The organism is Chryseobacterium sp. PTM-20240506, assembly GCF_048296755.1.
GTDB lineage: Bacteria > Bacteroidota > Bacteroidia > Flavobacteriales > Weeksellaceae > Chryseobacterium > Chryseobacterium proteolyticum.
In genome coordinates, this window is record NZ_CP182581.1 from 1,496,629 (window position 1) to 1,611,971 (window position 115,343).

84 protein-coding genes and 1 pseudogene (1 of these 85 running past the window's edge) are annotated in these 115,343 nt (G+C 35.1%); 23 read left to right on the top strand and 62 right to left on the bottom strand.

Annotation, left to right across the window (positions count from 1 at the left end; all coding sequences use genetic code 11):
- Positions 1 to 284: 284 nt before the first annotated feature.
- The gene (locus ACNFU2_RS06745; RefSeq protein WP_273648384.1) at positions 285 to 1,013 is read right to left on the bottom strand and encodes a fatty acid desaturase; all 729 of its coding nucleotides are present in this window, start codon (positions 1,011 to 1,013) and stop codon (positions 285 to 287) included.
- 754 nt (positions 1,014 to 1,767) lie between these two features.
- Between ACNFU2_RS06745 and ACNFU2_RS06750 the strand changes: the two genes are divergently transcribed.
- Complete coding sequence (locus tag ACNFU2_RS06750; RefSeq protein WP_418124328.1) at positions 1,768 to 1,935, top strand: helix-turn-helix domain-containing protein; 168 nt, start codon at positions 1,768 to 1,770, stop codon at positions 1,933 to 1,935.
- Between the two features lie 9 nt (positions 1,936 to 1,944).
- On the opposite strand, the gene ACNFU2_RS06755 is transcribed toward ACNFU2_RS06750, so the two are convergent.
- Complete coding sequence (locus ACNFU2_RS06755) at positions 1,945 to 2,742, bottom strand: helix-turn-helix domain-containing protein (protein ID WP_418124330.1); 798 nt, start codon at positions 2,740 to 2,742, stop codon at positions 1,945 to 1,947.
- Between the two features lie 65 nt (positions 2,743 to 2,807).
- Positions 2,808 to 4,223, bottom strand: coding sequence for an aldehyde dehydrogenase family protein (locus ACNFU2_RS06760; RefSeq protein WP_418124332.1), 1,416 nt, complete (start codon positions 4,221 to 4,223; stop codon positions 2,808 to 2,810).
- 486 nt (positions 4,224 to 4,709) lie between these two features.
- Between ACNFU2_RS06760 and ACNFU2_RS06765 the strand changes: the two genes are divergently transcribed.
- On the top strand, positions 4,710 to 5,681 hold the full coding sequence (locus ACNFU2_RS06765) for an aldo/keto reductase (protein ID WP_345987783.1): 972 nt from the start codon (positions 4,710 to 4,712) through the stop codon (positions 5,679 to 5,681).
- A complete protein-coding gene (locus tag ACNFU2_RS06770; RefSeq protein ID WP_418124334.1) occupies positions 5,681 to 6,490 on the top strand; it encodes a helix-turn-helix domain-containing protein in 810 nt (269 codons plus the stop codon). Before ACNFU2_RS06765 ends, ACNFU2_RS06770 begins: the two co-directional genes overlap by 1 nt.
- Positions 6,491 to 6,984: 494 nt before the next feature.
- Here ACNFU2_RS06770 and ACNFU2_RS06775 read toward each other — a convergent pair whose 3' ends face one another.
- The 10 genes from ACNFU2_RS06775 to ACNFU2_RS06820 all read right to left on the bottom strand — a co-directional run bounded on the left by ACNFU2_RS06775 (position 6,985) and on the right by ACNFU2_RS06820 (position 20,640).
- Positions 6,985 to 9,945, bottom strand: coding sequence for a response regulator (locus ACNFU2_RS06775; RefSeq protein WP_418124336.1), 2,961 nt, complete (start codon positions 9,943 to 9,945; stop codon positions 6,985 to 6,987).
- Positions 9,946 to 10,236: 291 nt separating this feature from the next.
- A complete protein-coding gene (locus ACNFU2_RS06780; protein ID WP_418124338.1) occupies positions 10,237 to 10,881 on the bottom strand; it encodes a response regulator in 645 nt (214 codons plus the stop codon).
- The gene (locus tag ACNFU2_RS06785; protein WP_418124340.1) at positions 10,881 to 11,615 is read right to left on the bottom strand and encodes a sensor histidine kinase; all 735 of its coding nucleotides are present in this window, start codon (positions 11,613 to 11,615) and stop codon (positions 10,881 to 10,883) included. Before ACNFU2_RS06785 ends, ACNFU2_RS06780 begins: the two co-directional genes overlap by 1 nt.
- A 605-nt stretch (positions 11,616 to 12,220) precedes the next feature.
- On the bottom strand, positions 12,221 to 13,654 hold the full coding sequence (locus tag ACNFU2_RS06790) for a hypothetical protein (RefSeq protein WP_418124342.1): 1,434 nt from the start codon (positions 13,652 to 13,654) through the stop codon (positions 12,221 to 12,223).
- Between the two features lie 10 nt (positions 13,655 to 13,664).
- Positions 13,665 to 16,469 (bottom strand): hypothetical protein, encoded by a 2,805-nt coding sequence (locus ACNFU2_RS06795; protein WP_418124344.1) that lies wholly within the window; start codon positions 16,467 to 16,469, stop codon positions 13,665 to 13,667.
- A gap of 9 nt (positions 16,470 to 16,478) precedes the next feature.
- Positions 16,479 to 17,279, bottom strand: coding sequence for an Fn3-like domain-containing protein (locus ACNFU2_RS06800; protein ID WP_273648389.1), 801 nt, complete (start codon positions 17,277 to 17,279; stop codon positions 16,479 to 16,481).
- 80 nt (positions 17,280 to 17,359) lie between these two features.
- Complete coding sequence (locus ACNFU2_RS06805) at positions 17,360 to 17,905, bottom strand: peptidoglycan-binding protein LysM (protein WP_172279027.1); 546 nt, start codon at positions 17,903 to 17,905, stop codon at positions 17,360 to 17,362.
- Positions 17,906 to 18,105: 200 nt separating this feature from the next.
- Positions 18,106 to 18,651 carry a peptidoglycan-binding protein LysM gene (locus ACNFU2_RS06810; RefSeq protein WP_172279031.1) on the bottom strand — a complete coding sequence of 182 codons (546 nt, stop codon included), beginning with the start codon at positions 18,649 to 18,651 and terminating at the stop codon, positions 18,106 to 18,108.
- 202 nt (positions 18,652 to 18,853) lie between these two features.
- The gene (locus ACNFU2_RS06815; RefSeq protein WP_418124347.1) at positions 18,854 to 19,396 is read right to left on the bottom strand and encodes a peptidoglycan-binding protein LysM; all 543 of its coding nucleotides are present in this window, start codon (positions 19,394 to 19,396) and stop codon (positions 18,854 to 18,856) included.
- A 275-nt stretch (positions 19,397 to 19,671) separates the two neighbouring features.
- Positions 19,672 to 20,640, bottom strand: coding sequence for a GlxA family transcriptional regulator (locus ACNFU2_RS06820; protein WP_306612801.1), 969 nt, complete (start codon positions 20,638 to 20,640; stop codon positions 19,672 to 19,674).
- Positions 20,641 to 20,773: 133 nt separating this feature from the next.
- Here ACNFU2_RS06820 and ACNFU2_RS06825 point away from each other — a divergent pair, with 133 nt between their 5' ends.
- The 5 genes from ACNFU2_RS06825 (at position 20,774) to ACNFU2_RS06845 (ending at position 23,419) form a co-directional block, all read left to right on the top strand.
- Entirely contained in the window at positions 20,774 to 21,199 is a 426-nt protein-coding gene (locus ACNFU2_RS06825; RefSeq protein ID WP_418124349.1) for an SRPBCC family protein, read from the top strand.
- A 20-nt stretch (positions 21,200 to 21,219) separates the two neighbouring features.
- A complete protein-coding gene (locus ACNFU2_RS06830) occupies positions 21,220 to 21,633 on the top strand; it encodes a DoxX family protein (protein ID WP_273648395.1) in 414 nt (137 codons plus the stop codon).
- A gap of 56 nt (positions 21,634 to 21,689) precedes the next feature.
- On the top strand, positions 21,690 to 22,139 hold the full coding sequence (locus ACNFU2_RS06835; RefSeq protein WP_273648396.1) for an SRPBCC family protein: 450 nt from the start codon (positions 21,690 to 21,692) through the stop codon (positions 22,137 to 22,139).
- Positions 22,140 to 22,148: 9 nt separating this feature from the next.
- The gene (locus ACNFU2_RS06840) at positions 22,149 to 22,553 is read left to right on the top strand and encodes a VOC family protein (RefSeq protein ID WP_273648397.1); all 405 of its coding nucleotides are present in this window, start codon (positions 22,149 to 22,151) and stop codon (positions 22,551 to 22,553) included.
- Between the two features lie 266 nt (positions 22,554 to 22,819).
- Positions 22,820 to 23,419: a hypothetical protein gene (locus tag ACNFU2_RS06845; protein WP_273648398.1), complete on the top strand. Its 600-nt coding sequence runs from the start codon at positions 22,820 to 22,822 to the stop codon at positions 23,417 to 23,419.
- Positions 23,420 to 23,560: 141 nt separating this feature from the next.
- Here the strand turns inward: ACNFU2_RS06845 and ACNFU2_RS06850 are convergent, their stop codons facing one another.
- The 4 genes from ACNFU2_RS06850 to ACNFU2_RS06865 all read right to left on the bottom strand — a co-directional run bounded on the left by ACNFU2_RS06850 (position 23,561) and on the right by ACNFU2_RS06865 (position 29,275).
- Positions 23,561 to 24,079, bottom strand: coding sequence for a DUF2911 domain-containing protein (locus tag ACNFU2_RS06850; RefSeq protein WP_172279045.1), 519 nt, complete (start codon positions 24,077 to 24,079; stop codon positions 23,561 to 23,563).
- A 25-nt stretch (positions 24,080 to 24,104) separates the two neighbouring features.
- Positions 24,105 to 25,796: a sodium:solute symporter gene (locus ACNFU2_RS06855; RefSeq protein ID WP_418124353.1), complete on the bottom strand. Its 1,692-nt coding sequence runs from the start codon at positions 25,794 to 25,796 to the stop codon at positions 24,105 to 24,107.
- Between the two features lie 100 nt (positions 25,797 to 25,896).
- A complete protein-coding gene (locus ACNFU2_RS06860; protein ID WP_273648400.1) occupies positions 25,897 to 28,401 on the bottom strand; it encodes a PIG-L family deacetylase in 2,505 nt (834 codons plus the stop codon).
- A 202-nt stretch (positions 28,402 to 28,603) separates the two neighbouring features.
- On the bottom strand, positions 28,604 to 29,275 hold the full coding sequence (locus tag ACNFU2_RS06865; RefSeq protein ID WP_418124355.1) for a hypothetical protein: 672 nt from the start codon (positions 29,273 to 29,275) through the stop codon (positions 28,604 to 28,606).
- A gap of 100 nt (positions 29,276 to 29,375) precedes the next feature.
- Between ACNFU2_RS06865 and ACNFU2_RS06870 the strand changes: the two genes are divergently transcribed.
- Entirely contained in the window at positions 29,376 to 29,558 is a 183-nt protein-coding gene (locus tag ACNFU2_RS06870; RefSeq protein ID WP_418124357.1) for a hypothetical protein, read from the top strand.
- Between the two features lie 15 nt (positions 29,559 to 29,573).
- Here the strand turns inward: ACNFU2_RS06870 and ACNFU2_RS06875 are convergent, their stop codons facing one another.
- The 21 genes and pseudogenes from ACNFU2_RS06875 to ACNFU2_RS06975 all read right to left on the bottom strand — a co-directional run bounded on the left by ACNFU2_RS06875 (position 29,574) and on the right by ACNFU2_RS06975 (position 43,429).
- On the bottom strand, positions 29,574 to 29,867 hold the full coding sequence (locus tag ACNFU2_RS06875; RefSeq protein WP_418124359.1) for a hypothetical protein: 294 nt from the start codon (positions 29,865 to 29,867) through the stop codon (positions 29,574 to 29,576).
- 21 nt (positions 29,868 to 29,888) lie between these two features.
- Complete coding sequence (locus ACNFU2_RS06880; RefSeq protein ID WP_418124361.1) at positions 29,889 to 30,176, bottom strand: RNase A-like domain-containing protein; 288 nt, start codon at positions 30,174 to 30,176, stop codon at positions 29,889 to 29,891.
- Positions 30,177 to 30,890: 714 nt separating this feature from the next.
- The gene (locus tag ACNFU2_RS06885; protein ID WP_418124363.1) at positions 30,891 to 31,163 is read right to left on the bottom strand and encodes a hypothetical protein; all 273 of its coding nucleotides are present in this window, start codon (positions 31,161 to 31,163) and stop codon (positions 30,891 to 30,893) included.
- 304 nt (positions 31,164 to 31,467) lie between these two features.
- Positions 31,468 to 31,758 (bottom strand): hypothetical protein, encoded by a 291-nt coding sequence (locus tag ACNFU2_RS06890; protein WP_418124365.1) that lies wholly within the window; start codon positions 31,756 to 31,758, stop codon positions 31,468 to 31,470.
- Between the two features lie 11 nt (positions 31,759 to 31,769).
- Positions 31,770 to 32,057, bottom strand: coding sequence for an RNase A-like domain-containing protein (locus ACNFU2_RS06895; protein ID WP_418124367.1), 288 nt, complete (start codon positions 32,055 to 32,057; stop codon positions 31,770 to 31,772).
- A gap of 357 nt (positions 32,058 to 32,414) precedes the next feature.
- On the bottom strand, positions 32,415 to 32,747 hold the full coding sequence (locus tag ACNFU2_RS06900) for a hypothetical protein (protein ID WP_418124369.1): 333 nt from the start codon (positions 32,745 to 32,747) through the stop codon (positions 32,415 to 32,417).
- Positions 32,748 to 32,750: 3 nt separating this feature from the next.
- Entirely contained in the window at positions 32,751 to 32,960 is a 210-nt protein-coding gene (locus tag ACNFU2_RS06905; protein WP_418124371.1) for a hypothetical protein, read from the bottom strand.
- 202 nt (positions 32,961 to 33,162) lie between these two features.
- Entirely contained in the window at positions 33,163 to 33,600 is a 438-nt protein-coding gene (locus tag ACNFU2_RS06910) for a hypothetical protein (RefSeq protein ID WP_418124373.1), read from the bottom strand.
- A complete protein-coding gene (locus ACNFU2_RS06915; protein ID WP_418124895.1) occupies positions 33,600 to 34,487 on the bottom strand; it encodes an RHS repeat-associated core domain-containing protein in 888 nt (295 codons plus the stop codon). Before ACNFU2_RS06915 ends, ACNFU2_RS06910 begins: the two co-directional genes overlap by 1 nt.
- A 26-nt stretch (positions 34,488 to 34,513) precedes the next feature.
- Entirely contained in the window at positions 34,514 to 35,050 is a 537-nt protein-coding gene (locus ACNFU2_RS06920; RefSeq protein WP_273648415.1) for a hypothetical protein, read from the bottom strand.
- A 650-nt stretch (positions 35,051 to 35,700) separates the two neighbouring features.
- Positions 35,701 to 35,877: pseudogene (locus ACNFU2_RS06925) on the bottom strand (RHS repeat domain-containing protein); the annotation flags it as partial.
- A gap of 73 nt (positions 35,878 to 35,950) precedes the next feature.
- Complete coding sequence (locus ACNFU2_RS06930) at positions 35,951 to 36,496, bottom strand: hypothetical protein (protein WP_273648413.1); 546 nt, start codon at positions 36,494 to 36,496, stop codon at positions 35,951 to 35,953.
- Positions 36,480 to 38,507 (bottom strand): RHS repeat-associated core domain-containing protein, encoded by a 2,028-nt coding sequence (locus tag ACNFU2_RS06935; RefSeq protein ID WP_418124375.1) that lies wholly within the window; start codon positions 38,505 to 38,507, stop codon positions 36,480 to 36,482. Before ACNFU2_RS06935 ends, ACNFU2_RS06930 begins: the two co-directional genes overlap by 17 nt.
- A gap of 306 nt (positions 38,508 to 38,813) precedes the next feature.
- Positions 38,814 to 39,074 carry a hypothetical protein gene (locus ACNFU2_RS06940; RefSeq protein WP_418124377.1) on the bottom strand — a complete coding sequence of 87 codons (261 nt, stop codon included), beginning with the start codon at positions 39,072 to 39,074 and terminating at the stop codon, positions 38,814 to 38,816.
- A gap of 463 nt (positions 39,075 to 39,537) precedes the next feature.
- Positions 39,538 to 40,002, bottom strand: a complete 465-nt coding sequence (locus ACNFU2_RS06945; RefSeq protein WP_418124379.1) for a hypothetical protein — start codon at positions 40,000 to 40,002, stop codon at positions 39,538 to 39,540.
- The gene (locus tag ACNFU2_RS06950) at positions 39,992 to 40,159 is read right to left on the bottom strand and encodes a hypothetical protein (RefSeq protein ID WP_418124381.1); all 168 of its coding nucleotides are present in this window, start codon (positions 40,157 to 40,159) and stop codon (positions 39,992 to 39,994) included. Before ACNFU2_RS06950 ends, ACNFU2_RS06945 begins: the two co-directional genes overlap by 11 nt.
- 165 nt (positions 40,160 to 40,324) lie before the next feature.
- Positions 40,325 to 40,732: a hypothetical protein gene (locus ACNFU2_RS06955; RefSeq protein ID WP_418124383.1), complete on the bottom strand. Its 408-nt coding sequence runs from the start codon at positions 40,730 to 40,732 to the stop codon at positions 40,325 to 40,327.
- Positions 40,710 to 41,468: a hypothetical protein gene (locus ACNFU2_RS06960; protein WP_418124385.1), complete on the bottom strand. Its 759-nt coding sequence runs from the start codon at positions 41,466 to 41,468 to the stop codon at positions 40,710 to 40,712. Before ACNFU2_RS06960 ends, ACNFU2_RS06955 begins: the two co-directional genes overlap by 23 nt.
- Before the next feature lie 81 nt (positions 41,469 to 41,549).
- On the bottom strand, positions 41,550 to 41,687 hold the full coding sequence (locus tag ACNFU2_RS06965; protein ID WP_418124386.1) for a hypothetical protein: 138 nt from the start codon (positions 41,685 to 41,687) through the stop codon (positions 41,550 to 41,552).
- Positions 41,688 to 41,973: 286 nt separating this feature from the next.
- The gene (locus ACNFU2_RS06970; protein ID WP_418124388.1) at positions 41,974 to 42,435 is read right to left on the bottom strand and encodes a hypothetical protein; all 462 of its coding nucleotides are present in this window, start codon (positions 42,433 to 42,435) and stop codon (positions 41,974 to 41,976) included.
- Positions 42,422 to 43,429 carry an RHS repeat-associated core domain-containing protein gene (locus tag ACNFU2_RS06975; RefSeq protein WP_418124390.1) on the bottom strand — a complete coding sequence of 336 codons (1,008 nt, stop codon included), beginning with the start codon at positions 43,427 to 43,429 and terminating at the stop codon, positions 42,422 to 42,424. Before ACNFU2_RS06975 ends, ACNFU2_RS06970 begins: the two co-directional genes overlap by 14 nt.
- 767 nt (positions 43,430 to 44,196) lie before the next feature.
- On the opposite strand from ACNFU2_RS06975, the gene ACNFU2_RS06980 reads away from it, so the two are divergent.
- Entirely contained in the window at positions 44,197 to 44,529 is a 333-nt protein-coding gene (locus ACNFU2_RS06980; RefSeq protein WP_273648411.1) for a helix-turn-helix domain-containing protein, read from the top strand.
- Positions 44,530 to 44,587: 58 nt separating this feature from the next.
- Here ACNFU2_RS06980 and ACNFU2_RS06985 read toward each other — a convergent pair whose 3' ends face one another.
- From ACNFU2_RS06985 to ACNFU2_RS07010, 6 genes are all read right to left on the bottom strand, one after another.
- Positions 44,588 to 45,046 (bottom strand): hypothetical protein, encoded by a 459-nt coding sequence (locus ACNFU2_RS06985; protein ID WP_418124392.1) that lies wholly within the window; start codon positions 45,044 to 45,046, stop codon positions 44,588 to 44,590.
- Positions 45,018 to 48,707 (bottom strand): DUF6443 domain-containing protein, encoded by a 3,690-nt coding sequence (locus tag ACNFU2_RS06990; RefSeq protein ID WP_418124394.1) that lies wholly within the window; start codon positions 48,705 to 48,707, stop codon positions 45,018 to 45,020. The genes ACNFU2_RS06985 and ACNFU2_RS06990 overlap by 29 nt, the downstream gene beginning before the upstream one ends.
- An 11-nt stretch (positions 48,708 to 48,718) precedes the next feature.
- Positions 48,719 to 51,736, bottom strand: a complete 3,018-nt coding sequence (locus ACNFU2_RS06995; protein ID WP_418124396.1) for a hypothetical protein — start codon at positions 51,734 to 51,736, stop codon at positions 48,719 to 48,721.
- Positions 51,702 to 52,103: a hypothetical protein gene (locus ACNFU2_RS07000; protein WP_418124398.1), complete on the bottom strand. Its 402-nt coding sequence runs from the start codon at positions 52,101 to 52,103 to the stop codon at positions 51,702 to 51,704. Before ACNFU2_RS07000 ends, ACNFU2_RS06995 begins: the two co-directional genes overlap by 35 nt.
- Positions 52,104 to 52,110: 7 nt before the next feature.
- Positions 52,111 to 53,739, bottom strand: coding sequence for a T9SS type A sorting domain-containing protein (locus ACNFU2_RS07005; RefSeq protein WP_418124400.1), 1,629 nt, complete (start codon positions 53,737 to 53,739; stop codon positions 52,111 to 52,113).
- 261 nt (positions 53,740 to 54,000) lie between these two features.
- On the bottom strand, positions 54,001 to 54,546 hold the full coding sequence (locus tag ACNFU2_RS07010) for a hypothetical protein (protein WP_418124402.1): 546 nt from the start codon (positions 54,544 to 54,546) through the stop codon (positions 54,001 to 54,003).
- Between the two features lie 92 nt (positions 54,547 to 54,638).
- On the opposite strand from ACNFU2_RS07010, the gene ACNFU2_RS07015 reads away from it, so the two are divergent.
- The 3 genes from ACNFU2_RS07015 to ACNFU2_RS07025 all read left to right on the top strand — a co-directional run bounded on the left by ACNFU2_RS07015 (position 54,639) and on the right by ACNFU2_RS07025 (position 57,108).
- Complete coding sequence (locus ACNFU2_RS07015) at positions 54,639 to 54,860, top strand: hypothetical protein (protein WP_142724390.1); 222 nt, start codon at positions 54,639 to 54,641, stop codon at positions 54,858 to 54,860.
- Between the two features lie 116 nt (positions 54,861 to 54,976).
- The gene (locus ACNFU2_RS07020; protein ID WP_418124405.1) at positions 54,977 to 55,822 is read left to right on the top strand and encodes a hypothetical protein; all 846 of its coding nucleotides are present in this window, start codon (positions 54,977 to 54,979) and stop codon (positions 55,820 to 55,822) included.
- A gap of 140 nt (positions 55,823 to 55,962) precedes the next feature.
- A complete protein-coding gene (locus ACNFU2_RS07025; protein WP_418124406.1) occupies positions 55,963 to 57,108 on the top strand; it encodes a hypothetical protein in 1,146 nt (381 codons plus the stop codon).
- 151 nt (positions 57,109 to 57,259) lie between these two features.
- Here the strand turns inward: ACNFU2_RS07025 and ACNFU2_RS07030 are convergent, their stop codons facing one another.
- Positions 57,260 to 58,189 (bottom strand): LacI family DNA-binding transcriptional regulator, encoded by a 930-nt coding sequence (locus tag ACNFU2_RS07030; protein WP_418124408.1) that lies wholly within the window; start codon positions 58,187 to 58,189, stop codon positions 57,260 to 57,262.
- 244 nt (positions 58,190 to 58,433) lie between these two features.
- Here ACNFU2_RS07030 and ACNFU2_RS07035 point away from each other — a divergent pair, with 244 nt between their 5' ends.
- From ACNFU2_RS07035 to ACNFU2_RS07080, 10 genes are all read left to right on the top strand, one after another.
- Positions 58,434 to 60,857 carry a TonB-dependent receptor gene (locus tag ACNFU2_RS07035; protein WP_418124410.1) on the top strand — a complete coding sequence of 808 codons (2,424 nt, stop codon included), beginning with the start codon at positions 58,434 to 58,436 and terminating at the stop codon, positions 60,855 to 60,857.
- A 60-nt stretch (positions 60,858 to 60,917) separates the two neighbouring features.
- Positions 60,918 to 62,039: a glycoside hydrolase 100 family protein gene (locus ACNFU2_RS07040; protein ID WP_418124412.1), complete on the top strand. Its 1,122-nt coding sequence runs from the start codon at positions 60,918 to 60,920 to the stop codon at positions 62,037 to 62,039.
- Positions 62,040 to 62,083: 44 nt separating this feature from the next.
- Entirely contained in the window at positions 62,084 to 62,734 is a 651-nt protein-coding gene (locus tag ACNFU2_RS07045; protein WP_418124414.1) for a uridine kinase family protein, read from the top strand.
- The gene (locus ACNFU2_RS07050) at positions 62,731 to 64,137 is read left to right on the top strand and encodes an MFS transporter (RefSeq protein ID WP_345987725.1); all 1,407 of its coding nucleotides are present in this window, start codon (positions 62,731 to 62,733) and stop codon (positions 64,135 to 64,137) included. Before ACNFU2_RS07045 ends, ACNFU2_RS07050 begins: the two co-directional genes overlap by 4 nt.
- A 351-nt stretch (positions 64,138 to 64,488) precedes the next feature.
- The gene (locus ACNFU2_RS07055; RefSeq protein WP_306612850.1) at positions 64,489 to 64,815 is read left to right on the top strand and encodes a hypothetical protein; all 327 of its coding nucleotides are present in this window, start codon (positions 64,489 to 64,491) and stop codon (positions 64,813 to 64,815) included.
- Between the two features lie 143 nt (positions 64,816 to 64,958).
- On the top strand, positions 64,959 to 67,274 hold the full coding sequence (locus ACNFU2_RS07060) for a TonB-dependent siderophore receptor (RefSeq protein ID WP_418124417.1): 2,316 nt from the start codon (positions 64,959 to 64,961) through the stop codon (positions 67,272 to 67,274).
- Positions 67,275 to 67,277: 3 nt separating this feature from the next.
- Positions 67,278 to 68,723, top strand: coding sequence for an ABC transporter permease (locus tag ACNFU2_RS07065; RefSeq protein WP_418124419.1), 1,446 nt, complete (start codon positions 67,278 to 67,280; stop codon positions 68,721 to 68,723).
- The gene (locus ACNFU2_RS07070; RefSeq protein WP_418124421.1) at positions 68,723 to 70,069 is read left to right on the top strand and encodes a DUF3526 domain-containing protein; all 1,347 of its coding nucleotides are present in this window, start codon (positions 68,723 to 68,725) and stop codon (positions 70,067 to 70,069) included. Before ACNFU2_RS07065 ends, ACNFU2_RS07070 begins: the two co-directional genes overlap by 1 nt.
- Complete coding sequence (locus ACNFU2_RS07075; RefSeq protein WP_418124423.1) at positions 70,063 to 70,758, top strand: ABC transporter ATP-binding protein; 696 nt, start codon at positions 70,063 to 70,065, stop codon at positions 70,756 to 70,758. The genes ACNFU2_RS07070 and ACNFU2_RS07075 overlap by 7 nt, the downstream gene beginning before the upstream one ends.
- A 244-nt stretch (positions 70,759 to 71,002) precedes the next feature.
- Complete coding sequence (locus ACNFU2_RS07080) at positions 71,003 to 72,238, top strand: YaiO family outer membrane beta-barrel protein (protein WP_418124425.1); 1,236 nt, start codon at positions 71,003 to 71,005, stop codon at positions 72,236 to 72,238.
- A 6-nt stretch (positions 72,239 to 72,244) separates the two neighbouring features.
- Here the strand turns inward: ACNFU2_RS07080 and ACNFU2_RS07085 are convergent, their stop codons facing one another.
- The 17 genes from ACNFU2_RS07085 to ACNFU2_RS07165 form a co-directional block, all read right to left on the bottom strand.
- The gene (locus tag ACNFU2_RS07085) at positions 72,245 to 75,676 is read right to left on the bottom strand and encodes a sulfatase-like hydrolase/transferase (RefSeq protein ID WP_418124427.1); all 3,432 of its coding nucleotides are present in this window, start codon (positions 75,674 to 75,676) and stop codon (positions 72,245 to 72,247) included.
- A complete protein-coding gene (locus ACNFU2_RS07090; RefSeq protein WP_418124429.1) occupies positions 75,670 to 76,737 on the bottom strand; it encodes a hypothetical protein in 1,068 nt (355 codons plus the stop codon). Before ACNFU2_RS07090 ends, ACNFU2_RS07085 begins: the two co-directional genes overlap by 7 nt.
- 7 nt (positions 76,738 to 76,744) lie before the next feature.
- Entirely contained in the window at positions 76,745 to 77,101 is a 357-nt protein-coding gene (locus ACNFU2_RS07095) for a response regulator transcription factor (protein ID WP_172279099.1), read from the bottom strand.
- A gap of 12 nt (positions 77,102 to 77,113) precedes the next feature.
- Entirely contained in the window at positions 77,114 to 81,016 is a 3,903-nt protein-coding gene (locus ACNFU2_RS07100) for a PAS domain S-box protein (RefSeq protein ID WP_418124431.1), read from the bottom strand.
- A 636-nt stretch (positions 81,017 to 81,652) separates the two neighbouring features.
- Positions 81,653 to 82,018 carry a cysteine peptidase family C39 domain-containing protein gene (locus ACNFU2_RS07105; RefSeq protein WP_273648438.1) on the bottom strand — a complete coding sequence of 122 codons (366 nt, stop codon included), beginning with the start codon at positions 82,016 to 82,018 and terminating at the stop codon, positions 81,653 to 81,655.
- Positions 82,019 to 82,028: 10 nt separating this feature from the next.
- Entirely contained in the window at positions 82,029 to 83,273 is a 1,245-nt protein-coding gene (locus tag ACNFU2_RS07110; RefSeq protein ID WP_273648439.1) for a DUF6625 family protein, read from the bottom strand.
- A 36-nt stretch (positions 83,274 to 83,309) separates the two neighbouring features.
- The gene (locus ACNFU2_RS07115; RefSeq protein ID WP_273648440.1) at positions 83,310 to 85,244 is read right to left on the bottom strand and encodes an alpha/beta fold hydrolase; all 1,935 of its coding nucleotides are present in this window, start codon (positions 85,242 to 85,244) and stop codon (positions 83,310 to 83,312) included.
- A gap of 63 nt (positions 85,245 to 85,307) precedes the next feature.
- Positions 85,308 to 89,714: an amino acid adenylation domain-containing protein gene (locus ACNFU2_RS07120; RefSeq protein WP_418124434.1), complete on the bottom strand. Its 4,407-nt coding sequence runs from the start codon at positions 89,712 to 89,714 to the stop codon at positions 85,308 to 85,310.
- Between the two features lie 12 nt (positions 89,715 to 89,726).
- On the bottom strand, positions 89,727 to 91,343 hold the full coding sequence (locus tag ACNFU2_RS07125; RefSeq protein WP_273648442.1) for a cyclic peptide export ABC transporter: 1,617 nt from the start codon (positions 91,341 to 91,343) through the stop codon (positions 89,727 to 89,729).
- Positions 91,324 to 92,046 (bottom strand): thioesterase II family protein, encoded by a 723-nt coding sequence (locus ACNFU2_RS07130; RefSeq protein WP_306612879.1) that lies wholly within the window; start codon positions 92,044 to 92,046, stop codon positions 91,324 to 91,326. The genes ACNFU2_RS07125 and ACNFU2_RS07130 overlap by 20 nt, the downstream gene beginning before the upstream one ends.
- Before the next feature lie 17 nt (positions 92,047 to 92,063).
- A complete protein-coding gene (locus tag ACNFU2_RS07135) occupies positions 92,064 to 93,284 on the bottom strand; it encodes a glycosyltransferase (RefSeq protein ID WP_273648444.1) in 1,221 nt (406 codons plus the stop codon).
- 20 nt (positions 93,285 to 93,304) lie between these two features.
- The gene (locus ACNFU2_RS07140; RefSeq protein ID WP_273648445.1) at positions 93,305 to 95,686 is read right to left on the bottom strand and encodes a TonB-dependent receptor domain-containing protein; all 2,382 of its coding nucleotides are present in this window, start codon (positions 95,684 to 95,686) and stop codon (positions 93,305 to 93,307) included.
- 10 nt (positions 95,687 to 95,696) lie between these two features.
- Entirely contained in the window at positions 95,697 to 106,073 is a 10,377-nt protein-coding gene (locus ACNFU2_RS07145; protein WP_418124438.1) for an amino acid adenylation domain-containing protein, read from the bottom strand.
- 250 nt (positions 106,074 to 106,323) lie between these two features.
- Entirely contained in the window at positions 106,324 to 107,931 is a 1,608-nt protein-coding gene (locus ACNFU2_RS07150) for an MBL fold metallo-hydrolase (RefSeq protein WP_273648447.1), read from the bottom strand.
- Between the two features lie 30 nt (positions 107,932 to 107,961).
- A complete protein-coding gene (locus tag ACNFU2_RS07155) occupies positions 107,962 to 114,129 on the bottom strand; it encodes an amino acid adenylation domain-containing protein (protein WP_418124440.1) in 6,168 nt (2,055 codons plus the stop codon).
- 22 nt (positions 114,130 to 114,151) lie between these two features.
- On the bottom strand, positions 114,152 to 115,138 hold the full coding sequence (locus ACNFU2_RS07160; protein WP_273648449.1) for a TauD/TfdA family dioxygenase: 987 nt from the start codon (positions 115,136 to 115,138) through the stop codon (positions 114,152 to 114,154).
- A gap of 4 nt (positions 115,139 to 115,142) precedes the next feature.
- Positions 115,143 to 115,343, bottom strand: the 3' end of a protein-coding gene (locus ACNFU2_RS07165; RefSeq protein WP_418124442.1) for an amino acid adenylation domain-containing protein. It continues 5,958 nt past the right edge of the window; 201 of the gene's 6,159 nt are visible here — the last part of the coding sequence; its start codon lies off the right edge, out of view; the stop codon is at positions 115,143 to 115,145.

Sequence of the window (115,343 nt, forward strand, 5' to 3'; positions counted from 1 at the left end):
CTTTTCCACTGAATTTTAGAAATTTCAATCATTCCTCCGAAACCTGTGAAGAGCTTTCTTATTTTATCAAAAAACCCTGCATATAAATTAGGATACTCGTTCCTTTCATAGATTCCTATCTTTATAAATTTATCACCCCTGTATACCTCTTCCGCAATAGATTTCCCAATAATTAATATTAAAAATCTTTCTTTCAGTATCGTTAAACTTCCTTTTAAATATCCTTTTAAGCAAGAATAGATAGAGAAAAATTTAATCGAATATTATGGTTAAATAAAATCTGTTTATTGATATTTTATTTTGATTATCTTAAGTTTCTGCAAAAAAACCATTGTCTGAAATCCCATGTCCCACTCAAACCACTTAGTTGCATTATTAGGTCTATGCGGATGCTTATGATGATTATTGTGATAGGCTTCGCCCCAGAAAATAAAATCAAATGGCAAAATATTCTTTGAAGTATTTGTTAACTTATAGTTTTCATAACCAAATTTGTGTGCCCACCAATTTACTGCCATTCCCTGTAGAGAACCCATTATTACAGTCACTGGTAAAAAAAGCCATTGCCACCAAGCCGTTGCCAATAAAGCATAAATAATTATATATGCAGCAATCCAACAAAATCTTGTAATATAATTGTGTGCTATTTTATCAAACCTCTCCCATTCCGGAAGATTCTTTTTGTATTTTTCTGCGGCATCTGTTTTTCCTATATAAAGGTTAAAATAGTTATTTCGTGTCGTCCACATCATCACAAAAGGATTAGGATCGTTGTGAGGTGAATGTGGATCTTCGGTTTTATCTGTATGTGCATGATGCAAACGGTGCATTAGACCATACGTGTAAGCGCTGATGTAAGAGGAACCCTGAGTAAAAAAACAGCCCAGGTAAAACATCTTTTCCCAAAATTTTGACATTGTGAAAAGATTGTGTGCAGCATAACGATGGTGAAAAACCGACTGAAAAAAAAGAGATGCATACCAATGAATGAGTATAAAAATGAATATTGCCATAAGTTTTAAATTAAAGTGAATAATTATCGTAGAAGTATTACGGAAGGCAAAGAAAAAATTATGCTTTATTGATTAGCCACTATTCACACGAAAATTAATTTTCATTCTGCAATTTCTTCTATAAGATACGACAATTTTGTGAATTTGGTTTGATTTTCTTTCAAAGATTTATAAAAAATAAAATATGATGTATTTCTTTACTCATCTATAAATTTACATTCTATCACTTTCAAACTTTCTTTATTTTGCAAATAGAATGGTTTATGTAATGTTTCATGAGACAGATAACCTATTTCAATTATAGAAATTCATTATAAATATTTATCATATTTTTTAAAATCTCAGTCAAAATGTGAAAGACAATCGAAGTAAAACCAAGTCAAATTATATCAACTTCGATTTTTTTATATGCTTAAGATTATATTATAAAAACTCTATAACTATAAGAAATCAAATGCTAATTCGCAATAGCCAATTCTTGTTTAATTTGGCTCAAACGAACTAAATCATCGATAAAAGTGTTTGAAGATTTGCTCGTCAAGGTCACTAAAGCCAGAAGGCGCCAGCTGAAGACAGTTGGCGCCTTTTTTTTGCTTTTAATTCCAGAATCCAGATTAATCTTTTTTTAACTTGCCTAAAAATTCAATTACTATAGTTTCACCACCGCGCTCCCCTGCATTTTCCCGCTGTGTATTCTATCAATATATTCGGGCAGTTCTTCAAGACTTATTATTTTTGCTAAATCGTTAAGCTGTTGAGAGTAGACAAGGCAAAAAATATCCTTTTGGGAACCACAAAACCGGTAAGCGAAATTGCTTACGAGCCCGGTTTTGAACATCCTTCCCACTTCATCAAAATTTTTAAAACCAAAGCCGGAATTTCTCCACTGCACTTCAAAAAGCAGTTTCCTGAGCAGAATTAAATTAAGTCTTTAAAGTGTTGCTGCGATATTTTTCGGGCTAAATCCAAACTGTTTTTTAAAGGCATATGAAAAATGAGAAAGATCTTCAAAGCCCAAATCTACATAAATTTCTGAAGGTGACTGCTGTTTTTCCTTCATTAAAAAATAAGCTTCATCCAGTCGTTTCTGTAAGATCCATTTGTGTGGAGAAGAGTGAAAAATCTTCTCAAAATCGCGTTTGAAAGTTGCTAAACTTCTTCCTGTGAGATAAGCAAAACGTTCGAGATTGACGTTATATTTATAATTTTGAATCATAAAAGATTCCAAATCAATTTTAAAAGGCTCTGAAAAATCGAAAAGAATATTTTTGAGCTCAGGCTGAATCTCGATTAAAATAAATAATAACTCTTTAATTTTAAGGTCAATAAAATCTTTGGTCAGCAGTTTCGGGTTTTCAAGAATGGTTTGCAACGAGGTGATGTAATTTTGAAGCACAGCATTCACTTCTATTGAAACCAAAGGCTTTAAAGCTTCAGAATGGTTGGATAAAAAATGATATTCTTTCGCCATAGTCTGTAAAACCTCCTGATTCAGATAAATATTCATGCTTTCAAAACTTCCTTTTTCGGGCGGACATTTGGTAAATTTCACCAACTGATTTTTCCGGATTAAATTAAAATCACCTTCCTTCGCAATGTATTTTTCCTTACCGTCAGACAGCACAAATTGTCCCGAAATTTGAAAAGCAAGGACGTGCTGAGGAACAAAATTTTCGCCTTTTCGGCTTACCTCGTGATAGCAGGAATAGACAATATCAGATTTTTCCATTTTAATTTATGCTAAAAGACAAAGCGTCATTTTTTGAAACAACGCTTTATCAAATGTACAAAATATTATTGCAGAACTGCTTTCGGTTCAAGATAAGCTTCCAAACCATACACACCGTATTCTCTGCCAATTCCAGACTGTTTGAAACCGCCAAACGGAACCATTGGGTCGTGGCGGAAACCGTTGATACATACTCTTCCCGCATCAATTTGTGAAGCCACTTTCTGAGCTCTTTCCACATCAGATGAACTGATGTAAGCCGCTAAACCATAAGGCGTATCGTTCGCGATTTTTATTGCTTCCTCTTCCGTTTTGTAAGGGATAATGGATAAAACAGGACCAAAAATCTCTTCCTGAGCAATTCTCATTGTATTGTTTACGTTGGTAAAAATGGTCGGTTTTACAAAGTTTCCGGCTTCCAGTCCTTCAGGCTTGCCTTCTCCTCCGGCTAATAAAGTTGCCCCTTCTTCCAACCCTATTTTTATGTAATTCTGAACTCTTTCAAATTGTTTTACACTCACCATCGGTCCCACATTTGTATTTTCACTTTGTGGCAATCCTACAATTACTTTTTCTGCCGTTGCTTTGGCAATTTCATTCACTTTATCAATCTGATTTTCAGGAACAAGAAGTCTTGTTGGTGCGATACAGGCCTGTCCGCTGTTCATATACGCCCCGAAAATCGCTGTAGGAATCACTTCTTCAAGATTGGCATCATCCAAAATAATATTGGGTGATTTTCCTCCCAACTCCAGAGTTACTCTTTTCATTGTATCGACCGCAGTTTTTGCAATAAGTTTCCCTACCGCCGTAGAACCTGTGAACGAAATCTTGGAAACATCAGGATTAATAGTTAATTCCGTTCCGACTACATTTCCCAAACCTGTCACAAAGTTGATAATTCCTTTGGGCAAACCAGCATCGTGAAAGGCTTCCATCAAAACCTGAGTCTGCAGACCGCTCATTTCACTTGGTTTAATGACCACTGTACAACCTGCCGCAATCGCTGTCGCCACTTTACTGCAAACCGAACTGTTACTGGCATTCCACGGGGTTATAATTCCTACAACACCGACAGGTTGTAAAAGAACTTTTGAAGAATTAATGGTTTGTTCAAATTCAAAATTTCTGATAGATTCTATCATTGAATCGAACCAACTGTTGGTGTTATTACTGCTTAAAGTAACAAACTGTTTGCTTCCTCCGTATTCTTCGATCATTACGTCGATGAGCTCCTGATTTCTTTTCTCTACCGCATCTTTAAGCTTTTCAAGATAGGAAATTCGCTCATCCACTGTAGATTTTGAGAAGGTCCTGAAAGCTTCTTTTGCTGCTGCGATGGCGTTTCTGGTATCAACTTCGTCTGCCAGAGTTATTTCTCCTATTTTTTGGTTATTAGACGGATTGATTAAATCTAAAGTTTCTGTTCCGTGAGGCGTTACAAACTCGCCATTGATGTAAATTTTGTTTACTGTTCTCATTTCTAAAATTTTATAGGACAAAGTTAGATGAGAAACGAAAAATAAACTTTGTAAAAAAGCTCAATGTGAGTTTGTAAAAAAGTTCAGATTATAATCCTGAACTTACTTAACTGCTTCTTTTTTATACTGAACAGGTGTTACACCAGGAAAGCCTGTTTGCACACTCTGCTGTCCATTAATGGATGAAGAGGAAGTGAAAGATTCAGATATTTGTTGTATGATATTAAATCATTAAAGGCTTTCATAGCTTCAAAATTGTAAAGTTCTTCCTAAAACTTTTAGCAAATGTTTCGATATTTCTTCATTCAAATAAAAAAAAGCGGACGAAAAAATTAAACCAGGTTATGTTATTTTTTCTGCTCAAAGATTTAAGTATAAACGATCAATACTTTTCTTGAACCACACAAGCAAGTAAATTGAACCGTACACAAAAGTAGAATATCCATTAATACCTGAACTTTGTCCTATTAAATTAAATAAATCAAAATGTCAGAAATTAAAAAAATACAGTTAGGTCAAAATGGACCTATGGTTTCAAAGCTTGGTTTGGGATGCATGAGAATGTCATCAGTTTGGGGCGGTTCGACACCTGATGAAGCAGAAAGTATTGCTACTATTCGTCAGGCATTGGATAATGGAATAAATTTTCTCAATACCGGAGATTTTTATGGTGCAGGTCATAACGAGATGCTCATTGGAAAAGCAATTAAGGGAAGACGTGAAGATGCATTCATCAGTGTGAAGTTTGGCGCTATTTTCCACAATGGTCAGTGGATTGGAATGGATCTTCGTCCTGTAGCAATCAAAAATTTTGTCAATTACTCTCTTACCCGTCTGGGAATTGAGACCATTGATCTTTATCAGCCAAGCAGGATGGATGGCAGTGTTCCGATAGAAGATATTATTGGAACAATCGCCGGTCTTGTTGAAGAAGGGAAGGTACGTCATATCGGAGTATCGGAGATCACAACGGATCAGCTTCGTAAAGCTAATAATATATATCCAATCAATGCTTTGGAAATCGGATACTCTTTGGCAGACCGCCAGATAGAAGAAGATTTATTACCTGCCGCCCGAGAATTAGGAATCGGTGTCATCGCCTTCGCAAATACAGCGGAAGGGCTTTTGAGCGGGGATCTTCAGTCACCATTATCAGAGAATGATTACCGAAATCATTTCTCCCGTTTTAAGAGTGAAAACCTGATTCATAATCTTGAAAAAGTAGAAGTGCTCAAGCAGATGGCTCTACGCAAAGGTTTCACACCGACACAGCTTGCTATTGCCTGGGTAAAGGAACAAGGTAAGAATATAATGCCGCTCGTAAGTATGAGCCGCAGATCGAGACTACCTGAGAATATTTCTGCAATGGAAATTATATTCACTCCTGAGGAAATGAACATTTTAAACACTACATTTGCAATAGGCGCCATAAAAGGCGGCACCTATCTTCAAAGATAATGGAAAGTCCAGCAGAGATTTTACCCGGCGTTATATTTTATTCCTATCTTTCTTCGGAGCAGAAACAAAAGGTCTGCTTTTGGAATCATCATACCTTAGTTTTACAGGTTTCAGGTCAACTTGTCTTGGAGACCTCAGAGCAGAATATTTCCATCTCTGCGGGAGAGGTTTTATTAATACGAAAAAATCAATTGGGAACCCTTACCAAAACACCTCTTCCCGGCGGACATTATGAAACTATCGTTATATCTCTGCAGGAAGATCTAATGCGTAAGATTATTTTGGAGGAGAGAATGGAAGCGGCTGGTAAATACATTGGACTTCCTAATTTGATAATCCCTCATAATGAATTTCTAAAAGGATATTTCCAGTCTATTGTTCCCTATGCCAGAAACTCAGGTGCTCAAATGACCGACGAAATGGGACTTTTAAAAGTGAAGGAAGGCATTAAACTTATGATTCTTGCCATGCCTGAACTACAAAACTTTCTATTCGATTTTTCTGAGCCTTACAAAATAGATCTTGAAAAATTTATGCTCAGCAATTATCATTTTAATATTTCGGTTGAAAAATTTTCCCAATTGACAGGAAGAAGCCTTTCAGGATTTAAGAGAGACTTCCAGAAAACATTTGGAATGCCCCCGCGAAAATGGCTGCAGGATAAAAGATTGAATGAGGCAAGACATCTCATCGAAAGTAAAAACCAACGTCCATCTTCCATTTATCTTGACCTGGGATTTGAAAGCCTTTCTCATTTTTCCCATGCTTTTAAAAAGAAATTTGGAAAAGCACCTACATTAGTTTTGTAAAAAATGATAATTAATACATATGAAGCGGCTCTGGGTAGGTTAAAACTCTTCAGAGCCGGCTTTTATATGAGTCTGATACTATTTGATATTTTAATGTACCAAACTATATTTTCCAATCTAACTATCTAGTAATATCATACTATTTCCTATTTCTTAATTAAATCTTCATTTATAATTAAAAGACCGTTGAATCCAAGGTAAGGCCTACTATTCTACTAATTTTTTTGATTTGTAGAATTAAAAGCCATAGACAAAAAATTAATAGAAATTATTTGTAAAAATGAATTTTGTAACTCTTGGTTAATTTGGCTTAATCGAACCAAATCATCGATAAAAGTGTTTGAAGATACGCTCGTTAAGGTCACAAGACCTACATTTGAAGATTTCACTCTTCGATATCGGTTTTTTTTATGTCCTAATCCGTTATATATTTCGTATATTAAATATATTGTCCCCTAATATTTACAAAAAATTGATTCCTTTTTTCATAGATTCTAAACACTAATATACTTTTTGAGTACTTCAAGAAGATCTGCCTGCTTTACAGGTTTGGGAAGAAAATCATTCATTCCGGCCTCAAGGCACTTTTCTTTTTCACCCAACACATTTCCTGCCGTAATGCCTATGATAGGTATATGTTCATATCCTGGCAGCATTCTGATATTGCGTGTTGCCTCAATACCGTCCATTATTGGCATTTGTACATCCATCATGATAATGGAAAAGTGTTTTTTCCTGCATTCTTCCAAAGCCTGCAGTCCATTGACTGCTTCCGTCAGATGTATATTGGGAGCAAAAGATTTCATTATCCTATTATTCAGGACCATATTTACTACGTTATCATCAACCAAAAGCACTTCTAATTCCGAGGTAAATACATGCGTAACTTTCTCAGAATAATCCTTAGTAATTTCTACTGAATAACTTTGGTCTACTTTTTTTAAAGTTTTGTATAAATCATGTGATTTGATGGGTTTCAAAAGTAAATGTGCATTATCAATTTTTCTAACTGAATTAAGTATGCTCAGTTCTTCAGAAGAAGAAGAAAGTACTATAAAGGGTGAAGTCTCTTTTCGCTGATTGAACAGCTCTGTTATTTTATTTATTGTTTCCAATCCGGACATAATAGGCATATGATAATCCATCAGGATAACATCAAATCTCTCACCTTTCAACAAGATCTCTAAGGCTTTCATCCCATTAGAAGCCAAGGTAGACTTGATATTTTTATAGGTAAGCATGTGCTCAAGAATAATCCTGTTGGTTTCATTATCATCAACCACTAAGGCCGTTTTTATAGTTATTTCCTCCTCCTCTCTCACTTGAGGAATCTCGTAAGGAATCTCAATGTCAAAGAAAAATACAGACCCTTTTTCCCTTACGCTGTTCAGCGACAAATGACTTCCCATATATCCCAGGATAGTGTTAGAAATCGTAAGCCCCAGACCCGTGCCACCATATCGTTTACTGATGGAACTGTTTTCCTGAGTAAAGGCATTAAAAATATATTTCTGTTTCTCAACAGGGATGCCAATTCCTGTATCTCGTACCGAGAAGCGCAAAGCGATTGTACGATCATTCATGTGCAACTTCTCTACTTTTAGCTCAATCTCTCCCTTTTCTGTAAACTTCACAGCATTCCCCAGAAGATTGATCAAGATCTGTTTTAACCTTGCTTCATCCATAAAAAGTATTTTTGGAAGGCCCGGCTCAATATTGAGAAGTAGTTCGATATCTTTTTTTTGGGATTGATAAATGATCACATTTATTACCTGGCTTAACATATCATAAACATCACATTTTTCAATCAAAAGCTCCATTTTTCCGGATTCTATCTTAGAAAAATCCAATATATCATTGATGATGCTAAGCAGGTTTTCTCCTGACTCATTGATGTAATTCAGATATTGCATCTGTGTTTCATTCAGCGGTGTCGTAAGGAGAAGGTCTGAAAAACCAATAACTCCGTTTAAAGGAGTCCTAATCTCGTGACTCATATTGGCCAGAAATTCGGATTTTGCCTTGCTGGCTATATCTGCTGTTTCTTTGGCATTTTTCAGTTCTTCATTTATCTTTACAGCATTTGTAATATTCTGTATAGAAATAATTACACCACCTATTTCATCTTTTGTAAGATACCAGGGTCCAACTTTAAGATCGTAATGCTGGATTTCTTCTTTTCCTTCTACTTTTAGCGTAAAATCACCGTTAATATACGTTTTCCCCAATAGTGCATTCTCATAGATCTCTTTTCCTTTTTCGGGAATATTAGGTGATATCGTGAATAGATTATTGCCGATAAGATCTACATTATTCATACGGAATTCCTCTCTCCATCTGCTGCTTACAGCAATATAGTTAAGGTCTTTATCAAACATCGCCAATGGAACAGGAACATCAGTGGCAAAAGATTGCATTATTGCCTCCTTCCGGGAAACCTCAAGAAACATTTTTTTAAATGCATCAATGTCCTGAATGATTCCGAAAACCCTTTTGCAAATATCATCTTCAAATTCAGGAATACCTTTTACTCTTACCCAGGTCGTAACTCCATCATTACGTAAAAGCTGAAGCTCCTCATCAAAAGGAATTCCTTGTTGTATTGCCCTGTTAAACAAATATTTTATTCTTTCTCCACTTTCTCCTTTGTAAAATCCCAAGGCATTTTCAAAAGTAGGCTGGAGATCATCTTTCAGTTTGTGAATTTCTCTTGTACTTTGAGACCAAAAGATCTTTCCGGTCTTCATATTGACCTCCCAACCTCCAACCTGGGCTACTGAACTTGTTTCCTCAAGCATTTCCTTAGTATCAAACAGATCTTTTTCTAACTTACCACGACGAATAAGGTCAGATTTTAGTTGTATATAAACAAAAACGGTTACACCAATGGCTGCAATGGCTGAAAAGATGATGAACAAAACCGTCCACTGGGAAGATTTTTTCAGATCTTCATTTTTTATAGCAAGTTGAACTTCCTCGTGTTTTACAAATTTCTGGACGAGCCTGCGACATCTGTCCATAGCTTCCTTGTTTTGTACAAGTTCTTCCGGACTCATTAATATTCCTTGTTGACGATTCTTAATAAGTAAGGCATATTCCTTCATCATTTGTGAAGCGTCTAGCAGTTCATTTAAGACCTTAATCTGATCTTTATTTTTAAGATTAAGCCTATCTTTATTCGAAACGAGCAACGGATATTCATCTTTGCTTTTATTGAAAGGTTCAAGAAAATTTTCCCGGCCGGTAAGCTGATACCCTCTATTTCCCGTTTCAGCATTTAAAAGAGTATTTAATATATCTTTTGCTAAGCTTATAGATTCTTTACTTTTTATGAGGTTTTCCCTATTCTCCATCTGCTTATGTATGCTGATATAAGATGCTATAGAACTAGCAATCAGAAGTACCAAAGAAATCACTACACCAATTTTAAGATTTCTTATAATTTTTTTCGGCATGGAATAGTATTTTATAATAAAAATAGGTCATTTTATATTAGTAGCAAATTAATTTAGAAATTTGTCGGAAAATATTGGAAATGAGTACAGATCATAATGAGTCTATATTCCGGAGAGAAACTTTATATTAAAATGCTTATTATCAATTCCGAAAAATTTCAGTTCTGTATGAGAATTGATGCGTCATTCTCCCGATCTGACTGCTGCTTTGTACGAAGAAGCAGATAAGGAGAAAGAAAAGCAGCATATTGCATTATTTCATTGAATCACAATCAATTTATGATAGAATATTTACAGATTATATAGCCTGAGAATTTCCACCAATTCAGGTATGGATCGTATCTTCAGCTTCTCAAACAACCTGTTTTTATAAGTACTGATCGTTGATGAATGGAGATTCAACTGATTAGAAATTTCTTTAAGGGGAAGGCCTTCTGCAAGTTTATTGGCAATTTGCAATTCCCGGTCTGATAGTGCTTCAAGGGGAGAATTTTTTCCTGAACCGGTTAATGATTCAAAAAAAATCGCTTCTTTTATATTATCACTGATATATCGGCCCTTACTGATCATCGCCGTTAAAGCAGTCTCAATTACTTCAGCGGAGCTCAGCTTGCTTAGATAGCCTCCTGCCCCCATTTTTAGATAGCGCATCCCATACAGCTCTTCATCCTGTGAAGAAAATATCAGAGTTTTTAATTCAGGCTGGTGAATCTTTATGTAATCTATTGCTTCCTGAACAGTACCATTAGGCATATTAACATCCATAATGGCCAGATCCAGCTTTTCATTCAGAATTAATTTGTACAGCGATTTATAATCCTCTACTTCTGAAATGATGGCATCGGGTATCAATCGTTTGATCGTTTGTATCAAGCCCATCCGAACGATACCATGATCATCTGCTACTACAATACGAATGTTTACTTTTAAACCCATTATTCTATAAATTTATGTAAAAAAAGGGAAACCGTAGTGCCATTATCTTCAGTGGAAATGATTTGGATGTTTCCATGCAGCAAGGATATAAAATTTTTTACAATTTTCAAACTTAACCCAGCTCCTTTCTCGCCGGCAGTCCCAAGGAATATAGGATTACCATACGTATAGATCGCAGGTAAATACTTTTCATTGATTCCCATTCCGGAATCAATTACAGAAAGCACAACCTGATCACTCTCTGTAATTACCTGTAAATAAACATCCTGTCCCGGAAAGGAATATTTTACCGCATTGTTAAAAATTTTATCTAAAACGTATTCGATCAACAGGCGGTCGCTTGTAAGAAACGCGTTATGATCTCCCTTAAAATAAAATTGAATATTTTTTTCTTTTAATTTAGCAGTGTATTTTTCTTCTAAATAGTGAAAAAGATCTATCACCATAATTTTAACGGGTCTAATCTTAAATTCCCCGTATTGCGTTTTTAGCCAGGCAACGCTGTCCTGGATAGTTTGCAGATTCTTCTGGGCATCTTTTTTTACCTGCGGCAACAACTTAAAAAAATCTTCCTCACTTATGGTCTTCTGCTCTAGCTCCTCTGTCAGCCACAGAAAGGTTCCAACAAGTTCTTTTGAGTCATGAGACAATATCGAGATCAGTCCGTTCTTAAAATTGATTTCGTTTTCGAGTCTTTCAATTTTCAATTGTAGTTCGTTGATAAAATCATTCATAAATTAAGTATCACAGTTTTAGAAGCTTTTGAATTACTTTTTTGAAGAAGGCAGAAAGGTATATTGTTTCAATATGATTAAAAAATACAGTTCAGCCCTTTCTTCCAGGAGTTAGCAAGTTATAAAAAATATCATATTAGTAAAAAGAAAAATGAAATAGTATCTATTTGGAAACAATAAATGCATTATTTTATTAATTAAAACTTGCTTTGCATGACGTGATATTTCAGCAGGGTTTCTACCCTGTAAAACCGTTTACCGGCACTACCGGAAATGGTAAAAGATGGAGCATGGGACAATATCATCAGATTACTGATCGAATCTGGCTCAATGATGCAAATTAAAAATAGGTGCCTGAAGCGGTAATAATTGATAGCCAGACACCAAAATATATTAGGAATCCTGGACAGTTTTGTGTTTGGACCAACCGCTATAATTGACCCTCTGCCATAAAATATTGGAATGAAATACTTACAAAAAGAATTATTTGAAGATATAAAGCTTATTTATGCCTATGGAGCTTTTTAAGGAATTCCGCCGGCAATTGAAAACAAGAGATGAGATTGAAGTTGAAATTCTAAAATATTGACTACTCTAAAGTATTGTTAAATTGCCGTAAAGCTATAATAAACATTGATAGAGTAAGTGGTATTTTCCTTTCCTACCAAACTTTGAGCACCTGCAGGTGGTATGGTGTATCTTATGTTCAGTCCCCGGTCCAAAACCGGTGCTCCGTTAAAAAGTATTTTTTGAGGAGTTTTGGATAAGGGAACATTTACAGAACTTCCATCTACACCTATTTGTAATATGTTGGAATTGATATCGGTCTGGAGGCCACCTTTCTTGAAATAATTTTCGTCCGATTTTACATAGAGCTCGAAATTTTCATTGTTGGAAAGCATAATTTGGTTTGGAACCATTTGTGACTGACCATTGGTGTAATGGGCAGCGGTATTAAAATTGAAATTTACATTTCGGCCGGAACTGGGAATGGTAATCTCCGACAGAGGGAGCACCTTTATCTGAACAGCCGTATTTTGTAAACTATTGATTGAGCTATCTATGCTTCTGGCATTGAAATTCAATTCAAACGTATAAGTTCCAGCTTCAAAAAAATTGTTTTTAAAATCTTCCGCAGACACATGAAGCTCTGGAATGAAGCTATTTCTGTTTCCCGCTACAACACTGAAATTAGCCGTTGAAAAATTCTGAAAATCGGCAGATAAGGCTTTGGTCGTGAGAGCTGAGCCATTGCTAGCCAATTTAATGCTTGCTATATTTCTGGTTCCTGAAACACCTTTAGAGGAAGTGAACTGAACGTTAGTGGAAGCAGCTTTTGCCCAAAAATTAAAATCGACCGTATTCGCGATTTCCGTATTCCCCAAATCCCATACCCGCGTGCCCGTATTACGATAGTCATTCAAAGAAGATATTTCTATGTATTTTGTTAAAGAGTTTGTAATCCATCGTATAGATGAAGGAATCACTAAAATAGTTTTAAAATTGCGTGGTGTAAAATCATTATAATTTTGAGTAATTTCCATGGAGTAATTCCCAGCCCGAAAGGTATTGGCAGTAAATTGTGAAGCAGGAATTTTAAATGTAAAATTGATATTTCCCCGATTGAACCCTCCCCCAAGACTGGTCGATGGTGGTTCAAACCATTTTATGGCGCTTGTACTGAACGACTGAAAACCTGGTAAATAACCTGTTAATCCGGTATATGGTAGCTGCCCACCCATACTTTCCAACTGCCACAGTAGAATGGAAGCGGGTAAAGTAAGCGAGGAAGAAGAGTGGGTAAAAGTTGGTCCCGAAACAGAGGTAAATGTAGGAGCTGTCGGGAGTATCCCTAAAAAGGCATAATCCCAGTTTGTTCTGTTGGCGTTCGTCATTACTCTTGTAGGTACTGAGGTAAATTCGCTCCTGTTAAAAATATTATTTTCAGGAACCGAAAGGTACACATCCTGAGCTTTCGTAGCTGTAGATCCGCAAAGTACAGTAAAAATTCCTATTAAAAAAGCCCTCTTCTTTTTCATACTTTTAAATTTAAAACTTTTTCACCTTAATGATGGTGTCTTTCTTCTTGTATTCAAAAACCACGGTTTTTGAGTAACCTTCTTTTGTCACCAAAATGGTTTGGGTGGGTTGTGTATAGCTGTATTTGTCATTTTCAATATAGAGATCATACTTGCCGTCTTTGAGGAAAAACTCAAACTCATTCTTTGGGTTAACCACTGCGGTATAAATTTTACCATCTTCCCCTTTTGCATATACTACAATCCCCGTTACATCTGTTTCTACAGTATCGTAAGCTTGTTTAATCTCCGTTAATTTCCCAGTTACTCTGATGTTTTTTACCAAGCCTACTTTGCGGTTGATATTATTGTGCACCATAATGACAGGATCCGTCATCAACCGGGAGCCCGCACTTTCGTTCACCTTCAGGGTATAAGTACCTTCAGGAACATTCTGAAAAACTACTTTTCCATTCTTATCCGTCATCGCTACATAATTGTCCAGTTTTACAATTTCATTAGCAAGTACCGATTCACCGGACTCCAGAAGTCCATTATAGTTTTTATCTTCAAAGAACTGGAATGCCACTTTATGATTTCCTAGAGCCGTAGCGGTGGTAAAATATTTTTTAATTCCCACCCTGAACTGGTAATAACTGCCGCTGCTTGCATATTCAGCCGTAGATTTATAACCGGAAAGATTAAAATAACCTGTGGTGGACCAGGAAGGCGAAATCTTATATTCCAGATTACCGGTAATATTGCTGTTTAAATTTTTATAAAGTTCCGAATAGAAGGCTCCGGCAGAAAAAGATCCGGTCAGATTATGATTGAGCATCTGGAAATTATACGAGGCGTATACATTGTAGTTGGCAAAATTACGGTCTGCATTGTAATAAGAAGTTAAATCAAAGACACTGGTAGCATTCCATTGGGCTGTTCCGTTAAGGGAAAATGATTTATATCTGTAAGATAAAGTTGTTTTCAGACTATTGAACCAGTCCTGTTTATTGTTCTCTTTTGAATAAGAATATTCCGCCGTTAGGTTGAATCCATGAGCACCTAATGTCGTGCTTATATTGGCTTCCAACTTGTATGAAAAAAGCTCCTGTGATGTATAAAAATTAGCTGTTTTCTGGTTTTCAACCTTTGGAGAAAGTAGAAAATTCCACTTCTTTAAAGAAAACTGATAGCCTAACCCCAAAGCTTCTGTACTGTTGAAATAATAGCGCAAATTAGCGGTATTCCCCGGTTGGATTGGCTCACTTTGGAAACTTAGGAACTCAGGTTCTACCTGCGAATTCTGATATTGTATAAAAGCGCGTTGAGAAGCGGAAAATTGGTGACCGATTCGCTGATTTGAGAAAAAAGATCCCCGCTTGATCCCTGCATAGCTTTTAGTGGCAAAGGAATTGAAAGATTGTATATCCCATCTCCCTATTTTCCCCTCATAATTGGCTCCCATTAAAGCTCCAGCATTTTCATCTTTATTCGAAAGACCTTCTTCGTGGCTCAGGCCCATCTCCATGCGGATGGTGTGTTTGTCATTAATTAGCAATGAAGTTACTGCATTCGCTACCTGTGTATCTATGTTAAAGCGCGGATCATGGTCGAAAATATAGGATACTTTCCCGTTGAAAGATTTAGCATTCCCAAAACCATATTTTGCACCCACCATGGTAGATCCTTTTGTTTGTTGGAAATAAGTACCATACAAGTTATAATTATTTTCAAGCGCAAGAATTTCAATCTGATTGTTTTTACCAAATTTCGTAGAAACTTTCCCTCCTCTACCGAAAATCGGGTAATCGTAATCATTGCTATTAACATTTCCCACCCGTAATACGGTATTTTTTCTCTCCAATTCCAGCCAGGTATCATAGAAGTTATAACGGCCGTCTTCATGATAGTAATCTGCACTAATATTGAAACGCGATCTCAAATTATCTGTCACCCGAAACGCTGTATTTCCTCTCAATTGAAAATAATTGAAACCTGAACTGTTTTCATTATAACTAATTTCCGCAAAATTACTTCCGCCCATCGCTTCGTTTTCCCGGGCAATTTGTCTGTTGTGCGATAAAACGACCAGATAGAGCGTGTTGCTTCCTATTATTTTATTATCAAGCAGATCTGTGACTATTGCATTAATATTAAATTCGGGATAAATTGTATTCTGTTTTCTGACCGCAATTTTGATCTCAATCGTTTGTTTTTCTAAGCCCTCCAGAGATACGGTTTGTTGTTTTGGCATCATTTCCAAACCATCGGGAATGGATTGCAAATCAATCTTAACGGTTCGTTTACTGTACCCTTGGTTTTCTACAGTCAGCAGGATTGAGGATTCGGGCACAGCAGGGTTAATGAAATTTTCGTATGTAGCTGTATAAATTGCGACATTTTTGTTCTCGCCTTTGGTAACGAAGAAAGAGGCATTTTCAGTTCTGGTGATCGTCGGGGTAACGTACGAAATCTGGAATTGGATCTCATTGGACCGAAGTTTCATAAAATCCACGTTGGCGATCAGTTTCACAGGAAGATTTTTAGACTGGCCCGCACCTAAGATAAAATCATTTTTAGGATAGAAAAGCAATCCCGGATATTTTTCCTTGGGTACAATATTCTGAATGGTAATCTCTTCAGAACTTTTATTCTCAATAACCAGGAAATTGCTAAAAGTAGAACCTTTCTCAACAGCTACGCTGTCATTTTCAAAATGGATTTGAATATCCTTCTTTTCCTGTGCAAAGGCCAACGAAAAGTGCAGAAAAACAATTACAAAAAATAAGATTGTTCTTCTTAGCAATGATATCGGTATTCCATTCTGTGGTTTCAAGACTAAATTTTAAAATTTAAAGTTTTTTTCTCCTACGCGTAAATCATTTGATTCTGCCATTTTGATAATAACCACGCCAAGGAAGTTCCCTGAAATGTTCTCTGGCAAGGAAAATTGAACGACCTGATTGGTATCGGGAAGCATAGAGATGGAAATTGCGGGTAATTTTATTTCCTTACCACTGTCTGTATTAGTGAGTTCAAACTCAACGGTGGCATCATTGATGGTGTTTCCATCATTATGGATACTTACTGCGACTTTTCTGTTCGCTGCATTCTCATTACTAGCTTCTGAAATATTGGTAATATCCAAACTTTTTACGTGGTTACCCGGTGGAGTATAAAAGATGTGGAGTCCCACCTCAAATAAGGTGATAATACCAATACCATTCTGAATACGTGCCTTATCAGCCTGCTGAGGAAGTTGGGTGAAAAACAACATGCTGTTTGTGACGGCAGACTTTGATGCATTTGCAGGAATCTGCATGGTTACTACAATTTCCTTTGTACTTTTTGCAGGAACTGTTACAGTATTTTCTAAAGTAGATATCCAGGACGCATTGGAAGCTTTTGAACTGCCTGCTTCAAGATAAACCTTATTTCCGTCTTCTTCTCTAACCCAATCTTTATAGTTGAGATTAAAAACATAATCCTTATCGGAGCTGTTTTGAAGCGTGACTGTCTTTGTTACTTTTTCACCTGGATTACCTGTAAAAAACAACCGTGTAGGCGACATAGAAATACTTTGTGCCAGAAGTGAGGAATATCCCGCGAGGATAAAGAAAATGAAAAGATAAATGAACTTGTGCATGGTGTAAATAGTTTAATAATAAAGATTCCCAAAACTACTGAAAACGCATCAAAATGGACCTTTACAAACTAAAAATTTTATTATAAAGCAGTCGCTGTATAAGTTACTGTTTGCGTATAAGTTCCGGCCGGTTTACCTAAAATATCAGAAGATGATGATTTTGCAGCTGGAATGGTGTAGTCCAGATTCAGTGTTAATGCGCTTCCGAGAGGAGCGTTTGCTACTAAAGTTTTTTCTCCTGCTGATAAAATCACATCAGTTTTTGTTCCGCCCATATTTCCAGGAGCTGCTGCGGCTTTGATTGTCAAAACATCTACAGGGATGGAGTTTAAACCATTGACGAAAGTCGGGCCACCTGCTTTTACCTTTACATTAAAGTTCTTCGTTGAGGTGATTTTCAAAGCCGAGGCCTGAGCCACTGTTTTTTCCGAATTATAGTCCATTGCAGTAACATAGTTAAAGGCAACTGTTCCTCCCATTGCAGTACTTCCTGCATCAATAGAGATTACATCGTTCAGGGTAATGTTTACGGTTGTGGTTGCGGTTGTATTTTGAGCTTGAACATTGTTAGATCCTAACATGATTGCTCCAATAGTTAAGGCTGCGATTGCGATTTGTTTTGTCATGGTAGTATTATTAATTTTTATTCTTGTTTATTTGCTCTCTTTTGAACACTACAAATCTACAGTGGCGATAAAAGTTTCTTTGTAGTGGAAAGAGGAAGTTGATGTAGTAAAATAACTACAGTATTATTCATCTGGTTTAAATAGAAAACCCTCAACACTTTACCTGTATTGAGGGCATATTTATATATAATTGTGTTTTATTATAAGGCAGTCGCAGTATAAGTTACTGTTTGAGTATAAGTTCCGGCCGGTTTACCTAAAATATCAGAAGATGATGATTTTGCAGCTGGAATAGTGTAGTCCAAATTCAGTGTTAATGCGCTTCCTAGTGGGGCATTTGTAACTAAATTCTGATCCGTTGCAGATAAAACTACAGCATTTTTTGTTCCCCCCATGGTTCCGGCAGCTGTAGCTGCTTTGATGGTCAAAACATTGACAGGGATTAAGTTCGTTCCATTCATGAAATTAGCACCTCCTGCTTTTACTTTAACATTAAAGTTCTTCGTTGAAGTTACTTTTAAAGAGTTGGCTTTAGTAATCGTCTGATCAGAATTATAGTCTGCTGCAGTAACATAGTTAAAATCAACCGTATTACCAATGGCTGTACTTCCTGCGTCAATAGATATTACGTCGTTCAGGGTAATGTTTACGGTTGTAGTTGCAGTTGTATTTTGAGCTTGAACATTGTTAGTTCCAAATATGATTGCTCCAAAAGTTAAGGCTGTGATTACGATTTGTTTTTTCATGGTGGTAATATTTTATTGTTATTTTTTACTTAATTGTTATCTTTTGTATACTGCAAATTTATAGTGGTGCTAAAAGTTTCTTTGTAGTGGAAAACGGAAGTTCATGTAGTAAAAAAACTACAAGATTTACTCACATCATAAATGAAAAGCCCTCGATACTTTTGTAGTATCGAGGGCTTTTCTATTTAAAATTGATATTGACTTACAATGCAGTGGCAGTATAAGTTATTTTTTGTGTATAAGTTCCTTGTGGTTTTCCTAAAAGTACCTTTGATGCATTTTCCGCAGAAATAGAGTAAGCAATATTTAAAGACTGTTTGGTACCCAAACTTGCATTACTCACCAATACCTGATCATTTGGAGATAAAGTGACCTCATTAAGAGTTCCCACCAAACTTCCGCCTGGTATGGCTTTTACCTGTAATATATCTACAGGAATTACGTTTGCGCCATTTACAAAGTGTGCCCCTTCAGATTTTACTTTTACATCGAAATTTTTAGAGGAAATAATGACTAAACTATTGGGAACGGTCACATTTTTAGATGAACTATAATCTTTTGTGCTCCCATAATTAAAATCTACGGCACCTTCTGAAGCAGCAGAGCCAATATCCATTGCAATAACGTCTGATAAAATAATATTGACTGATGTACTCACCTGCTCTGAATTTTGTGCCATAACCCGGTGGGTTCCTAAGGCAGTTGCTCCCAGAGACAACGCAACGATAAAGATTTGCTTTTTCATGATTAAATAAATTTAGTGAGGTGTAATAATATTGTCATTCAGAATTCAGAATTCAGAATTCATTATAAAGCTAATAACATTATATGACATTACCAAGACTTTTTCATTATTAAGTGTATTATCATAAAGATATTCAATCTGATAGAGTTATTTCATATTATAATCTTAAACTCCTTACTAGTAACTTTCTCGTTGAGCAAATTAATCTCTTTTGAAATTGTATCTATAATCAATACCTTTTACAGGCTTATTGTAAAAAAACCTGATGCTAAGGCTTAATAAACTTTGGCAAACTTATTCCGGTATTCAATGGGGGTAAGTCCGGTGATTTTTCTGAAAATATCACGAAATGCCTTCGTATCCGTATAGCCTACATCGTACATTACTTCCGAAACATTTTTCCGGGATGCTTCAAAAAACTTTTTAGCAGCCTCTATGCGTACCCGCTGTATGTATTCTACAGGAGTATTGTTTGTGGCATCCTTAAACCTTCTTTCAAACGTACGGCGTCCTATACCGGCATAGGCAGCAAGATCTTCAACCGTCATTTTCTCTTCATAATGATCTTCTATAAAATCCTGGACACTTTTAATCTGTTCATCCGTATGGCTTCTTTGACCACGGAAAATGGCAAATTGCGACTGGTTATCCCTGCTTATGTCCAGGGCAAAATATTTTGAGATCATAATAGCAGTTTCCCTGTCGGAATATTTTTCTACTAGGTAAAGTATCAGGTTCCATAAGCTGCTCGCTCCACCACTGCTGTAAATATTATCATGTTCTGTTATAATGGCCCCGTCTTCTACTTCTATCTGCGGATACCTATTTTTAAACTCGTTAATATAAGCCCAATGGGTAGAGCATTTACTGCCGTCCAGAAGACCTGTTTCTGCAAGAAGGAAGGCACCGACACATAAACTGGCAAGGCTTGTTCCTTCGAAATAAAGTTTCCTGAAATAAGGAATTGCATCTGCATTTGCCGCTATGCCTTCCTCCATATCCCCAAAGGTAGGAGGAATGATAAGCAGATCCGTATGGGTAACGTTCTGAAGGAGCCTGTTTGTCTTTATCGTATATTCTCCGCTATTAGCAGGAACATACTCATTTAATCCTACATATTCTACTTTAAAGATTGGCTTTTTCCCAAATACGGAAAGAAACTCATTCGCAGTATGAAAAGTCCTGAATGCCGGGGTTATGGCTTCTATGGTACCATATTGAGGAACAAAAACTGATATCTGCATACCTTTTATTTTGTGATAAAGATACTTATAATTTTTGTCGTAATCCACCCCTTAGGTTGTCGTTTTTACAACACCCGTTTTTTTATTATCTGTTCGATCTTTGTCATAACAATAACAACAAAAAATTAAAACAATGAAAAACGAACAAAAAATTCAGGTACAGGCCGAAGTTAATGCTCCTGTGGAAAAAGTATGGAAAATGTGGAATTCACCGGAAGATATTATGAACTGGAATTCGGCACACCCAAGCTGGCATTGTCCCAGTAGTAATAATGATCTCAGAGTCGGAGGTACATTTACAAACAGAATGGAAGCCAGGGATGGAAGTTTCGGTTTCGATTTCTCCGGTACTTACGATAAGGTTGACCCAAACAGGGAAATAAGTTATACCATGGCTGATGGAAGAACAGCCTCTACCATCTTCGATATACAAAACGGAAAAACATTGATAACAACAAGCTTTGATCCTGAAATCGAGAATGATCCCGAATTTCAGAAACAGGGCTGGCAGGCTATTCTGGACAATTTTGTAAAATATGCAGAATCATCAAATAATTAATAATTACTAAATCCTTAAACATGAAAAAGAATAAAATAATTTTCTGGACAGCTACCATTGTACTGATCCTTTGGGAAGGCGTTATGCCTGCTGCAACTTTATTGTTTGCATCCGAATATGTAAATGCAGGAACAAAAGCCCTGGGGTATCCGGACTATTTTGCCTACGCATTAATTATCTGTAAGATATTAGGAATTGTGGCCATATCATTTAATAAGGTACCTGATAAAATAAAAGAATGGGCCTATGCCGGTCTGGCTTTTAACCTGATATTTGCTTTTATAAGCCATGCATGTGTTGACGGTAATCCGGGATATATGTTGATGCCACTTGTATTTTTGGCAGTACTGATGGTCTCTTATCGCTTCCGGAAATGGAATGTCCGAAAAGAAGAATTAGCCACTTCCTATGATAAAATCCCTTCAGTACAATAAATCTTTGGATAATTAAAAAAAAACAAAATATATTCAAACCTCTAAAATCAGAAAAAATGACAAACAACAGCGTTTCATTACACAGAATAATCCAGGCAGCTCCGGAAAAAGTTTTCCGCGCATTTGCCGATGTAACAGCTTATGCTTCCTGGATTCCACCCTATGGATTTATATGCACTGTGCAGCAGGCAGATTTTAAAGAAGGCGGACAGTTTAAAATGACTTTTATTAATTTCAGCACTGGTAACGGACATTCTTTCGGTGGTACCTATACTGAGATCAGAGAAGGGCAGTTTCTTAAATATATTGAGCACTTTGATAATCCGGCTTTGCAGGGAGAAATGACTACTACAGTCTCATTCGGCAAAGTATCGTGCGGAACAGAAATCAGAATTGAACAAACCGGTATTCCTGAACAAATACCTGCAGAAATGTGCTATCTGGGCTGGCAGGAGTCCCTTGAAAAATTAAAAAGGCTTGTAGAGCCTGAAATTCCGGATGCTTAACGTAACTATATGCTTAACCATCAAAATGAATCTACAAGATTTGGAGTATTCATAACGTTAACAGGAAACTGTAAAGAAGCATTTACCTTTTATCAATCCTGTTTTGGAGGAGAACTTTTTTTTGAATTACTGGAAATACCTCTGAATCAATATTACAATAAACCGGTGATTAGTGGTTCTCTAATTTCTGAACGAATTGTTCTTCATGGTTCCGACCTTGTTCATGATGAAGGTTACCAAACGGGCAACCAACTTGCAATTTATTTTCCCTGTCAGGATGCATCCGAACGGTCTAGGCTTATAATGCGGCTTGCTAAAGATAAAGAAAGTTCTTCTCCGGAGGTGGAAAAACAACGGTTCATCGAAATAACAGATCTTTTTGGGGTTCGGTGGATATTGGGGGTAGCTTATTAAAAGTAAAAAAATTAAGGATAAAATCTATCAAATTAAACTTTGATAGATTTTTTACAAATCCAACCTCAAACTCGCCGATTTCGTATTTCAGTATAACTCAAAAAATAGGCATCAGAAAGCAAGATTATATCATTCGTTTGAATTGTATTTTGATCATCCCATAAGTAGAAACATAATCAATAATATTTCCGTGAGGTTTAATCATCAACATAAAAATTAATTAAGTATTACACATTCTGTAGTCATAAAAATAATATCTTAGTTGCATGAAATATTTAGAAAAAATTCAGGGATTATTGCCATTGGGATATTTATATCTTATTATTCTTGGACTTTTAAAGGAAAGTATCCTTTTTTATCAATTAGATATTAATATTTTGAAATACTCGTCCATAACAGATATTCTTATAAGTCCGATTGCTGACATGGCCTCCAGTCCGATTTTGATAATCGTTATTTTTTCTGTTGTGCTCATTTTCTTTTTATTGCAGGTAATCCTTGTAAAGAATAGAGAGAAAAGCTGGAGCAAAAAGCTGTTAGGAAATTATAAAATAAACCCTGAAACAGATAAGACGGAGCTGAAAAAAATCATGATCCCGATTTTTTCAATACTTGTCTCCATTGAACTCCTCGCATTGTTTGTCGGTCTTGGAATAGGCCAGGGTCGCATGATAAAAAAAAGAATTGACACTCAAAACCTGAAATACAATTATACCATCACTTCAGAATCTGAAGGACCAACTGAAATCTATATGATCGATATTAACAGTACCTATTATTTTTATGTGACCAAAGGAGATAAACATATTAAAATTGCCCCTGTTGGAAAAATAAACGGTCTTGAAGTAATCCCAAAAAATAATTAAAGTAATTGATCACATTATAAAGTTATTGCAAAACAAGAAGGACTATATCACTGAAATTTATAATAGTGATGTTTGTTATACGATCAATTTAAACAAAAAAAATCCCGGATGATCCGGGATTTTTTGTTCTTGTATCTCAATTTATTTGATCTCCACAGGAACCGAGATTTTATCCCAATCCATTGTGAATCCATTACTGTTGATTTTATACACTAAATTTTCCTGTGTTGCCGGTAAAGCTTTTGTTTTTACATCAACACGTAAAGCATCTTTTGCCTGTTCATATTTGTAAGCACCCCATTGTTTCGGCTCTTTGTTGAAAATCGCAGTCCATGTTCCACTTTCTTTAGGAATCAGGAAGAAGCTGTATTTCCCTGCAGGCAGCGGTTTACCCTGAACAGTAATATTTTTATCCGTTTCAAAAGTAGTTGCTTCATTAGCTCCCGCACGCCAAACTTTATCGTAAGCTTCTAAACCACCCCAGATGGTACGCCCTTTAACAGAAGGACTGCTATAGTTTATGGTAATGGTGGCATCTTTGATTTTTCCTGTAGCAGTAGCCGGAGGGCTGGCAGGCTTTTTAGTGTCCTGTGCAAAAGCATTTACTGAAAGCGTCATTGCAGCAAAAACTACAGTAACAGATTTAATCATTGTTTTCATAATAATTTGTTTGTTTATTTGTTGTTTACGAATTTACATCTTTCGGCTTATAAAACACTAAACCAATTGCAGAAAATATAACGACTGCCACTGCGCCGATTACATTAAGCCAGAGGAAAGAAATGATATCCAACTGGTAAACGGCAATTACAGTAATTTCTGATACAATGGCAGAAATAAATACATTCGCGCCGTTGATTTTCTTATAATAAAATGCAACCAGAAAAATCCCTAAAATCGGGCCGTAGAAAAGAGACCCCAATACATTCACCGCTTCGATAAGCGAACCCATTTGCGTGGCAAACATGGCTACCCCGATGGAGAAAATGCCCCAGGCCAAAGTGTGCAGGCGACTGTATTTCAATTCGGTTTTCTCATCAGGAATATCTTTTCTGAATATCAGATGAACATCTTTTAATGAGCAGGCGGCGAGGGAGTTCAGTGCTGCCGAAATGGAACCCCAGCTTGCCAGAAAAATGACGGCAAACAGTAAACCGATCATTCCTACAGGCAGGTTATTTTTTACGAAATACAGGAAAATGTAATTCGTATCCGTTTTCTCTGCATTATAATTTGATTTATTAATTGCTTCCTCTACCCTTCCGTGCAATGCTTTTACCTCAGTTTGCGTATTTTTAAAATCCTGAATTGTTTTGTTGAGCCGGGGAGAATGAGTTTCTTTTAGCTTTAAAATTTCTTTTGATTCTGCGTTAAATTTTATTTGCAAATCCTGATGTTCTTTTTCAAAAACCGCAGCCTGTTCAGGTTTTGTTTCCTTTAAATACTGATAAGAACGTTCATTAAAATAAATCGGAGCCGGTTTCAGAGAAAAGAACGCGAAAAGCAGGGCACCGATCAGGAGAATGGCAAACTGCATCGGAATTTTAACCAATCCGTTCAACAGCAAACCCATTTTTGCATTGGTATTGTCTTTGGCCGTAATATACCTCCCGACCTGACTCTGGTCCGTCCCGAAGTAAGAAAGAGCCAGGAAAAAACCGCCAATCAATCCACTCCAGATATTGTATTTGTCTTTCCAGTCGAATTCTGTGGTAATGACATTGAGCTTGCCTGATTTCCCCGCCAGATACAACGCATCCTTAAAACCGATTCCGTTCGGCATATTCTCGGTAAGCAGATACCCAGCAAAAGCCATTGTTCCCAAAATAATGAGAAACTGCAATTTTTGCGTGTGAGCGATCGCTTTTGCACCGCCAACATAGGTATAAATCAACAGAATGCCGCCCGTTAAAACATTGGTCAAATAAATATTCCAGTTTAAAACGCTTGATAAGATGATACTCGGCGCGTAAATGCTGATTCCTGTTGACAAACCCCTGGAAAAAAGAAAAAGCAATGAAGTGAGTACCCTTGTTTTCTTATCAAAACGGTTTTCTAAATATTCATAGGCCGTATACACATTCAGGCGCTGAAAAATAGGGATGAAGGTAATACAGATAACGATCATCGCCAAAGGCAAACCAAAGTAATACTGAACGAAACGCATACCGTCAGTATAGGCCTGGCCCGGTGCTGAAAGAAATGTAATGGCACTAGCCTGCGTAGCCATAATACCTATCAGCACAATGTACCACGGCATTTTATTATCTGCCTTCAGGTAGGATTCGTTGTTTTTTTGGCCCCGGCCGATGAATACGCCGTAAACCACCACTGCAACCAGTGTAAAAATGAGAACTGTCCAATCTATATTACTCATGCCCAGAATTTAGTAAACCAATAATAAAATGCGATCTGGAATACTAATGCTACTGCTAATAGTATGTACCAGATATTCCAGTTTTTAAGTTGTTTGTTCATCAGTTTTTCTGTGCACTTAAAAAATTAAAAAATAAACGTGCCGCCCCCACATTCCCTGAAGGCAGCTGTCTGAAAAATGCCAACGGCGTATAGATAAAATTACCCTTACCGTATTTGGCATATAAAGTAGATCCCTGAAGAGGCTCTTCATCGGTATCGTGCATTTCAAAAAGCGGTTCATACGCTGCATCCCATTGTGCAGGGAAATAGGCACCACGCTCCTGCACCCAGCCTTTAAAATCATCCGGAGTAATTTTGTTTGGAAAGTTCAGTAACTTATGATCAGGGTTTAAAAACGTAACCGCAGCATTTTCTTCGGTAACCCGTTTATTGGCAATACTGAAATTGTATATCCCCAATTTATCAACGGTTGTATCCTGGTTGGTGTTATACTGCATCACCAGATTACCTCCTGTTTTTACATAAGACCATAGAAAAGGCATCCAGCGACCCAGTTTTTTCTCTGTGTTATTAGCGCGAACCCCAAGTACGATGGCATCGTATTGCGACAGCTTGCTCTGACTCCCGTTTCCGGCAGACTCATCTATATTGCCATAAAAATCTTCATCTTTCAGGACGTCTACCTGGATACCTGCAATGCGTAGGAAGTCAGGAATGAAATCACCTGCACCTTCTATATACCCCACTTTTTTAACCTTCGCCTGAATATCGCCTTTCATGACGGTTACAGTGGCAGGTGCAAAATATTGTAAGGAAGGTAAATGCGGATACTGAATTAATATTTGCTTTTTATTATACGTAACTCCATCTGCAACAAAATTGGCTTCCAGTTGCAAGCGGGATGAATTAATTGAAGCCAGTTTCGTTTTTGGAATAACATAATCGATGGTAGTATCTTTTCCATTGAGCGAACTAATATCCGCGTTACCTACTCGCTCTCCGTTATACATGAGATTGAGGATACCTTTATTGAAGTTTTTGCTGGAATTCACCTTAACATTTAAACTCAAATGCAAATCTTCATTTTCTTTAACCACATACAGGGGTTGTATAAATTTCAGTTCCAATGCTGGAACAATACGCAGGCCTTCGACCACATCACCACGTACCGGATCTAATTTCTTAAAAGATAAAGGAAGTTTAACCCGAAACTTTTCCGAGCCTATTTTTAAACCAAGCAACACATTCAGGGATGACTCCGCCTCAGGCAAACCAATTAAAGTATCATTCGGAACAGAGAAAGTTGCTGCGTTGGCGGGAGGTTTTGCCAACCAGTAAGGTTCTGTAAGTGCCGCATCTGCAGGAATCTGAATGTTATGCTGAATGGTAATTAAAGAATCTTTTGACAGTTTTCTATTGAAGCTTTCTGATTGATGTAACCATTGTACATTTTCTAAAACAACAGGATCAGCAGCTCTTGAAATCAGATTTAACCTGAAATTATAATGGTCCCCGGCTACGGCCTCGGCCTGATTCGTCACCACCTCGCCCATAAATCCGGCACAGCTCAGAATGATATGGTCGAGAGATTTAATTTTATCCTTTTTCAGGTCTGCATCCTGAACTGCCATAACCTTTTTTCGTAAGGCAAGCAAAGCGGGTAAACTCAGATCAGGATTATTGAAATTGAAGGTAGAAATAATTTGATCTAAGGCCAGGTCAATGTCAGCGTTTCCTTTTGAGGTCCAGGTTTTAACGACTCCGTCAAAAAGTGTTGCTTTTGCAGGCTCTCCGATAACATGAGAAAAATATTCAGTTCTGATTCCGGCTACAGACTGTGTTCCTGCTCCCTGGCTTTTATGTAGGCTTCTGCTTAATCCTGCCAGTTCACCATAGCCCATTCCCAGCAGCGGATCATATTGCCCAACGGTAATTTTCAGTTGATTTTCAGAAGTTGTATTAACCCCACCAAACCGGAAAGTATTCCACAATACGCGTTTGGGTTGCCATACATTCACATATTTTAATTGATCCGGAAAAGCAGTTTTATCACCTGCCAGCCTGAAGGCTTTTTCCGCAACCACGGCCGAAGCCGCATGTTGTCCGTGGCCTGCTGCTGCAGTTGGAGGAAATCGACAAATGATAACATCCGGACGGAATTGACGGATGCCCCAAACTACGTCAGCGATAATGCTATTTTCATCCCATTGTTTGAAAGTATCGGTCGTATTTTTAGAAAACCCGAAATCAATGGCCCGGGTAAAAAACTGTTGGGCACCGTCTAATTTTCTTGCCTCCAAAAGCTCATGCGTTCTGATTAAACCCAATGCAGCTCCCTGCTCTGTCCCTAATAAATTCTGCCCCCCATCACCTCTTGTCAAAGACAAGTAGCCCGTTTCTACATTCTGATCGTTGATTAGCCACGAAAGCAATCCTGTATTTTCATCATCGGGATGAGCCGCAAGGTATAAAACTTTAGGGAGATGTTTAAGTGTTTTGAGTTCACGGTAAATTTCAGATGATTGGGAAGGCCGAACCTGTTGGGCCGAACAAAAAACCGTATAAAAGCCAAGAATAAATACAGCGCTTACTTTTTTGAACATTTAAATTTGCTTTGCGACAAATATAAGTAAATCATCTTTCTTGCAAACGTAAAAGAATCACACTGTGAATTTCACAAAAAAATGTTTAAATTTTTATTAAACCACAAACCGAAGAGGTTTAAATGATAAAACTTTTGTGATTTTGTGGTTAAGTTTAAGCACACTTATGAATGAATTAGAATTCAAAGAAAATGTAAACTCTTTATTTTTTTCTCATTGTATTCTGCGTAAGATAAATATAATTAAACATGCAAAATGTGGCTGCCGCTCCGAAAGTATGCCATAAAAAGTGGGTTCCGAAACTCAACCATCCCCACTGATCAACGATACGGAAAATAAGTGCGAAGACAAACGACAATAAAGCAAAACCCACCCATTTTCCGGCTTTCCACTTTGTATACATCAAGTACCTTACTACCGAAAAAAGTACAAATGAAGCCATGATCGCATAATTGATATTGATAAAGAGAGCAACGTTATCGACCAAAATCCAATTTCTCAAACCCAACATAAGGATCACATAGACAATAACCATTACAACAGCATAGTACCATCTGGTGCTCTTTGCTATAAAATAAAATCCGGCAGACAGACACAGCAGCATAATGGGCATCCAATCCATCATGATAAATACCGGCCATTGCCTGAAAGAATGGTAAACAGTTCCGCCTATGGCACCAATGTACAATAAAACTAAACAGTAGGTTAAAAAAGGATATTCTTTAAAACAACCTTTCAATTTAATGGTCCAGAAAATGGCTATGGCTAAAAAAAACACAGCAGTTATTGCATTGAAAGGCTCAGGAAAAAACTGAGCCATATCCGTTTCTTTATATAACATCCCCCCGTCCGGAGGTATTAGGTTTATCAGCATTGTCTTACTATATACTTCTCCTAAATATAGAAAAAATATGGCATTAGTAAATTCAATGGCAAAAAGCTTCCTTATCCTTCTATGGAAGTAGCAAAAAAATATGGCTAAGATTTTAGGAACTACTATCAGTTATCTTCTAAGAGAAACTGAGGAAATAAACATCTTTAAAGATCCGGCAATGCTCAACCGTTTTAGCGACATCAAAAAACTTGATCCCGAAAATAAAAAACATCTGCATTCTATTGTAGATGGCTTATTCAAGCACTCAAAATTAAAAATTTAGTGATAAAAGTCAAAATTAGTCATTCAATTCTTTTTTTATCATCATTAACCATTCTAAAGCATCATTAGAGTTTTCAAAATAACGATTAGCTTCATCTCCAACTTCTTGCCAGTAAGAGTCAATGTTCTCAATGAGAATAAGTAATTCTTCTTTTACTTTACCTAAAGTCTTTATTGACACTTCCGATTTATTACAATCTGTAATATAATTTTCAACAACTTCTTCATCAGTCAAATCATCGAAATCTGCATCTGGAAAGTATGCTCCAAAAAACTGATATAAATTTGGAATTTTTTTTTTAAAGTCCATATTCTTTATTATTTTTTTATTTTATTGCGGGAATGCTTCTAATATAAAATAATTACCATTTCCATTTGCTTTAAGAATTATTCTAGCATTACTCAAATCATTAACAACACCAGTACTTCTCATTATTCCTCGACCTATATTATTCACTCTATTATATTCTAATCTAAGATTGGTCGTAGCTCCCGAATTTAACCACGATTTAATTGCAGCTCGATTACTTCTTATTGTCGATCTAATAACTGATTCTGCAACAGCTTCATTTGTAAAAGAGCTTGCCTCCGCTGGCGCGAGCGTCACGCTCGTTGCCATTCACATCACAAATTTAAATCTATTTCCAGAATTTTCTGGTCGTCATTACAGTAGTTTCTTTCATTACCATATTTCCATTTGTATATTTATGTTACAAAGCTACTTTCAGGCCCATTAATCTTAAATACTAAAAATATAAATCCGAGAAAGTGTATCTTCTCGGATTTATATATAGATTGTTAATCTTTATTCTGGCACGAGCGTGACGCTCGCGCCAGCAAGGGGAAAAATATCGTCTCGAAAATCCTCGACATCCAAAAAACTAAAAGATAACGACAGACAAAACGTCTTCGCTCTCCTTGATGCGTTCCTTAAACAAACTAAACTGCAAAGCATTTTATAAATACAAAACCCTCGCAAATTGCGAGGGTTTATCTTTATCTTCCACACGATACAATCGTGCGGGAGCGGGGGGATTAGTTATCATTTAAAGTTATTTTCAAAATCTCTTTGACCTTTAGTTCCCATACTCCTCCTGAATACTCTTCCCATACTTTTTTTGCTTCCAAAAAATCCTCCAAAACGTCATTATTACCAATATGCTGAATAATTGAATTAAGAAAAAAAGAATATTTTATCGGAATATGATAAATAATTACATCATTATCTTTTATATAGGCAAAATGTGCATTGAGATCATTATCTATATCAATAACAAATGCTTATCCATTTTCATCATCATTTAAAGACCAAATCTGACCTGTTTCAATTCTTTTAGTTTCCAATTACTAATAATGTTTTATTATTATTTTTTGCCATTAATAAAAATCTATAAAATAAATCTTCTTTAACATTTTGTTGCTCTAATAATTCAATCAGATAATTAATATGGTTTTGATATAATCTAAAATCACCATATATATCAAACAGATTATCATATTTCTTATTGAAAATTTTAATAATATTTTCAAATTTTGAAAATTCACAATCAGAAATATTAAATAAAATCTGGCTTTTGTTATCTATATCTAAAAAATTAACTGACATATTAATTTGCTTTTTGAGGAAATGAAGTTACAATTTTACGTTTCTTTTTATCTACAATTACTCTATGAGAAGTTTCCTCCGCTGGCGCGGGCGTCACGCTCGTTGCCATTCACATCACAAATTTAAATCTATTTCCAGAATTTTCTGGTCGTCATTACAGTAGTTTATTACACTACCATATTTCCATTTGTATATTTCTGTTACAAAGCTACTTTCAGGCCCATTAATCTTAAATACTAAAAATAAAAATCCGAGAAAGTGTACCTTCTCGGATCTATTTATTCTTTAGTGATAAAAGTCAAAATTAGCCATTCAATTCTTTTTTTATCATCATTAACCATTCTAAAGCATCATTAGGGTTTTCAAAATAACGATTAGCTTCATCTCCAACTTCTTGCCAGTAAGAAAGTATATCACCAATTAACCCGTCAATATCTATTTTTAGACTATCAATCTTTTGATGATTATTTAACTCTTTGTGTTTTAAAACATAATTTGAGACAATTTGTTCATCCGTAAGATCTTCAAAATCTGCATCTGGAAAATATCCGACAAAAAACTGAAATAGATTTGGATAATCTTTTTTTAAATTCATTTTATTTTATTTTATTTTGGAAATGCTGTTAATATAAAATAATTTCCACTACCATTAGATGTAAGTACTATTCTTGCATTATTTAATTCGTTAATAATACCAGTATTTCTCATGATTCCTCGGCCTATATTATTCACTCCATTATACTCTAATCTAAGATTGGTCGTAGCTTCCGAATTTAACCACGATTTAATTGCAGCTCGATTACTTCTGATTGTCGATTTAATAACTGATTCTGCAACAGCTTCATTTGTAAACGAGCTTGCCTCCGCTGGCGCGAGCGTCAAACTCGTTGCCATTCACATCACAAATTTAAATCTATTTCCAGAATTTTCTGGTCGTCATTACAGTAGTTTCTTTCATTACCATATTTCCATTTGTATATTTATGTTACAAAGCTACTTTCAGGCCCATTAATCTTAAATACTAAAAATATAAATCCGAGAAAGTGTATCTTCTCGGATTTATATATAGATTGTTAATCTTTAGTCAGGCACGAGCGTGACGCTCGCGCCAGCAGGGGGGGGAAGCTTAAACGCACATTTCCCAAATGGTCTGTATAGCTGTAAATATACTTATTATTTTCAGCCATTTTATTTGAATTTTTCTTCGTTAATTCCATTAATAAAGGAAACCAAACGTCTCGAACATTCCCATTAATCATTTTCGTTACTGATCAATCTTTTTAATATTTTAACTTTACCAACAGACTCTTCTCCTCTTTGTACAGAATATTCTTGATCTATTTGAATTTCGTTTTTAACAAAATCATAAAAAGTAAAAGCAAGCAAAATTTTAAAAGGAGAATTATAAGATACTGATTGATTTTCCATAATTTTATAAACAAAGCTATATCTATAACTTTCGTTTAAGACTAAAAATAACCAATTTACTTCATCATCCTTAGGATTTAAATTGGATTTTAACATTTTACTTAAAGAAATATTTAATTCCCCTACATAATGAAATTCTCTATTCGTTGTTAACATACTTTACTGTTTTATAATTGGTTTTATTGCTTTTAATATTTTTTGATTAAAGATAAATGCGCCAATACCATCTGTTCCGGGTGACCAATATTTCATCGGGTTATTCGAATTATAAATAATACCCTCCACAACAGTATATCCATCTGGGTAAAGCTGTTTTCCAAATAAATGTGCGTCTCCGCTGGCGCGAGCGTCACGCTCGTTGCCATTCACATCACAAATTTAAATCTATTTCCAGAATTTTCTGGCCGTCATTACAGTAGTTTATTACACTACCAGATTTTCATTTGTATATTTCTGCTACAAAGCTACTTTCAGGCCCATTAATATTAAATAATAAAAATCCGAGAAATTAGTACTTTCTCGAATTTATTATAAGTTGTTGATCCAATTTATTTAGACACGAACGGGGGGGTTATTTGACTATCTCTCCATCAAGTTTGAATTTTATAAAAAATGTATTCTCCCGAATATTAATAGTTTTTTTAATCCCTTCTTCTGTACCTAACTTCTTTAATACTGTTTCACCCTTCTCCGCAAATGAAAAATATTCATCTGAATAAAAATAAAGAGGTATTAGCTTTCCTTGTATAAACACAGATCTATTACTATGTTTTACCCAAAAATTTTCTGAAGAATTAGAGAAATTATTCAAATACATGGTATATATATCTGCACTCTCTTTATCTAAAACTATATAAGTTTGATTATTCTTTCCTCTTTTTTGAAGCTCTTTACTAAGAATTTCATTAACAGAAGAAGGTAAAAAATATATAATATCTGAATTTAATTTTTGCGAGTAACAACTCAGTAAGCAAAAATTTAATAATAATATTGATAGAATGTTTTTCATTATGGAGTTTTTTGTTTATCTATAAAATGTTTTAGAGCATCCTGCCCTATATTGTTACTATTAGTAGTTCCAATATTATTTGTTTGTGTACCATTCGGCATAACCCTATGTATTACGTTTCCGGCTGCTTGAGTCCCAGTATAAGAATCAACTGCATATACAGGAATGTTAAAACTATTAGATGTTGATTTATCCATAGCAGATGTTCCCGGTATATTTACTAGGCTAGGGTTTTGCGAAGTATTATGCGTATGTACTTGAGCAACCGGAAGCAATTTTGTACCATCAAAAGTTTGTTTTACTACCGCCCCTGATTTATCTGTAAGAGATGTTATAGATATTGTAGTTTTTCCATCTATGCCGTCTGGCCCCCTAACAGAGGTTACTTGTGCTGTTGGAGTATCTCCTCTTGTAACTTCCATACCAACCCAAACTTGCCTTTCCTTTGTCTGATCAGTAATGGTTTCTTTATTGGCATTATTAATATCAGAATTAATCTGAGTATTGTTTACTGTTACTATAGAACTGCTTTTTTGTAAGGCAGCCGTAGCATCTACTGATGTAGAACCTCCTTTTTCAGAAGTGATGTTATTCCAATCGCTCTTATATATTACTCTGGTATTAGTGGTTGCCGCTCCATCACTTCCCAAATATTTTCCAGTGGAAGCATCTATATAATCATCTGGGGGAATTGCAAATCTTCCATCTGGATCTACAAAACGGATTGGATTATCAAACGCATAATTGTACGGAGACCAGCGACGCATTAATTCTGCTTTTGGATCCACCACTCCCCATCTTCCCAAGTCAGGCATATACATCCTCGCCCCATAATCATACATACCCGTCTCCTGAAGTTCCTTTCCATTGTACTTATTATCCACCACACAATGCAATCGTGCGGGAGAGAGGTTTATAAGTTTGTATTAAATGTTTTTGCACTCTCAATAAATGTTTGAAGATTATCTTTTTTTATATTATAAAACAATATTTTATATTTTCCATTTGTGTATAACTTCGATACTCTTCCATTATGTCCTTCATAGAGATAATTTTCGTTATATTTTCTTTTATCCCAATATTCTCCTATATATTTTAAAACTTCATTATAATCAATATCTTTTAATTCCCAATTCTCAGATTCCTGTCCTTCATTTTTATAAGAAGAGTAAATATAAAATATCTGCTTGTCATCATATTCAAAGAAAAAATTATTACTTTTTACATTCCAGTTAACAATATTTTTAGGTAACGTTATTGAAAAGTGCGTTGTGTAATATATGTCTTGATCAGCTGAAGCATTAACTTTATTAATATATTTAAGTTTATTTTCATTGCTACCATAATCGAATACCATACTATTATTATTGATACTATTTTTTGACACATCTATATAAGATACACAAGAACTCATCAACAAAACCAATAAAACACAGATTGAATATTTCATAATTATTTATTTACTTTTTCCATTGCTTTTTTAAATGCTGAATAATCTATTGTAATAATAGAACCTCCTGAATTATAAAATCCTACTGTAGGAGAATATGTATTAGGAGAAGGTGTTCCTCCTATTTGACCTGGAGGCAATGATCCTGGGATTTCCGTCCAACCCAAAACCATAGATGGCTGATTTCCCTGCATATTTTTAGGATCTGTATCTTTGCCTGCTCCCATTGAAGGTGTTGGTTTTCCGTAAGCAACCACATTACCTTCACTGTCATAATCAAGAGGGTGTAAGTGCGCATCAGAAGCAACAGTATCACCTTTGTCTCGTAAATCTTTTTTAGCTTCGGCCCATGCTTTTGGTCCTACTTCTCCAGTCTTTTCACCTGTTACAGTTTTTGATGATTTTCCATTCTGCCCAAAATAAAACCCTTTCTCAGTACCTGTTTTGTCTATTTTACCAAAAGCATATATATCATCAATCTGTTTAATCTGGTCATTAGTTATCTGATTAACAACATAACCATTGTTTATTGCAGCATCTGTATCAGCTTCCTTTTTACTAGTAGTTAATACTATTTTCTTATCCGTTTTACCATCTTCAACATGTTTTGTGAGTTGCCCTTTCAAATTGTAGTAATCAGTAAGAGGAGCTCTACCATCTGGATCTATAAACCTAATCGGATTATTAAAAGCATAATTATAAGGACTATGACGACACATCATTTCCGCTAAAGGATCTACCACACCCCATCTTCCAATATCCGGCATATACATCCTCGCTCCATAATCATACATACCAGTCTCTTGGAGTTCTTTCCCGTTGTACTTTTAGTTCTTATAAGCATCAGTATACATAAAAGCCAACTTTAAAGCTGGCTTTTTATCTTGAACTTATATCTTGTTATTCATCATCTTCTAAATTTTCATATTTATAGTCTGTTAAAACTAAAATTCCAAAATACTTCCATTCAAACTCATCTTGATAATTAATCCTTAATATTAATGTTTTTTTTGTTTTTTGAAGAACTTCAATAGAATTAATTATTTTATGGTGTGAAGGGTATTTTCCATAAGGAGAAGAAGCAATAAAACTTTTGGAATTTTCTTTTGATAAATTAAATTCATCAAATATTCCTAATTTGACTTTTTCTTGAGATTTAAAATTTTCAGATTTTAAGCATATTATTTTTTGAAAAACTTTATTTATATCATCATATTTAAATAAACTTTCTTTTTCAGAATCATATTTCAAATATTCATATTTCATTTTAGAAATATCTTGCTTAAAATAATCAAATACTCCTAAATTAACTTTTTCATTATTTAATATTCCCGATTTATATGTTACAATAATAGGTCTATAAAATTCTAAAATTTGAGCTTTTACGGGGATAGCAAAGCTCAGAATTATTATACACAAAGGAATAAGATTAATTTTTTTTCTCATTTTTTTCTTTTTTTGCATCTTCTCTTACTTTAACAAGTTGGTTTATAATTGTCTCTGCAGGAGACCCTGGAGTAGTTGGAGCTGTTAATCTAAAAGCAGAAGATCCATATTTTGTATGATCTTGATCAACATCTCCTGTAGCATCTTCTATGTGAGACTTTATTTCATGATAAATAGTTTCTGCTAAATCATAATTATTATATCCAATAGTTTTTGAATTTCCTTCATCATCCGTATGTGTTGCACTGTATCTTGAATCACTACTATTTTCTTTAAAATAATTTTCATTTAAAGAAACTAAATGAACTTTTTTATCTCCTGATTTGGATATGTCTAAATTGTTAAATTCCGAAGAATTAGAATAACCTTCAGGTATTGATACTTTCCCATCCTTAGCAAGCCCCATTGATTTTATATCATTAATTGCTTCTGCTACTGTAGATGAGCTAGAACCAAAGTTTTTAGAATTTATATAAATATCTTCTGTTTTACTGGTTCCATATTTATCCCATAACCTTCTGCCTTCTGCTGTCTTATAAAGTATTTCTTTTGAAGCTTTAAAAGATCCATTGGCTGTTAAAATAATAATATCTTTTCCTTGCTTTCCGTCGGGATCAATAAATCTCAGTGGATTGTTAAATGCATAAGTATAAGGACTCCAACGCCTAGCTTTTTCCGCCAACGGATCTGCCACTCCCCATCTTCCCAAATCAGGCATGTACATCCTTGCGCCATAATCATACATTCCATTCTCTTGCAATTCCTTTCCATTGTACTTGTAATTCTTATAAGCACTTGGACTAAAAAAAGAGAATCCCGTTTTTAAATGGTTCATTCCAAATGGATAATAATCATTAGCATCTGTAATCTCAAGAGCGCCTGTGCTGTTTCTTGCGAAACTTATCCTTACATTTCCTAAATGATCTTTATACTGGTAAATATACTGATCTTTTCCATAATCATAAAATCCTTCTGCGGTTGGGAAAAACTGAAGCTCAGGATTCTTTGCCCCTAAACCTGAAACAACATTTAAAGTCTCTGCAGAATAAGCCTCCATTTCCAAAGCCTTGCTCGTTTCCAGACTAGCAGCAAACATTTCCGTACCTCCTCCATTATTTCCGGATCCTGTTATATTTATATATTGAAATCCATCAAGATAATCTGTAGTTTCCGTAGAAGAAGTCGTGCCTGTTATTCCAACAAGTGTTTTTACGACTTGTTTTCTCAACTTTGTCCCATCTGATCCGTACTTTGTAGTAATATCAGTATATGCCTGACTAGAACCAATAGATATTGCATTGGGCAGATTTAAATAATTATAAACTATTCCATTGATTTGTTTATCTGCCATATTGATCATATTCCCATTAACATCATATCCTATGGGAAGTCCTGTTGTCCCTTCATAACCAGTCTTGTTACCACTGTTATCTTTTATGGTAGTGGCCCGGTTTCCTGCATAAGTATATTCTAAATCATCAATTTTTGTGGCAATTGTCCCTTGCAGAACTGAGGTTCTATAAAGATTGGTGATATTTCCATTCAAATCATACGTTAAAGATTCTGTATTTTCTTTGCTGTTGGGGTTATTTGGGTTTTGATAATATCCTGCTGTTAATCTGTTCAGCTTATCATAAACATATCCATATCTCTTAGGAGTAAGAGAAGGATTGGCTCCGATTGTTTCCACTGCCCTCCAATCTACTTCTGCGATATTACCATTGTATTTTGCCTCAACATTTTTTCCGGAGAATAAGACTGGATCCGGATTAGTGATTCCTTCTTTCTGATTGTATTTGATCCTATAAGCAAAAAGCTTCCCTCCTAAATCAGCTACAGACATCTGGTTTTTATTGATATCTGTCAGCCAACCTCTGATATTGTAATTGTAATCAATGCTTTGGAGATTGTTTCCTACTTTTTTATTGCTTAACTGTGAAAGTTTATTATAGGTATTGTCCGTTAATAATTCCCCTCCGCTGGCGCGAGCGTCACGCTCGTTGCCATTCACATCACCTGTATTTGGATCATAAAATTTACCATTTTTTTGGTTAGCTTTTTCCCCGCTACCGTACGAATTCCTTCGTGTGGTTAAAAGTTATAAATCAAAAATCCTAAAAATTACAATATCATCCAAAAGTCCTTTTTCATAGAGATAATCAGCTACACTGCCATCTACTCACCGTTATATACTTTTAGGTAAGAAAGAAAATGAGATAGTTTAATAAAAGAAATTAGAAGAAAATGCCACACGAAAGGATTCGTGCGGCAGCAGGAGGAGACTTTGCTAAGCGGGTAACATTTTTTTCTTTTCCATTTACCTCACATCCAATTGTATAAAAACTAATGATAAATATGAGACTAAACCGGCTAATATTAGATTTATTAAAATAAAAATAATTTCAAGTAAAGATATTTTTCTTTCTACATATGCTATATTGATGGCTACAAGCAAACCTAACGCTATACCAGAATATAGTAAAAGTTCTCCATTTCCACCATTAATATGAGTATAACATATAATTATAACATAAACCCATATTAATATATTTGTTAAAATTACCGTATTTTTTTTCATGGCTTTTTTCTTCTAACTACAGCATTGTATCATTATAACAATATTTTTTGTCCCAAAAAATATAGAAGACTTTTTATTTTTGGGAATATATGTATATCACAATAGTAAAAGCGTAATAAAAATGCTAATTTTTATTTTTTCATCTGGGATATTTTGAATTATTATTTGTTTGAGTTCTTCTAAATCGATTTTCATGTCTACAATTTAATAAAAAACACCTTTAACGGATTTGGTAAAGGCTATTTATTTTTTTTTTAACTAGAGAATATCTCATAATTTATCTGGATTTTTTACTATTACCATTTTTAACAATTAATTTCATTTGTATTGCTTCAAAACTTTTCTTTCCATATCATCGCTTTTCAAAACTCAATACGATAGGCAAAGGTTTTAATTTAATATTGATCTTAATTAATTGTCATTGAAAATAATAATTATAAAGTTTGTTAGCTCAAATTTTGATTTATTCCAATACTAACATGTGTGGATAGTCAAAATATTCTATATATAATTTGCTTTCCTTTTCATTGTAACAAACACCAATGTAATCATATCCATCTTTTTGATTAGTAAGAAATTTTCTTCCATTGGATAAGCTTATTTTTATATTTCCATTTTTTTTCTCGAATGCAGCAAATCTTTGACCATAATGATTCTTATTTGAAATTTTAGGAAATTTTGTCTCATATCCATTATTTAATTTCAAGCTTTTGTCAAAAAAACAATTATACTGGAACATCAATATAATTTCAGATTCTTTTTTAGGTATTAATTTTTTAGCATTGGTAAGGTATTCATCAACTTCAGATTTCTTTTCCGAATCTAAATTCTCATATTTCTCATATAATATTACTTTTTTAGTTTGGCATGAAACAAGAGTTAAAATAAAAAAACTAATTATTAAAAATATTCTTCTATTAATTTCCATTTTGGTTTTGATTTGATTTTTGTTGTTCTTTTTCTTTTCTTTCCCTATTCTCACTGATAATCTTAGTATGGTTTTGCATACTAGTTGATTGAGAAGAGGTTAAATCTGTTACTGAACTGTTACGCAGCTCTACCTTGTTATTTTCGCCAGAATTCATAAGATTATTTTCATTTGCTTTCAAACCCTTTATTATCTTCAGGGCTTTTTATAATTAAAAATTAGAGTACTGAAATTTCAATACTCTAATTTTTTATCAATTTTAAACTTATTAAACTGATTCCTTCGATTATATTTTTTGGTTTGGCATTGACTGTAATGTTATCTAAAGCCAACCAATAAGCTCATTCCCTTTATGAATTGGAATCAAATATTTAATTTTATTGTCTTCTATTTTTACAACAGTAATTATTTCCTTATCATTTTCTATAATATAAATATCTTTAGTATTTCCATCAATATTTAGTTTCTTGCCATTATGATCATAGTCCGAGATTACAATTTCAGATTTGGAATCTTTTAATTGATTTAAAGGTATTCGATATTGAGCTAATACATACTCAGGTTTTCCCTTGTAGTAAGACTTTATAAAATCATCAACAGTCTTATTATTTAACTCACTAAAAAAATAAGCAAAAATTGGATTGTCAAATTTTACTTCTTTTTTTAAACAATTAATACACATTAAAAGCACTACTATTAAAAATGTACTATAAACTAATTTTCTTATCATTATCTTTATTTTTATTTCTAGATGTAGTTGAACCTTCTGGAGATTTACCTTTACGAATATTTTCATTTTGTTTACGTAAATCTTCACCTAAATCACCAGGATTAGTTCCTCCTCCATTTGGCCAAGTTCCTTTAGTTCTTGGGAGATTTATTCCTCCTGCGGCTGCGCAATTTATAACAAAATCTGTACAATTGTTAGTATTTAGATCATATTTTGTATTTTTCTTTGATTCAACAAAATCTAAAATATCATTAAAATTTTTCTCATTAATAGGTCTTGTTTGTACAACTTCTTGCTCATGCCCTAAATTGTCTCTTATTTTACCATCCGCTTCTGATGCTATAGGATTTACTGATTGAGGATATGGATAAAAACCAAACGTTTTTGAATCCACAGATCCATCAGTATTCTTTCTTGTTAAAGTAATAAACGAATGACCAGGATCAGTACCATGATTGTATTCATAAGTATCTCTATCTCCTCCCTTTCCTGGCTGATCTACATGAATTACTAATTGATAGCTTTTACCTTTTTTACCATTGTCAAAAGCTTCTCGGACTTTATTCATATCAATAGCCTCTAAACCTTCTAATTCTCTATGTGAAACAACCTTGTTCTCAGAGAAATTGTAATGCGATTGATAGGCATATTTCTCACTCAACGGGTCGACATTGAAGAATCTCCCCATCGCAGAGTCATAATTTCTCCATTTATAAGAACTCCATCCTGTTTCCATTTGTTTTTCTTGTCCTTGAGAAGAGTACTTATAGTTGGGTGATATTGAAAGAGAAGTTCCTAAATAATCTCCAAACTCCAATCAGAATGGATAATAATCGGTTACCCGATCAATTTTCGGGTTTCCGGAAGCATCTCTGTAATACGCCAGTCTGATGTTTCCTACCTGATCTGTATAGTTGTAAGTATTTTCTATTAATTTTATAAAACAGGTAATCAATTAGATCACCGGTTTATTAAATTACTTTATTAAAAACTAACAAATCTGAAGTATAATGTATTTTTATAAAATTCCTAATTTATACAGTATATAAGCTATAATAAAAAAAGAAATACCTACTATGATACTTACAAAAAAAATATAAAATTCTTGAGAAAAAGCAACTCTCATATCTTCTTGATTATTCTCAAAATCTTTCTATTGATAAAAAAATAATTTATTATGGAATTGCATTTTGATTTATTACGAATATATGTCAATCTATTTATAAATAACCTATCAAGCCTTATTCTTCAATCAAAATTTTTGGAAAATCGTAGTAATGAATATATAAGGTTTCATATTGTTCGTTGTAACATATTGTTATATAATCATATCCTTTTTTCTGTAATATTGTAAAATATTTCCCGTTGGATAATTTTATTTTAATTTTACCTAATTTCTTCGAAAAATTCACAATACTTTGTCCATAGTGAATTTTGTCAGTTTTTGGAAATTCTTTAGTATATCTGTTGTTAATAGTTATTTTCTTTTGAAAAAAACAATTGTATTGAAACATCAATATAATTTCAGTTTCTTTTTTTGGTATCATCTTTTTAGCATCTGTAAGATATTCATCAACGTCCTGTTTCTTTTCTGAGTCTAAATTTTTATATGAAGTCGAATCGACAACCATCTTACTTTGACATGAGACAAAGTTCAGAGCTAATAAAATTGATAAAAAAAATAATTTATTAAGGATTTGCATTTTGATTTTGATTTAGTTTTTGTTGTTCTTTTTCTTTTTCTTTTCTTTCTCTATTTTCATTAGTAATATTAATGTGATTTACAATATCAGTTGTTTGTGAAGGAGTTAAATCAGTTCCAGTTGGATCTTGCAAAGGCTCAATAGTATTTGCTCCAGAATTCATTAGATTTTTTTTGTTTTTTGGAGTATTCTCAACCTTACTTTCTGTATCAAAAATATGTGGGAGACCTGCCTTATGTCCTAATTCATGAGCTAAAGTTCTTGGGCTATCCTTAGACTTTACAGTTCCATCATATATGTTTCCATCAGGGACTGTTTCTCCATTAACAAAAGTAACTCCATTCTCAGTATTTCTTGCAACCCTCTTTCCTAATTCGATAGTAAATTTTGCGTTAGGATCTTCGATAATATTTACTGTTAAACCATTTTGACTTAAAACACCTGCAGCATCCTGTAAAAGGGTTTTGCTATAATCTTTTCCTGATTTATTGTCAATTTTCACTCTCCACTCTAACGTATTTTTATTTATCATTACTGCCTCAAGTCCCTCTAATTCTCTTGCATTTATAACTCTATTCTCAGAGAAGTTGTAATGCGATTGATAGGCATATTTCTCACTCAACGGGTCGACATTGAAAAATCTCCCCATCGCAGAGTCATAATTTCTCCATTTATAAGAACTCCATCCTGTTTCCATTTGTTTTTCTTGTCCTTGAGAAGAGTACTTATAGTTGGGTGATATTGAAAGAGAAGTTCCTAAATAATCTCCAAACTCCAATCCGAATGGATAATAATCGGTTACCCGATCAATTTTCGGGTTTCCGGAAGCATCTTTGTAATACGCCAGTCTGATGTTTCCTACCTGATCTGTATAGTTGTAAATATACTTATTCTGAACGAAATCAAAATACCCTTCTGAAGTAGGCACAAAACTCAGTTTATCATTGGTATATTGAAAGCCATCAAGATAATCCGTTTTTTCAACCGTTTCCATTTGGCCTCTACCAGATCCATAAGTATATACTTTTCTCAGTTTAACCCCTCTGCGTTATATAAGTATCTTGTATTCACATTATAATCCAGCACTCCCGGATTCAGGTCTCGAGGTAGGTAGGTTTTGTCGAACTTGACATAATCGGGCAGATTCAGGTAATTGTAATCTATCTTCAGAATCCCCTCCGCTGGCGCGAGCGTCATACTCGTTGCCATTCACATCACAAATTTAAATTTATTTCCAGAATTTTCTGGTCATCATTACCGTAGTTTCTTCACTACCATATTTCCATTTGTATATTTCTGTTACAAAGCTACTTTCAGGCCCATTAATCTTAAATACTAAAAATCCGAGAAAGTGTACCTTCTCGGATCTATTTATTCTTTAGTGATAAAAGTCAAAATTAGCCATTCAATTCTTTTTTTATTATCATTAACCATTCTAAAGCATCATTAGAGTTTTCAAAATAACGATTAGCTTCATCTCCAACTTCTTGCCAGTAAGAGTCACTGTTCTCAATGAGAATAAGTAATTGAGTTTTTTGGCTTAAGGTTGTAATGTTGCAGAACTGCGGATAAACTTAACCGTTGTTTGATTGTGGAGATTTCCATAAAAGAAAAATATTTTATTTTTTTTGATGTTACTATCAGATATAAAAGTATCTTTTTGTTTTCAATTTGCAAAATATTATCAGATTTTTTATATCCTTTAATTTCATATTTTTGATATAATATTTAATTATTAAGAACTTTTATATCTTTTTAGAGATGAATATAGGAAGTATTATAACTACATTAAGAGACAAGAACGGCTTCTCCCAAAGCGATTTGGCAGATAAAAGCGAGGTGTCTCGTGTAATGATCGGCAAGTACGAAAGAGGGGAAGCTATTCCTTCTGTTGATACTGCGAAAAAAATTGCAGATGCTCTTGGCGTAAGTTTAGATTATTTGGTTGGTGAGACCAATCAGGTTTCCTTTGATAAAAGAACCGTAGAAAGAATTAAGGATTTGGAACAATTAGAAGAGAGTAAAAAACAAACGCTCTACGATTTGATAGATACATACATTCGGGATTGTAAAACTAGAAAAGCATATTCGTAAAAATATTGCAATAAAATAACAACAAAGCCACCGCAATCGCGGTGGCTTTGTTGTTATTTTATTGTTCTTTTTCTTTATATCGTGTAAGGATTAATACACCTTCGTAATTACTTCGCTTTGTTCCCTGCAAAATAATAGTATCCTTACTATAATAAAGTATTTTACTGGTATTCTTATGATAAGAACCACTTACCGGATTTCTCTCAGAATCTATACTAACGACCGAATCGTTTATAATAAACCATTTTTCAGGATTGTATATATCACTTCTTGGGATTGTATCTAAATTCTTAGTAGTATAATTATTGATATATTGGATTTGTCGTCCATCTTTGAAAAATTCTTTTACTCTATAAGGGTAAAATGAATGATCTTCGTCAATACTATAACAATACCATTTTTTACTGTTATCACCTGCAAAAGCTGACTGTATTTTATCTTGTTTACTTTCTTTACATGAAAAAACAATAAAAACTAAAAAAAGTAAACTAATCTTGAGGTTGTTTAATATCTTCATAGGGTACTGGTTTATAATATGTGTCTCCTACCTGAGGTGTTATTGTAGGTAAAGTACTTCCACCTGAATATAAGTTTATATATACACCTCCTGTATTTTTTTCATTGTATGTATCAATCATGTTCATAAGATTAGTTCCATACTTGGATTCTTTATCTACCGCGTTAAGAACACGTAATCCAAAAGCTGCGGCTTGCCCTGCCCGATAACTTTCTGTTGTCTTTCCAAAATCTGGATTCATAGCTTCATTTAAGTAAACTTTTGCATGTAATTCAAAAGTATAATCTCCCTTGAAATTTTCATTTTTATGCCCAAACTTTCCTCCTTCATGGTTTAATGTAGACCGGATGTTATAGGCATTATCATAATCGCCTCCTTTTAAAACTGTCGTATTAAAGAAAATATTTCCTCGTCCATTTGTGTGAGCATCTCCCTTAGAGTATGTTCCTACACCTACATAACCTCCAATTCCTTTTTCTCCTGCATAATGTGCTAAAACTTTTGAAACAGCTGTTATAGTTCCTTTCTTGCTGTAATCTAATTGTGAAAGACTTGCAGCTCCTGTATTACCATTTAATTGAGATAATTTTGTAGCAGAACTATTAGTATGCACAACAACATTATTCGTTTTTTTATTATCAGTTCCAATATAACGACCAAATTTATTAAAGTGATCATCAACAGGAGCTCTTCCGTCGGGGTCGATAAACCTCATAGGATTATTAAACGCATAATTATAAGGACTATGCCTTGTCATCTTTTCGGCAAGAGGATCCATCACACCCCATCTTCCAATATCCGGCATATACATTCTTGCACCGTAATCATACATTCCCGTTTCCTGAAGCTCCTTCGCGTTGTACTTGTAGTTCTTATAAGCACTTGGGCTAAAAAAAGAGAATCCCGTTTTTAAATGGTTCATTCCAAATGGATAATAATCATTAGCATCTGTAATCTCAAGAGCGCCTGTGCTGTTTCTTGCGAAACTTATCCTTACATTTCCTAAATGATCTTTATACTGGTAAATATACTGATCTTTTCCATAATCATAAAATCCTTCTGCGGTTGGGAAAAACTGAAGCTCAGGATTCTTTGCCCCTAAACCTGAAACAACATTTAAAGTCTCTGCAGAATAAGCCTCCATTTCCAAAGCCTTGCTCGTTTCCAGACTAGCAGCAAACATTTCCGTACCTCCTCCATTATTTCCGGATCCTGTTATATTTATATATTGAAATCCATCAAGATAATCTGTAGTTTCCGTAGAAGAAGTCGTGCCCGTTATTCCAACAAGTGTTTTTACGACTTGTTTTCTCAACTTTGTCCCATCTGATCCGTACTTGGTTGTAATATCAGTATATGCCTGACTTGAACCAATAGATATTGCATTGGGCAGATTTAAATAATTATACATTATTCCATTGATTTGTTTATCTGCCATATTGATCATATTCCCATTAACATCATATCCTATAGGAAGTCCTGTTGTCCCTTCATAACCAGTCTTGTTACCACTGTTATCTTTTATGGTAGTAGCCCGGTTTCCTGAATAAGTATATTCTAAATCATCAATTTTTGTAGCAATTGTCCCTTGCAGAACTGAGGTTCTATAAAGATTGGTGATATTTCCATTCAAATCATACGTTAAAGATTCTGTATTTTCTTTGCTGTTGGGGTTATTTGGATTTTGATAATATCCTGCTGTTAATCTGTTCAGCTTATCATAAACATATCCGTATCTCTTAGGAGTAAGAGAAGGATTGGCTCCGATTGTTTCCACTGCCCTCCAATCTACTTCTGCAATATTCCCATTGTATTTTGCCTCAACATTCTTTCCGGAGAATAAGATTGGGTCCGGATTAGTGATTCCTTCTTTCTGATTGTATTTGATTCTATAAGCAAAAAGTTTCCCTCCTAAATCAGCTACAGACATCTGGTTTTTATTGATATCTGTCAGCCAACCTCTGATATTGTAATTGTAATCAATGCTTTGGAGATTGTTTCCTACTTTTTTATTGCTTAACTGCGAAAGTTCATTATAGGTATTGTCCGTTAATAATTCTTCGGGGTTGCTATCTACCTGATGGAAATGTTGTTTTAGCCTGTTTCCATTATCATAAACAAAACGTTCTTTTATTTTGACTTCTGTTTCAGTTGGAGTTCTTTTATGATAAGTATAACTTTCTGTTGCTAATCCTGAAAAATCAAGTTTAGACTCCTTATTGGTGTAACCTTCTAAATGATTAGTAGTTTTTGTAGCAATCTGCCTTCCTTTGAAATCATAATAATGATATGTTTTGGTCCATTTATCATCTTCTATATTTTTTAGATAAGAAGCTGTTTTCAAACTTTTGGTAGAAGTTGTATTACCGGTTCCAAATGTTGCTAATAAAACATACTGGTCAAGAATTTTTTCAGGAATAACGGAAGGAGCATCACGCGGATAAGAATCATAATAGTTTACTGATAAAACAACAAAATTCGATGTTGGATAGGCCAGCTTATCATAGTAAATATCAATTCCCTGTTGATTAAAAAAGGTTGAAGTCCTTTTTTCATTATTGGAAGTATTTGTGGTTAAAGTATTTAGCGTATTCTGTAAAGACTGCCTTGTTGCAGTGCTGGAAAAGAATCCAGTATAAACAACCCTATTAAACTCATCATACTTAGTAAATATCCAGCCTTTACTGCCAAAGTTATTGTTTACAGTCCCTAAAACAGCATCCTGGTAAAGTACTACTCTGTCTTGTTTGTCATAAATGGTCAATTCCCAGCCTTTCCCAGGAAGCTTTTTTTCAACTTCCCTTCCTTGCCCGTCATAGCGGTATTGGTAGCACAGTGTATTTAAAATATCAGCAGTAACTTTATTTGCATTTTGCACAATTTGTTGTACTGCTTTTGGAGGGATGACAAACGCTTTTTGCCCATAGTCATTATACACATAATAGGTATCAATATTTTGTGTTCCATCTGTTCTTCGGATAAGAATCGTTTGTCCGCGACCATTGGTAAATTGAGTTACAGGATTTCCATCTTCATCCGTTATTGTATTTTTATAAAAACTACCCTGCCCATAGAATCCAAGGCTACCTACAGGTAATGCAGTTGAAATAGTTGTAACATTACTAACTGTGCTTGTTGAAGTAGTAGTGACAAACTTTATAACCTCATTTGCAGCATTAGTGCCATAGCTGAATGTTTGCGTATGTCCTGCTCCAAGTTTCCAGGCATCACCAGGATTTGCCTGTTGTAAAACCCGATCTAAAGGGGATTTTTCAAGCTCTTTCTCACTGTATGCATTGGATGCTCCGTAATAAGAGTTAGCGGTATTTTCATTGGTAACTCCAGAATGAATATTCCCATTCAATGTGTTAATTGGAGTAGGTAGAATATTTTTTGTCTGTCTTCCAAATTCATCATAGGTGACTGGAGTAACCATATCCTTGCCAGAAGGAGTTGCTTTAATACTAACTATTTGTTTGGCTCTTCCTAATCCATCAAAGTAAGTAACTGTTTCTGAAGTTTTTGAATTTGTAGTTATGGGATCTGCTAAATAAGTTTTAGAATACACATAGTTTTCTGAATTACTCTGTGCATAAAGCGTTCCAGCTACAAACACTAACCCCAGCAATAACCACTTTTTTGTTATTAAATATCTATTCATACGTTGTGTTTTTATGGTTTGTAGTTGTATTTAAACTCTTTTACTGTTTTTAAAACATAATTGCCTGTACTGTCTTTTTCTCTTATTCTTACTTCCTTTAACCGGTTTGCAGTATCATATACATAAACCTCTCTTATTCCTGATGGTTGCGTAATACTTCGTACTCCAACTAGTGGATCATAAGTATATGTAGTAACCTGATAATTCGTTAAAGCAGAATTTTTTCTAAAATTATCTAAAGCGAGTAAAAATGATGTTTCATCATTGTTTACACCCGCTGCTGCGTCCGTATTGGAAGGATTTACAATAGAGTCAATTAATGATTGTGATATATCGGATAGTTTTGCACCCTCTATTTTAGCTATTGGCTGTGTCTGGTTATATCCCCAGATAATTGTCGTTGGAACACCTTCTTTTGTTGTGTATTGTTGAATGTTTCCCTTTGAGTCATATTTGTTATAAGTAATCTCTATGGATGGGGTATTATTCACTATATCAAATGAATTTACTGATAATGGTAATACTAAATTTCCTGTCACTGCATGAGGTAAAGCAGTTGGATATATAGTCTCTGTTTTATCTACTACTTTATTTACACTTCCTGTAGTCTGGGTAGTTGTGGTCTCTAAAGGTATACTAACCATATTTTTATCAATCATTAATTGATTCCCTTTTTCGTGAGCATACTGGTAAATGGTTTCCTCAATTGTTTGATCTGGGTAGGTTGTTTTTTGAGATGTCACCTGATGATGACTGTTACTATCTTGTACAGTATTTACATACGTAACTAGAATAGGAGATCCATTAACATATTCAGTCTTTATTTTCTGATAATTTCTGATCATTCCACCATAGAAAAAAGCGGTTCTGTATACATCACTAGAACCAGCAGGATTAGGATCAGTGGGATCACTAAGATATTTTCCCCATTTATACATTGGGACACTTTTTATAGCATGAGATAAGATATAGCTGGAAGGAGCTTGGGTGGGAGGTGTTGGGATCAACTCAGTCGATGGTGCATTTGTAGCCAATGTACCGTCATATGTTTTAAAAAACCTGTATGGAGAAAATTCTTCACCCCAAAAATTATATTTATTTTCCAATGTCTCAACTATTTTTCCAGAATAATCATAGCTTATAGTTTTTAGATTTAAACCTCTAGCCCAATCTGTATCATCAGGAAGATGGTATGGGAATCTGTAATATTCTCCCCCATCAGAATAATTGGAAAAGGTATATTTCTTAGTCCATAATACAGAATCATCGGCAGATAAAAAGGACTCCGTTACCTGAGAATAACCTACTTGTCCTGCATTATTAAAGCTCGACATTGGTTGTATCCTGTTTGATAACTGCCCTGCCACCAAAGGAACATTACCATATTTTTTTATGACACACATATAATCAGGAATACCCAGCAATTTTCCTGAAGTTGTTCCATCATCCAAAGTATAAGTAAACTTTCTTTTTGTAATTCTACCATTTTCGTTAACTTCAATTCTTGAAATTCTTCGTCCCCCACCAACAAAACTATTGATCGGAATATTGGGTTTTTGTTCTTTCCAACGCAGTACAATAGAAAATGGATTGGTTTCAAAATTCTCAGAGTCACTTAGCGTAAAACTTGGGTTCGATACTTCCAGGCGATAGCTTCCACTTTCAATAGGTGGATTGATAAGATCAACGTTATTTCCCTGGGTAATAACATATGTCGCTAATATAGCTCGTGTATCTTTATTATATCTATAAAGCCTTACCTTCGTTTTACAGTCTGCGGTCTCTACAGAAGTACATCCTGCTCCCAGCATTGCATTGAAAGAAAGCTTACTTCCATACATGGAAGGAATTTCAAATTCCTTTATATATTTACCAAGTGTTGAACTTCCATTGTTTAATACAAAAATATTTGAAGTCTTAGCAACTGCTGTTGATTTTTCATCATATACAATTCTAGAAGGATTAGATAGCATGAAAAGTGAAAAATAGTTTGGAACTAAAACTTGATTATCTTCATAGTAAAAATTCTCACTTCCTCCTGTAGGATAGATAATTTTAGTCAAAATGCCTGCTTCAGCAAAGTTTCCATAAACATCCCTGTTTGCCTCTACCACATCAGTAAAAATGTTCATTTTATTGGGTTTTCCGTTAAAATAGCCCCAGTAATCAATTGAATTAGAGTGTCGGTTGGGAAGTTCCCCTGGATTATATTCCAGCTTATAGGTAGAAATTATACTTTCATCCCTGCCAACTTCATTGATTTGATTTAAAAATAGCCGTTTATCGGATTTCGTATCCTTACTAAGCACTACAGGATGAATATTGTTATTATCTCCGTTTCCTAAACGGTAGTTTTGAACAAGAGATACCTTTTTTATCTGCGTTCCTATTTTATCCTTTAATATAATATTATTAAGAGCTTTGCCCCCTTTTAAGTCTTCACGCTCTGACTGGTTAAATATAAATTCAACTGTTCCATTAGGAAAAGAAATAGTCTGAAGGATTTGTTGGGTTGTCGTTGTCGTACTTAATGAAATAGAACCCATATTATCACCCTTGTTAAGGTCAGATTTTGAATAAGTAACCACCTGTTCAGAAGCATAATTAAATACATAGGTATCTTTTTGAGTTTTAACTTCTTTTAAATGCCAAGCCGTTTTATACCCATTTTCCTCATTTTTAGGAGTATCTGTGATTATTCCTGAACTCACAGAAGTTACTACATCATACGCAGAATTAGTTCCTGTAGAATCTTTTCCAAAATAATATTTATTTCCTGATTCGTCTGTGATTATAATTCTATTAATTCTAAAATTTCCTGCACTCGCATCTTCATAATCTATGTCTATTTTCCAATCATCAAAACTTTGAACAACTGCTTTTTTAGTTACATTGTCAATAACGAATTTTGCAGACCTTCCTAAAAAATTGATGAAAAATAAATCAGGATCTTCATCAACAGGCGTATCCGAGTCTCCATTACTTGCATTTTCATTATTTAATTGTTGGCGTACGGTTATTAGTTTCAAAAGTAGAATTATATGAATAAGTCAGATAACCTCTTGTATATTCATCCGGACGCTGTCTTACCTGTCTGGTTATTAAGCCTCCCGCACTTAAACTCCAACCAGCCCCAACAGATGAAGCTACTTCACCAACACGAATTCCTTTGGTATCATATTGTATGGATACATTCAAAGGAATATCTCCAGTATCAACACTAATTAAAGGAATACCTATATTGGCTGAACCTCTATAATAAGAAACCGGACTTTCTACAAATTTTGCAATTGATGTCGCATTTGGAGATGGTGGAAGTATTTTGGGAACATACTGGGCATCAAGTTTATTGATTAAAAATAACAATGTCCCTAAAAGTATAATTTTTCTTTTCATCCTTAGTTTATTTCTTAATCAATTTAGCATTAGCCGTTTTATTCGTATCCGTCTTGATCACCACCAGGTAAGCACCTTGTATCAATGGCTGTGTATTAATCTTAGTAACCTTATTCTTCGTTTTTAGATTCTGAAGCTGTCTTCCGCCCATATCATACAAAGTAATATCCGCTTCCCTGAAATCAAAGCCTATTTCTACATAAGCATAATCTGATACCGGATTCGGATAGATCTTGATATCCTGTTTTTCGATCAACTGATCCAGTTGCTTGTCTCCCAGCTTCACGATCTTCCAGTTCTCCTTCCCTAGTTCCTCTGCACTGGTTCCTGCTAAAATGATGGAACCATCCCTGTTCAGCTTAATATCCGATAATCTCTCCTCTCTCTTTCTGGATTCTCCCTTCACATGCTTTCTCCATTGTTCATTTCCATTACTATCCAAATACAGCATCCAGAATGTTTCATCATCTGTTTCTATTCTTCCTTCTGCCTGAGTATATCCTCCCAACAATATTCCTTTGGTAACCTCTTGATTCCTGGCTCTTGATTCCTGGCTCTGTATCACACTCATACCCATCAAAACATCCCTGTTTTTGAAGTTGTAGGATTTCTGCCACTGTTCATCTCCTCTTTCATTTAAAGAAACCAGCCATAAATCTGTTCCTTCTTCTATTCCTACTGTTTTGTTTCCGGATCTTTCACTTCTGGATTCCCCTCCGATGATATAACCGTTTGACGTTAAAGCCAGTGTTCTTAGATGGTCATCTCCTTTTCCTCCCAGGTTCTTTTCCCATTCTACCTTTCCTTCTTTGTTTAGTTTTACGATCCAGTAATCTCCTTCACCAAAGTTCTCAGTGGTTTTTGCATAACGGGATACGGAATCTGAGGTTCCTGTGGCTGAATTTTGATTCCCGGAATCGGAAACACGAAACTCGGAGCTTCTTGAATAGATTCCCAGAAGTGCTCCTCCGTCTCTTGTGGGGATCATCTTTTCCACTTCGTCTAATCCCCTTCCTCCTAAAATAAGTTGTGAGAGTTCTTTTCCGTTTTTATCGAGTCTGATAACCAGGATATCTTTTGAACCATAACCTTTGGATGCATTCTGAACATTTCCTGCTACAACAAATCCTAAATCTGTGGTTTGGATAACTGCCCTGGCTTCTTCATCAGCACTTGTTCCCAAAGTCTTCTGCCACAATTCATCACCAAATTCATTAATCCTGATGAGCCAGATATCTGATCCTCCTTTGGAGTCATCTTTTTTATCTATTCCCTTTCCGGAATATGAGGTTCCTGAAATTAAAAATCCTCCTTCCTGGGTAGATACGGTAGAAGACAAATAATCATGATTATTTCCTGAGAAATATTTTTCCCAAACCTGGTCTCCCTGTTGGTTGAGTTTTACCAAATGAAAGTCGTAACCATTATTTTGCTGGGTATTGCTTCCTGCATCTTTCTTCTGGTTTCCAGCCTGTATGACACTTCCTGTTATCAGATACTGCTGATCGATTGTTGTGGTTACCTGGCTCAGGAAATCCTGGGTAGAAGATTTGATATCTTTTTGCCAAACCACTTCCTGGGCCGATAACCCGGAAATAATGCACGTAGAAAGTACACTGAAGTAGAGTTTTTTCATCCTTTATGGTATATATTTTTTAGTTGAATTCCGCTTGATATAAAAGCGTGCAAATTTAACGCTTTTTATGACTTGTTAATTTCACTTTAAAAAGATTTAATATGAATTACATCATGTTTGATTATTCATTTACAAAATGTTACGATTACTATACTGCAAAGGTATTGCTGTATAACGACAGAAATTGACGCATTAAATTTTGAAGTGTAAATAATCAAGAAAATACTCAAATGATATTTTGAGAAGTTTAGCATAGTCTTCTTATCCTGAATTTGTACCCGCCATTTTCTTTTCTCTCCTTCTTTCAAGGATAAGGTGTGCCGCATCCAGCATTTTAACCGTATGGATATACGGCATCACGATATTCCTTTCCGGCAGATTTTCATAGACGCCCATTGAGAAATAGACGATTCCGGACATAAAATAATCAAATTCTTTGGGGGTGTATTCTCTGAATGCTGTTTTGAAAACCAGCAGCGGATTTCGGTATTCCTTCTCTGAAAGCAGACCAAGAACCCACGGGGAAATCTTTTCCGGCCTCGTATCAACCGTCCATTTCCTGTCCTTCAGCATGATGAGATAGCCAGCCCGGATCAGTGACCTCATCGAATGGTAAAACTCAAAGATCACCGCCGGATCTTCATGGATCCAGCTATTCCTCTTTACCGCATAATTCATCAAGTTGTTGAGCCTTTCTTTGGAAACATCCAGCTCATTGAACTGAAAGAAAGTTTCCATCAACTGTAATCCAGAAGGCTTCTTGTAAACCTGAAACTGGCGATCGAAATCTGTTTTTATCTTTTTCATTGTTTGTATTTTTTTATAAATGTAATGAAAAATTATAAATATTCGGATTTCAGTCCGAGATTTTTATAAGAATATGTAATTTATTTGTTTCCATGACAGAAGCAAATAGAAAAATTGTTGAATTTATAAGGGATGAATGGGTTATCCCTATGAACAATAACAGCAAATTTGCAGTAGATCATAACATTGACGAAAAGACAGTTCGAAGAATAAAAGATGATAAAGATTATCAAATTGCTCTTCTCACGATAATGCGAATATGCCACGCTAGAAATTTAACTCTTGCCAGCTTTTTTAAGATGGTTGGAATATAGATTACGAAAACAATATAATTGATAAATCCTGACGAAAGTTGGGATTTATGTTTCTACGGAAAACCATAAGAAAAAGAATATATTGTTTTGTATATTTGGCAGTTATCAGAAATTATATGACAACGACTTATGATAAATTTTTAGCAGCTTTAAGAGAATTTTCGAAAAGTGGAAAAATCCAAATTCTACATAGAGGACTGAAAAGAGAGGATGCTTTTAAAAAATTCAATTTAGATACTAAACATAATACACTTGAACAATTTGGTGAAAGATTATTCTTTTTTGGTGAAAAATCTAGAAACTTTCAAATTGGAAATAAGAATTTAAAAGTTAAAATAAATGACACATCTACAGAAGTATTTAAAAAAATTTTCGAAATTTATTTGACACTTGCTACGGAATATATACCTGCCGATTTCTATAATTTAAACAAGGATAAATTTGCTTTTTTTGATGTAGTAAATCAAAATAGTTTTTTAAAAAATATTAATGAATTAAGTGAAACTTGCAAAGTTTACCTTAGAAATTATTACTTTTTAATACTACATCAACTAGATTATAATGATTTTAAAGAGATTTCGTTGTTACTTTCTTCCTCTCCAGATGAATTACAAGCAGCAAACCATTCAATAGGAAAAAATGGAATAAAAATTAACTTTTGGCAAAGGAATAAAATAAAACCTAATTGTGATTTTAAAAATTTACCAATTTTTATAGGAACACCGCATCCTGAAGAAAACGAAGAATCAATTTTTGGTGCTATATTTCCACACTACATATATTCATTTGAATGTGAAGGTAAAATATTTATTAATCCAAATATTCCAGATTTAGATGATTATGATGTAATTTTTTATGCAGGCTTTGATATAGACCAATCAGATTTTAAAGAAAAACTAAAAAAAATGACATCATATCAATCGTATTTAGAAAATAACAATGGTACTCTTGAAGAAATATAGCCTAACTAATTGTGAGAAAAATTATGATTAATATATATAAAAACACTAAGCATCTTCATTTTCAGATAAAATAATTAGAAAACAGCACTATTGTTTGTATATTTGGTTACTTTCATAATTTATCATAACAGAGTTCTACAATGAAAATTTTCTTTTCTTGGCAATCAAACCTAAATTTAAAAAACAACAAAAATTTTATTGAAGAATGTATCAAAACTGCTATTAAAGAACTTAATTCTGAAAATCAACATTTGGTAGATTTTTACTTAGACAAAGATACAACAGGAGAACCTGGGAATCCTGAAATTATCAATATAATCTTAAACAAGATTGATAACTCAAAGCTTTTTATTTGTGACTTATCCATTATTAACAAAGATTCACAAAATAGAAAAATGCCTAATCCAAATGTCATTTTTGAATTAGGTTATGCTATCAAATCTTTAGGTTGGGAAAAAATAATTTGCATTTCAAATCAAGAATTTGGTTCATCAGAAGATATGCCTTTTGATATTAAACATAGGAGAAATCTTGTTTATAACCTTTCTACAAAAGATAAAAAAAACGAGAGAAGAAAGATTATCAATGCAATAAAATACAATATAAATATCTTAAAAGAACGAGGGTTATTACATGATGAATTAGATGATTATTTTAAACGCGATATTGATACAGAATTCATTACGATCTGCAATCATTTAAGAAAAATAGTTTTCGAAATTAAAAATGAAAATCTATTAATTGATGTTAGTAATTTATTGAATTTATCAGCAAATGAAATAAACAATAAAATCAATAATAAGAAAATTATTGGATTTCATTTGTTCAAACATTTTGAAGTAAATGGACAAACTGTGAAAAAACTTATAGATAGTATTATTTCTATTTCAAATTTTAAAAAAGAAAAAATCGTAACATTAATTAAATTTAAAAATTGGTTAGATTGGTATAATAAATTTAATAATGAACGCTTATATAATGATCTATTCATAAAACTAGAAAAAGTTGATAATTATAAAATAGTAACATCCAACAATAAGGATTTACCAGATAGAATAATACTTGGCAAATTATTACCTGAAAATAAAATGATTGTTGATGATTTTGGAGACATAGGAACAACACACAAAATTGAAAACTCTATTTATTATCATAAAATTAATCCAGCTCATTTGAATAATTATGTAAAGCTTCTATATAATTTTATTGAAATAACAAATGAATGGTTAGATAAAACTGGTAGTGAATTTATACTTGATACTTACAATCATTTTGAATTCAAATAAATTTAAAGAAAACTGTTTTCCAAAGAAGATATACGCTTTCTGCTCTCCGAAGTCTCCTGACTTCGGAGCAATTTTAAAGGCAATGATATTATTTACCAGCCCAAAGTCAGAAGATTTTGCACGACAGAAGTAAAGCATTCACAATCCCAATTCAACTCCCCTTTATTATCTCCAAAATTTTTGATGCTGCCATTGTTCCCATGCTATATGCATCATTAATAATACATTCATAAGAATCATCCAGGTACTTGGGAAGAATACCTTCCGTAATAGCAATTACTTTTATTGCAGAGGTTTGTGATTTATTTTTAACTAATGAACTATGCAATCCTGCAAGCGTTTCGTCACTCATGGCAAAATAACCATCAAAATGTTCATACTCCAGAATGGTACTGAGCTTGTCTTTTACCTCATCAGCAGATTTACAGTAAATTACTTTGCACTGTATGTCCGGGCGGTTTTTGAGTTTTTCAAGAAAGAAATCTCTTCTGGTTTGGGTTATTTCCAGGTTTTCATCCCCAAAAACGGCCAATATGCTTTTACATTGGCTTTCTATCAGTTTTTCGGCAGCCATTCCGGCATTCCGTCCATTATCGAAAATAATTTCATCGAAATGATTTTGCGAGATCGTTTTATCAAAAATAACAACAGGAAGCTCGATGTCTCTGGCTCTCTGCAGGTGGGATAGATCTTTCGTATATCGCGTAAGAGAAATCAGGATTCCATCTACCCGGGAGTTGATGCAGGTTATAATATTTTCCTTTTCCCTCATCAAAGACTCTTCCGAGGAGAGCAAAAAGAAATGATACCCCTCTCTGTGCAGCACAGAAGATATTCCTTTAATAATAGAAGGAATAAAGAACATTGACATTTCAGGAATGATAAGCCCGATCACTTTCGATGATTTCTTCCGGAAGTTGATGGCGAAATCATTAGGGATATAATTAAAAGTCTCTGCGGCCTCTTTTACTTTAAGCTTTACGGCATTGCTGATATCAGGATGATCCTTCAGTGCCCGGGATACTGTAGATACACTGATGTTCAGCATTTCGGCAATGTCTTTTATTGTGACTCTTTTCATTATAAGTTAATTGAGACCATTTTTGGGTTAATTCAGGACTGTTTTCGGAGCAAATCTAAGTTAAAAAAACGTTAATTTTAACCATAAAAATGTTATTAAAAAGTTAAAATTAAAATAAGTTATCCACCGCAAACGATTGCGCAAACGTTTGAATTTAATTATCATTTAACATACGGGATAAAGCTCATTTTACATAGGGTAAAAAAAATACTTTTGGATCATAACAAAAAAACTCCGAAACGATATGGAATCAAAAATTTTTACCAGACTGCTTATTTTGGGTACGATGAATACAGCTGCATTCATGTTTTCCCAAAGTACAGAAAATGATACGATTGTAAAAAGTAAGGCCATTGATGAAGTGGTGATCACAGGAAATTCCAATCCTAAAGCTTCCATTAAAACCAGTACTTCTATATCCACATTAAAAATGAAAGACATAGAAAATGCTGCCCCAAGAACGACTGCGGAAATTTTCCGTACTATTCCTGGGATCCGTTCGGAATCATCAGGTGGAGAAGGAAATTCCAATATTACGGTAAGAGGAGTTCCGGTTTCGGCAGGAGGTTCAAGATACCTTCTGATCCAGGAAGACGGTTTACCGGTGATGCAGTTTGGAGACATTGCTTTCGGAACGCAGGACCAGTTTACCCGATTTGATTCTTTTGTTTCCAGGGTGGAAGCTTTACGAGGAGGATCTGCCTCTGTTTTTGCCAGCAATTCTCCGGCAGGGATCATCAATTTTATTACAAAAACAGGAGAAAAAGAAGGTGGAAGCATTACGCAGCAGATTGGTCTTAATTATAAAAACTACAGAACAGATTTCGATTACGGAACATCCATAGCGGAAAATACCTATATCGCAGTAGGAGGATTTTACAGGATATCGGACGGACCGAGAAAAACCGGATTTAATTCCAATAACGGCGGACAGTTCAGACTTTCTTTACTGAAAAAGTTTGATAAAGGAAGCTTCAGAATATATGCAAAGCTCCTGGATGACAGAACAGCCGCTTATATGCCGATGCCGGTAGGCGTTACAGGAACCGACGGAGATCCTAAATGGTCTTCTCTGCCGAATTACAATATTCTCACAGGTGCTTTACAAACCATCAATCTTCAGCACGACAGAACATTAGGAAATGACGGAAATATTTTTAACAGTGATGTTTCGGATGGAATGCATTCTCTTTCAAAGGTGATCGGGGCAGAGTTTAATTATGACCTTGGAGAAGGCTGGAAGCTGGAAGAAAAAATTCGTTATGCGGCCAACAGCGGACAGTTTATTGCCCCTTTTCCTGCCAGTGTAAGCAAAGGCAGTGATTTCTTTACTGCTGCTAATTTCACCAATTTCGGAAGTGCTGTGTATGCAGGGACGAATACTCCGGTAGATATGAATGCCAATTATATGAAGCTGGCCCTTTTTAATGTAAAGCTGAACAACTTCAATAACTTCGTGAATGACTTGAATATCAACAAGAAATGGGACAGATTAAAATTGAATGCAGGCTTATATAAATCGACACAAAACATCAATATGTCCTGGATGTGGAACAATTACATTCAGGAAGTCAATGACAGCAATGCCCGATTGGTTGATGTAAAAGATACGTCCGGAGCATTGATCACAGACCATGGTTTACTGAATTACGGAATGAAAGACTGGGGAAACCTGAAAAGGGATTACAATACCAAATATGATATCACCGCACCCCATGCCCAGATTGAAATCAATGCAACAGATCAGCTGACGATAGATGCCGGAGCAAGATACGATATCGGAAAAGTAACGGGAACTTTTTCAGGCGCCACCGTTACCTATACAAGCCTTGATATGAATGGAAACGGCGTCATTGATGCTCCTGAGCAAATGGTGGGGTCCAATGATAACATCCATGTTCCGGTCAACTACAGATACGGGATTTTCGGATATTCGGTAGGGGCCAATTATGCGCTCAACAATAAAAATGCTGTATTTGCCAGGGTAAGCCAGGGTGGAAGCGCTTCTGCAGACAGAATCCTGTTTTCAGGATATAATTATACTAATAATGACGATCCTGCCCTGGATGCTGTAAAAGTAAATAAAGTTAACCAGATAGAAGCGGGATACAAACTGAGAGGAGCGGGATATTTCCTGAATACCACACTTTTCTACGCCGGAACGAAAGAAGCCAATTACGAAGCAACCACCCAGAGGAAAACAGAAAATAAATACCAGTCCCTGGGAGTAGAGCTGGATGGATATTACAGAATTACAAAGAGTTTTGAAGTAAAAGCAGGGCTTACTTATACCCACGCTGAGATCAAAAATGCACTTGACCCTTCTATTATTGGGAACACGCCGAGAAGAACCCCAAAGCTGATGTATTCCGTAAACCCGAATTTCAATATGGGTAAAGTGAATGTCGGGTTTTATCTGATCGGAACCACAAAAGCATACACCCAGGATTCCAATAAGCTGGTGATGCCGGGATATGCTATTGTAAATCCTTACATTTCTTATCAGATCATGAAAAACCTTTCAGTAAATGTGAATGCCAATAATATCTTTAACGCCATTGCAGTTACGGAGGCCGAAGAAGGATCCATCGCAGGCGGAAATGGAATCGTAAGAGCCAGAACACTTCCGGGAAGCAGCTACAGCGCAAGTGTGAAATTTGATTTTTAATAGTTGTTATGGACGGACTCTTTTTTTTAATCCGCTCTGTATTTAAAAAAAATAAAAAATATGTTTAAACAGGAAGCCATAGAGATCATCAGAAAAGCCATTACAAAAGAGGGTATTCTGGCCTCAGCACAGCAAAAAGATAATTATGCAAGAGTATGGTCAAGGGATTCGATGATGACAGGATATGCCGGAATTTTAATCCATGATGAGCAGATCATTTCCGGGCTTAAAAGATCTATTCTCACCTTAGCCGAACATCAGGCAGAAAACGGGCAGATCCCTTCCAATGTGGTGAATGGCAAAGCGAGTTACGGAACACATGTAGGAAGAACGGATGCTACGGCATGGTGGATTGTTACGACCTGTGAATACCTTAAAACAACATCAGATGATGCGCTTAAAAGCAGCCTGAAAGAGAAGATATATCAGGCGCTTTCATGCCTTAAGACCTGGGAATACAATCAAAGAGGTTTGGTCTACAGCCCCCTTGGAGGAAACTGGGCAGATGAATATGTGACATCAGGATATACGCTGTATGATAATGTTCTGAGATACTGGGCATTGAAAAACACCTCAGAAGTTTATAATGATCCCGAATTAAAAACAGTATCGGAAAACACAAAAAATCTCATTCAGCAGAATTTTTATAAAAATGATTCCAATGTAACCAGGTATCATGAAACAGCCTACGCAAAAGCTTCAGCAAAACCCTACTTCTGGGCCTCCCTGAATGCAAACGGATATGATGAAAGGTTTGATCTGGCCGGGAATGCACTGGCTCTACTTTTAGATTTTGAAATGGATATGCAGGCTTTTTCAGAATTCCTAAAGGGTATCCGTGATGAGTTTAAGCACTGGATGCTTCCTGTCTTTTACCCGGTTATTTTTCCGGGAGATGACGATTGGCGTTTACTGGAAAACAACTACAGTTACAGCTTTAAAAACCAACCCTACCATTTTCACAACGGAGGATCTTGGCCTATATTTTTAGGATGGCTGTGCCTGGGGCTTAAGAAAAAGGGAATCAGGGAAATTCCTGAAAAAATTATGACGGAATACGAAACATTAATGCATGAAAAGGGTGAGCATTTCAGAGAATATTATTCAACAGACAAGCTCTTGCCACTGGGAACCGGGCAGCTTTGTTTTTCTGCATCCGGATATCTTTTCATGTCCCTGTAAAGCATTGTTTCAAATAACCAAGATAGGTTCAAAAAATTAAAAAAATGATTGGAGATATTATCGAACTGAAAGAAAAACATCTGGCCACCGCCAGAGAGATCACAGAAATACTGAAAAAACGTTTCACTTTACATAAAGACCAGAAAATAGCGATAGGAATTGCAGGAGAAAGCGGAAGCGGAAAGTCCGTAACAGCTTTTGCCGTTCAGAAGATCCTGGAACAGGAAAACCTGAAGAGCATCGTTCTGCAAATGGATGATTACTTTAAACTCCCCCCGAAAACAAATCACGAAAACCGTCTGAAATCTCTGGACAACGTAGGCATACATGAAGTTGATCTCAATACACTTTCTCAAAATATAAGGGACTTTAAAAATGGAGATCCGGAAATAGAAAAACCTTTGGTGAACTACGGTGAGAACACTATAAGCAATGAAATAGTGGATACATCAGAATATAGTATTATTATTGCAGAAGGCACTTACGTCCTTGAAATTGAAGATTTTGATTTTAAAATTTTCATAGACAGGGATTATAAGGATACTTACAGAAACCGGATGAACCGTAACCGGGATGAACAAAGTGATTTTATAGAAAAAGTATTGGAAATAGAACATCAGATTATCAGAAATTTTAAAAATAAAGCAGATCTTATTCTGGGGAAAAACTATGAACTTTTAAATACCGGTTTATGAAAGCAAAAAGAATCATTCCCCATCTGAGCTTCTGGCAGATCTGGAACATGAATGTTGGATTTTTTGGTATTCAGTACAGTTTCGGACTTCAGCAGACGGCCGTAAATCCTATTTATTCTTTTTTGGGTGCCCATGCTGAGCAGCTTCCTATCCTGAATCTGGCCGGGCCTATCACAGGGTTATTGATACAGCCTCTGATAGGAGCCATCAGCGATAAGACCTGGAGTCCTAGGTGGGGACGAAGAAAGCCATTCTTTTTGCTCGGTGCTCTATTTTGTAGCATTGCTCTATTTTTATTCCCTTTCAGTTCTACCATCTGGATGGCAGCAGGTTTGTTATGGATCCTGGATGCGGCGAATAATACAGCTATGGAGCCTTACCGTGCTTTTATTGGTGATAAGCTCCCTGAAGACCAGCAGACATTCGGCTTTCAGATGCAGAGCCTGTTTGTAGGGGCGGGTATTACCCTGGCAAATCTTTCACTGTTTGTTTTTCAGAAATATCTCGCAGGAAATTCCACGAACGGCGGTATTCCTGTCTGGGTTTACTATTCGTTTTTCTTAGGTTCCTTCTGCTCCATTGCATCGGTAGCCTGGTCTGTGTATAAAACGCCGGAGATTCCGCCCACCGAAGATGAGCTTAAGGACATAAAAAAAGCCAAAGAAAGCAGCACGTTTTTTACTCCTTTTATAGAAATAATCATTGCCATCAGAGAAATGCCAAAAGTTCTCTGGCAACTGGCCCTGGTGTACCTTTTCCAGTGGTATGCCCTTTTTGTATACTGGCAGTTTATCACGCCCATGCTGAAATGGTCACTGTACGGAGTTTCCGAAGCTGATGAAATGAAAGCCCATCATCTTCTGGAAAGCACTAAAAGCGGAATACCCATTGCAGCATCCGACCTGACTTGGGCAAAAAACATATTGCATCAGGTAGAAGTAGCGGTGGGACAAACGGGACTTATGAATGGCTCTTATAATATTGTGACCATGATTTCCGCATTGCTCCTGGTACCTTTTGCTAAAAAATTCAGCTCAAAAAACACCTATATTTTCTGCTTATTCCTTACAGGATTGGGAATAATGACGCTACCTTTTATCAGGAATGAATATGCTATTCTTATCCCAATGGTGGCTCTTGGAATTGGATGGGCTTCCATGATGGGCTTGCCCTACTCCATCGTTTCCCCTTCTATCCCTCACCGGAAAAGGGGAATCTACATGGGCGTTATCAATATGATGATCGTTATTCCTATGCTGATTCAGACCCTGTCTTTCGGGACTATTTTTAATTTCTTTCTGAATAGTAATCCTTCTTCAGCCATTATGGTCTCCGGAATATTATTTCTGACTGCCGGCGCATGTGTCTTTTTTATTAAACCTGATATTCCTAAAAGCGAATAATACCGGATGATAAGAATTATTCTTTAATAAAACTTCAATAAAAAAATCCCAGCTTTCGTTGGGATTTTTTTAAGCCAAATAGCTACAATTCTCCGATATTGCAGCATTTATATTATTTTTTTCGCAAGCTCTACTCTACGGTTTTGTGCCTTACCTTCTTCAGAACTATTATCCTCTATAGCATTTAATACTGCTATAAGAAGTTCTTTTCCCATATCCAACAAGCTAACTGCTCAAACATAGAGTTTATGTTTTGCTTGTTATTTCCAGGCTGCCGACATTCAATATTGCAACAAAGTTTCATTTTATAAAATTTTATCCTTACTTTTACCGCTTCTTATGCAAAAAACATTGAAAATCTTTTTTACCTTTTCTCTGTTACTGATCTTTCTTTCGAACGTCAGTGGAATAAGCATATGTCTTGAACATGCGAAACATGTAACGACCAAAATCGACAACAAAAAAGATTCTAAAGAGGAAAAAGCCCCAACAGTTTCCCAGGACGACTGCCAATGTGCACTCCATTTGCAGATGAATACAAGTCTTCTTCCGGAAATTCAGAATCTAAATTTTGCCATAAACGATTCAAATGATAACGAAATACCTCAGCCAAAGGCCGTATCATACCGTTGTCTCCTTGATTTTTTCTCTTCCAGGGCTCCTCCCGTTCTCTCCTGATTTCTAGTTTTTCAAACTAAACTCTTTTAGCTACAGATTTGTTATCTGCAGTAACTGTCTTTTTGGGATATTTTATTTTAAAAGTAGAATAAGATATTCTTTACTCACCAGGTATTTAACTATACCCATTTTACTCTCTATTTATGTCACTTAATGCTTATAATCCTGGAATCATACATTTTATTCCCACTAAAACTTTTCATTTAGCAGGCTTAGGTTGTATCATATTCTCAGGTGTGATCCATGCTCAGAAAATTAAAAAAGATTCAATTCCCGTCACTATTCAGACGGTAGAAATTACAGGGCGAAAATCCAAAGATTATATTTCCGATTATTCATTTGCAGCCACTAAGATTGCGATGAAAAACAAAGATCTTCCGCTCACGCTCAATACGGTTACCAAAGAACTTATTAACGACAGGCAGGCGTTCAGGCTGGGAGATGTACTGAAAAATGTTGCCGGCGTTTCCAATGTAAGTTTTTATAATCAGTACAGCATCCGGGGAATCAGCCAGAATGAAGAAGGCCAGATCATTAATGGAATGCGCACCAGGCAATATTATTTTCTTCAGCCGATGACCTCACACATCGAGCGTGTGGAGGTTTTTAAAGGTCCGGCAAGTATTACCATGTCCAGCGTAGACCCAGGAGGAACGATCAACATGGTAACTAAAAAACCTTTGGCAAATTCCCGTTACGAAGTAAGTTTATCTGGAGGAAGCTTTGATACCTATCGCCTTTCCGCAGATGTAACCGGACCTTTGAATACCAGTAAAACGCTTTTATACCGTTTCAACGGTGCCCATCAGCATGCCAGATCATTTCGTGATCATGTTAAAAATAACGGAATTTTAATAGCTCCCTCGATCTCCTTTATCCCTAATGATAGAACTTCGGTGAATGTAGAAATGATTTACAACGAAATGAACGGAAACCTCGACAGAGGACAGCCTATCTTTGGAGCAGTTGCCGGAAAAACCGATCTCAACAGTACTCCTGTCAGTTTAAATCTGGGGGCTCCAGGTGACTATTTTAAAACAAAAGATCTTACTCTGATGGGAAGCCTAGCCCATCATTTCAATAAAAACATCAGTTTTAATGCTTCTTATATGAAACAGTTCTGGAACGAAGACATCCATGAAACGAGGACTACAAATTCTTTTGTGCCGGATATCAGCAATAAACAGATTTCCAGCCTGGTGATGATGCAGTATATGGAAAGAATTCAGCATTGGTCGGTGGATAATATTAATGCCTATTTTAATTTTACTTACAGAACAGGATCCCTTGAACATCAGACGTTAGTAGGATATGACAGTCATATCTGGGAGAAAAAAAGCGGCGGAAAACAAGATGCTGCAAGAGGTTTCATGATGAAGGATGGAACAGTAAGCTCATCTTATAATCCGGCTAATGCTGCTTTATATCAGACATCGGTTTATAATGGCATTATATTTCCCACCCCCAATGTGAGCCCATTCGACCTGACGCCCGGAGCGGCAAACCATCAGGGGAATAACTATACTGTTTTGAATATCATCAACCCGTTACCAACGGCTTTAACAACTACTCATGCAGCATATGTACAACATTTACTGACGTGGAAAAAGTTTAAACTTCTGGCGGGACTCAGACAGGAATGGTTTCAGGACATTACCCAATATAAGCAAGCGGAAGAAAGTTCTTTCAGAAATCAGAAGATGCTTTACCGGGTCGGCCTGACGTACAGCATCACAGAAAATACAAACATATACGCAACATATCTTACAGGGTATCAGCCACAATCCAATACGGTCACCCTGATGCCGCAAACAGTAAATTTTACAGGTGCAATTTCCGCCTCATTGTACAAACCCCTGCTTTCCGATCTGAAAGAATTCGGGGTCAAAACCAAGCTTTTTGGAAAAATTAATGCCACATTTTCCATCTATGAAATCAATCAGAAAAATATCCTGATGAACGCCAATAATCCTGCGGAGCCCGATCAACTGATCCAGCGTGGCGCAGACAGAAGCCGTGGTTTTGAGGCTGAGTTTACGGGGCATATTCTTCCGCAATGGCACATTTACGCTGGTTACAGCTATATCGACGCAAGGGTTCTGGATGATTCTAATCCTGCTTTAATTGGTTTAGCTAAAGAAAATACATCAAAAAATTCCGTCAATATCTGGACGAGGTATAATTTCACCAACATTCAGCTTTTAAAAGACTTCGGAATGGGTGCGGGAATGCTCTATCAAAGTAAAAAAATTCCCTGGTTCACCAGAAGTTTCGAACTTCCCGCTTATGCTACCGTGGATGTGGCAATTTATTATTCCGTACCGCAAACTAAGCTTCAGCTGGCTTTGAATGTGAACAATATGACCAATACAAGGTATTGGATAGGCGCTCAAAATTACCTGAGACTGTTCCCCGGTGCCCCAAGAAATTATCTATTTACAGCAACTTATAAATTTTAAACCATGGCTTTTTCAAACCTGAAACTCATTGTAAGAAAAACCCGGCAGGATTTATTTAAAAGTAAACAAAACCTGCTCATTGCCATTACTGTTCTCCTGTTCTGCTTTATAAGCATTGGAATAGGTTTTACAAAATACGGTGAAACTTATTCAAAGATAAAGGAATACCGTAAAGAAACCCGTGAAAACTGGGAGCACAGGCCTGACAAGCATCCGCACAGGATGGCCCACTATGGTTATCTCGTTTTCAGAATCGGGCATCCGTTAAGTATTTTTGATAACGGATTGGACGATTACCTTGGAAATGTTATTTTCCTTGAAGCCCATAAACAAAATACCGCTAACCTTTCGGAAGCCGGAAGTTCAGGGACTCTCGTACGTTTCGGAGCGTTCAGTGCAGCATTCATTCTGCAGGCAATTGTTCCTTTGATTATTTTATTTCTCGGCTTTAGCCTGATTGTCCGTGAAAGAGAAGAGGCCACACTGAAAATCCTTACCGTTCAGGGAGCCTCATCGCGAGCTATTGTATGGGGAAAAATCCTTGGTCTCTGGCAGTTTTCTTTATTGTTTCTGATTCCTGTGATTGCCATCGTTTTAGTGGCCGGACTTATGGTTGAATCAAGTCATTTTACTGATATTTTATCAAGAATACTGGTCCTTTTTCCGGCGTATATGATCTATTATTTTTTCTTCAGTACATTGACGGTTTTAATTTCTGCAAAAAGCAAAGCTTCATCATCCGCTTTAATCAGTTTAATTGGCTCGTGGATAATCCTGTCGATTTTTTTACCTAAAGGAATTCAGTTTGCAGCGCAGAATCTCTATCCTACTCCATCAAGAATTGCCTTTGAAACCCAGGTAGAAGAAGATGTTATGAAAGTAGGCGACAGCCACAACCCCAACGATCCGCATTTTAAACACATTAAAGATTCGCTTCTGGCAAAATACAATGTGAAAACAACGGATGAACTTCCGGTTAATTACGGTGGAATTGTGATGAAAGAAGGAGAGAGAATCAGTGCAAAACTCTATGTTGATCATTTGAAAAGACTTCAGGATCAATACGATCAACAGCAAAAACTGAATGAAATTTTCGGTTTCATCAATCCTGTGATGGCGATTAAAAATCTTTCAATGACCGCTTCTGGAACAGATTATTTTGCGTACCGGCAATTTCAGAATCAGGCAGAGGAATACCGCTACACACTCGCCCAGCGAATGAATGATTTACAGATTGAACACATCCGTAACACTCCACCCAAAAAAGGTGAAAAACAAGCAATGGTAAGCAAAAAAAACTGGCAGGAATTTCCTGATTTTCAGTATAAGTTTACGTCAGTTAAAGAAAGCCTGGGTAACCAGATTCTTCCTCTGGTTGCTATTCTTTTCTGGCTCCTTGCCTGTGTTCTGATGATTGAATTAAGTGCAAAAAATTTAAAATTAATCTAATGAATCATTATTTATTTAAACAGTTTTACCGCAACAAAGCCTACATTATTTCTTTGTTGATTCTTCTTTTTGCCGGTTTATGCTCTTTGTACACCGGTAAAAAATTTCTGGACAGGAATGAAGAAATTATGGCTAAAAGTGCAACCTATCAAAAAAACAGCATCGCTAAAAATGTGGAATTACACAGCGATAACATCGGTCTTTTACTCTATTATGTGAAATTTAATCTCGTGAATGAAATACCCAGACTGGCTGCTTTAAGTATCGGTATGAGAGATTTGAATCCTTCCATTCAGGGCGTTACGATACGAAACCTGGAAGAACAGAAAAACAATTCCGATTTTTTCAACCCTGCGAATGCGGCGGTTGGAAATTTCGATTTCTCTTTTGTGATGATATTTCTTTTTCCACTCGTGATTATTGCTTTGTGCTACAATATCATTTCCGAAGATCAGGAAAAAGGAATCTGGAAATTACTTTCGGTACAAAGTCAAAATGTAAGAAAGCTGATTGATGCTAAGTTGCTGTTCCGTTTCCTGGCCGTAAGCTCGGTTTATGTTTTATTGTTAATTGCTGCCCTTTTTTACATTAAAATTCCTGTAGACCTGGCCTTCACTATTTTTGCTTTGTCCGGTTTTCTATATTTGGCTTTCTGGTTTGCCTTATGTCGATGGATTATTGGTTATCAGAAGTCCTCTTCGTGGAATGCTTTAACCCTGGTGATTTTCTGGCTGAGCATGAATTTTGTAATTCCGATGACTGCAAATATGATGATACAGAAATTGATTCCTGTAAAAGAAGGATTGCAGGCACAAATAGAACAACGGGAAGGTTATCACAATAAGTGGGATGAACCGAAAATTCCTACAATGCAGAAATTCTATAAAATCTATCCTCAGTTCAGCCAATACGAGATTGCGGAAAACAGCGACTTTTCTTATGCCTGGTATTACGCAATGCAGCACATGGCGGATGTGGAATCGGCAGCTTCTTCAAAGAAATATCATGAAAAAATGCATAGCAGAAACAATGCAGCCATTTACTTAGGGTATATTTTACCGAATATTCAAACACAATGGATTCAGAGCAATGTTGCCGGAACAGGAATGGAAAATCAGCTAAATTATGCAGAAAGCCTGAAAAATTTCCACGAGAAACAAAGGCTGTATTTCTATCCTTATATTTTTGAAAATATAAACGGAAAAATGATCGACTGGAAAAAACAGACTGTAAAAATCTTTACGGATTCTGAGAAAATTAATCTTTTCAGCTTACTTCTTCCCTATTTCATTGTAATTTTTTTATTGCTAATCCTTTCACAAAACAAATTCAGAAAGCTATGTTAAAAACCATCAAACTTCACAAAAAATACAACGATTTTACCGCTTTAAAATCTCTTGATCTTGAAATTCAGGAAGGGGAAATCTTTGCCCTTCTCGGACAGAACGGAGCCGGTAAAAGTACAACTATCAATATTCTTTTAGGCCTGATTAAAGCTACTTCCGGTGATGCATTCATTAACAATATTTCAGTAAAAGATCATCCCGAAAAAATTAAAAAACACATGGCATACATTCCTGAAACTGTATTACTTTATCCGAATCTTACCGGAATTGAAAATCTTGATTTCTTTTCAAAAATTGCGGGATTTAATTATAATAAAGAAGAACTTTCTGGTCTTTTACAACAAACCGGTTTACAGGAAACTGCTCATAATAAACCTTTGGGAGGTTATTCAAAAGGAATGCGGCAGAAAGTCGGAATTGCTATCGCTCTCGCTAAAGATGCCAAAGTTCTGCTCCTCGATGAGCCGACCAGCGGACTCGACCCGATTGCCACCGCTGAATTTACAGAAATTGTAAGAATGCTAGGCCTAGAAGGACGAACTGTTTTAATGGCCACCCATGATATTTTCAACGCGGTAAGTGTCGCTACGAATATCGGAATTATGAAACAGGGAGAACTGGTGCAAAATATTCCATCCAAAGCGTTTTCAGCTGAAGAACTGAAGGAACTGTATTTGAAAACAATCTAATTATTTTGAATTTTAACTAAAATACATTATTGAATATGTATTGTAACTTCTCTGTATTATCTTTTTTTACAAGAATCTTATGAATGCTTTGATCTCATAGTAGTAATAAGATGGAGAGACAGGAGCTCCTATCAACTTTACGGCCCTTATTTAATGGAAATAATTACAATGAATTACTTAAAAAAGTTTAATATATTTGTTAAAGATACAATTCGTCTTTATATTGATTAAGAATTTCACCTCAATGAGAATATATTTTGGCTATTTAGTTCTTCTGATATTATTTCCGTTACAAATACATGCGCAGCAAAATCTGTCAGCCGACGAATTATTTGCAAAAGCAAGAACTGCTGCATTCGAAAATAAGGATTATACCAACTCTATTGTATTGGCTAAACAAGCCCTGGAAAAAGCCCCCGATTATACCGATATTTCAATTTTTTTAGGAAGAGTTTATACATGGAATAAGGATCTGGAGTCTGCAAGAACAGTTTTTGAAGCACTTGGAAAAAAAAATATACAGGATGAAGATTATTTTATTGCCTACGCATCCTTAGAATATTGGAATGACCAGTATAGTAAAGCCAAAGAGATCCTCGACAAAGGGTTGTCTTTTCATCCGCAATCTGAAGCGCTTTTACTTTTAAAAGCAAAAGTAAATTATGCAGACAAAGATTATATTGAATCCGAAAAGGCCATTAAATCCATTCTAGCCATCGATCCGAAAAACACGGAAGCCAACAGCCTTGCCGTAAAAGTGAAAGAGTTTACTTCTAAAAACGCTATAAGCATTCTTTATAACTATTCCCATTTTGATAAGCAGTTTGATGATGACTGGCATGTTGTAGGGATCAGCTATAAAAGGGCTACCCCTATTGGAGCCGTGATTATCAGAGGGAATTATGCCAACAAATTTGCTCAAGACGGTACCCAGATTGAGCTGGAAGCTTATCCACGGTTATCAAAAACATTTTACTTGTATTTGGGAGGTGCCTATTCCAATGATGTCGGGCTTTTCCCGAAATACCGCACAGGGGTATCCCTTTATGCTAATCTTCCTAAGAGTTTCGAAGGAGAAATCGGATACAGGCAGCTTTATTTCAGCAACAGCATCTGGATGTACACAGCATCTATCGGAAAATATTACAAGAATTTCTGGTTTAATATAAGAACCTACATTACGCCGGATAACAAAAATATCTCGCATTCCTATACCGGAACAGTACGCTATTATACGAAAAGTGCTCAGGATTATATTGGCTTTCAGATCGGCACGGGAATAAGCCCTGAAGAAAACCGAAATAACCTTCTTGAAAATGAAACTTTTAAACTTAAAACTTTTAAAGTAGGTGCTGAATATAATTTTACAGTACAATCTAATATATTCTCTGTGGGAACCATGTATTACAACCAGGAATACCTTCCGAATACAAAAGGAAACCAGTTTGATATTACTCTAGGCTACACAAGAAAATTTTAAACTGTTTTATTTATTTTTTTTCATAAAATTAATAACTACAGAATCAGGCATTAGTTTCTTCGTGGTATAAAAACTTGAATTCATCCTTTTAAACTGGTTAAAACGCCCATTGATCATATTCAGGGCAGAAGCATCATTAGAAGGTTCTTCCTCTGAGTTTTCAAGGGTAAACAACTCCCCGTCGTGAAGATAATATTGATCTGAAACAAAATCAGCCATCATATTTTTACTCTGCATCATAGGAATTCCCGCTTTTCCTGGTTGAAGATCCGGAGAAAAGCCCCGTCCTACCCATGTAACAGTAGATGGCGTTCGGAGTTTATAATTATTTCTGTAATAGGCTACAATAGAAGGAGCAACATCAAAGTGACTTGCCGTTTTGTGAAAACGTTTTGTTTCCTTCAGTAATGGTGAATAAATCAGTAACGGCACATGAAACCTGTCAATCTTAGACTCCAGTGTGATCTCCGGCATACTATGATCTCCTGTAATAACAAAAATCGTACGTTGAAAATCCGGACGTTTACTGTAGTTTTCAAAGAAGTTTTTCAAAGCATCATCTGCATTAAGCACAGCAACCAATTGGTTTTTAAAGCCCGCCGCCCATTTTTTCTGCTCCGGATTTAAAAGATTGGATTGCAACCTTTCGTTATAAAGTTTTTCATAATATTCTTTGTTATTAATCAGAAACGGATTATGGGTGGAAAGGGTAAGAAGCATTTTAAAATAAGGCCTTTGCTGTAATTTCTGGGTTTCCAGCATCTTTCTGAAAACGGCCTGGTCTTCATATCCCCAACTGTCTCCATTGTTTGCCGGCAGTCTTTTGTAAGCCCCTCCATACGATCCAATGTCTACAATATGATCTACTTTACTGTACTCGAGGAAGTTTCGGTATCCGTCAAACAACAAATTTCCGCCGTAGTGAAATCCCGTTTCAAATCCGTTGGCTTTCAGTATATTAAAAAGGTTAAAATTTTCCGGTGTTTTTTCAATTTCTAGGAATCCGTTTTTTCCGAAAGGAAGTGATCCTGTAAGCGAAGGTAAGGCTCCGAATGTTCTTCCTGCAGAGCTAAGGCAATTCTCCCAATACAAACTTTTATTAGACAAAGAATTCAGAAACGGCGTAAAGTTTCCGACATAACCTTTAGGAGAGGTGTATGCATGTCCAAAACCTTCCATCACGATAAATACAAGATTCGGAACCTCATCGGATCTGTTGAAATAAGATCCCAAAAAATCGGGAGTATTCTCTTTTCTCCAGAAAGGAAATGACTTGTCGAGCATTTCAGCATCGGCTGTAAAGCTTTCTTCCCCATTAATTATTTCTCCGATTTCCGGGTGATCGCTGATAAAATTCTCTTCATTGGAGATAAAGAAATAGTTCCATTTACTCTTTGAAGCTGTCTGGCCGAAGATATTATTTGTCTGGTTTAATTCCTTTGACTGAAACATACTATTGGGAACAAAAAAAGCAATCAGACCAAGGCTTAAAAAAGCGATCCCGATATATTTCGACTTCAAAGCGGATTTTACGGCCATCCATAATGGAGTGATACATATCGCAATCAAAACGATCAATAGCGCAATATTTTTTAAATTAAGCATTCCGCTTGCTCTTAAAATCTGTTTGATCTCATCTTTGTTGTAATAAAAAAGATCTGCCCCAAGCATATTTTGGGTCTCAGAGAAATATAGGAACAGAATATACTGTGCTACAGTCACCAATCCGAATAGGACAAGAGCTGATAAGTTGGCCCAATTTTCTTTTACGGAATTGATAATTAAATAAATAATTCCAAAGCCAAATATTAGTTTAAACGCAAACAAAATATTTTCAAAAAAAAGATTTCCTGCAATTGAAGAAGGATTCAGTCTTGGGAAAGAATATTTGTACCAAAGCCATTCTGCTGTGATGCCTACCAAAAATAAAAGCAAAAAAACGGCTGATACCATTCCGAGTTTTTTCAACCCATTATTAAGAATCGCGGATATTCTTTCTTTTAAAGGTAAATTTTTGGTATTCTGATTAAACCCCTGTCTTGTCATCTCACCCCAACCGTGGGATTTTTTAAAATAATCTATAAATCCTTTTACCCCGGCTTTCACCACGATGGGATGGAAATAAAACGGTTCTGAAAACGCAGTACCGATCAAGGTTAGAAAATCTTTCCTTTTGGTATAAACCTGATAGCTAAAAAGATCCACCAAAATCCCATAAATAGAGTAAAGAAATCCCATCGATACGACCAGGGCAAACAAAATCACGAAAAACGGCCAATTGATAATTCCTAATAAAAGGAAAATAATAAAGATTATATATCCAGAAAATTCAACCAAAGGCCCCAGAAATTCAAAGAAAAACCAATAAGGAAGACTTACCATGCCCAGCTTTCCGTATTTTGGGTTAAACATCATGTTCCGATGTTTCCACAAAGTTTCGATGGTTCCCCGCATCCACCGGTTACGTTGTTTTTTCAGGATATCTTTGCTTTCAGGAACTTCCGTCCAGCAAAGCGGATCAGGAATTGTAAGAACTTCATAAGGCTCATTCTTTTCTTCCATATACTTTCTCATACGGACTACCAGCTCCATATCCTCTCCTACCGTAGTTTTATCATATCCACCGCATTCCAAAACTATTTTTCTGTCGAAAACTCCAAAGGCCCCGGATATCAGGATTAATCCCGATGCCCGCGCCCATGCCATTCTTCCAAGAACGAAAGCACGGATATATTCCAACGCCTGGGTTTTACCGAGGAGCGTTTTTGGCATATTTACACTTACTACTTTTCCATCTTCAATAACGCAATTATTAGCGAGACGGATCACACCTCCGCAGGCGATAATTTTTTTATCGGTTTGTTCCAGAAACGGTTTTGCCAGTTTTAAAATGGCATCCTGTTCCAGGATACAATCCACATCAATACACACCAGATAATTTCCTGAAGAAACATTAATTCCTACATTTAGGGCATCAGCTTTACCCCCGTTTTCTTTATCTACGACAATAAGCTTTTTAAAAGCCTGGTTTTTACTCTTATAGATGCCTTTTATTTTATTGGTTTCAATTGTACCTTGTACAAAAAAAGACACTCTTTCAAGCTCATAAGCTTCGATCAGTTTCTGCATGGAATCATCTTTACTTCCATCGTTAATGATGATAATTTCCAGGTTGTGATAATAGAGAGATAACAGGGACCTTACATTTTCTACAATGGTCATTCCCTCATTATAAGCGGGAGCGAGAAGGCTGAAGGTAGGCGAATTGGGATTAGCGGCAATAATGCTGTAATCGGTAAATGTATTTTCTTTTTTATAACGTATTACAGCTCCTAACGCATATATTCCGACCCAGCCGTAAATAATAACTACTGCCGTCCCATACAGCAGGAATAACCATATAACAACTTCATAGATAATGTGTGAGAATTCTAACATACTTTTTCCTGGACTGCGTGTTTTATAATTTGAATTAATTCTTCGGACGACGTTTCATCTTCCGAAAGTTTTGATAAGTATTCCTTATATCCCAATGCAGCAAGAGCTTCCGCTGCATACAACTTAATCCCTGTATTGATATTTTCCAATAATTCTTTTTTGAGTAAGCCTATACAGGACTGATCCTTAGAGACTTTCATCACACGAAGAATTTCAAGCTGGACTTCATAAGGCTGGTCGGGATACACTTTTGTAAGGAACTGAATGGTCAAGGGATCTTCCAATGACAAAAGCGTATGCACGGCCTGTATTCTGACCTCAACTGATGAATGCTCCAGAAGATCGGCCACCATCGGATAAAAAGAAAGCAATTGAAATTTCCTTACCAATTTTAAAGTAAAAATGATAACTGAGCTATTTGAACTTCTAAGCCAGCCTTCAATAGCTTTTCCTGAGTTTTCAGGTATGCTGGTAATGGAGAGAAGCAGCCGGAGCTGTTGCCATTCTGAAATTATCCCCGAAGCGGTACTCAAAAAATCCAATCCTTCAAAACCTTTAAAGCTTACCATGGCATATTGCGCTTCCTGGTAGACCTGTGCGGAAGGATGGGATAAAAAAGAGGAAATTTTGGGAAGGTCCTCCATTGCGTTCATGACCGTAAGTTCCTGTATCCCCCCGGCAATAAGATATGTTTTTTTCTGATCAAGCTTTTTAGCGGCTTCCTGCCGGAGATTGTATTCTTTAAACAGGTTTTTAATTTTAATTTTTGCAGCCCCTGAAAATTTCTTTTCGGAATCTACCAGTTTTTGCAGGAATAGATTTCTAAATGAAGGACTCCTGGAAAGAAGTACAAAATTCTGATCAAGAGCAACTTCTTCATCTTCATAAACAATAACTTCCGATATTTTTTTATTAATAACCTTCATCCACCCCGAGATTCTCACAGATTCTTTGTACCGAAAAAAACTGTAAACAAGAATCCCTGTAATCAATAACAATACGAGAGACAACATCCCAAGGAAGATAAGAAACAGAAAATGTACAGAAGTGGTTAGCAGCATCGTTCTATTATTTAGGGGTAAATCTTTTTATCCTCAACATCAATTCATTGGGACTGAACGGCTTTACAATAAAATCAGAAGCTCCCAGATCAAAAGCGTTTAGTACCACCTCTTCCTGCCCCATACTGGATAGCATAATGACAGGAATCTCCTTTCCCATGGTTTGTATGGCAGAAAGTATTTCTATTCCTGAAGCAAAAGGCATCATGATATCGGTGATGGCAAGGTCTACATCTTTCTCTTTTAAGGTTTCGATGGCTTCTTTACCATTACGGGTAAGGATTACTTCATGCCCTTCTTTTAATAATTTGTGTTCTATCGTTTTTAGAATCAGTTCATCGTCTTCAGCGATCAGAATCAACATAGTCTTTTGTTTTTATTTTATTAAACCTTTTATTAAATTTAATCCGATTGTTATTTCATTGATAATTTCCTGCTGTAAAGAGGTGAAATCCATAGTTTCATCCGCTTTCTTTTCCCAGTATAAAGCAGTTTCTGCCAGCTTTATCAATCCGGCAGTTCCGGCTGTACCTTTTAGCTTGTGAAGAACTTTCTTCAACTCATCTCTGTTTTCTTCAGCCGATGCAGTTCTTACATTATTTTCCGCCTCAGAGAGCTGTTGGATTACCAGATCCAGGAAAATCGCTCTAAAATCATCATCGTCCCCCGTTTGATCATTGAGAAGATTCAGATCAAGATATTTCTCAGTTTTTACAGTATTTCCGGTTTCTATTGTTTGAACGGAGATGTATTTTTCTAGCATTTCCAAAAGATCCGACTGTCTCAGGGGTTTCGGAAGAAAATCATTCATTCCGGACATGATGCATTTTTCCTTTTCCCCGATGATGGTTCCTGCTGTTACACCAATGATCGGAACATCCTGATATCCTGGAAGAAGACGAATTTGTTTAGTAGCTTCAATACCATCCATTACGGGCATTTGGACATCCATCAGTATCACCGAAAAATGTTTGTTTTTACATTGTTCCACTGCTTCCAGTCCATTTACCGATTCTGTAAGCTCAGCATCGGGAATCAAAGATTTCATCATTTTGTTGTTAAGAACCATATTTACAGGGTTATCATCAACAAGTAAAACCTTAAGATGCGGTGGAAATAAAAAATTTTCTGCTTCCTGCTCTCCAACTGTGGGTATTTCTTTTACATTATCATGTACTACACGTTTTAAAGTTCGGTAGAGTTCTTCTGATTTTATAGGTTTTAGCAGGAAGTAAGAATTTTCTTCTTGCCGGAAAGAGTTGAGCACATCATGCTCTTCCGAAGAAGTATGAAGGATAACCAGGGGTGAAGTTTCATTTTTTTGAGCAAATAATTCCTTAATTTTCTCAATAGTTTCCAACCCTGAAATAATGGGCATATGATAATCCATCAAAATAACATCAAAATGTTCTCCATCCAATAAAATCTGCAAAGCTTCCATCCCGTTGGCTGCTAATTTTGACCCAATATTTTTATAGGCCAGCATGTGCTGGAGAATGATCCTGTTCGCCTCATTATCATCAACAATAAGAACTTTTTCTATTTTCAGTTCTTCTTCTTCAATACCTTCAGATTCCTCATAGGGAACTTCAATGTCAAAGAAAAATACGGATCCTTTTTCCGGTATACTGTTCAGGGAAAGATGGCTTCCCATATAGCCCAGAATATTATTGGATATCGTTAGTCCCAGTCCTGTTCCCCCGTAGTGCTTGCTGATGGAACTGTTTTCCTGGGTAAAGGCATCAAAAATATGCTGCTGCTTTTCAAGCGGAATACCTATCCCGGTATCTCTTACGGAAAATCTTAATGATATATTTTGTCCTGTGATATTCAGCTTTTCTACTTTAAGCTCAATCTCGCCACGATGTGTAAATTTAACGGCATTACCCAACAGATTAATGAGAATCTGTTTCATTCTGGATTCGTCAAGCCAAAGTACTTTCGGCAATCCCTGTTCAATATTGAGTAGCAACTCAATGTTTTTTTTCTGTGATTGATAAAGGATCACATTGATGACCTGGCTAACTAAATCATAAACATTCGATCTTTCGATAAGGAGTTCCATTTTTCCAGATTCTATTTTCGAAAAATCCAGGATATCATTAATTATATTGAGTAAATTTTCCCCCGATTCATTGATATAATTAAGATATTGAGTTTGTATTTCATTGAGAGGAGTTTTCAAAAGAAGATCTGAAAATCCGATCACTCCATTCAGAGGCGTGCGGATCTCATGACTCATATTGGCAAGAAATTCTGACTTTGCTTTGCTTGCAATATCCGCCATTTTCTTTGCATTTTTGAGTTCTTCGTTGGTTTTTACAATATCGGTAATGTTCTGTACAGAGACAATTATTCCACCTATTACGCCATCAGAAAGATACCATGGTCCTACTTCCAGGTTATAATGTTGGATGCCTTCTTTATGTGGAACTTCAATGGCAAAATCATCATTTTTATAGACCTTGCCTTCTAAAGCATTTTTGTAGATGGCCTTTCTTTCTTCAGGAACGTTAGGAGAAATGGTATAAATATTCTCTCCCATCAGCTCCATATTATTCATATTGAATTCTTCCTTCCAGCTTGTACTTACCGAAACATAATTAAGTTCTTTATCAAACATCGCTACTGCAACGGGAACATAAGTAGCAAAAGACTGCATCATTGCTTCTTTCTTTTCCAGTTCCAGATATATATTTTTAAAAGCATCAATATCCTGAATGATTCCGTACACCCTGGTACATACTTCGTTTTCAAACTCCGGAATTCCTTTTACTCTTACCCAGATCGTAACTCCATCATTGCGGACAAGCTGAAATTCCGCATCATAAGGAATACCTTCTGAAACAGCCCGGTTAAATAAGAACTCAACTTTTTGTTTATCTTCTTCTTTATAAAAACCGATTGCATTTTCAAAGTCTGGCTGGAATTCCTGATCTATTTTATGGATTTCTTTTGCTGTTTTGGACCAGATTACAGATTTATTTTTAAGGTTGACTTCCCAGCCACCCACCTGAGCGACCGAGCTCGTTTGCTCAAGCATTTTCTTGGCATAAAGAAGATCTCTTTCCAGGCTCATTCTTTCCGTTACGTTCAACGCTGTACTTACCACATACGGTTTTCCGTCTTTATCAATTTCCACAAGATTATGGTACATCCAGATCAGCTCTTCACCTTCTTTTGACTTGAGGATCATTGTTCCGAAATCTTCCTTATTCTGATTGATACGTTCTAAATATTTTTGCAGCAAAGAACTATTTTGTTCAGGAACGAGATCTTTCAGATTTAATCCGTTTACTTCTTCCGCAGAATAATGCAGGGTTTCTCTACCTTTTTGATTCACCTCAAGAATATTTCCTTCCATATCGTGCATGCTCATCAACCCGATTGCATTTTCGAAGAAGCTTCTAAAACGGCGTTCGGAACTTTCAAGCTGGCGCTTTTCTTCGATATGCTGGGTAATATTAATGCCGAAACAAAAAATCTCAGAATGGTCATGGTTTTGCTTCAGGTACCATTCTATAATTATAGCACCAGCGTCTTCAGTTTTTGTGGAGGTAGTAAAAACCAGTTCCTCATCTGTCTTAAGAAAGTTTTCGAGTTTGAGTTGCCAATCGTCATCCTGCTTTTTTATAATCGTTAAAAAACTCTGATTAACTGCTTTTTTTGGAGCTATTCCGAATATTTTTTCAAAGGAGGGATTTGCTTCTTTAAGGATAAATTTGTTATCAAGAACGCAAATCAGGTTATTGGAAATATCAAAGGTCTGTTGGAAATATTCAGCCTGTTTATTCTTTTTTTTGCCGATATATAAATTGGTGATAGCTTCTCCAATTTTTTTCAGAGTATCTATTTGGTTGTCGGAGAGGTTTTTAGGCTTAAAATCAATAACGCACAGTGTACCTAATGCAAATCCTTCATCATCTATCAGCGGTACCCCTGCATAGAAACGGATACCGCTTTCCAGAATTATAGAATTCCCGGATGATCTGTCGTCAGCGAGCGTATCAGGGATCACCAACACATCTCCGTTTGCAATAGAATACTGGCAAAGTGTATTTTCACGCTCCACACTATCCAAAGAAATCCCAATACAGCTCTGTATCATCTGGACATCACTTTCCATAATAGCAATAAGAGAGCTGGGACAGTCGGTAACCAGACAAGCAGTTTCTGCAAAAATATCTAATTGAGGATCCTTTGGCAGATTCAGAAGATCAAATAGTTCCAGTTTTTTTACTCTCCCCTGTTCATTATTAGGCACTGGATAATTCCCCATAACATTAACTAATATTTTGTTTTATGTTAAATATAGTTATAAAATCATTATGGGAAACTATTTTTTTACAACATCGTCAGTATATTCAATTAATATTATTTAATAGTACATTACGATAACAGATATTCAAAATTACAGTTCCGGAAAATTTAATCTTCAATAAAAATATCTGATAAAACGAATATTATAATTCCATTCCGGTCTAACTCATTCAATCGGAGCCAATTATCGATAAAATTATTTGATAACAATCCCGTCTATGTTTTCTTTTAAGATAGAGCTACTTGATAATTTTCTTTTTTAAAATTGAAAAGCCTTTTTACTGTTAAACGTTAAGACAATATTAAATCTATAAAAAAGCAAAAATCAGAGTAAAAAAATTTACTCTGATTTATTTAAATTGTAGACTCGCACATAAGTTTTAGATTAATTAAGTACGTTTCAAGCAGCTTGATATTTAAAATAATTTTTTAAGATCATGTACGGTCTTTTCATATCCAAGATATGGATTAATACTTTAGATAATTTTTTATAAGTCCATAATTGTAAGGTTTACATTTTCATTGATATCAATTAATGAAAGTTTATCTTTTTCTCAATATCAGCATCAAATTTTTGAATTTATTTTTTCTCTTATCAGACAATACGTAATGCTAAACCACTATAGATTTTCTTAAATAAGTTCATACTGTTTTTTTGTTCCCCATATTGTGGAGACTTCCATGTTACATATTGATCTGTTATTTCTTTTATTACAGCAAAACAACCTCCATTTATATGTAAAAATGTAATTGCAGGCAGGGAGCTATTGATTAAATCATCAAGATTTATTTTTCCTACTTCATTTTCTATTTTAAAAGTCGATGACAAAATAGAATGTAAGGTTATAAAATCCAAATTTTCACAATCGACATTCTGAATATTTTTTTGCGGTTTATAATATTGAAAAAAGGTCTTAAAAATTTCTTGTGTTTTTGTTTTATTGTAATCTGCAGGTATCATTCTATTAGTTTTATTTATTGAGTAAATACATTGTTCCTTTTTCTGTGAATTTGAGATCTTCTATCTCAATTTTATAAGCTTTTTCATCACCTTTTAAGTAATAAAACTTAGCGAAATATTGAATATTATCAATCTTATTCCAACAGAAGTAATGATTTCCTTTTATTTGATAAAGAAAAATTTCATTGTATATATAATTATCTATACTACCAGTTGAAGTAAGCATGATAACACTTCTATCTGATTTTTTATAGAAGAACACTTCCCGATTAGCTGACTTATAGGGAGAGTCTTCTACAAAAGGAAAAGAAAATGATTTTCCGAATGTAATGGCTTTGGCCTTTGTTATTATATTTTTAATTCTTCGTTGATAAGGATTAATAAATAATTGAAAATTAAATTTTCGTTTTAAATCCCGGCCAAGAAATTGAGGCGATATATAAAATACCTCTGTTTTGTTTACCTCTTTCTTAGTGTATTTTTCTATATGGAAGGTGGGCAAACCTTTAATATTAATAAAATGAATTAATAAATAAGGCTTTTCTGTAATAAAATCGTATATGTTTCCATCTCTCCATATATGAGTATTTCTGCTGTATAAAAATTCCTGAGCCATGTCTACATGAAAATATTTGATTTTATTACTTAATTCCAACTTCCTTAATAAAAAGGCCATACTTTCTATTTCAGAATCAATATACTGTATGTCTTGAGTCTGAACGGTATTAAATTCAAAATTACATTCATCGAAACAGAAGTGACGGTCACTTTGTACTATTTTCTTAAAATCTTTACTTAACCTGAATATTTTATTTATAAAAGGAGTATTTCTATATAAGGTAAAGAATCCGGCAGGATATTTATCAACAGGAGAAATGACATCATATTGATTTAACATTTCATTAGTAATAAAAGCACGAATGTTCCCAAACATTAAATCGACATCACAATATCCCCAAAAGTCATACTTTGAAATATATTCTTGCAGTATCACCCCATACAAAGACTTGAAATCACATAATTTATAGGCATCTTTTATATTGACTGGAATTTTTAATTTTTCCGTTGCCATTTCATTAAACTTTTGTAAATCAAACTTAATGAAATGGACATTCTTTATTTTATATTGAGGAGCGATATTGGTGAAAATGTAAAAATCAATAGTTGGATTATACTCACAGCCTTTCAGGAAATAATCAAAATAGTCCGGCCATGCTTTCCCGAAAAAACAATTTATAAATGCTATTTTTTTCATAATAATTAGGATAATAATTAGAGGCTAGAAATGATATTAACTAAAGAACCCCCAGTAGTAGAAATAGGAAAGTATTAAAATAAATGAAAATAGTACTGAAATGACAATGATTTTGTATCTAAGTCGTCTGTAGGTCACAAAAAATAATATAAATGATAACCCGGATACGATCATATATACTTTTAACAAATAAAATAAATTGACAAACTTTTCGGGAATACCAAAAGCACATATAAAAAAATTAGTATTATTAGAATAAACTATTGCATAGATAAGCCCTGCCATAAGTACTATTCCTATCATACAATTAATAATTAGTATTATGTAGAAAGTTTTCATGATCAGCTTGTCTACATTTCGTCTTTTCCATATACTTACAGAAAAGAAAATAATAGCAACTAATAAAATTCCATAAGCCAGAATCAACGGAGCAACTTTCAAGATATCAAAACCACCAAATAATAACATGGCTAATTTGGTAATCCCTGAGTTAATATGAATATCTGTGATAAACCTCACTTCCGGAGAATTAATAACTCGTGTACTTCCTGAATTTAAAGGCATTTTATCATTGATGAAATTATTGATAAAATCACTTCCTTCTTTTCCAAATAAGAGAGCATGACCTTCATTTTTGAAGATGATCAGTTGGGCATTCAGTAATCCTGCCAGAGATTGTGCATTTGAAACAGGAGTAATGGGGTCAAATTCTCCTCCTATGATCATCGTTGGAATTTTAGACATCTTTCCATAGTCTAATATATTTTGCGGAACCTGTTTATTATTATTCCACTGGCTGCTCACAAGAAAGTCGGCTCTGTAAAATGATAATCCCCCTTTTAATCCGGGATAATTCGCTGCATCCTCATCATAATACTTCAATGAATTATAAGGAACCGCATCATTAAGTACCATACTATAATAGGTCCCAAAGTCCAATGCTTTAAAAACACCAGAAAATACACCTACAATTGAGCTGAGTGTTTCGGCATCTCTTTTATGAAATAAGGTAATGATAACGGGTAATACCTCTATTAATTGCTTCGTGTATAAAGCCTGGTGAATTACAATTTTAAAATCTTCGCTATTAAAAGTAAAGCTACCTTTTTCCAGAAGATCTTTAGGAACTCCTACCGTTAATGGATTTTTAGCCAGATCTTCTATTACTTCATAATAGGTCTTTTCAAGATTTGGGAATTTTTTATTTACAGCCGGATTTTGCTTACATTTTGCAAAAAATAGGTTTAGTTCTTTCACATAATGATCGTTGATTTTATTGTAATATTCAGAGATATTATCAACCGGAGAATCCAGAATCATTTTATTGAAATCTTCAGGAAATGAGTTCGCATATACCTGCGAAATATAGGTCCCATATGAAACTCCAAGTACATTCCATTTGTCATAATGTAAAGCCTTTTTAAGCGCATGAAGATCATTGGCAATATTGATACTGCTATAGTTAGCTGGGTCAATGCCTTTTCTTATGAGTTCATTTTTACAGTTCATTGCGGCAAATGACCTGTTTTTTTCATCTGCTGTTGAAGATTCGTTTGAAGATAAAATATTAAATATTTCCGTTCCAAGTTCCGGGCATAATTTCGGTAAAGAGTTCCCGACTCCCCTTGCATCCACCAATACAATATCTGAGTAATCCCTCAATGGATGGTTCCTAAAATACCCGAATGCACCTATGCCTGATTGTCCTGGCCCCCCTTCTATATATAACAGAGGTTTCTGAATGGATTGTTTTTTCTTCTTTAAAACAACATATGCTATTTTTATTTTGCTTGACGGAGCGATCCAGTTTTCAGGAACTGAGAGGTATCCCCATTCAACCGATTGATCATCTTTGAGGTTTTCAACGTCAAAAAATGGTTTTGTTTTTGTAATTGTGTATTCCCATTTCTGAGCGAACAAAAATGAGGATAACATCATGAGTAGTAAAAAAATTACTTTCTGGGTCTTCATATAGAATTATTAATTTTTATTTTTTTATTATTTATAGAGTCACTGTATCAACATGTTCGAACTTTAAAAGTCAAAATCAATGTCTACCGGATCATTGCTGTGGAAAAAATCCTTATACCCAAGCTCAGCTTCAGATCTCAATGTTGACAGGTATTTCACAAAATCTGTGTAGGCCTGTGAAAAATCTGCAATGATATGTTCTTTATACAGACTTTTGTTATAGCTTATCTCAAGCTGAATGCCTTGCGGTTCATTAATGATATTCATGATAAGCGGGAATTTATTGTAGGTGGTATCCTGCGAAACATTTTGTAAAGAAAAGTCCGCAAAATCACTTATTGTATTATAACTTAATTCAGGATCTTGGGTTACAAAAAGGATATCAATATTATTTTTCACGAAAGAATGGTCTGAAACTTCTTCATATTTTGTGACTTTTAAAAATTCTTGAGTCACTTTATGAAGCACTTCACCTAATTCTTCTTCTCCGAATGTTACCCGTACTAAGAGACTTTTAATGAAAACACCTAAAAGCGATTGTACCTGAGGTACAGACCTTCCTGAATCTATTGTAGCAATACAGATATCTGTCTTCCCGGAAATATTACGTAAAAATATCAACAAAGATGTTAACATAAGCAGATAAGGTGTTGTTTTCATCTTTTTTGCTAAATCAGATAATCCTTGTGTTACTTCCAGATCCAGAGGAATTGTAAATATATTCCCTTGATACGAATCAGCAGTTACAGTTTCTTTTTTTACAAAAGCTTCATATGGATATCCTTTTGTATAGTTTTTCCAAAAAATGTCATTCTTTTCAAGATCTGCATTCTGGTAATACCAATTTGAATAATCCCGGAACTGAATCTCAGGCCGCAGTTCCGCTGTTTGATTTGAATGATTATTATAAAGAGATATCAATTGTTTTATAAATATTCCTGTTGATATTCCATCAAAAATAATGTGATGAACAAGGAAAATAACTTTGTACTTTCCCCTGACTTTCAAAATCATCATTTTGAGTAATAATTCTTTTTCAAGATCAAAACAATAGCCTTTATAGTCATCAATAGCTTTCCTGTATCCGGATTCGTTTGCAACCTCATTAATTTCTAATGCAAAATGAATATCTTCAGAAGAGTGGATTTTCTGAATCACAGCTTCATCCTCCAGAATAAAATTTGTTCTTACAATTTCAGAAGCAGATATTATTTGTCTGACTGCTTTTTCAAATGTTACAACATTAATGGTTCCGGCTACATCGAACTCCATCAACATATTATACGAAGGAGAAACTTCTTTTCTCTGGCAGGCCAACCAGATATTCTTTTGTGTAGGTGTTGCCAAATATAGATCCTGATCTGGTGCTTTTAAGATCAAACTGTTCCTGTCATTTTTCTTTAAAATAGTATGACATAAAGAAGATAAATCAGGATTTTCAAATACGTCCTTCATAGTCAGATGGACAGAAAACTTCTTGTTTAACACATTCACTAGTCTGGAAATCAATAAAGAATGGCCTCCCAGTTCAAAAAAATTGTCTTTATCTTCAATATCTTTCTTATAGTTTAAGATTTCCCGCCATACATCCTTTAATTCCTGCATCATTTCTGCATCTTTAATGATCTGGATTGTAGCAGGTTCTTCAGAAGGAAAGTCTTTCATTGAAAGAGATTTCCTGTCTATTTTCTGATTGGGAGTTAGGGGAAATTCCTCTATTGGAAAAATAAATTGGGGAACCATATAATAGGGGAGCTTTTCATGCAATTTCTCATATAGATAAGAGATCTCAATTGGTGCATGAGTTTTCAAGTATGCTATCAGTTGATTTTCGCCCTCCACTTCTTTAGCCACTACAACAGAATCTTCAATATTCTCCACCGTATTCAGATGGTTTTCAATATCTCCTAACTCTATTCTATATCCTTTTACCTTAACCTGGTTATCACTTCTTCCGAAGAACAAGATTTCACCTTGTTCATTCCATTTGCCTACATCACCTGTTTTATACATTAATTCTTCCTTCCTGAAAGGATTTTTTATAAACCTTTCAAGGGACAAGTCTTCATTATTATAATATCCTTTGGCAATCCCCTTACCTCCAATATAAATATCACCAACAGTATTTACCGGAAGTAAATTTAAATCTGTATCTAAAATATAGAAAGAAGTTTCTTTAATAGGTTGACCAATATTCTGAGGCAACGTTCCGGATTCAATCTTTTTTGTTGAGGACCAGATCGTAGTTTCTGTGGGTCCATACATATTCCAAAGTTCTTTGCATGATGCAAGCAATTCCTCAATAAGATCATTATTGATCAAATCACCACCACACATTATTTTTAATTCCGAATCTGGTTCCCAGCCTACACTAAGAAGTCTTTTGAAAAAACTTGGGGTCGCCTGAATAACAGAGGGTTTCACCTCGACAATTTCCTGTATTGTAGCCACTGGATCTCTCAAGGTCTTTTCACTGGCAATGTATAGTGTGGCACCATTAATCAGAGGGGTAAAAAACTCCAGAATAGAAATATCAAAAGAATAAGTAGTTACTGAATACATTGTGTCTTGATCGTCGATTCCCGGCTTTTCACTTATACTTTCTAACAGGTTTAACAATGAAGCATGCCCAATTTCAACCCCTTTAGGGTTTCCTGTAGATCCCGATGTATAAATAATATATGCAGTATCTGTTGGAGTAACATATACTTCTTTATTGCAAAGACTTTTGTTTACAATATCTGAAACTAAAATACTCTCGATATCAGTAAGATTAAGAGAAATATTTTCTTCAGATATTAAAAGCTGCGCCTTACTATCCTGTAAAATATACTGCAATCTTTGTACAGGAAATTCAGGATCGAGAGGTATATAAGCCTTCCCCGCTTTCATTATTCCCAGCAAAACACAAATCATATAAGCCGACCGGTTCAATAAAACAGCAACCGTCTTTTCATCGTTATGATGATGGAGAAGGTAATCAGCTATCTGTGTAGAGATCTTATTAGTCTCAGTGTAGGATAAAGAAAAGTTTTCATCGGCAATTGCAACTTTATCAGGAAATTCTAAAGTCTTCTCATTGAATAGATCAAGGAATGTTTTATTGTGGTCTTGATTTTCATCTTTAGATGAGAATCTTTCATTAAATAAGAAGAGACTTTCTTTTTCTTCCTCAGACAAAAATGAAATTTTATACAGAGGTTCAGCTGCTAATGTTTCGATGTTAACGATCATATAGTGAATATGTCGTACGCACTGTTCAATAGATTGGTCATCAAAATAATCGGTATTGTAATCAAAATCTATTTTAATATCCTCATTATCATCGAATTCCCTTACAAACAAGGCTAAAGCAGACCTCTCAGATTTATTGGTAAGCGGAATCACTGTAGTTTGAGTACCTTCAAAGTGATCAGCATAATTATGTTTCTCGTAAGATAGGGTAATATTAAAAAGCTTATTTTTTTCATTAAAAAGTTTCAGGTCACTTACAATTTTTCCCAACGGATATCTTTGATGCCTGTAGTCGGACATCAGTTGCTTTTTTGTACTATTGATCAGATCCAACAAATTAGCCTGATAATCCAGTCTCATCCTTAAGGGTGAAACTCCCATAAATAATCCAACTGTTTTTTTGAAGACTTTGGTGTTTCTGTTCAGCACAGGAATTCCAATAGCTAGATCATCACTCTGATTAATTCTTCCAAAATACAAGAAAAACAACCCTAAAAATCCGTGAAATGTAGAGAAATTATGCTTTTTACCCAATTCTATGAGTTTGTTATAATCTTCCCTGCGAACTATTAGTTCTTTCCTGTCGCTTTCATGAACAGCGTATTCTTTATTATCTTTCCTGTTAAAAACAACCGGAGGTAGTGTTGAATATCTTTCAGCCCAATACTGCTTATCTTTATAAAATTCATCGGAATCCTGATAAGCCAGATCGTGAGTTACAAACGTACTATATTCGTAAGGGTATTGGTCTTGAACCATATCAAATTTCAGGATGTCATTATAATTTTTAATCAATCTCTGGAACATAAGAGAGGTTCCCCATCCATCTGTGATGATGTGATGGTATACTGAGAAAAGGTAATAGTGAACATTACTGCATTTGATAAGAACAAATCGATACAGACAATCATCTTCCAACACATTGAAAGGTATTAAAAACTCCCTCTCCATAAAGTGTTCAGCGCTACTCACAGCATCAGTTTCATTTGAAAAATCGATCCATTCCAAATGTCTTGGTTCTTCTTCTTTTATATGCTTTTTTACCTCATCTTCAGATTGTCTGAAAAAACTTCGATAGGCATCGTGCTGATTGATCATCTCACGATAGGCCTTCTTAAAAGTTTCAATCTGAATTTCACCTTTAATTTCTATTTTGGCCCCTATATTATAGATCGGAGTATCGGGATACAGCAGTTGTTCAAAGAAAACATCCAGTTGGGGAAGTGTCAGTTTCATAAACCTATGGTATTAAAAGTAAGCATTTTGAAAATTTGCAGGAATATCTTCTTTCACGATTTTACCGTAATCAAATTTCAAAAGCTTATCACAGTAATGGAAATATCTATCGTCATGAGTAACAGCAATGATGGTTTTACCTTGTGATTTCAATTTGGGAATCAATTCTTCATAGAAATATTTTCTGAAATACGGATCCTGATCTGCCGCCCACTCGTCCAGTACTACGATCGGTTTGTCTTCCAATAAAGCAAATATCAACGCCATCCTTTTGCTTTGACCTTTTGAAAAACTTCTTCTGGCAGATTCTTCTGAATCGTCTTTTACGATATTTTCAAGTTTAAATGTTTCAAGTAATATTTTATATTTTGGATTATTTTCCAGTATATAATCATCATAATTTTGTGAAAAGAGGTGATTGCTGGTAAATACAGCAGAAATAAGATTCTGGATTTCCTTCTCTGAATTTATTTTTTCACCGTCAAAAAAAATATCCCCCTGGTCAGGAACATACAAACCTGAAAGAATATTGATAAAAGTACTTTTACCGCTTCCGTTTCCTCCTACAATAAAGATAACTTCTCCTTTGTTAATTTCAAGGTTGATAGGCCCTAACTCAAAATTAGCATCTGCATTATCATTTTTATAGTTAAAATGAATATTCCTAAAATTTAATTTTGAAAAGTCGGCAGCCAGTTCTTTATTATGTACATTAACAATCTTTTCATTTTTAAAATCCTCATAAAATGTTTCAAGACGTTTGTTCGCTACAAACAGTCTGGTGACCACATCCTGAAGATTGATCAGGTTATTAATAGGACCAGCAATAAATAATAAAACCAGTACATATGGAATTACAAATTCTCTTTTCAGCCATCCTAATTCAGGTAATATAAAAAGAATAATACCCATTATAATGTACATCCCATACTGACTGATAAGCCCTATTGATAAAAAGGAAAAACTAATTTTAAAATCCAACGCATAGGATGCAGTCCTGTTTTCATATACATAGTTTTCAAGCAGTTTCTTTCTTCTTTTATCACTGATCATTAATTCTTTAAAACCACTGATCACGTCCTGTACATACCCGAAATAATGCTCATTATATTTTTTCACCTTTTCTATCGACTTTGATAAGGAATTCATTACTAAATAATAGATTCCAGCAATTATCAAAATCGCAACAAGAATAATTACCGCAGATACCGGAGATAATTTGACGAGATAGAAAAGGCATAATATTACCATCAGTAAAGAGGAGAATGCTGCAGTTACCACAGCCGGCAGTGAATAAAATGTTCTTGTATCTTCCACAGCTGTATAAAACCTCTGAGTTCCTAATTTCTCGATTTTTATCAATGGTGTATCCAGTATTTTCTGGAATAATTTCTTTTCTAATTGGGAAAGCAATTCAAAGGTTATTTTATTGAGCTCTCTCTGAAAAAAGATACTTAATAAATAAGCATAGACAACAAAAGCAAAAAAGGTTATATAAATATAGCTGCTTGCCGAAAGCTGATTAGACAGTGTATTGTTTATTATATAAATAATAGCAAAACTCAGTAAACTGCTTATAACCGCATATACAGATATTAAGATGATGTGTTTAGATTTTATTTTTAACATAATTTGATTCTTTTAATTTAAAACAATGGTTAATGAGTTTTCCTATTTCTGGTCCGTTATCATGAATAAAAAAGTGATTTCCAGGCAATATTGAATGATGAAATTGAGACTCTGTAAATCCTCTCCAATTTTCAATTTTTGTATTGAGTGATTCTTCGCTGCCCATCATCGCATAAATGGGTGTTTTAATGACGACATCATTTTCAAAACCCTGTTCTTTTTCTATGCATTCGAAATCAGCCCTCATGATTTTAGCGAAAAAAGAAAATGCATCGTGGTTTTCAAGGATTTCGATTGGAATTCCACCCATCTCTGATATTCTTTTTTTGAAAGTATCATCATCTAAATTGTATCTGATAGGAATTTTATGATTTTTTAAAGGCCCCGGATTTCCTAATACCATTAAAAACTCCGGGAAATCATGATCTTCTTCAAGCATCCGGGTAACAGAAAGGCCAAGCAAGGCTCCCATACTATGTCCTAATACGATAAAAGGAGAACCGTTCCTCTTTTTTTTTATCTGCAGAAAAAGGTCATCAATTGCTTCTTTTTTTCCGGTTATTAAACTTTCTCTAAATCTTTCTCCTCTACCCGGCAGTTCTATAGGAATAAATTCGATGTCGGAGGTTATTGTTTTTTGTAAAAAATTGTAAGAATATTTATTTCCGCCTGCAAAATGTAGCAAAAAAAGCTGTTTATTCATTATTTAGGGGTTGGTGTTTAGGGGTTAAACTTTGTCCATGCATCATCTTGCGATGCTTTTTCAAAACTGGATTTCATTTTAGATAAACTATCTTTTATAATGGTATCATTCTGAAGCTTGTTGATTGCTGAAATGATTCCTGAATTATTTATCGAATGAGTTTCTATTTTTATTCCTAATTGGTGGGCAGCTACCCTATCTGCATTTTCAAACTGGTCAAGCCCTAATGGAATAACAGCCATCGGAATTTCATGCATGATGCATTCTTTAACCCCCCCCATTCCGCCATGTATGATGGCAAGGTCTGAATGTTGAAGCATGGCCACCTGAGGAAGCCAATGGTGAATTCTTATGCTATCTGAAGCCTGAGATTTATAGTTATCAAATAAGTTTCCGACCGATATATTAAGGATATAATCTTCCATAGATTCCTGTCGAAAACTATCGATAAGTGTTTGCGTAATGTATTGTGCTTTTTCGTTATCAATTTGTTCGGCCCATGAACCTAATGAACAATAAACCAACTTTTTTCCAGATTTCTTCTGTTTAGAAATCTCATTTTCAAGATTATCCATATCATAATGTAAATGAAAAATATTCTGCTCAGGGATACAAGGTCCTACATACATATCATTTCCATTAACCACTGCATTTTCTATTAAGAATTCTTTTGAGGCAGGTACTACATTATAGAAGTTTTCAAAAACACATAAAACATCGTTCAGAGAATTCATTGCATATCCTTTATCGATAAGGTAATTAATCAGAAGATTAGTAGATTCCAGGTTGGCATCATCCATAAGCATATTGATGCTCCATTCTTTTACCTTTTCTGTAAATGATGTTTTACTGAAATCGTTATCAACAGGAAAGTGGCAATATACCAGGAATGTTTTTATCTTATATTTCAAATAGAAAGTGGCTGCTTCTATTGGATTATAGGCTGTAAAAAGAATAGCTGACGGATTAAAATCCTGCATCAGCTCATCAAGACCACCATCGATAATTGTACGAATAACATCCGCATTGATTTTACCAGACTCATATTTGCTGCCTTTCGGATAATAATCCCCAAAAATAGATGTGTATGGAAATGATGTCCCGGATATTATTTCTGTCACATCAGGTACACCGATATAATGAACATGGGCCCCCATCTGATGAAGTTTTTCACTGATTCCCAGCGTAGGAATTATATTTCCTCTAAATGCATCCGTATAAACCAATATTTTTTTCATAAGGTTATTGTTTTTTATGGTTATCTGCTTCTCTCTCTTTCACTTTCATTTCCAAGTGCTCTTTCTCCTTTGGAAATTTTATCATTTCCAAAACTATAGTTGATGGAAAATCTAAAGAATCTATTATTGGCGAACGATTTATAAGTCTGTGCGATCCCGTTAATTTCCGACAGCATGGTCCGTGGACTGGAATTAAATATATCGTACGCTGCAATGCTTAGATTTAATCCTTTATAGGGCGTCTTGTAAGAAAGAGCCATATCTAATGAATTGGCATCAGAGTAATGAAACAAATTTTGATTAGATGATGATCCGTACCAGTAATTGATATCCAGGGTCAAGGTTTTTGATTGATTAAGAGTCAATGAATTATTAAGGGCTCCAAAAAACTCAAATCCGTTCCTCAAAACTAGATTAATATCCTGGGTCTTTTTTGACTGGGAATAATTCAGGAAAAGAGTAACATAACTTTTCCACCATGCAAGGGCATTAAATTCATACGTTTCCGATAAAGAATAGCCATAACTTTTAAAATAATTATCAAAGGTTACGATCTGCTCTTTAGTTTCATCATTCATTTTAAAGAACACATTATATGCATTTGAATTTACATTAAAAGCCAATTTGGAAGTCAGGCTCTTATAAGTATGGGAAAGTTCAATATTATCTACATAAGATGGCTTCAGATATGGATTACCCATAGAAGAAATCTGGCTGTTGATATAGGATCTTGCCGGGTTTAGCTGCCCATAAGATGGTCTTTGTATCCTTCTGGAATAGTTTAATAATAAGCTATTATTTTCATTAATTGTATTTTTGATAAATACTGACGGAAATAATTTCAAATACTTATTATAATCAGTCTGATCTAAGATGACAGAATGTCCTTTGGTCTGTGTATATTCTGTTCTCAATCCTATTTGTCCCTCCCATTTATCAGAAAACTTCTTTGTTGCATTAAAATAGAGAGCCTGAATCGCTTCATCATATTTGAACTGATCTGATTGAGTTAGAGTATTATTGGAAGTAAGATCATAATTATTGAGTAAATAATTGGTTCCTGTAAATCCTACTTTACCTCCATAGTTAAGATTCATGAATTTTCCGGGATGTTCAATATCAAATTTTAAACTATAATTATTAATATCCTGGTTTGAAATCCCTCTATTAAAGAAATTAATTCCCTCAAAACTGTAATCCGGATTATATTGATTGGAAAGGATGGTATTATTCCTATCTGTTACATAGCTAAGATAATCCAAGTCTATATTTAACTTTTTTCCCAGGGTATCTAACTTCTGTTCCAAATGAAGGTTCAATGAGTGATTATTATTTTTATCACGGATATGTCCATCTCCTTTCAGAAAATAAAGAGGCACGTTTGCGTTGTTAACTACAGCTGTATTTACATTATCGTCAACGTAATTGTTGTATACTCCTCCCAGATACTGTAATCCAATCTTTGTTTTGGGCATTATGTCATAATCTATCAAAAACCTCCCGGAGAACTGATTATAATTCCACTTTTGCTCTGTCGTTAAGAAATAGGGATCCGAAAAGAAAATATCCGACATCTGTTTTGTAAAGGTGTCACCGTAGCTATATCCCGTGTTGAGTAAAAAACTGAGTTTATTCTTCTGATAGGTAAAATTGTTATTTACTGTCTGTAAGATATATTTTGTTTTTGCAACATCAGTTGTCAAAGTAGTATTGTTATTCCATGAATTCTTTTTGGTCTTTTTAAGAACAAGATTCACAATTCCACTGTTTCCTTCGGCTTCATACCTGGCTGATGGGTTACTAATGACTTCTACAGATTTAATGTTTTCGCTTGGTATAGATTTTAAAAAGTTTTTCAAATCATCTCCGCTTAAATTGATCATTCTCCCGTCAATCATTACTTTAACAGCGTCCCTTCCAAGCATTGATATCTGATCATTTTTCAAAACAAGCCCCGGTACAGATTTCATCGTCTCGAAAATATTCCCCTTGTTCGCAAGAGCATTGTTTTCAACATTAAACACGGTCCTGTCCAGTTTATGGGTGATCATTTTGGGTGAAGAAGTCAGTTTAACCTCTTCTATTAATTTAGATACGGTTACCAACTCTATGTCAGCCAATTTAGTATCCGAATTAATGATTATTTCTTTTTCAAAAGAGGTATACTCGGAGTTTTTAACGGTCAGTATGTATTTACCTTTTATGAGCTCTATACTAAAGTTTCCTCCATCATTTGTCATTACTTTCCTGTTATTATTTGAAGGAGTAGTTTTAAAAAGAAGTTCTGCATTTTTTACAGGTTCTTTTTCTTTGTTTAATACCCTTCCTTCTATTTTATATTGCGAATAAAGTAGAACAGGAAATAGTAAAATTAAAAGATGTAGTAGTTTAACGTTTTTCATAAATATGTAATTACTGCGTTTTTAAAAAGTCTGTGAATTCTTTAATATACTTTGGAAAATCAATACTGGCAGTAGATGCGGGTTGTGATAATTGAATTAAGACTCCATTAGAATATTCAAAGGCTTTCAGATTAATTCCGTCAAATTCTGTCATTTCTTCCATGTATTCATTAAAATAATCATATTCTTTTTCTTCATTCTGGCTTAAATAGCTATAAAATCCAAAAATATTTTTTTCGATATCTTTACTTTCCATGGATTCTATATCCTGTCTAATGACTTGATATGGAATTTTTTGCACTGATCTGCACTCAATCATTCTTACATAGTTCTTCATCATTTCCTCAATTGAATAATTTTCAGAATCAGCATGTGAAACCATAACAAGATTAGTTAATACCCCCATCATATTACCATACTCCGAACTTTCTCTATTACTGCTTAGCATTCCGAATAAATTTTTGTTTGGACTTTTATAATCGGTCATAATTCTGGAAAATACCGACAGGCATAGAGCATTCATAGGAACAGACGCTTTTTTAGATACTACCCTAAGATGTACGAAATCTTCATTTTTAATAAAAGCTTCCTTGATCATAAAATTCTGGAAGAAAACATGGTCACTACCGGAATCTTTATTTTCATACAAAGGAGTTGTCAATAAGGAATTAACCTGATTATTTCTAAGTTCAATCCCGTCATCGGATTTTAAAAATTTCTCCTGGGAATCAATAAAGGTAAAATGGTGAGGTTGCATACTAATTTCTTTACCAGAATTAAAGTAAGCCTCCAATTCATGTTTTAAATAATTAGATGAATAATTATCCAATAAGGAGTGGTGTATTCCGAAAAATAACGAAGCTTGTGGAGTACCGGAAGTTTCGGTTTTAACAACAAAAACTCTTATCAGTTCGCCCTCAAATAAGTCGTACGGCTGGAATATAAACTCTTTTCCAATAGCTTTAATATCCTCTTCTGACCTCACCTGTAAGCTTTCAATATGTATTTTTATAGCTACTTCTGTTTCGGAGATATATCGTTGTAAAACCTGGAGCTGATCCTGCTCATATTTCGTCATCAAAGAAGGAAATCTGGAAAAGCACTTTCTAAGGGTATGTTCAAAATTATTTTCATCAAATCTTTGTATGTCTATATTAAAGTTTACTGATGAATATTTATTCCTGAACAGATGATATTGGTTAGGAGACAACGTCATTGTATCTCCATATTGCCATTCATTGCTGCTTTCATTTTCATTTTCTTCCAGAATCTTTATCATATTTTTCTTATACAATTGAGATAGTTTTTCGATTGTAGATTCATGAAATATGTTTTTTGAATAAAGGATATTTACAGATAGCACTCCGGAAACTATGATCCCTGAAACATCCAGTAAAATAGAAGTTTTCAAATTGTCAGCAGAAACCGCTGTACCTATGCTTTCTGATGAGAAATCAAGCCTCATTTTTTTGTTGTTAACACCTCCTGCATCATCAAAACTTCCCATAAAATTAAAGCATATGCTCGGATCCGATGAGGATTTAATTTTTTCATTCAGGTAGTGAAGAACTCCATATCCAATCCCTTTTTTGGGAATGTTATTTAAGCCTTCTTTTACACTTAATATAAAAGGTTTGGTTTGATCACCAATATCTAATGAAAAAGGATAAACACTTGTAAACCAACCTACTGTCCTGCTTACATCTACATCAGCAGAAATGTTCTCTCTACCATGTCCTTCCATCAGCACCTTAGTTTTGCTTATCCCAAAATGTTCCTGCAGAGACATAGCCATTGCTGTTAACAGAATATCTTTAACTTCAGCATTATATTTCTTGCCTGCATTGGTTTGTAATAAATGAGTCTGCTCTTGATCAAAAGAGAATCCCATACTACTATCAGAAACCTGATTTTCTGCTAAAGGATAATCTGTAGGAATCATTTGATAATCTACGGATTCTATGCTCTCCCAGTAAGCACGTTCTTTTCCTAGAGAAGAGCTGGTACTATATTCCTCCAACACTTTACTCCATTTTTGGAAGGAATGTGTTTTAGCTGGAAGGATATATACATTTCCTAATATAGCCGAATCATACAGATTGTTAAGATCTTCCAACAGAATACGCCAGGATATTCCATCCGCAACCAGGTGGTGAAGGATTAACAGAATTCTGTCGCCGTCACTCATAGACACATGTCCTACATGGAACAAAATCCCCGAAGTGATGTCTATTGAAGTCTGAAGTGTTATTCCAATATCTTCTAAACGTTCAAGTTCTTCTGTTTCTGATGTGCTTGAAGTGATATCAAAATACTCATATCGATAATGCTTACCGGATATATCGGAATTGAATTGTCTCCAACTACCTTCCTCATTAGTATACATCATCCTCATCGCATCATGATGATTGACCAGCTGCTCTATACAATTCTCTAAAATTGAACCTGAGAGTCTTTCAGTGCTTTTTAATACAACGGATTGATTAAAATGATTTTTATTAACAATCTTTTCATCCTCAAAAAAACTACGCTGAATAGGTGTCAGGCTGATCTCTCCACTTACGACAGATTGTTCTATTGCTGAGACTTCGCTTGTAATATGCTTAGTCATTTCTTCCAAAACAGGATACTGTAAAATATGCTCTACTTTCAGGGTATATCCTTTTTGTCTTAATTTTGATACAATCTGAATAGATTTGATGGATTCTCCTCCAAGATTATAATAATTATCCTTCATACTGATAGGACTGTGTTTCAGAATCTGTTCACAAACTTCTACCAAAGCAGATTGCGCTGGTGTAACAGGAGCAACATATTCATTCTTTATAAGGTCGGTAGAAGAAACATCAGGCAGTTTTTTACGGTCAATTTTCCCATTGCTGGTTAAAGGAATATCTTCCAGCTCAACATAAAAGCTCGGCACCATATACTGTGGTAATTTTTCCTCCAGATATTTGGTTAATTCGTCTTTGTCAATCTCAGTATCTGCTACATAATATACCACAATGCTTTTATCACCTTCATGCTCTTTCACATCTGTAACGGCAGTCTTAATGGCATGGCTGTAAGAAATTACCTGGCTGTCGATCTCTCCCAACTCAATACGATGTCCGCGAACCTTTACCTGGCGGTCGATCCTGCCAGAATATTCAATAGTCCCGTCAGGAAGCCATCTTCCCGTATCCCCGCTACGATACATTTTAGTACCCGGTATAAATGGGTTTTCTATAAACTTCTCAGAGGTAAGTTCAGGATTATTAACATATCCCTTTGCCAAACCTGCTCCTGAGATATAAATTTCTCCTGTTACCCCCACAGCCACCAAGTCTTTATCGGAATCCAGAATATAAATTTGCGTATTTGCTATGGGCTTACCAATGGGTATGATTGATAATGCCAAATCACTTCCTTTTTCTATTTTATGCACAGTAGCACAAATACTTGTCTCAGTAGGCCCGTAAGCATTGTAAAAAGTACCATGCTGAAGAAATTCTTTTGTCTTCCCGATAACTGCCGATTCTCCAGCTGTAATTACTGCTTTCAGGTTTTGAAGCTTCTCTACATTGAGTAAGTTGAAGAATGCAGGAGGCAGCGTTACTATATCAATAGAATGCTTCTCTACATATTCTTCAAAGGCAAAGGAATCTTTTCTAACTACATCGCTAAGAATATGAAGGGACTTTCCACAAAGTAAGGTCATAAAAATCTCGAAAATAGATGCATCAAAAGAAAAAGAGGCAAACTGCGCTACATTGTGGTAAGCAGAGACTCCAAAGAATTCCTTTTGAAACTGTGTCATATTGAGTATACCTCCATGGGTATTCATCACACCTTTTGGTTCCCCAGTAGAGCCTGATGTATAAATGATATAGGCAATATCATCCTTTTCTAAAACTTCAGAATTAAATTCTGAATTAATTTCTCCTGTCAATTCTAAATCTATTGAAAAAGATCCACCGGAATAAAAATCAAGATCAAAGAAGTAGTAAGATTCAGTGATCAGTAAAGTCAAACCGGAGGTCATCACTTCTTTTCTGGATTCAGGAAGGTTGGCATCAATCGGCACATACACTGCACCCAGTTTTAATATTCCCAGGATAGAAATGACCTGATTTTCCCCACGGTTAAGCATCACACCTACATGGTCGCCTTTTTTTATTCCATGGGTATTCTGCAATTCCCAGGCAAGGCTAGACGCCCTATCATTTAACTCGGCATAACTTAATTTCAGATCCTCATAAATAATTGCAGTATGATCAGGAGTCTGCTTTACCTGATCCTCAAATAAACTAACGATACTTTGATTCTCAGGATAAAAAGAAGTGGTATTGTTGAAATCTTCTAATAAAAGTTTTTTCTCATTCTCGCCTAAATAACCAGCTTCTAAAATTTTTCTTTCGCCATCAATGAATATATTTTTTAACAAATTAGTAAAATGCATTCCGATGTTATCCATTAATACTCTGTTGAAGACAGAAGCATCATATTTAATATCAAGCATTACCGAGTCTTCTGATGGGAATACAGTAATCAAAAAGTAATAATTGGTTTCATCAACTACTTCTACGTTTTTGATCTCTTCAATTGATGAGCTGCTTTCATTATCCACATAGTTGTCCATGATAGAGTCCTGAACAGGGTAATTTTCAAAAACAATGATATTGTTAATCATGTTATTTCCTAACCCCGAAATTGTCTGGATATCTGAAAGTTTAGAATAATGATAAGGACTGCTTTGAATGGACTTGGTATGTAAATCAAGGAAAAATTCTTTAACTGTATCTTCCTTTTTATATTTTACTCTGATCGGAATGGTATTGATAAATAGTCCTACAATATTTTCAACATCTTCCAGTGCAGGAGGGCGGCCAGACACTACTGCTCCAAATACAGCATCTTCTGATCCGTTATATCTGGAAAGCAGATATCCCCAGACTCCCTGAATATACGTGTTGATCGTAATTCCAATATTCTTGCATAATTTTTCAATTCCTTTGAAAGAATCTCCTTCAATTTTAATCTTATTGCTTACAATTATCTTAGGTTCGTTGGCAGAAGCACGGTCTCGTTCAAACGGAATTACTGCTGGCACGTTAACACCGCTAAGATAGGATTCCCAATATTTCATTGTTTCCTGGTCATCTACTTCTCTTAACCACTCAATATAAGACGAATATTTCTTGGTTTCCGGCAGATTTATTTCTGTTCCGTGTTCCAAAGAACTTAAAATTGCGGAAAAATCATTGATCAGAATACTGAGGCACCAGCCGTCCATAATGATATGATGGTGACTCCAGATGAATTCATAATAGCCATCCGGTAACTCCACAATAACCAAACGCATTTGTGTAGGTTCACTTAAAACAAAGCCTCGGTTTACATCCCCTTGCTTTATATTGTCCAGTTCAAGTTCCGATTCTAATATCAAATGTTTGAAGTCTACATGAGCTTTTTTATGAACAATCTGTAAAGGCACTTCTCCATAACGGTTTTCAAAGGAAGTACGAAGAATGGAATGACGGTTGAGCAACATTCCAAATGCTTTTTCTACCAGAGATAAGTTCAGTTCAGATGATTTAATACGATAGGAGGTCTGCATATAGTAAATTGAGCCGTGAGGGTCTACCAGCCAATGGTAATACAAGCCCTGCTGCATCGGGGAAAGCTCATAAATATCTTCTATATCATTCCCTTTACTGATCTCCTCAATGGTGCTGAATGATAATCCTTTGTAAGTAAGGTCTGATGGAGTTAGAATCACAGATGAATCTTCACTCTCTTTCACTATAGCTTCCAGGTGAGACTGATAAGCGAATAAAAGTTTTTGTATCGTATTTTCTGTAAATAATTTATCTGAAAAACGGATATTGATACTCATCACTCCGTTCACCGTCATTCCTGAGACATCCAACAAGAGATCTGTAGATAAATTAGCAGAATCTACAGAAGAGCCTATATTTTCGGAACTGTAATCAAATAAGGAGCGCTTCCCTTCAGTTTCAGAATCTCCAATTTCATTAAAATCTCCAAGGTAATTGAACTGTATGGAAGGATTACTTGTTGAAGAAAATGCATCACCCAGATAATTCAAAATACCATAACCAATCCCTTTGTTTGGAATACCTCGTAAACCTTCTTTTACACTTACCAAAGCAGGCTGACTGTTATCGCTGATATCAAGGTTAAAAGGATATACACTGGTAAACCAACCTATCGTCCGGCTGATGTCAAGTCCTGTGTTCATCACTTCCCTACCATGTCCTTCCATTAATACCTTGGTCTTGCTAACCCCAAACTGATTCTGTAAAGCCAATGCCAAACCGGTCAGTAAAACATCATTGATCTCTGCACTGTATTTCCTCCCTGCACGAGTCTGTAATAATTTAGTAGCATCAGTACTTAAACTAAAACCTAAGCTTTTATCTAAAACCTGTTTGCCTTCTACAGGATAATCTGTAACAAGAGCTGTATAGTTTTCAGATTCTACGCCTTCCCAATATAAACGCTCTTTGGATAGTTCCAAACTTCTGCTGTATTCATCCAAGGCTTTACCCCAACTCTGGAAGGAATCCGTTTTAGAGGGCAGAGAATATTGTTGTCCTCTAATTTCTGACTCATATAAATTACCTAAATCTTCCAGCAAAATTCTCCACGAAACACCATCCATTACCAAATGATGAACAACTAAAATGATACGGTCCCCATCACTCATGGAAACATGACCCACATGGAATAAAACTCCAGACTCTATGTTGATTGTACTCTGAAGGTCCTTTCCTATTTGTTGTAATTGGAATAATTCTTCTGATTCACTGCCACTGTCCCGGATATCAAAAGACGCTAAACGGTAATGTACGCCATCAATTCCCGAATTATACTGATTCCATTTCCCGTCTTTATGACTATACATCATTCTTAAAGCATCATGATGCTCTACAAGACATTTTAAGGAAGTTTCTAAAACAGAAGCCGACAGTCTTTCACTGCTTTTTAAAATAACAGACTGATTATAATGATTTTTATTGGTGATCCCTTCACTTTCAAAGAAATACCTCTGGATAGGAGTTAGAATACTTTCTCCTGTAACTTCAGACTGGTCGATTTTAGCAACATCTGTTGTCATATAGCACGCCAGCTCTTCTAATACAGGATACTGTAAAATATGTTCTACCTTCAGACTATAACCCTGCTGACGAAGTCTGGAAACTATCTGAATGGATTTTATGGAGTCTCCTCCTAAATTATAATAGTTATCACGGATACTGATCGGACTGTGTTTCAAGACCTGCTCACAGACAGAGACTAATACCTTTTCTTCTTTACTGGTAGCTGCAACATATTCTGTGGTAATAAGATCTTCTGAACTTACTTCTGGTAAACTCTTTCTGTCAACCTTTCCATTGCTTGTTAAAGGAATCTGGTCAAGTTCCACATAAAAGCCGGGTAACATATATTGTGGAAGCTTGCTCTCCAGATGTCTCGCCAGATCCTGCTTGTCAATCGGGGTATCACTTACATAGTACACCACCAAACTCTTATCTTCTTCATGTTCTTTTACTTCTGTAACAACAGATTTAATCGATTCACTGAAAGAAAGCACCTGGCTGTCGATCTCTCCAAGCTCTATCCTATGACCACGGATCTTTACCTGATGGTCAATCCTTCCCAGATACTCTATTGTACCATCAGCTAGCCATTTTCCTAAATCTCCTGTGCGGTACATCTTCGTACCCGGAATAAATGGATTGTCTACAAACTTCTCTGCGGTAAGCTCTGGATTATTTAAATAACCCTGAGCCAATCCAGCTCCAGAGATATACATCTCCCCGCTTACTCCTGCAGGAACCAAATGTTTATTCTCATCTAAAATATAAATCTGCGTATTGGCGATAGGCTGACCGATAGGTATGGTAGAAGAAGCTAAATCACTCCCCTTTTCAAGTTTATGTACGGTAGCACAGATGCTCGTCTCTGTAGGACCATAAGCATTGTAAAAAGTTCCATACTTCAGATATTCTTTCGTCTTACCAATAATTGCTGATTCTCCTGCGGTTATTAAACCTTTCAATCCCTGAAGTCTCTCAACATTCAGTAAACTGAAAAATGCCGGTGGCAGTGTTACCAGATCAATGGAATGATTGTTTACATACTCTTCAAAGGCATAAACATCTTTTCTCACTGAATCACTCAAAATATGAAGACTCTTACCACTTAGCAACGTCATAAAAATCTCTGAAATAGAAGCATCAAATGAAAAAGAAGCAAACTGAGCAACATTCTCATAAGAGGAAACTTCAAAGAATTCTTTCTGGAATAACATTGTATTCAAAATACCGCCATGAGTATTCAAAACTCCTTTTGGTTCTCCCGTAGAACCGGAAGTGTATATGATGTATGCAATATCATCTCTTTCTAAAACTTCTGATGTAAACCCTGAGGCATCTTCTTCTGTAAATTCTAAATCTATAGAAAAAGATTCACCAGAATAGAAATCAAGGTCAAAGAAATAGTAAGATTCGGTGATCAGTAAAGATAAATCAGAAGTCATCACTTCTTTCCTGGATTCTGGAAGATTCGCATCTATAGGTACATAAACTGCTCCTAGTTTCAATATCCCAAGAATAGAAACGATCTGATTTTCTCCACGATTAAGCATTACTCCTACATAATCGCCTTTCTTGATTCCATGATCCACCTGAAGACGATAAGCTAAAGCATTCGCTTTATTATTCAGCTCTTCGTAGCTTAATACTGTATCTTCGAAAACAACAGCTCTTGAATCTGGATTTTTGGCCACTTCTTCTTCAAATAAACTAACAATATTTTGATTGTCAGGGTATGAAACAGAAGTATCATTAAATTCTTTTAGCAATACTTCCCGATCAGCAGAGCTTACATATTCTAATTCTGATAAAGGAGTATTGGGAGAGTCAATAAATTTTAATAGTAATTCTTTGTAATGTTTTATAAAGTTCTGAATAATATCTGAATCATACAGATCCTTATTATAGTTTACTTTGATGTATAACTGGTCATTAATAACACCAAAGTGAAACTCAATATCATTCTTACAGTTACCTCCTTTAAATTCCTGAATATTATCTGTTACTATTTCATGTATTGAATAAGGATCTGTTGTGGCTTCATGAAATGTAATTGAAATATCAAAAATTGAGCTTTTAGACTGATCTCTTTTAAAATCAATATCATTCAATATCTCACTCAGCGGATATATGGAATGCTCATAAGCGGAGATCAGGTTCTCTTTAACTTTTTCAAAGAAAGTATTAAAGCTATCTGTAGAACTTACTTTATTTCTTAACACTAATGTTCTTAAAAAATAACCGATCTGCTGAGAAAATTCATCTCTTTCCCTGATAGCCATCGGGGATCCTACAATAATATCTTCATGGTGGGTATATTTGTACAATAATGCCTTTAACACTGTAAGAACTCCCATGAAAAGGCTTCCATGACGTTTCTGCACCAAATTACTAAGCAGCTTGGTATTCTCAAGGGATAAAAACATCTGAAAAGCTACACTGTCATAGGTTTTGAAAGATGGTTTTATCTTATCTGTAGGAAACTGAACTACTTCCGGTAACGGTAACAAAACATCCTGCCAGTATTTTTTGTGATCCTTTGAAGCTGACAATTGTTCATAGGTCCAGTCAATATAATCCTTATACTGATATTTTACTTCTTTTTCCGGCTCAGCCCCGATTAAATAGGCCTTATATACTGAGAATATTTCATTTTCAAATATCTTAACGGACCATTCATCCGCTATAATATGATGTATATTATAATAGAAAATGCTATTTCCTTCAGGAAGATGAATTAAATAACATCGTAAAAGCAGACCGTTTTCTAAATCAAAATTTACAAGATTATCTTTATTGATAAAATCCATCCCGTCCCCATAATTACCATGAGTATAATCGACTTCATGTATATCCGCTTCTACTTTATGATGGATTATTTGCTCCAAATCTCCTGAAGCATTTAATTTAAAATTGGTTCTTAAAATTTCATATTTGTTTAGAACAAAATTCAATGCCCTTTTTAATAATTCAAGATCTAAAGTTTCCCGAATATAGAAATTTGAAGGTAAGTGGTAGGTTATGGATGCTGTAGGGTCCTGGCATGTTATCCATATTTCCCTTTGAACATGAGATGTTCTGTAATGGATATTACCTTGTTCATCTACAGAAACATTTGAGAGTGATTTATTTTTAAAAAATTGAACTAAAGAATCTTTATTTATTTTTATTTCCTTCAAAAGCTCAGTTGGAATATTCTCTTTCGTGGAAATGATTTCTAAATCATCATTCTTCAATACAACTTCTATGTTATTTTCTTTTAATTTATCAATAAAATTTTTCATAAATTTTGGTATAATTGATATTTCTGTTAAAAATTATCCTTAGTTAATGCAGCTTATAATCTTTGATTATTTTTTAATATATAAAACAATATCAATCTGTTAAGGGAGATAATATTGAGTTTACATAGAAATATCGTTGGGATTCAAGCAGACCATTTAAAAACTTTGCATTTTTATTTAAACCAAATGCAAAGTTTATAATTGATCATTGATTTAAAATCTAACTTTACATTACAATTCAGTAATTCCGTTATACATATTCTATTGTCTTTTCCCCGAATAATCTTTCTGCCTCGATGCCTCTGGATATACATTCTTCCAGCAGTTTATTGGATTCTACAATAGCTTTGGATTCATCTGTATATTTAATAGAACTGATGAATACCAGCCAAGGTTCCATTCCCATTGCATATACAAATACATCTTTAGGATTAAAAATATCGATAAAGGCTATTCCCTGATTGTAGTCAGATCCGGCCAGACGTCGGGAAAGGTCTTTATCCCTTTCTAATTTTTTATACATTAATGGTCCGTACAGCCAGGATAAAGGAGCTCCTTCACATTCCATTCCCAGGAATAACACATCCACTTCTCCAACGATTCCTTTTACTTTTTCATAGATCTTTGGCTCGATGTTACAAGAATCTGCTGCAAATAAAAGTCTGATGCCATTGTGTAGGGAAAAGTGATAACACAGTTTACTTCTAACATCAAGATCGGCATGTTCTCCTAAGAATGGAAGTCCTGTGATCACACAATTCTCCATTTCGATGCTTTCCAACTCATTCAATTCAATAACCTGCTTAAAGCCTATTTTCTTAAACATCAACTTAAGATCTGGATCCTGTAAGTTTCCTTTACTGCTGCTTGGAACAATAATCGTTTTTATTCTGTGGCGTAATTGTAATAACGTTTCCAAAAGAATATGATCCTGATGGTTGTGAGTAATTAAAACATAATCAATTTCTTCAGGAAGATCATTAATGGTATATCTGTTCACATCTGTTTCATATCCGTCATAGCTTATAACGGGATCTACCACAATTGATACTTTTTTGGTTTCAACCAAAACGCAGGCATGTCCGAAATATCTGGTTCTAACTCCCGGCCCGTTATATTTTCGGAATTCTGCCGGTTTTTCTTTAGTAAAAAAGGTTTTGAAAAGCTCTTCTTTTTCAGCAGGAATATTTAATAATTCTTTGATTCTATTATAATCTCCCGGAATTTTTTTCATTGTAAACAGCTCATCTATTACTTCAGATTTGAAAGGAATATCAAGATGAATAACATTTTCATCCGGTAATCTTGGAGTACTTAACACAAATGATCTTGAATCATCGGAATCAATTAATTGTAAGCTTATAGACTGAGCCGACTCATCGTAATACTTACTCGCATATAATAATGGTTCTATTAATCTGTAGTTGACATTATTATTTAAATCGTAATACAGCTCAACATATCCTTTTAGAATTTCAGGAATCTTTTCATACATACTATTAAGAGAGAAGCCCTGAACTTCTGATTGCAAAATCTCATTTAATTCTCTTAAGGCATTGTCCAATTCTAATAAATGTGCTCTTTTTTCGATGGTCTCGTCGTGTAATCTTGAAACCTCATTTACCCTTTCCGTCTGATAATCGATGAACGGACCTCCCAGCATTTTAGGATTTTTAACCGCTAAACTATGTGTTTTTGCATTTTTAATATAAGAGGACATAATTCTCAGGTGTCTATGCTTTATATTCATTGCTGCAGTAACCGGAGATATAAGGTGAGACCATGCATACCATAGATCTACCAATGGCTCAATTACGACATTAAGTTTTAAATAGGTATCGTTTTTTAAATTTTCCATTTTTTAATAATTTTTATAGTCTTTACTAGGTTAAATAATAGTTCTAAATGTGTTTTCTTCTTTGTTTTCTATTTCGTTCATCACTTCAGCCAGCTCCTTAATGGTAGGTTTCTCAAGGAAAACATTAATTTTCACCACCTTTTTCATTTTCTTTTGTATTTCTCCAATGATCCTTATGGCATTCATACTGTTTCCACCCAGTTCAAAGAAATTATCGGTAACTCCTATGTTTTCAATTCTTAATATTTCCTGCCAGATTTCTTTCAACTGTTGTTCTGATTCGTTGGTTGGTGCGATGTATTCGTTCTTTATTAAATCTGAACTGTTTACTTCTGGTAAACTCTTTCTGTCAACCTTTCCATTGCTTGTTAAAGGAATCTGGTCAAGTTCCACATAAAAGCCGGGTAACATATATTGTGGAAGCTTGCTCTCCAGATGTCTCGCCAGATCCTGCTTGTCAATCGGGGTATCACTTACATAGTACACCACCAAACTCTTATCTTCTTCATGTTCTTTTACTTCTGTAACAACAGATTTAATCGATTCACTGAAAGAAAGCACCTGGCTGTCGATCTCTCCAAGCTCTATCCTATGACCACGGATCTTTACCTGATGGTCAATCCTTCCCAGATACTCTATTGTACCATCAGCTAGCCATTTTCCTAAATCTCCTGTGCGGTACATCTTCGTACCCGGAATAAATGGATTGTCTACAAACTTCTCTGCGGTAAGCTCTGGATTATTTAAATAACCCTGAGCCAATCCAGCTCCAGAGATATACATCTCCCCGCTTACTCCTGCAGGAACCAAATGTTTATTCTCATCTAAAATATAAATCTGCGTATTGGCGATAGGCTGACCGATAGGTATGGTAGAAGAAGCTAAATCACTCCCCTTTTCAAGTTTATGTACGGTAGCACAGATGCTCGTCTCTGTAGGACCATAAGCATTGTAAAAAGTTCCATACTTCAGATATTCTTTCGTCTTACCAATAATTGCTGATTCTCCTGCGGTTATTAAACCTTTCAATCCCTGAAGTCTCTCAACATTCAGTAAACTGAAAAATGCCGGTGGCAGTGTTACCAGATCAATGGAATGATTGTTTACATACTCTTCAAAGGCATAAACATCTTTTCTCACTGAATCACTCAAAATATGAAGACTCTTACCACTTAGCAACGTCATAAAAATCTCTGAAATAGAAGCATCAAATGAAAAAGAAGCAAACTGAGCAACATTCTCATAAGAGGAAACTTCAAAGAATTCTTTCTGGAATAACATTGTATTCAAAATACCGCCATGAGTATTCAAAACTCCTTTTGGTTCTCCCGTAGAACCGGAAGTGTATATGATGTATGCAATATCATCTCTTTCTAAAACTTCTGATGTAAACCCTGAGGCATCTTCTTCTGTAAATTCTAAATCTATAGAAAAAGATTCACCAGAATAGAAATCAAGGTCAAAGAAATAGTAAGATTCGGTGATCAGTAAAGATAAATCAGAAGTCATCACTTCTTTCCTGGATTCTGGAAGATTCGCATCTATAGGTACATAAACTGCTCCTAGTTTCAATATCCCAAGAATAGAAACGATCTGATTTTCTCCACGATTAAGCATTACTCCTACATAATCGCCTTTCTTGATTCCATAAGCACTTTGAAGCTGAAGAGCAAGGCTGGATGCTTTTTCATTCAATTCGATATAGCTTAAGCTAAGATCATCAAAAACAACAGCAATATTGTCAGGAGTAACATTCACCTGATCTTCAAATAAACTAACAATATTTTGATTGTCAGGGTATGAAACAGAGGTATCATTAAATTCTTTTAATAATATTTCCTGATCAGCAGAGCTTAAATACTTCAATTCTGAAAGGGGCTGATCCGGGGAATCAACGAGACTTTCTATCATGTTCTTTAAATGATCAACAAACTTCACAACAGACTCTCTGTCATATAAATCAGTATTATAGGTGGCAATTCCTAATAATTCATGATCACCTTCAGAAAAGTTAAATTCAATATCATTCTTAGAAATATCATAGGCATATGGATAGCTTTCGATCACCAGATCATCCATTTCTTTTGGCCCTTCAAATAAAGCCATGTTATTATGATTGTTCAATACTACAGACACATCATAAAGAGCAGATTTGCTAATATCTTTTTGATAGTTTATATCATTAAGGATTTGATCAAAAGGATAATTTCCATTAGAAAATGCATCTATAATATTTTTTTTCTCCTTCATCAAGAGCGTATTGAATGAGTCATTATTATCAACATTTGATCTTAAAGGAAGAGTATTTAGGAAAAGTCCAAGCTGATTTTCTAAATCCGGATGGTCCCTGCCGGAGAATGTCGTTCCAATGATAACATCATTTTGATGGGTATATTTATTCAGTAATACTTTGGTACAGGCTACTAAATAAGTAAATAAGGAGATGTTATTTCCCTGTAAAAAATGTTTAACTTTTTTTACATTTTCTCCATCAATTACAAATGCAAATTTATCACCATTGAAAGTCTGATACTTCTTTCTTTTTCCTGAAAAAGGCAGCTCAACTCTTTTTATATCATAGGAAAGCGTTTTGATCCAGAAATCCCTGCTCTCTTCAACATTTTTCTTATTTACCCAATCTGCGTAGTCTTTATACTGTATTTTAAGATCCGGTAGGTTGGGAGATTCATTTCGTACTAAAGAATTGTACGTTTTTATAATTTCTGAAGCAAAAAGATTGCTTGACCATCCATCGCAAATGATATGGTGGGTATTGAACCAAAGAATGTATTCATCATTATCAACTTTAATAAGATATACTTTGAATAAAGGAAATTCATCTAATCTAAAATTGATCTTTTTGGTATTCAAAAGCTCAGCTAACTCCTGATCCTTATTCTGAGAGGATGATAAATCAATATTCTCAATCTTAAAATCAATATTATCAAAAGGTAAAACCTGTTGAAAAACAGTTCCGTTGATATTAAGGAAAATTGTTCTTAAAATTTCATATCTATTAACCAGTAATCTGAATGATTCTTCAAGTTTAGATGCTTCCAGATCTCCTTTTAATTTATAGGCTTCACTCACATTATAAGTGGCAGAAGCTTCATAATTTTGCTGGATCACCCAAAATCTGTACTGAGCAGCAGTGATTGGGTAATATTTCGCTTCTGCAACATTGGGAATGGGTTCAAAGTTTTCAACATTTACATCTCCTGAGATTTTTTGGGCTACCAGATCGATGCTTGGGTTTTCCATGAAATCTTTTATTGAGATGGTTTTATTAAATGTAGTTTTAATCTTGTTGATAATTCTTATAAGAATCAGGCTATGTCCTCCCAATCCAAAGAAATTATCTGTAACTCCAATATTTTCTACTCCCAGTATTTCCTCCCAGATCTCTTTTAACTGCTTTTCAGTTTCATTTCTCGGAGCTATATATTCCTGTTTTATCAAATCTGACGGAGATACATCCCTAAGTTTTTTACGATCTATCTTTCCATTATTCGTTAATGGAATATTCTCCAACTGAACATAAAAATCCGGAAGCATATAATTCGGCATCTTCTTCTCAAGATAACCTGTCAGTTCTTTTTTATCAATCTGTTCATCAGATACAAAGTATACCACAAGATGGGCTTCTCCCTCATGATGCTTCACTTCAGTTACTACTGTTTTAATCGTAGAGCTATAAGAAAGTACGTGACTGTCTATTTCACCCAATTCTACACGGTACCCTCTTATTTTCACCTGATCATCAGTCCTTCCCAGATATTCTATATTTCCATCAGGAAGCCAACGTCCAAGATCTCCGGTACGGTACATTTTTGTTCCGGAAGAGAAAGGATTCTCGATAAACTTCTCATTGGTGAGTTCTAAATTATTCAGGTATCCCTTAGCTACTCCTGCTCCGGCTATGCATATTTCACCAGGAACTCCAACCGGAACAACATCATTTTTCTCATTACGAATGTAAACCTGAGTGTTGGATATCGGCTGTCCAATATTTTCACCCGCCTGCTCTATCTTACGGGCTATGCATCCTATGGTTGTTTCTGTAGGACCGTATTCATCATAAATGTCAATGTTTTCACGGATTGAACGAATAGTCTGAATATGGTCTGCATGAAGTTTCTCCCCACCTAAAATAATTTTAGACAGACCGGAAGAGGTAACTTCAGTATTTTTTATTAAAGAAATATGAGATGGAGTAAGCTTAAGAACATCCACCTCTTCATTTCCAAGCATTGAAAGTAAAGACGCTACATTATCTTCCTGCGAATTGCCAAGGAAAAGCTTTCCTCCTCTTGTAAGGGAGCAAAAAACAGCGGTCCCCGATAAATCGAACGAAATTGATGTAAATAACCCCCAATTACCTCTGTCTCCTGCAGTAAAATAAAAATCGTTACTCCATAGTATATAATTAAGGATATTAGCATGCGTGATAACGACTCCTTTTGGGTTACCTGTAGTTCCTGAGGTATAGATAACATAAGCAGAATCGCCAGAACCAATTGTCACAGAAGGATTATCTTTTGAATAGCCTTCCTTCTGTTTATCAAACTCTGATAAAAAAGCATCGTCTATAACTACTTTCGCATTACTATCTTCAATAATGTACTGTATTCTTTCAGCAGGATAATCGTAATCTACAGGAACGTAAGCGGCTCCGGATTTTAAGATCCCCATGATAGAAATAATCATTTGTTCACTGCGGGGAATTTGAATACAAACTAAATCATCAGGCTGGATATTATAGTGAGCCTTAAGATAGTGTGCCAGCTGATTTGACTTTTCATTAAGTTCCTGATAGCTTAATGATCTTCCATTATACTCAATTGCCTCAGCGTTTGGGGTTGCTGTAACCTGTGATTCAAACAGATGGACAATACTGTTTTTGTCTTCAAAATTAGCTGCCGTAGAATTGGTAAGTGCTATAATTTTCTTGTCTGCTGGGGTCAATTCCTGTTTTTGCTGGTACAATAATGTATCATATATTCCTTTGAACTGCTCTCCTAGAATTTCTTTTTCTACAGGTGAGAAAACATCACTATTGTAATAAATATCTACAGATAAAGCTTCACCGGAATCAATTACTGTCAACTTGTAATCAAAAATATCCTGTACGGAATAGGCATTAATGATACCAGCATGTGATTCGCTAAGGATTTTTCCTGTATTAACGTATTCAAAGCAATATTTGAAATAAACTGTATTTTGCTTTTTTCGGTTTAAGGTAAAGTAATCAGCCCAGCTTTTTACAGCTTCCACTTCTTTTTTGATTTTTGCAATAGCTTCTGATAAAACAAGATTTCCCGAATGTGCCTTAAGATTTAATGCTACCTTAGAGTTAACGTACCCTATGGTATGTGCAAGTTCTTCGTATGGCCTGTCCTGAGTTACATAACCGATGGTCAGATCTTTATCATCTGTTGAAAATTGTGAAAAATAATTACTTAAACACAACAACAGATATGATTCAGTAGTAAGATCGTTTTCCGCTAAATCTTTGATTAATTTCTCATAATTTTCCTTATCAACGGAAATGATATTCTCCCTTACAGGTTTGAAAGTTTCGAACTTTTTCCCAAAAGGAATAATTTTGTTTTCAGGATCTGCATTATAGGTTTCCCAGAATAGTTTTGCTTCTTCTTCGGGTTCTGCTAAAAGCTCGTTTTGCCAGGAGCAATAATTATAGAATTCTATTTTTTCATGATGTTCATAACTTCCTTTTATCCTTTGTATAATTTCATTAGCCAAATAGATACAACTATAAAGGTCTCCAAATAATGAATATATTCTAATCGCTATATACCTTGCTTCTCCGGAAGTACCGACTCCGATTTTAAGTGCCTTATTTTCATGATAATGATAAGAAGAATCAAAATCTTTATCAACCACTTTTATAAAGTGGTCCTGATCAATTTCCGTATCAAAATACCAATGTTTAATTTCATGCTCTTTGGTATCTTTATATTGGATCGCATTCTTTACATCATTATTGGAAAACAATGTATAAAACAATACTTCATGTCCTTTTATGGCTTCATTAATATGAGCGGTAATTTTTTCGTCAGAGCATTCATCATTTATTTTAATAATAACCTGATTATAAAGACAGTCCGCATTATAAGCCTGATTTGACACATAATTAATCTGATTCTCAGATAATTTATATCCTTCGATTTTCTCCATTTATTTAGTATTTTTTTGGGAATTAGCAAATAGAAACAATTATTTTACGCTCGCCTTCATACGCATTTCTTCCATGAGAAGACAAATAGTTGTCAAGGAATAATACATCTCCTTTTTCCCACGGAAAATCTATCGTTGCTTTTTGGTAAGCTTCATAAAGCTCTGAATATTCTTCTTTAGTGATTTCCTGTCCGTCACCAAAGTAGGTATTATTAGGAAGCTCATCATCTGATTCTATGGCTGAAAGAAGAACCTCATCGTAGCTGTATTTATTAAAAAATACTCCGTGATTAAACCATATTAATTCTTTGGTCACAGGATGCTCTATAATGGCTTTTTTCTTCCAGTTGATTACGAGATCATTATCATCCAGCCACTCATAGGTGATTCCATTCTTTTCACACTCTTGTTCCACCTCATTTTTATTTTCAGTCTGGAAAACCTCTTTCCAGGATAATCCTAACATCCCATTCATTCTTCTTCGGTACAGAATTCCTTTTTCAAGGAATTTATTCCTAAGATCATCACTGATATATTCCAATACCTTTCTGTTATCCGCAATAGGTGTTTCTCCTTTTAAGGTTGCCGGAGTAATGCAGCAAAATATAATTCTATTAGGTGGTACCGGAGCATAAGAATTTTCACTGTGCATATTGATGCTATAGCTATTAGGATAAGTTGTTGATACATAAACATTTTCCATAATAGAATGCCTTGGGGAAGAGCGGAATTTGTATTCCAGAAGAGGCTGATCAAAAACAGAAACTAAATCCTGAAATTTTTCCACAGTATCAATTTCAAAATTTCTGCATAATATGGCTCCGTTCTCTGATAAACAGGTATTAAAATATTCATTATTCTCAATCAGCCAGTTTTTTAAACCTGTATTGGGGTTTGAAGGCTGAACTAGCAAAGGAAATTTATTCTCATTAAAAAATTCCTTCAAAGCAGGCTCCTCCGAAGATACCGGAGCACTGTTTTGATTTTTTAATTTGTTTAATCTGTTCATAATATTATTGTTTTTTATTTTTTATAAATGCACTAAGCTTGTTTGAGTTCTTTTGCTTGATCACATCGGAATCTGTAGTGTTGACAATTTCTTTAATGTCCTTTTGTCTGATTGCTTTAAAATATATGCTCTGTTTCTCCAGTTCATCGTTAATTTCAGCAAAAGGGACATTTATATTTTCTTTGAAAAATGCAAGGATTTCTTT

What these genes read in the sequence shown, in the direction of transcription:
- ACNFU2_RS06745 (WP_273648384.1), bottom strand. Translation starts at nt 1,013, where the DNA reads ATGGCAATATTCATTTTTATACTCATTCATTGGTATGCATCTCTTTTT.
- ACNFU2_RS06755 (WP_418124330.1), bottom strand. Translation starts at nt 2,742, where the DNA reads ATGGAAAAATCTGATATTGTCTATTCCTGCTATCACGAGGTAAGCCGA.
- ACNFU2_RS06760 (WP_418124332.1), bottom strand. Translation starts at nt 4,223, where the DNA reads ATGAGAACAGTAAACAAAATTTACATCAATGGCGAGTTTGTAACGCCT.
- ACNFU2_RS06765 (WP_345987783.1), top strand. Translation starts at nt 4,710, where the DNA reads ATGTCAGAAATTAAAAAAATACAGTTAGGTCAAAATGGACCTATGGTT.
- ACNFU2_RS06770 (WP_418124334.1), top strand. Translation starts at nt 5,681, where the DNA reads ATGGAAAGTCCAGCAGAGATTTTACCCGGCGTTATATTTTATTCCTAT.
- ACNFU2_RS06775 (WP_418124336.1), bottom strand. Translation starts at nt 9,945, where the DNA reads ATGCCGAAAAAAATTATAAGAAATCTTAAAATTGGTGTAGTGATTTCT.
- ACNFU2_RS06780 (WP_418124338.1), bottom strand. Translation starts at nt 10,881, where the DNA reads ATGGGTTTAAAAGTAAACATTCGTATTGTAGTAGCAGATGATCATGGT.
- ACNFU2_RS06785 (WP_418124340.1), bottom strand. Translation starts at nt 11,615, where the DNA reads ATGAATGATTTTATCAACGAACTACAATTGAAAATTGAAAGACTCGAA.
- ACNFU2_RS06790 (WP_418124342.1), bottom strand. Translation starts at nt 13,654, where the DNA reads ATGAAAAAGAAGAGGGCTTTTTTAATAGGAATTTTTACTGTACTTTGC.
- ACNFU2_RS06800 (WP_273648389.1), bottom strand. Translation starts at nt 17,279, where the DNA reads ATGCACAAGTTCATTTATCTTTTCATTTTCTTTATCCTCGCGGGATAT.
- ACNFU2_RS06805 (WP_172279027.1), bottom strand. Translation starts at nt 17,905, where the DNA reads ATGACAAAACAAATCGCAATCGCAGCCTTAACTATTGGAGCAATCATG.
- ACNFU2_RS06810 (WP_172279031.1), bottom strand. Translation starts at nt 18,651, where the DNA reads ATGAAAAAACAAATCGTAATCACAGCCTTAACTTTTGGAGCAATCATA.
- ACNFU2_RS06815 (WP_418124347.1), bottom strand. Translation starts at nt 19,396, where the DNA reads ATGAAAAAGCAAATCTTTATCGTTGCGTTGTCTCTGGGAGCAACTGCC.
- ACNFU2_RS06820 (WP_306612801.1), bottom strand. Translation starts at nt 20,640, where the DNA reads ATGCAGATATCAGTTTTTGTTCCTCAATATGGTACCATAGAAGCCATA.
- ACNFU2_RS06825 (WP_418124349.1), top strand. Translation starts at nt 20,774, where the DNA reads ATGAAAAACGAACAAAAAATTCAGGTACAGGCCGAAGTTAATGCTCCT.
- ACNFU2_RS06830 (WP_273648395.1), top strand. Translation starts at nt 21,220, where the DNA reads ATGAAAAAGAATAAAATAATTTTCTGGACAGCTACCATTGTACTGATC.
- ACNFU2_RS06835 (WP_273648396.1), top strand. Translation starts at nt 21,690, where the DNA reads ATGACAAACAACAGCGTTTCATTACACAGAATAATCCAGGCAGCTCCG.
- ACNFU2_RS06840 (WP_273648397.1), top strand. Translation starts at nt 22,149, where the DNA reads ATGCTTAACCATCAAAATGAATCTACAAGATTTGGAGTATTCATAACG.
- ACNFU2_RS06845 (WP_273648398.1), top strand. Translation starts at nt 22,820, where the DNA reads ATGAAATATTTAGAAAAAATTCAGGGATTATTGCCATTGGGATATTTA.
- ACNFU2_RS06850 (WP_172279045.1), bottom strand. Translation starts at nt 24,079, where the DNA reads ATGAAAACAATGATTAAATCTGTTACTGTAGTTTTTGCTGCAATGACG.
- ACNFU2_RS06855 (WP_418124353.1), bottom strand. Translation starts at nt 25,796, where the DNA reads ATGAGTAATATAGATTGGACAGTTCTCATTTTTACACTGGTTGCAGTG.
- ACNFU2_RS06860 (WP_273648400.1), bottom strand. Translation starts at nt 28,401, where the DNA reads ATGTTCAAAAAAGTAAGCGCTGTATTTATTCTTGGCTTTTATACGGTT.
- ACNFU2_RS06865 (WP_418124355.1), bottom strand. Translation starts at nt 29,275, where the DNA reads ATGCTGATAAACCTAATACCTCCGGACGGGGGGATGTTATATAAAGAA.
- ACNFU2_RS06870 (WP_418124357.1), top strand. Translation starts at nt 29,376, where the DNA reads ATGGCTAAGATTTTAGGAACTACTATCAGTTATCTTCTAAGAGAAACT.
- ACNFU2_RS06875 (WP_418124359.1), bottom strand. Translation starts at nt 29,867, where the DNA reads ATGGACTTTAAAAAAAAAATTCCAAATTTATATCAGTTTTTTGGAGCA.
- ACNFU2_RS06880 (WP_418124361.1), bottom strand. Translation starts at nt 30,176, where the DNA reads ATGGCAACGAGCGTGACGCTCGCGCCAGCGGAGGCAAGCTCTTTTACA.
- ACNFU2_RS06885 (WP_418124363.1), bottom strand. Translation starts at nt 31,163, where the DNA reads ATGTCAGTTAATTTTTTAGATATAGATAACAAAAGCCAGATTTTATTT.
- ACNFU2_RS06890 (WP_418124365.1), bottom strand. Translation starts at nt 31,758, where the DNA reads ATGAATTTAAAAAAAGATTATCCAAATCTATTTCAGTTTTTTGTCGGA.
- ACNFU2_RS06895 (WP_418124367.1), bottom strand. Translation starts at nt 32,057, where the DNA reads ATGGCAACGAGTTTGACGCTCGCGCCAGCGGAGGCAAGCTCGTTTACA.
- ACNFU2_RS06900 (WP_418124369.1), bottom strand. Translation starts at nt 32,747, where the DNA reads ATGTTAACAACGAATAGAGAATTTCATTATGTAGGGGAATTAAATATT.
- ACNFU2_RS06910 (WP_418124373.1), bottom strand. Translation starts at nt 33,600, where the DNA reads ATGAAAAACATTCTATCAATATTATTATTAAATTTTTGCTTACTGAGT.
- ACNFU2_RS06920 (WP_273648415.1), bottom strand. Translation starts at nt 35,050, where the DNA reads ATGAAATATTCAATCTGTGTTTTATTGGTTTTGTTGATGAGTTCTTGT.
- ACNFU2_RS06930 (WP_273648413.1), bottom strand. Translation starts at nt 36,496, where the DNA reads ATGAGAAAAAAAATTAATCTTATTCCTTTGTGTATAATAATTCTGAGC.
- ACNFU2_RS06940 (WP_418124377.1), bottom strand. Translation starts at nt 39,074, where the DNA reads ATGAAAAAAAATACGGTAATTTTAACAAATATATTAATATGGGTTTAT.
- ACNFU2_RS06945 (WP_418124379.1), bottom strand. Translation starts at nt 40,002, where the DNA reads ATGGAAATTAATAGAAGAATATTTTTAATAATTAGTTTTTTTATTTTA.
- ACNFU2_RS06950 (WP_418124381.1), bottom strand. Translation starts at nt 40,159, where the DNA reads ATGAATTCTGGCGAAAATAACAAGGTAGAGCTGCGTAACAGTTCAGTA.
- ACNFU2_RS06955 (WP_418124383.1), bottom strand. Translation starts at nt 40,732, where the DNA reads ATGATAAGAAAATTAGTTTATAGTACATTTTTAATAGTAGTGCTTTTA.
- ACNFU2_RS06960 (WP_418124385.1), bottom strand. Translation starts at nt 41,468, where the DNA reads ATGGAAACAGGATGGAGTTCTTATAAATGGAGAAATTATGACTCTGCG.
- ACNFU2_RS06970 (WP_418124388.1), bottom strand. Translation starts at nt 42,435, where the DNA reads ATGCAAATCCTTAATAAATTATTTTTTTTATCAATTTTATTAGCTCTG.
- ACNFU2_RS06975 (WP_418124390.1), bottom strand. Translation starts at nt 43,429, where the DNA reads ATGGAAACGGTTGAAAAAACGGATTATCTTGATGGCTTTCAATATACC.
- ACNFU2_RS06980 (WP_273648411.1), top strand. Translation starts at nt 44,197, where the DNA reads ATGAATATAGGAAGTATTATAACTACATTAAGAGACAAGAACGGCTTC.
- ACNFU2_RS06985 (WP_418124392.1), bottom strand. Translation starts at nt 45,046, where the DNA reads ATGAAGATATTAAACAACCTCAAGATTAGTTTACTTTTTTTAGTTTTT.
- ACNFU2_RS06990 (WP_418124394.1), bottom strand. Translation starts at nt 48,707, where the DNA reads ATGAATAGATATTTAATAACAAAAAAGTGGTTATTGCTGGGGTTAGTG.
- ACNFU2_RS07000 (WP_418124398.1), bottom strand. Translation starts at nt 52,103, where the DNA reads ATGAAAAGAAAAATTATACTTTTAGGGACATTGTTATTTTTAATCAAT.
- ACNFU2_RS07005 (WP_418124400.1), bottom strand. Translation starts at nt 53,739, where the DNA reads ATGAAAAAACTCTACTTCAGTGTACTTTCTACGTGCATTATTTCCGGG.
- ACNFU2_RS07010 (WP_418124402.1), bottom strand. Translation starts at nt 54,546, where the DNA reads ATGAAAAAGATAAAAACAGATTTCGATCGCCAGTTTCAGGTTTACAAG.
- ACNFU2_RS07015 (WP_142724390.1), top strand. Translation starts at nt 54,639, where the DNA reads ATGACAGAAGCAAATAGAAAAATTGTTGAATTTATAAGGGATGAATGG.
- ACNFU2_RS07020 (WP_418124405.1), top strand. Translation starts at nt 54,977, where the DNA reads ATGACAACGACTTATGATAAATTTTTAGCAGCTTTAAGAGAATTTTCG.
- ACNFU2_RS07025 (WP_418124406.1), top strand. Translation starts at nt 55,963, where the DNA reads ATGAAAATTTTCTTTTCTTGGCAATCAAACCTAAATTTAAAAAACAAC.
- ACNFU2_RS07030 (WP_418124408.1), bottom strand. Translation starts at nt 58,189, where the DNA reads ATGAAAAGAGTCACAATAAAAGACATTGCCGAAATGCTGAACATCAGT.
- ACNFU2_RS07035 (WP_418124410.1), top strand. Translation starts at nt 58,434, where the DNA reads ATGGAATCAAAAATTTTTACCAGACTGCTTATTTTGGGTACGATGAAT.
- ACNFU2_RS07040 (WP_418124412.1), top strand. Translation starts at nt 60,918, where the DNA reads ATGTTTAAACAGGAAGCCATAGAGATCATCAGAAAAGCCATTACAAAA.
- ACNFU2_RS07045 (WP_418124414.1), top strand. Translation starts at nt 62,084, where the DNA reads ATGATTGGAGATATTATCGAACTGAAAGAAAAACATCTGGCCACCGCC.
- ACNFU2_RS07050 (WP_345987725.1), top strand. Translation starts at nt 62,731, where the DNA reads ATGAAAGCAAAAAGAATCATTCCCCATCTGAGCTTCTGGCAGATCTGG.
- ACNFU2_RS07060 (WP_418124417.1), top strand. Translation starts at nt 64,959, where the DNA reads ATGTCACTTAATGCTTATAATCCTGGAATCATACATTTTATTCCCACT.
- ACNFU2_RS07065 (WP_418124419.1), top strand. Translation starts at nt 67,278, where the DNA reads ATGGCTTTTTCAAACCTGAAACTCATTGTAAGAAAAACCCGGCAGGAT.
- ACNFU2_RS07070 (WP_418124421.1), top strand. Translation starts at nt 68,723, where the DNA reads ATGAATCATTATTTATTTAAACAGTTTTACCGCAACAAAGCCTACATT.
- ACNFU2_RS07075 (WP_418124423.1), top strand. Translation starts at nt 70,063, where the DNA reads ATGTTAAAAACCATCAAACTTCACAAAAAATACAACGATTTTACCGCT.
- ACNFU2_RS07080 (WP_418124425.1), top strand. Translation starts at nt 71,003, where the DNA reads ATGAGAATATATTTTGGCTATTTAGTTCTTCTGATATTATTTCCGTTA.
- ACNFU2_RS07085 (WP_418124427.1), bottom strand. Translation starts at nt 75,676, where the DNA reads ATGTTAGAATTCTCACACATTATCTATGAAGTTGTTATATGGTTATTC.
- ACNFU2_RS07090 (WP_418124429.1), bottom strand. Translation starts at nt 76,737, where the DNA reads ATGCTGCTAACCACTTCTGTACATTTTCTGTTTCTTATCTTCCTTGGG.
- ACNFU2_RS07095 (WP_172279099.1), bottom strand. Translation starts at nt 77,101, where the DNA reads ATGTTGATTCTGATCGCTGAAGACGATGAACTGATTCTAAAAACGATA.
- ACNFU2_RS07100 (WP_418124431.1), bottom strand. Translation starts at nt 81,016, where the DNA reads ATGGGGAATTATCCAGTGCCTAATAATGAACAGGGGAGAGTAAAAAAA.
- ACNFU2_RS07105 (WP_273648438.1), bottom strand. Translation starts at nt 82,018, where the DNA reads ATGATACCTGCAGATTACAATAAAACAAAAACACAAGAAATTTTTAAG.
- ACNFU2_RS07110 (WP_273648439.1), bottom strand. Translation starts at nt 83,273, where the DNA reads ATGAAAAAAATAGCATTTATAAATTGTTTTTTCGGGAAAGCATGGCCG.
- ACNFU2_RS07115 (WP_273648440.1), bottom strand. Translation starts at nt 85,244, where the DNA reads ATGAAGACCCAGAAAGTAATTTTTTTACTACTCATGATGTTATCCTCA.
- ACNFU2_RS07120 (WP_418124434.1), bottom strand. Translation starts at nt 89,714, where the DNA reads ATGAAACTGACACTTCCCCAACTGGATGTTTTCTTTGAACAACTGCTG.
- ACNFU2_RS07125 (WP_273648442.1), bottom strand. Translation starts at nt 91,343, where the DNA reads ATGTTAAAAATAAAATCTAAACACATCATCTTAATATCTGTATATGCG.
- ACNFU2_RS07130 (WP_306612879.1), bottom strand. Translation starts at nt 92,046, where the DNA reads ATGAATAAACAGCTTTTTTTGCTACATTTTGCAGGCGGAAATAAATAT.
- ACNFU2_RS07135 (WP_273648444.1), bottom strand. Translation starts at nt 93,284, where the DNA reads ATGAAAAAAATATTGGTTTATACGGATGCATTTAGAGGAAATATAATT.
- ACNFU2_RS07140 (WP_273648445.1), bottom strand. Translation starts at nt 95,686, where the DNA reads ATGAAAAACGTTAAACTACTACATCTTTTAATTTTACTATTTCCTGTT.
- ACNFU2_RS07145 (WP_418124438.1), bottom strand. Translation starts at nt 106,073, where the DNA reads ATGAAAAATTTTATTGATAAATTAAAAGAAAATAACATAGAAGTTGTA.
- ACNFU2_RS07150 (WP_273648447.1), bottom strand. Translation starts at nt 107,931, where the DNA reads ATGGAAAATTTAAAAAACGATACCTATTTAAAACTTAATGTCGTAATT.
- ACNFU2_RS07155 (WP_418124440.1), bottom strand. Translation starts at nt 114,129, where the DNA reads ATGGAGAAAATCGAAGGATATAAATTATCTGAGAATCAGATTAATTAT.
- ACNFU2_RS07160 (WP_273648449.1), bottom strand. Translation starts at nt 115,138, where the DNA reads ATGAACAGATTAAACAAATTAAAAAATCAAAACAGTGCTCCGGTATCT.